Source organism: Williamsia sp. M5A3_1d (assembly GCF_053345315.1).
In genome coordinates this window covers 912690-1023314 of the sequence record NZ_JBKEZX010000002.1, presented here as the reverse complement: position 1 = coordinate 1023314, position 110625 = coordinate 912690, and the positions used below count along the sequence as shown (strand labels likewise).

General features: G+C 67.1%; 115 protein-coding genes, 1 tRNA gene and 3 pseudogenes (2 of these 119 running past the window's edge). 68 read left to right on the top strand and 51 right to left on the bottom strand.

Features of this window, described 5'->3' with window-relative positions; translation table 11 throughout:
* The 7 genes from ACLBW1_RS12450 to ACLBW1_RS12420 all read left to right on the top strand — a co-directional run.
* Positions 1 to 167 carry the 3' end of an alpha/beta fold hydrolase gene (locus ACLBW1_RS12450; RefSeq protein ID WP_447812126.1) on the top strand. It extends 682 nt beyond the left edge of the window, so 167 of the gene's 849 nt are visible here — the last part of the coding sequence; its start codon lies beyond the left edge, outside the window; it ends in the stop codon at positions 165 to 167.
* A gap of 96 nt (positions 168 to 263) precedes the next feature.
* Positions 264 to 2867 carry an alpha/beta fold hydrolase gene (locus ACLBW1_RS12445; RefSeq protein ID WP_447812125.1) on the top strand — a complete coding sequence of 868 codons (2604 nt, stop codon included), beginning with the start codon at positions 264 to 266 and terminating at the stop codon, positions 2865 to 2867.
* Positions 2864 to 3817 carry an ABC transporter permease gene (locus tag ACLBW1_RS12440; protein ID WP_447812124.1) on the top strand — a complete coding sequence of 318 codons (954 nt, stop codon included), beginning with the start codon at positions 2864 to 2866 and terminating at the stop codon, positions 3815 to 3817. Before ACLBW1_RS12445 ends, ACLBW1_RS12440 begins: the two co-directional genes overlap by 4 nt.
* Positions 3818 to 3971: 154 nt before the next feature.
* Entirely contained in the window at positions 3972 to 4835 is an 864-nt protein-coding gene (locus tag ACLBW1_RS12435) for a hypothetical protein (protein WP_447812123.1), read from the top strand.
* Positions 4836 to 4965: 130 nt separating this feature from the next.
* The gene (locus ACLBW1_RS12430) at positions 4966 to 5544 is read left to right on the top strand and encodes a TetR/AcrR family transcriptional regulator (RefSeq protein WP_447812122.1); all 579 of its coding nucleotides are present in this window, start codon (positions 4966 to 4968) and stop codon (positions 5542 to 5544) included.
* A 2-nt stretch (positions 5545 to 5546) separates the two neighbouring features.
* Positions 5547 to 6719 (top strand): NADH:flavin oxidoreductase, encoded by a 1173-nt coding sequence (locus tag ACLBW1_RS12425; protein ID WP_447812121.1) that lies wholly within the window; start codon positions 5547 to 5549, stop codon positions 6717 to 6719.
* A 16-nt stretch (positions 6720 to 6735) separates the two neighbouring features.
* On the top strand, positions 6736 to 7557 hold the full coding sequence (locus ACLBW1_RS12420; RefSeq protein WP_447812120.1) for an SDR family NAD(P)-dependent oxidoreductase: 822 nt from the start codon (positions 6736 to 6738) through the stop codon (positions 7555 to 7557).
* On the opposite strand, the gene ACLBW1_RS12415 is transcribed toward ACLBW1_RS12420, so the two are convergent.
* Positions 7545 to 8396, bottom strand: a complete 852-nt coding sequence (locus ACLBW1_RS12415; protein ID WP_447812119.1) for a 3-hydroxybutyryl-CoA dehydrogenase — start codon at positions 8394 to 8396, stop codon at positions 7545 to 7547. The two genes, ACLBW1_RS12420 and ACLBW1_RS12415, sit on opposite strands and share 13 nt — an antisense overlap.
* A gap of 216 nt (positions 8397 to 8612) precedes the next feature.
* Here ACLBW1_RS12415 and arr point away from each other — a divergent pair, with 216 nt between their 5' ends.
* The 3 genes from arr to ACLBW1_RS12400 all read left to right on the top strand — a co-directional run bounded on the left by arr (position 8613) and on the right by ACLBW1_RS12400 (position 10053).
* Positions 8613 to 9038 (top strand): NAD(+)--rifampin ADP-ribosyltransferase, encoded by a 426-nt coding sequence (gene arr, locus ACLBW1_RS12410; RefSeq protein ID WP_447812118.1) that lies wholly within the window; start codon positions 8613 to 8615, stop codon positions 9036 to 9038.
* Positions 9039 to 9093: 55 nt separating this feature from the next.
* Positions 9094 to 9297, top strand: a complete 204-nt coding sequence (locus ACLBW1_RS12405) for a hypothetical protein (RefSeq protein WP_447812117.1) — start codon at positions 9094 to 9096, stop codon at positions 9295 to 9297.
* Positions 9298 to 9360: 63 nt separating this feature from the next.
* The gene (locus ACLBW1_RS12400; protein ID WP_447812116.1) at positions 9361 to 10053 is read left to right on the top strand and encodes a GNAT family N-acetyltransferase; all 693 of its coding nucleotides are present in this window, start codon (positions 9361 to 9363) and stop codon (positions 10051 to 10053) included.
* On the opposite strand, the gene ACLBW1_RS12395 is transcribed toward ACLBW1_RS12400, so the two are convergent.
* Positions 10018 to 10227 (bottom strand): hypothetical protein, encoded by a 210-nt coding sequence (locus ACLBW1_RS12395; RefSeq protein ID WP_447812115.1) that lies wholly within the window; start codon positions 10225 to 10227, stop codon positions 10018 to 10020. The two genes, ACLBW1_RS12400 and ACLBW1_RS12395, sit on opposite strands and share 36 nt — an antisense overlap.
* Before the next feature lie 182 nt (positions 10228 to 10409).
* On the opposite strand from ACLBW1_RS12395, the gene ACLBW1_RS12390 reads away from it, so the two are divergent.
* Positions 10410 to 10991 (top strand): LGFP repeat-containing protein, encoded by a 582-nt coding sequence (locus ACLBW1_RS12390; protein ID WP_447812114.1) that lies wholly within the window; start codon positions 10410 to 10412, stop codon positions 10989 to 10991.
* 2 nt (positions 10992 to 10993) lie between these two features.
* Here the strand turns inward: ACLBW1_RS12390 and ACLBW1_RS12385 are convergent, their stop codons facing one another.
* The gene (locus ACLBW1_RS12385; RefSeq protein WP_447812113.1) at positions 10994 to 13318 is read right to left on the bottom strand and encodes a transketolase-like TK C-terminal-containing protein; all 2325 of its coding nucleotides are present in this window, start codon (positions 13316 to 13318) and stop codon (positions 10994 to 10996) included.
* A 131-nt stretch (positions 13319 to 13449) separates the two neighbouring features.
* Between ACLBW1_RS12385 and ACLBW1_RS12380 the strand changes: the two genes are divergently transcribed.
* A complete protein-coding gene (locus ACLBW1_RS12380; protein WP_447812112.1) occupies positions 13450 to 13935 on the top strand; it encodes an Lrp/AsnC family transcriptional regulator in 486 nt (161 codons plus the stop codon).
* A gap of 94 nt (positions 13936 to 14029) precedes the next feature.
* Positions 14030 to 15511: an MFS transporter gene (locus ACLBW1_RS12375; RefSeq protein WP_447812111.1), complete on the top strand. Its 1482-nt coding sequence runs from the start codon at positions 14030 to 14032 to the stop codon at positions 15509 to 15511.
* Between the two features lie 16 nt (positions 15512 to 15527).
* On the opposite strand, the gene ACLBW1_RS12370 is transcribed toward ACLBW1_RS12375, so the two are convergent.
* Positions 15528 to 16364 carry a LysR family transcriptional regulator gene (locus ACLBW1_RS12370; protein ID WP_447812110.1) on the bottom strand — a complete coding sequence of 279 codons (837 nt, stop codon included), beginning with the start codon at positions 16362 to 16364 and terminating at the stop codon, positions 15528 to 15530.
* Positions 16365 to 16441: 77 nt separating this feature from the next.
* On the opposite strand from ACLBW1_RS12370, the gene ACLBW1_RS12365 reads away from it, so the two are divergent.
* Together ACLBW1_RS12365 and ACLBW1_RS12360 are read left to right on the top strand one after the other, a co-directional pair.
* Complete coding sequence (locus tag ACLBW1_RS12365) at positions 16442 to 17317, top strand: DMT family transporter (protein WP_447812109.1); 876 nt, start codon at positions 16442 to 16444, stop codon at positions 17315 to 17317.
* Between the two features lie 5 nt (positions 17318 to 17322).
* Positions 17323 to 17796 (top strand): SRPBCC family protein, encoded by a 474-nt coding sequence (locus ACLBW1_RS12360; protein ID WP_447812108.1) that lies wholly within the window; start codon positions 17323 to 17325, stop codon positions 17794 to 17796.
* Positions 17797 to 17833: 37 nt separating this feature from the next.
* Here the strand turns inward: ACLBW1_RS12360 and ACLBW1_RS12355 are convergent, their stop codons facing one another.
* Entirely contained in the window at positions 17834 to 18664 is an 831-nt protein-coding gene (locus ACLBW1_RS12355) for an alpha/beta fold hydrolase (RefSeq protein ID WP_447812107.1), read from the bottom strand.
* Between the two features lie 187 nt (positions 18665 to 18851).
* Between ACLBW1_RS12355 and ACLBW1_RS12350 the strand changes: the two genes are divergently transcribed.
* Positions 18852 to 19994 carry a GGDEF domain-containing protein gene (locus ACLBW1_RS12350; protein WP_447812106.1) on the top strand — a complete coding sequence of 381 codons (1143 nt, stop codon included), beginning with the start codon at positions 18852 to 18854 and terminating at the stop codon, positions 19992 to 19994.
* Positions 19995 to 20003: 9 nt separating this feature from the next.
* Here ACLBW1_RS12350 and ACLBW1_RS12345 read toward each other — a convergent pair whose 3' ends face one another.
* The 4 genes from ACLBW1_RS12345 to ACLBW1_RS12330 form a co-directional block, all read right to left on the bottom strand.
* Positions 20004 to 21092 carry a 2Fe-2S iron-sulfur cluster-binding protein gene (locus ACLBW1_RS12345; RefSeq protein ID WP_447812105.1) on the bottom strand — a complete coding sequence of 363 codons (1089 nt, stop codon included), beginning with the start codon at positions 21090 to 21092 and terminating at the stop codon, positions 20004 to 20006.
* A 2-nt stretch (positions 21093 to 21094) separates the two neighbouring features.
* Positions 21095 to 22027 carry a ferritin-like domain-containing protein gene (locus ACLBW1_RS12340; protein ID WP_447812104.1) on the bottom strand — a complete coding sequence of 311 codons (933 nt, stop codon included), beginning with the start codon at positions 22025 to 22027 and terminating at the stop codon, positions 21095 to 21097.
* Positions 22028 to 22198: 171 nt separating this feature from the next.
* Complete coding sequence (locus ACLBW1_RS12335) at positions 22199 to 22624, bottom strand: GAF domain-containing protein (protein WP_447812103.1); 426 nt, start codon at positions 22622 to 22624, stop codon at positions 22199 to 22201.
* Entirely contained in the window at positions 22621 to 23082 is a 462-nt protein-coding gene (locus ACLBW1_RS12330; protein ID WP_447812102.1) for a hypothetical protein, read from the bottom strand. Before ACLBW1_RS12330 ends, ACLBW1_RS12335 begins: the two co-directional genes overlap by 4 nt.
* A 55-nt stretch (positions 23083 to 23137) precedes the next feature.
* Between ACLBW1_RS12330 and ACLBW1_RS12325 the strand changes: the two genes are divergently transcribed.
* Both ACLBW1_RS12325 and ACLBW1_RS12320 read left to right on the top strand, forming a co-directional pair.
* The gene (locus ACLBW1_RS12325; RefSeq protein WP_447812101.1) at positions 23138 to 23614 is read left to right on the top strand and encodes a winged helix-turn-helix transcriptional regulator; all 477 of its coding nucleotides are present in this window, start codon (positions 23138 to 23140) and stop codon (positions 23612 to 23614) included.
* Entirely contained in the window at positions 23595 to 24590 is a 996-nt protein-coding gene (locus ACLBW1_RS12320) for a hypothetical protein (RefSeq protein WP_447812100.1), read from the top strand. The genes ACLBW1_RS12325 and ACLBW1_RS12320 overlap by 20 nt, the downstream gene beginning before the upstream one ends.
* On the opposite strand, the gene ACLBW1_RS12315 is transcribed toward ACLBW1_RS12320, so the two are convergent.
* Complete coding sequence (locus tag ACLBW1_RS12315) at positions 24539 to 26107, bottom strand: hypothetical protein (RefSeq protein ID WP_447812099.1); 1569 nt, start codon at positions 26105 to 26107, stop codon at positions 24539 to 24541. The genes ACLBW1_RS12320 and ACLBW1_RS12315 overlap by 52 nt on opposite strands.
* A gap of 137 nt (positions 26108 to 26244) precedes the next feature.
* On the opposite strand from ACLBW1_RS12315, the gene ACLBW1_RS12310 reads away from it, so the two are divergent.
* Positions 26245 to 26658: a hypothetical protein gene (locus ACLBW1_RS12310; RefSeq protein WP_447812098.1), complete on the top strand. Its 414-nt coding sequence runs from the start codon at positions 26245 to 26247 to the stop codon at positions 26656 to 26658.
* Between the two features lie 28 nt (positions 26659 to 26686).
* Here the strand turns inward: ACLBW1_RS12310 and ACLBW1_RS12305 are convergent, their stop codons facing one another.
* Positions 26687 to 27949 carry an EAL domain-containing protein gene (locus ACLBW1_RS12305; RefSeq protein WP_447812097.1) on the bottom strand — a complete coding sequence of 421 codons (1263 nt, stop codon included), beginning with the start codon at positions 27947 to 27949 and terminating at the stop codon, positions 26687 to 26689.
* Positions 27950 to 28075: 126 nt separating this feature from the next.
* On the opposite strand from ACLBW1_RS12305, the gene ACLBW1_RS12300 reads away from it, so the two are divergent.
* From ACLBW1_RS12300 to ACLBW1_RS12290, 3 genes are all read left to right on the top strand, one after another.
* Positions 28076 to 29440: a serine/threonine-protein kinase gene (locus ACLBW1_RS12300; protein ID WP_447812096.1), complete on the top strand. Its 1365-nt coding sequence runs from the start codon at positions 28076 to 28078 to the stop codon at positions 29438 to 29440.
* A gap of 110 nt (positions 29441 to 29550) precedes the next feature.
* Complete coding sequence (locus tag ACLBW1_RS12295) at positions 29551 to 30387, top strand: undecaprenyl-diphosphate phosphatase (RefSeq protein WP_447812095.1); 837 nt, start codon at positions 29551 to 29553, stop codon at positions 30385 to 30387.
* Between the two features lie 54 nt (positions 30388 to 30441).
* A complete protein-coding gene (locus ACLBW1_RS12290; RefSeq protein WP_447812094.1) occupies positions 30442 to 31110 on the top strand; it encodes a response regulator transcription factor in 669 nt (222 codons plus the stop codon).
* Between the two features lie 21 nt (positions 31111 to 31131).
* On the opposite strand, the gene ACLBW1_RS12285 is transcribed toward ACLBW1_RS12290, so the two are convergent.
* From ACLBW1_RS12285 to ACLBW1_RS12260, 6 genes are all read right to left on the bottom strand, one after another.
* Positions 31132 to 32532, bottom strand: a complete 1401-nt coding sequence (locus ACLBW1_RS12285) for an ATP-binding protein (protein ID WP_447812093.1) — start codon at positions 32530 to 32532, stop codon at positions 31132 to 31134.
* A gap of 54 nt (positions 32533 to 32586) precedes the next feature.
* Entirely contained in the window at positions 32587 to 33477 is an 891-nt protein-coding gene (locus tag ACLBW1_RS12280) for a COG4705 family protein (RefSeq protein ID WP_447812092.1), read from the bottom strand.
* 358 nt (positions 33478 to 33835) lie between these two features.
* Positions 33836 to 34921, bottom strand: a complete 1086-nt coding sequence (locus tag ACLBW1_RS12275; protein WP_447812091.1) for a hypothetical protein — start codon at positions 34919 to 34921, stop codon at positions 33836 to 33838.
* A gap of 61 nt (positions 34922 to 34982) precedes the next feature.
* Complete coding sequence (locus tag ACLBW1_RS12270; RefSeq protein ID WP_447812090.1) at positions 34983 to 35240, bottom strand: hypothetical protein; 258 nt, start codon at positions 35238 to 35240, stop codon at positions 34983 to 34985.
* The gene (locus ACLBW1_RS12265; RefSeq protein ID WP_447812089.1) at positions 35237 to 36058 is read right to left on the bottom strand and encodes a COG4705 family protein; all 822 of its coding nucleotides are present in this window, start codon (positions 36056 to 36058) and stop codon (positions 35237 to 35239) included. Before ACLBW1_RS12265 ends, ACLBW1_RS12270 begins: the two co-directional genes overlap by 4 nt.
* A 195-nt stretch (positions 36059 to 36253) precedes the next feature.
* Positions 36254 to 36436 (bottom strand): hypothetical protein, encoded by a 183-nt coding sequence (locus ACLBW1_RS12260; protein ID WP_447812088.1) that lies wholly within the window; start codon positions 36434 to 36436, stop codon positions 36254 to 36256.
* Between the two features lie 201 nt (positions 36437 to 36637).
* Between ACLBW1_RS12260 and ACLBW1_RS12255 the strand changes: the two genes are divergently transcribed.
* Positions 36638 to 36874, top strand: a complete 237-nt coding sequence (locus tag ACLBW1_RS12255) for a hypothetical protein (RefSeq protein ID WP_447812087.1) — start codon at positions 36638 to 36640, stop codon at positions 36872 to 36874.
* A gap of 39 nt (positions 36875 to 36913) precedes the next feature.
* Positions 36914 to 37633 (top strand): ABC transporter permease, encoded by a 720-nt coding sequence (locus tag ACLBW1_RS12250; RefSeq protein WP_447812086.1) that lies wholly within the window; start codon positions 36914 to 36916, stop codon positions 37631 to 37633.
* A gap of 368 nt (positions 37634 to 38001) precedes the next feature.
* Here ACLBW1_RS12250 and ACLBW1_RS12245 read toward each other — a convergent pair whose 3' ends face one another.
* Positions 38002 to 38874 (bottom strand): aldo/keto reductase family oxidoreductase, encoded by an 873-nt coding sequence (locus ACLBW1_RS12245; protein WP_447812085.1) that lies wholly within the window; start codon positions 38872 to 38874, stop codon positions 38002 to 38004.
* Positions 38875 to 39019: 145 nt separating this feature from the next.
* On the opposite strand from ACLBW1_RS12245, the gene ACLBW1_RS12240 reads away from it, so the two are divergent.
* Both ACLBW1_RS12240 and ACLBW1_RS12235 read left to right on the top strand, forming a co-directional pair.
* The gene (locus tag ACLBW1_RS12240; protein ID WP_447812084.1) at positions 39020 to 39868 is read left to right on the top strand and encodes a helix-turn-helix domain-containing protein; all 849 of its coding nucleotides are present in this window, start codon (positions 39020 to 39022) and stop codon (positions 39866 to 39868) included.
* A gap of 153 nt (positions 39869 to 40021) precedes the next feature.
* Positions 40022 to 40150 carry a hypothetical protein gene (locus tag ACLBW1_RS12235; RefSeq protein WP_447812083.1) on the top strand — a complete coding sequence of 43 codons (129 nt, stop codon included), beginning with the start codon at positions 40022 to 40024 and terminating at the stop codon, positions 40148 to 40150.
* A gap of 46 nt (positions 40151 to 40196) precedes the next feature.
* Here ACLBW1_RS12235 and ACLBW1_RS12230 read toward each other — a convergent pair whose 3' ends face one another.
* The gene (locus ACLBW1_RS12230; RefSeq protein WP_447812082.1) at positions 40197 to 40757 is read right to left on the bottom strand and encodes a TetR/AcrR family transcriptional regulator; all 561 of its coding nucleotides are present in this window, start codon (positions 40755 to 40757) and stop codon (positions 40197 to 40199) included.
* Positions 40758 to 40888: 131 nt separating this feature from the next.
* Here ACLBW1_RS12230 and ACLBW1_RS12225 point away from each other — a divergent pair, with 131 nt between their 5' ends.
* From ACLBW1_RS12225 to ACLBW1_RS12200, 6 genes are all read left to right on the top strand, one after another.
* Positions 40889 to 42463 (top strand): NAD(P)-binding protein, encoded by a 1575-nt coding sequence (locus tag ACLBW1_RS12225; protein ID WP_447812081.1) that lies wholly within the window; start codon positions 40889 to 40891, stop codon positions 42461 to 42463.
* The gene (locus ACLBW1_RS12220; protein WP_447812080.1) at positions 42448 to 42615 is read left to right on the top strand and encodes a hypothetical protein; all 168 of its coding nucleotides are present in this window, start codon (positions 42448 to 42450) and stop codon (positions 42613 to 42615) included. The genes ACLBW1_RS12225 and ACLBW1_RS12220 overlap by 16 nt, the downstream gene beginning before the upstream one ends.
* Positions 42616 to 42684: 69 nt before the next feature.
* Positions 42685 to 43041, top strand: coding sequence for a DUF2834 domain-containing protein (locus ACLBW1_RS12215; RefSeq protein WP_447812079.1), 357 nt, complete (start codon positions 42685 to 42687; stop codon positions 43039 to 43041).
* Positions 43042 to 43191: 150 nt separating this feature from the next.
* The gene (locus tag ACLBW1_RS12210) at positions 43192 to 43857 is read left to right on the top strand and encodes a TetR/AcrR family transcriptional regulator (RefSeq protein ID WP_447812078.1); all 666 of its coding nucleotides are present in this window, start codon (positions 43192 to 43194) and stop codon (positions 43855 to 43857) included.
* Complete coding sequence (locus ACLBW1_RS12205; protein ID WP_447812077.1) at positions 43854 to 44906, top strand: aldo/keto reductase; 1053 nt, start codon at positions 43854 to 43856, stop codon at positions 44904 to 44906. The genes ACLBW1_RS12210 and ACLBW1_RS12205 overlap by 4 nt, the downstream gene beginning before the upstream one ends.
* 62 nt (positions 44907 to 44968) lie before the next feature.
* Entirely contained in the window at positions 44969 to 45385 is a 417-nt protein-coding gene (locus tag ACLBW1_RS12200; RefSeq protein ID WP_447812076.1) for a DUF1761 domain-containing protein, read from the top strand.
* Between the two features lie 36 nt (positions 45386 to 45421).
* Here ACLBW1_RS12200 and ACLBW1_RS12195 read toward each other — a convergent pair whose 3' ends face one another.
* The 5 genes from ACLBW1_RS12195 to ACLBW1_RS12175 all read right to left on the bottom strand — a co-directional run bounded on the left by ACLBW1_RS12195 (position 45422) and on the right by ACLBW1_RS12175 (position 50949).
* The gene (locus ACLBW1_RS12195) at positions 45422 to 46720 is read right to left on the bottom strand and encodes a replication-associated recombination protein A (protein ID WP_447812075.1); all 1299 of its coding nucleotides are present in this window, start codon (positions 46718 to 46720) and stop codon (positions 45422 to 45424) included.
* 9 nt (positions 46721 to 46729) lie between these two features.
* Positions 46730 to 48562: an FAD-dependent monooxygenase gene (locus tag ACLBW1_RS12190; RefSeq protein WP_447812074.1), complete on the bottom strand. Its 1833-nt coding sequence runs from the start codon at positions 48560 to 48562 to the stop codon at positions 46730 to 46732.
* A 14-nt stretch (positions 48563 to 48576) separates the two neighbouring features.
* Positions 48577 to 49215: a VOC family protein gene (locus ACLBW1_RS12185; RefSeq protein WP_447812073.1), complete on the bottom strand. Its 639-nt coding sequence runs from the start codon at positions 49213 to 49215 to the stop codon at positions 48577 to 48579.
* 13 nt (positions 49216 to 49228) lie between these two features.
* Entirely contained in the window at positions 49229 to 50185 is a 957-nt protein-coding gene (locus ACLBW1_RS12180) for a fumarylacetoacetate hydrolase family protein (protein ID WP_447812072.1), read from the bottom strand.
* Between the two features lie 74 nt (positions 50186 to 50259).
* Positions 50260 to 50949, bottom strand: a complete 690-nt coding sequence (locus ACLBW1_RS12175; protein ID WP_447812071.1) for a TetR/AcrR family transcriptional regulator — start codon at positions 50947 to 50949, stop codon at positions 50260 to 50262.
* A 146-nt stretch (positions 50950 to 51095) separates the two neighbouring features.
* On the opposite strand from ACLBW1_RS12175, the gene ACLBW1_RS12170 reads away from it, so the two are divergent.
* The gene (locus tag ACLBW1_RS12170; RefSeq protein WP_447812070.1) at positions 51096 to 52331 is read left to right on the top strand and encodes an MCE family protein; all 1236 of its coding nucleotides are present in this window, start codon (positions 51096 to 51098) and stop codon (positions 52329 to 52331) included.
* A gap of 31 nt (positions 52332 to 52362) precedes the next feature.
* On the opposite strand, the gene ACLBW1_RS12165 is transcribed toward ACLBW1_RS12170, so the two are convergent.
* A complete protein-coding gene (locus ACLBW1_RS12165) occupies positions 52363 to 52932 on the bottom strand; it encodes a TetR/AcrR family transcriptional regulator (protein ID WP_447812069.1) in 570 nt (189 codons plus the stop codon).
* Between the two features lie 104 nt (positions 52933 to 53036).
* On the opposite strand from ACLBW1_RS12165, the gene ACLBW1_RS12160 reads away from it, so the two are divergent.
* From ACLBW1_RS12160 to ACLBW1_RS12150, 3 genes are read left to right on the top strand one after another with little or no spacing between them, the layout of a single operon-like run.
* A complete protein-coding gene (locus tag ACLBW1_RS12160; RefSeq protein WP_447812068.1) occupies positions 53037 to 54284 on the top strand; it encodes an NADH:flavin oxidoreductase/NADH oxidase family protein in 1248 nt (415 codons plus the stop codon).
* Between the two features lie 38 nt (positions 54285 to 54322).
* Entirely contained in the window at positions 54323 to 55168 is an 846-nt protein-coding gene (locus tag ACLBW1_RS12155; RefSeq protein ID WP_447812067.1) for an SDR family NAD(P)-dependent oxidoreductase, read from the top strand.
* Positions 55165 to 56016: an alpha/beta fold hydrolase gene (locus tag ACLBW1_RS12150; RefSeq protein WP_447812066.1), complete on the top strand. Its 852-nt coding sequence runs from the start codon at positions 55165 to 55167 to the stop codon at positions 56014 to 56016. Before ACLBW1_RS12155 ends, ACLBW1_RS12150 begins: the two co-directional genes overlap by 4 nt.
* A gap of 199 nt (positions 56017 to 56215) precedes the next feature.
* Here the strand turns inward: ACLBW1_RS12150 and ACLBW1_RS12145 are convergent, their stop codons facing one another.
* The 3 genes from ACLBW1_RS12145 to ACLBW1_RS12135 are packed head-to-tail and all read right to left on the bottom strand — an operon-like array spanning position 56216 to position 59585.
* Positions 56216 to 57709 carry a class I adenylate-forming enzyme family protein gene (locus ACLBW1_RS12145; RefSeq protein ID WP_447812065.1) on the bottom strand — a complete coding sequence of 498 codons (1494 nt, stop codon included), beginning with the start codon at positions 57707 to 57709 and terminating at the stop codon, positions 56216 to 56218.
* The gene (locus ACLBW1_RS12140; RefSeq protein ID WP_447812064.1) at positions 57706 to 58614 is read right to left on the bottom strand and encodes an alpha/beta hydrolase; all 909 of its coding nucleotides are present in this window, start codon (positions 58612 to 58614) and stop codon (positions 57706 to 57708) included. Before ACLBW1_RS12140 ends, ACLBW1_RS12145 begins: the two co-directional genes overlap by 4 nt.
* Positions 58611 to 59585 carry an enoyl-CoA hydratase/isomerase family protein gene (locus ACLBW1_RS12135; protein ID WP_447812063.1) on the bottom strand — a complete coding sequence of 325 codons (975 nt, stop codon included), beginning with the start codon at positions 59583 to 59585 and terminating at the stop codon, positions 58611 to 58613. Before ACLBW1_RS12135 ends, ACLBW1_RS12140 begins: the two co-directional genes overlap by 4 nt.
* A 97-nt stretch (positions 59586 to 59682) precedes the next feature.
* Between ACLBW1_RS12135 and ACLBW1_RS12130 the strand changes: the two genes are divergently transcribed.
* The 7 genes from ACLBW1_RS12130 (at position 59683) to ACLBW1_RS12100 (ending at position 65618) form a co-directional block, all read left to right on the top strand.
* Positions 59683 to 61332, top strand: coding sequence for a GMC oxidoreductase (locus ACLBW1_RS12130; protein ID WP_447812062.1), 1650 nt, complete (start codon positions 59683 to 59685; stop codon positions 61330 to 61332).
* A gap of 4 nt (positions 61333 to 61336) precedes the next feature.
* On the top strand, positions 61337 to 62011 hold the full coding sequence (locus tag ACLBW1_RS12125; protein WP_447812061.1) for a TetR/AcrR family transcriptional regulator: 675 nt from the start codon (positions 61337 to 61339) through the stop codon (positions 62009 to 62011).
* A 336-nt stretch (positions 62012 to 62347) separates the two neighbouring features.
* Positions 62348 to 62986 carry an isochorismatase family cysteine hydrolase gene (locus tag ACLBW1_RS12120; protein WP_447812060.1) on the top strand — a complete coding sequence of 213 codons (639 nt, stop codon included), beginning with the start codon at positions 62348 to 62350 and terminating at the stop codon, positions 62984 to 62986.
* Positions 62987 to 63052: 66 nt separating this feature from the next.
* Positions 63053 to 63523: a winged helix-turn-helix transcriptional regulator gene (locus ACLBW1_RS12115; protein ID WP_447812059.1), complete on the top strand. Its 471-nt coding sequence runs from the start codon at positions 63053 to 63055 to the stop codon at positions 63521 to 63523.
* A 42-nt stretch (positions 63524 to 63565) separates the two neighbouring features.
* On the top strand, positions 63566 to 64417 hold the full coding sequence (locus ACLBW1_RS12110; protein WP_447812058.1) for an oxidoreductase: 852 nt from the start codon (positions 63566 to 63568) through the stop codon (positions 64415 to 64417).
* Positions 64414 to 65064, top strand: a complete 651-nt coding sequence (locus ACLBW1_RS12105) for an isochorismatase family cysteine hydrolase (RefSeq protein WP_447812057.1) — start codon at positions 64414 to 64416, stop codon at positions 65062 to 65064. Before ACLBW1_RS12110 ends, ACLBW1_RS12105 begins: the two co-directional genes overlap by 4 nt.
* 2 nt (positions 65065 to 65066) lie before the next feature.
* Positions 65067 to 65618 carry a hypothetical protein gene (locus tag ACLBW1_RS12100; RefSeq protein ID WP_447812056.1) on the top strand — a complete coding sequence of 184 codons (552 nt, stop codon included), beginning with the start codon at positions 65067 to 65069 and terminating at the stop codon, positions 65616 to 65618.
* Between the two features lie 61 nt (positions 65619 to 65679).
* Here the strand turns inward: ACLBW1_RS12100 and ACLBW1_RS12095 are convergent, their stop codons facing one another.
* Together ACLBW1_RS12095 and ACLBW1_RS12090 are read right to left on the bottom strand one after the other, a co-directional pair.
* Complete coding sequence (locus tag ACLBW1_RS12095) at positions 65680 to 66342, bottom strand: FadR/GntR family transcriptional regulator (RefSeq protein WP_447812055.1); 663 nt, start codon at positions 66340 to 66342, stop codon at positions 65680 to 65682.
* 29 nt (positions 66343 to 66371) lie between these two features.
* Positions 66372 to 67571 (bottom strand): DUF3500 domain-containing protein, encoded by a 1200-nt coding sequence (locus ACLBW1_RS12090; protein WP_447812053.1) that lies wholly within the window; start codon positions 67569 to 67571, stop codon positions 66372 to 66374.
* A gap of 192 nt (positions 67572 to 67763) precedes the next feature.
* Here ACLBW1_RS12090 and ACLBW1_RS12085 point away from each other — a divergent pair, with 192 nt between their 5' ends.
* The 3 genes and pseudogenes from ACLBW1_RS12085 to ACLBW1_RS12075 all read left to right on the top strand — a co-directional run bounded on the left by ACLBW1_RS12085 (position 67764) and on the right by ACLBW1_RS12075 (position 71222).
* On the top strand, positions 67764 to 69335 hold the full coding sequence (locus ACLBW1_RS12085; RefSeq protein WP_447812052.1) for an FAD-dependent monooxygenase: 1572 nt from the start codon (positions 67764 to 67766) through the stop codon (positions 69333 to 69335).
* A gap of 23 nt (positions 69336 to 69358) precedes the next feature.
* Positions 69359 to 69829 carry a YybH family protein gene (locus ACLBW1_RS12080; protein WP_447812051.1) on the top strand — a complete coding sequence of 157 codons (471 nt, stop codon included), beginning with the start codon at positions 69359 to 69361 and terminating at the stop codon, positions 69827 to 69829.
* Positions 69826 to 71222: pseudogene (locus ACLBW1_RS12075) on the top strand (AMP-binding protein). Before ACLBW1_RS12080 ends, ACLBW1_RS12075 begins: the two are co-directional and overlap by 4 nt.
* 30 nt (positions 71223 to 71252) lie before the next feature.
* Here ACLBW1_RS12075 and ACLBW1_RS12070 read toward each other — a convergent pair.
* Positions 71253 to 71741 carry a DUF2505 domain-containing protein gene (locus ACLBW1_RS12070; protein ID WP_447812050.1) on the bottom strand — a complete coding sequence of 163 codons (489 nt, stop codon included), beginning with the start codon at positions 71739 to 71741 and terminating at the stop codon, positions 71253 to 71255.
* Positions 71742 to 71912: 171 nt separating this feature from the next.
* Between ACLBW1_RS12070 and ACLBW1_RS12065 the strand changes: the two genes are divergently transcribed.
* A complete protein-coding gene (locus ACLBW1_RS12065) occupies positions 71913 to 72674 on the top strand; it encodes an alpha/beta hydrolase (RefSeq protein ID WP_447812049.1) in 762 nt (253 codons plus the stop codon).
* Positions 72671 to 73501, top strand: coding sequence for a fumarylacetoacetate hydrolase family protein (locus ACLBW1_RS12060; RefSeq protein WP_447812048.1), 831 nt, complete (start codon positions 72671 to 72673; stop codon positions 73499 to 73501). The genes ACLBW1_RS12065 and ACLBW1_RS12060 overlap by 4 nt, the downstream gene beginning before the upstream one ends.
* Before the next feature lie 26 nt (positions 73502 to 73527).
* Here the strand turns inward: ACLBW1_RS12060 and ACLBW1_RS12055 are convergent, their stop codons facing one another.
* Positions 73528 to 74106, bottom strand: coding sequence for a TetR/AcrR family transcriptional regulator (locus ACLBW1_RS12055; RefSeq protein WP_447812047.1), 579 nt, complete (start codon positions 74104 to 74106; stop codon positions 73528 to 73530).
* On the opposite strand from ACLBW1_RS12055, the gene ACLBW1_RS12050 reads away from it, so the two are divergent.
* The 3 genes and pseudogenes from ACLBW1_RS12050 to ACLBW1_RS12040 all read left to right on the top strand — a co-directional run bounded on the left by ACLBW1_RS12050 (position 74087) and on the right by ACLBW1_RS12040 (position 77137).
* Positions 74087 to 75235, top strand: a complete 1149-nt coding sequence (locus ACLBW1_RS12050; protein ID WP_447812046.1) for an NADP-dependent oxidoreductase — start codon at positions 74087 to 74089, stop codon at positions 75233 to 75235. The genes ACLBW1_RS12055 and ACLBW1_RS12050 overlap by 20 nt on opposite strands.
* Before the next feature lie 136 nt (positions 75236 to 75371).
* Entirely contained in the window at positions 75372 to 76226 is an 855-nt protein-coding gene (locus ACLBW1_RS12045) for an alpha/beta fold hydrolase (RefSeq protein WP_447812045.1), read from the top strand.
* 194 nt (positions 76227 to 76420) lie between these two features.
* Positions 76421 to 77137, top strand: a pseudogene (locus ACLBW1_RS12040) (SDR family NAD(P)-dependent oxidoreductase).
* A gap of 135 nt (positions 77138 to 77272) precedes the next feature.
* Here ACLBW1_RS12040 and ACLBW1_RS12035 read toward each other — a convergent pair.
* On the bottom strand, positions 77273 to 77986 hold the full coding sequence (locus tag ACLBW1_RS12035) for a GntR family transcriptional regulator (protein WP_447812044.1): 714 nt from the start codon (positions 77984 to 77986) through the stop codon (positions 77273 to 77275).
* A gap of 128 nt (positions 77987 to 78114) precedes the next feature.
* On the opposite strand from ACLBW1_RS12035, the gene ACLBW1_RS12030 reads away from it, so the two are divergent.
* The 5 genes and pseudogenes from ACLBW1_RS12030 to ACLBW1_RS12010 all read left to right on the top strand — a co-directional run.
* A complete protein-coding gene (locus tag ACLBW1_RS12030; RefSeq protein WP_447812043.1) occupies positions 78115 to 78966 on the top strand; it encodes a fumarylacetoacetate hydrolase family protein in 852 nt (283 codons plus the stop codon).
* A 100-nt stretch (positions 78967 to 79066) separates the two neighbouring features.
* Positions 79067 to 80002 (top strand): alpha/beta hydrolase, encoded by a 936-nt coding sequence (locus ACLBW1_RS12025; RefSeq protein ID WP_447812042.1) that lies wholly within the window; start codon positions 79067 to 79069, stop codon positions 80000 to 80002.
* Positions 80003 to 80068: 66 nt separating this feature from the next.
* A complete protein-coding gene (locus ACLBW1_RS12020) occupies positions 80069 to 80845 on the top strand; it encodes a strictosidine synthase (RefSeq protein ID WP_447812041.1) in 777 nt (258 codons plus the stop codon).
* A 31-nt stretch (positions 80846 to 80876) separates the two neighbouring features.
* On the top strand, positions 80877 to 81236 hold the full coding sequence (locus ACLBW1_RS12015) for a TetR-like C-terminal domain-containing protein (protein ID WP_447812040.1): 360 nt from the start codon (positions 80877 to 80879) through the stop codon (positions 81234 to 81236).
* Between the two features lie 42 nt (positions 81237 to 81278).
* Positions 81279 to 81602 (top strand): annotated as a pseudogene (locus ACLBW1_RS12010) (alpha/beta fold hydrolase); the annotation flags it as partial.
* Positions 81603 to 81948: 346 nt separating this feature from the next.
* Here the strand turns inward: ACLBW1_RS12010 and ACLBW1_RS12005 are convergent.
* Complete coding sequence (locus ACLBW1_RS12005; RefSeq protein WP_447812039.1) at positions 81949 to 83415, bottom strand: adenylate/guanylate cyclase domain-containing protein; 1467 nt, start codon at positions 83413 to 83415, stop codon at positions 81949 to 81951.
* 132 nt (positions 83416 to 83547) lie between these two features.
* The gene (locus tag ACLBW1_RS12000) at positions 83548 to 84507 is read right to left on the bottom strand and encodes a helix-turn-helix transcriptional regulator (RefSeq protein WP_447812038.1); all 960 of its coding nucleotides are present in this window, start codon (positions 84505 to 84507) and stop codon (positions 83548 to 83550) included.
* A 101-nt stretch (positions 84508 to 84608) separates the two neighbouring features.
* Between ACLBW1_RS12000 and ACLBW1_RS11995 the strand changes: the two genes are divergently transcribed.
* The 4 genes from ACLBW1_RS11995 to ACLBW1_RS11980 are packed head-to-tail and all read left to right on the top strand — an operon-like array spanning position 84609 to position 87357.
* Entirely contained in the window at positions 84609 to 85646 is a 1038-nt protein-coding gene (locus ACLBW1_RS11995; protein ID WP_447812037.1) for an alcohol dehydrogenase catalytic domain-containing protein, read from the top strand.
* The gene (locus ACLBW1_RS11990) at positions 85643 to 86407 is read left to right on the top strand and encodes a glucose 1-dehydrogenase (RefSeq protein ID WP_447812036.1); all 765 of its coding nucleotides are present in this window, start codon (positions 85643 to 85645) and stop codon (positions 86405 to 86407) included. Before ACLBW1_RS11995 ends, ACLBW1_RS11990 begins: the two co-directional genes overlap by 4 nt.
* An 11-nt stretch (positions 86408 to 86418) precedes the next feature.
* Positions 86419 to 86919 (top strand): cyclophilin-like fold protein, encoded by a 501-nt coding sequence (locus tag ACLBW1_RS11985; protein WP_447812175.1) that lies wholly within the window; start codon positions 86419 to 86421, stop codon positions 86917 to 86919.
* Between the two features lie 24 nt (positions 86920 to 86943).
* On the top strand, positions 86944 to 87357 hold the full coding sequence (locus tag ACLBW1_RS11980) for a (R)-mandelonitrile lyase (protein WP_447812035.1): 414 nt from the start codon (positions 86944 to 86946) through the stop codon (positions 87355 to 87357).
* A gap of 48 nt (positions 87358 to 87405) precedes the next feature.
* On the opposite strand, the gene ACLBW1_RS11975 is transcribed toward ACLBW1_RS11980, so the two are convergent.
* From ACLBW1_RS11975 to ACLBW1_RS11945, 7 genes are all read right to left on the bottom strand, one after another.
* Positions 87406 to 88269 (bottom strand): helix-turn-helix domain-containing protein, encoded by an 864-nt coding sequence (locus tag ACLBW1_RS11975; protein WP_447812034.1) that lies wholly within the window; start codon positions 88267 to 88269, stop codon positions 87406 to 87408.
* Between the two features lie 11 nt (positions 88270 to 88280).
* On the bottom strand, positions 88281 to 88748 hold the full coding sequence (locus tag ACLBW1_RS11970; RefSeq protein ID WP_447812033.1) for a lipocalin-like domain-containing protein: 468 nt from the start codon (positions 88746 to 88748) through the stop codon (positions 88281 to 88283).
* A 37-nt stretch (positions 88749 to 88785) separates the two neighbouring features.
* A complete protein-coding gene (locus tag ACLBW1_RS11965; RefSeq protein ID WP_447812032.1) occupies positions 88786 to 89907 on the bottom strand; it encodes an XdhC family protein in 1122 nt (373 codons plus the stop codon).
* 19 nt (positions 89908 to 89926) lie between these two features.
* A complete protein-coding gene (locus tag ACLBW1_RS11960; protein WP_447812031.1) occupies positions 89927 to 92122 on the bottom strand; it encodes a xanthine dehydrogenase family protein molybdopterin-binding subunit in 2196 nt (731 codons plus the stop codon).
* A complete protein-coding gene (locus tag ACLBW1_RS11955; RefSeq protein ID WP_447812030.1) occupies positions 92119 to 93099 on the bottom strand; it encodes an FAD binding domain-containing protein in 981 nt (326 codons plus the stop codon). The genes ACLBW1_RS11960 and ACLBW1_RS11955 overlap by 4 nt, the downstream gene beginning before the upstream one ends.
* Before the next feature lie 7 nt (positions 93100 to 93106).
* The gene (locus ACLBW1_RS11950; protein ID WP_447812029.1) at positions 93107 to 93748 is read right to left on the bottom strand and encodes a (2Fe-2S)-binding protein; all 642 of its coding nucleotides are present in this window, start codon (positions 93746 to 93748) and stop codon (positions 93107 to 93109) included.
* Between the two features lie 155 nt (positions 93749 to 93903).
* Positions 93904 to 95160, bottom strand: a complete 1257-nt coding sequence (locus tag ACLBW1_RS11945) for a PucR family transcriptional regulator (protein WP_447812028.1) — start codon at positions 95158 to 95160, stop codon at positions 93904 to 93906.
* A 193-nt stretch (positions 95161 to 95353) separates the two neighbouring features.
* Here ACLBW1_RS11945 and ACLBW1_RS11940 point away from each other — a divergent pair, with 193 nt between their 5' ends.
* Positions 95354 to 97351 (top strand): fatty acid desaturase, encoded by a 1998-nt coding sequence (locus ACLBW1_RS11940; protein WP_447812027.1) that lies wholly within the window; start codon positions 95354 to 95356, stop codon positions 97349 to 97351.
* 7 nt (positions 97352 to 97358) lie between these two features.
* Positions 97359 to 98159, top strand: a complete 801-nt coding sequence (locus tag ACLBW1_RS11935; protein ID WP_447812026.1) for an SDR family NAD(P)-dependent oxidoreductase — start codon at positions 97359 to 97361, stop codon at positions 98157 to 98159.
* A gap of 202 nt (positions 98160 to 98361) precedes the next feature.
* Here ACLBW1_RS11935 and ACLBW1_RS11930 read toward each other — a convergent pair whose 3' ends face one another.
* Entirely contained in the window at positions 98362 to 98736 is a 375-nt protein-coding gene (locus ACLBW1_RS11930) for an SbtR family transcriptional regulator (RefSeq protein WP_447812025.1), read from the bottom strand.
* An 11-nt stretch (positions 98737 to 98747) separates the two neighbouring features.
* Between ACLBW1_RS11930 and ACLBW1_RS11925 the strand changes: the two genes are divergently transcribed.
* Complete coding sequence (locus tag ACLBW1_RS11925; RefSeq protein WP_447812024.1) at positions 98748 to 99089, top strand: class I SAM-dependent methyltransferase; 342 nt, start codon at positions 98748 to 98750, stop codon at positions 99087 to 99089.
* Between the two features lie 615 nt (positions 99090 to 99704).
* Here ACLBW1_RS11925 and ACLBW1_RS11920 read toward each other — a convergent pair.
* From ACLBW1_RS11920 to ACLBW1_RS11910, 3 genes are all read right to left on the bottom strand, one after another.
* Entirely contained in the window at positions 99705 to 100433 is a 729-nt protein-coding gene (locus ACLBW1_RS11920) for a hypothetical protein (protein ID WP_447812023.1), read from the bottom strand.
* 701 nt (positions 100434 to 101134) lie between these two features.
* Positions 101135 to 101208: transfer RNA gene (locus ACLBW1_RS11915), tRNA-Pro, on the bottom strand.
* Between the two features lie 52 nt (positions 101209 to 101260).
* Positions 101261 to 101851 (bottom strand): TetR/AcrR family transcriptional regulator, encoded by a 591-nt coding sequence (locus tag ACLBW1_RS11910; protein ID WP_447812022.1) that lies wholly within the window; start codon positions 101849 to 101851, stop codon positions 101261 to 101263.
* Between the two features lie 87 nt (positions 101852 to 101938).
* Here ACLBW1_RS11910 and ACLBW1_RS11905 point away from each other — a divergent pair, with 87 nt between their 5' ends.
* The gene (locus ACLBW1_RS11905; protein ID WP_447812021.1) at positions 101939 to 102979 is read left to right on the top strand and encodes an ABC transporter permease; all 1041 of its coding nucleotides are present in this window, start codon (positions 101939 to 101941) and stop codon (positions 102977 to 102979) included.
* Between the two features lie 4 nt (positions 102980 to 102983).
* Here ACLBW1_RS11905 and ACLBW1_RS11900 read toward each other — a convergent pair whose 3' ends face one another.
* Positions 102984 to 103982, bottom strand: coding sequence for a metallophosphoesterase (locus ACLBW1_RS11900; protein WP_447812020.1), 999 nt, complete (start codon positions 103980 to 103982; stop codon positions 102984 to 102986).
* An 82-nt stretch (positions 103983 to 104064) separates the two neighbouring features.
* Between ACLBW1_RS11900 and ACLBW1_RS11895 the strand changes: the two genes are divergently transcribed.
* Positions 104065 to 104538 carry a GatB/YqeY domain-containing protein gene (locus ACLBW1_RS11895; RefSeq protein ID WP_447812019.1) on the top strand — a complete coding sequence of 158 codons (474 nt, stop codon included), beginning with the start codon at positions 104065 to 104067 and terminating at the stop codon, positions 104536 to 104538.
* 16 nt (positions 104539 to 104554) lie between these two features.
* Here the strand turns inward: ACLBW1_RS11895 and ACLBW1_RS11890 are convergent, their stop codons facing one another.
* Positions 104555 to 107041: a transglycosylase domain-containing protein gene (locus ACLBW1_RS11890; protein WP_447812018.1), complete on the bottom strand. Its 2487-nt coding sequence runs from the start codon at positions 107039 to 107041 to the stop codon at positions 104555 to 104557.
* 216 nt (positions 107042 to 107257) lie between these two features.
* On the opposite strand from ACLBW1_RS11890, the gene ACLBW1_RS11885 reads away from it, so the two are divergent.
* A complete protein-coding gene (locus tag ACLBW1_RS11885) occupies positions 107258 to 107572 on the top strand; it encodes a WhiB family transcriptional regulator (protein ID WP_434216548.1) in 315 nt (104 codons plus the stop codon).
* Between the two features lie 27 nt (positions 107573 to 107599).
* Here the strand turns inward: ACLBW1_RS11885 and ACLBW1_RS11880 are convergent, their stop codons facing one another.
* Together ACLBW1_RS11880 and ACLBW1_RS11875 are read right to left on the bottom strand one after the other, a co-directional pair.
* Entirely contained in the window at positions 107600 to 108709 is a 1110-nt protein-coding gene (locus ACLBW1_RS11880; protein WP_447812017.1) for an ArsA family ATPase, read from the bottom strand.
* On the bottom strand, positions 108709 to 109764 hold the full coding sequence (locus tag ACLBW1_RS11875; protein ID WP_447812016.1) for an ArsA family ATPase: 1056 nt from the start codon (positions 109762 to 109764) through the stop codon (positions 108709 to 108711). The genes ACLBW1_RS11880 and ACLBW1_RS11875 overlap by 1 nt, the downstream gene beginning before the upstream one ends.
* A 44-nt stretch (positions 109765 to 109808) precedes the next feature.
* Between ACLBW1_RS11875 and ACLBW1_RS11870 the strand changes: the two genes are divergently transcribed.
* A complete protein-coding gene (locus tag ACLBW1_RS11870; RefSeq protein ID WP_188486393.1) occupies positions 109809 to 109973 on the top strand; it encodes a hypothetical protein in 165 nt (54 codons plus the stop codon).
* Between the two features lie 5 nt (positions 109974 to 109978).
* Entirely contained in the window at positions 109979 to 110467 is a 489-nt protein-coding gene (locus tag ACLBW1_RS11865; protein ID WP_447812015.1) for a RidA family protein, read from the top strand.
* A gap of 28 nt (positions 110468 to 110495) precedes the next feature.
* Here ACLBW1_RS11865 and ACLBW1_RS11860 read toward each other — a convergent pair whose 3' ends face one another.
* Positions 110496 to 110625 carry the final stretch of an MBL fold metallo-hydrolase gene (locus tag ACLBW1_RS11860; protein WP_447812014.1) on the bottom strand. 725 nt of this gene lie beyond the right edge of the window, so 130 of the gene's 855 nt are visible here — the last part of the coding sequence; its start codon lies off the right edge, out of view; it ends in the stop codon at positions 110496 to 110498.

Here is a 110625-nt window from a genome sequence, read left to right as displayed (position 1 = left end):
GGAGCGACGGCGACGCCTTCATCGACCGTGCCGGGGTGGACGGCTGCGCCGACCTGGTCCGCGCGCCCTACGAACTCGTCGTGCTTGAGGGCGTGAACCATTGGATACCGACACAGGCCGCCGATGCCGCCGCAGCCGCAGTGCTCGCGAGGGTGCGCTCGGTCTGAGAGGGCTCGCCCGGCGACACCCTCGCGGCCTGAGGCCGCCGGCGCGCATCGTGGTGGTCGCGGCCGTCGGCAACCGCCTGCCCACGAAATGCAGGCATGATCGATGGCGACGGCTCACCCGGGTCACGCGGACAGAGGGAGAACAGCATCGGTATCAGCAGGACGGTGCGCGGGGGTCGTCGACTCTGGCTGATCGTGGCCGGAGTCGTGGTCGCCGTGCTGGTCGTGGTGATCGCCGTGATCGCCACGTCCGGTGGCGACGACCGCACGGTGTCGGAACGACCGATGACCATCGCCGGCGTCTCCGAGGGCGCGACACCGGTCTCGCTCGACGCCTCACTGTTCCTGCCCGCGACCCTGCCCGCCCCGGCGGTGATCCTCGCCCACGGCTTCGGCGGCTCAAGGGACGACCTGACCTCGCAGGCGCGCACTCTCGCCGCCCGGGGATACGTGGTGGTGGCCTACTCCGCGCGCGGCTTCGGAGCCTCGGGTGGACTGGTCCATCTCGACAGCCCCGACTACGAGATCGCCGACGCCCGCCGCATCATCGACCGCCTCGCGACCATGCCCGAGGTCGAACGCGACGGACCGAACGATCCCCGGGTCGGCATCGCCGGCGGTTCGTACGGCGGCGGCGTCGCCCTGCTGACCGCCGCCTACGACCGTCGCGTCGACGCCATCGCGGCCGACATCACGTGGAACGACCTGTCGCAGGCCCTCTTCCCGAACGGTGTGTTCAAACGTGCCTGGGCCGGTCAGCTGTTCAGCCAGGCCGCGAGCACCGCCACCGAGGACGGCTGCGGCAAGTTCGCTCCCGACGTCTGCGCGGCCTACCAGGCGTCGGCCACGGCCGGGTCACCCACACCCGCGCTCACCGCACTCATGCGTGCGTCGAGCCCGGCGTCGGTGTTGAGCTGCATCACCGCCCCGACCCTGCTCACCCAGGGCCAGCAGGACTCGCTGTTCCCGATCGACCAGGCGGTGCGCAACGCCACCGGGATCGCGGCCATCGGGACCCCCGTGAAGATGCTGTGGCGGACCGGTGGCCACGACCAGCCCGGCGGCGACATCTCGTCGGCTGTACAGTCGTGGTTCGCGACGGTGTTGCAGGACAAGCAGACTCCGAAGAACGGGTTCTCCGCCGACGTCGCCGACGGCGCCCTGTCGTCGGACACGGGACGGTCGACGGCACGACCGCTGAGTGCGCCGTCGCTGGCCGCCGCGCAGAAGACACGTCAGATGCCGCTGCTCGGCGGTTCCCAACTCGTGAACGCTCCCGCCGGCGGAACCCCGACGGCCATCACCGCGGTGCCGGGGATCGGCAGCCTGCTGGCGACGGCGACATCGGTGACCGGCGGGGTGTCGCTGTCGGCACTGCCCGGCCAGGCCGGTGGTTTCGTCTCCGCACCGTTGTCGACCGACACCCTCGTCGGCGGATCGTCCACCGTGCGGCTGCGCGTGACACCGCAGACCACCACCGACGCAACGCTGTTCGTGTCCCTGGTCGATGTCGACGGCGACGGCAAGCGCACCCAGCCGTCGGGGCTCGTGACCCCGGTGAGGCTGACCGGCCTCACCCCCGGACAACCCACATCGGTGACGGTGAACCTTCCGACGGTGGTGCGCACGGTCGCCGCGGGACATCGCGTCGCGGTGCAGGTATCGACCACCGACCTCGGGTTCGCCCTCCCCACCGACGCCCGGACCTATTCCATCGCACTGGATTCGCCGATGCTGTCGCTCACCACGCTCACCGGTGAGGCACGCTCGGCGCCCTTCCCGTGGGCCTGGCCGATCGCCGGCATCGCCGTGCTGCTCGCCCTCATCGCGGGGATCTCGTTCGCAGGCTGGCGTCGTGGTCGCGCCGAGGGTGCCGACCTGCCTTCCGATGACGTGTCGCCGATCGTCGTCGAAGGTCTCGTCAAGGAGTACGGCGACTCCTATCGTGCGGTCGACGGGGTGTCGTTCAGCGTCGAGAAGGGCCAGGTGGTCGGACTTCTCGGTCCCAACGGCGCGGGCAAGACCACCGTCCTGCGGATGATGGTCGGACTCATCTCGCCCACGGCCGGATCGATCCGCCTGTTCGGTCAGCACAGCGGTCCGGGTTCGGCCGTGTTGGCCCGCGTCGGCGCGTTCATCGAGGGCCCCGGGCTCCTCCCGCACCTGTCGGGTCGGGAGAACCTCGACCTGTACTGGGCGGCGACAGGACGTCCCCGCGAGGAGGCCGATGTCGAGACCGCTCTCGAGATCGCCGGTCTCGGAGCGTCGGTCGACCGCAAGGTCCGCAAGTACAGCCAGGGCATGCGCCAGCGCCTCGCCATCGCGCAGGCGATGCTGGGACTGCCGGAGCTGCTGATCCTCGACGAACCGACCAACGGTCTCGACCCGCCGCAGATCGCCGAGATGCGTGAGGTCATGCGGCGTTACGCCGCCACCGGGCGCACAGTCGTCGTGTCGAGCCATCTGCTGTCGGAGGTGGAACAGACCTGCAGCCACGTCGTGGTCATGCACAAGGGGCGGCTCATCACCGCCGGGTCGGTCGAAGACCTCGCCGGCGCGGCGACCTCCACCCTCGCGGTCGCCGATGTGAGGGCGGCGCAACAAGTCCTGGCCGCAGCGGGTATCGACGCCGACGTCGTCGAATCGCGCCGCCATCTCGAAGAGGCGTTCCTCGACCTCATCGGAGAGGAGTCCTCGTGACCGACCAATCGTCGGACGACGTGTCCGCCACGACGCGGGTCGCCGCCACCCGCAAGGGGGTGCACGACCGTCTCGACTCCATCGGACCGGTCGCGCCGGTCGAGTTCCGCTCGCGCCGCACCCTGGGACTGCGCGTGGAGGCGGTGCGGCAGTTGCGGCGTCGTCGCACGCAGGTGGCCGCGCTGCTGGTGCTGATACTGCCGCCCATCATCGCGATCGCGTTCTCGCTCAGCTCCGATGATCCCTCGACCGCGGGCGGCGACCAGGGTGGACGGCAGACCTCGGCGCTCTACGGACTCGCCACCGCAGGGGGCGCCAACTTCGCCCTGTTCACCGAGTTCGCGGCCGGCTCGTTCCTGCTGACGGTGCTTGTCGCCCTGTTCTGCGGCGACACCGTCGCCGGTGAGGCCGGCTGGGCGTCGTTGCGCTATCTGCTGGTGATCCCGGTGCGGCGCTCACACCTGTTGCGGCAGAAGCTGTTCATCGGACTGGCCTCGAGCGCGATCGTGTTGATCCTGCTGCCGGTGTGGGCGTATGTGATCGGTGGATTGTTCTTCGGATGGGGGCCGGCGCAATCGCCGCTCGGTGGTGACTTCACCGGTTCCGAGACTCTGCAACGGCTCGCGATCGTGGTCGGCTACACGCTGATCCAGTCGATGGTGGTCGCAGGTTTCGCCTTCCTGCTGAGCGTCCTCACCGACGCCCCGCTCGGCGCGGTCGGTGGCGCGACCATGCTGGTGATCCTGTCGAACATCCTCGACTCGATCTCAGCGCTCGACCCCTACCGACAGTTCCTGCCCACGCACTACCAGTTCGCATGGCTGGATGCGCTGGGGCCGAACGTGATCTGGGAGGACATGGCCCGCGGGGTCGGCATCTCGCTGATCTACTCGTCGGTGTTGTTCGGTGCGGCCTGGTGGTGGTTCCACCGCAAGGACATCGTCAGCTGACCCACCCCCGTCCATCGGGCACTTACCCGCGTCGATCGGGCACTTACCCGCGTCGATCGGGCACTTTCGCGCGTCGATTGGGCACTTACCCACGTCGATCGGGCAGTTCGCGACCGGAGTGAACCGATCCTGGGGGCGAGACGTCCAAGCCGACATGACCATCGACAAGCCCTTCCTCATCGCCTCCTCCCAGTTGCCTCCGGCGGTCGTCGCACGCGACTACCGTCGGGTCCATCGCGGTGTCTACATCGACCCCGGGGCGGAGTTGGCTCCGATCGACGCCATCCGCGCGGCCTGGTTGCGCGCGGGTCCGGGTGCTGTCGTGGGTGGGGTGAGCGCCGCGGTGATGTACGGCGTCTCGTTCTATCGGGATGAGGGCCGCCTCGAACTCGTCCGCTGCGCACATGGCCAGGGACGAGAACTCGACCACATCCGCGTCGTACGTACCGATCTCGACCCGCGCGATGTCCTCACACTCGATGGCATGCCGGTCACCTCGCCGATCCGAACCGCCTACGACCTGGGCCGTCGCGCGCCGGCGTGGTCGGCGTTGGGCTACCTGGATGCGCTTGTCGATGCCACCGAGATGGACCTCGGTCAACTGTGGCGGTTCATCGTCGACCATCCGCGGACGCGGGGCGTCCGCCAGATCCGGGGGCTCGTCCCGTGGATCGACCCGAAGGCTGAGTCGTTCGGCGAGAGCTGGATGCGACTCCTCGTGCTGACCGCGGACCTGCCTCGACCGGAGACCCAGGTCGTGATCCGCGACGGGTCCGGTCGAAAGATCGCCCGGTTCGATCACGCGTACCGCGCCGAGAAGATCGCCTTCGAGTTCGACGGTTTCGATCACCACTACTCCGATGAACAGCGAGAGTCCGATGCAGCTCGTGACCGTGCCACAGCGGCGCTGGGTTGGCACACCGAACGTCGCAACAGCGTTCAGCTCAGTGACGACCCCATCGGGTTCGTCACCCGGATCGAACGACTGCGTGACGAGAGGGCCCCTCGGCGACGGTGATCTGCCCGCTCGATCGTGACACCTGCCCGATGGACGGCGCTACCTGCCCGATGGACGGCTTTAAATGCCCGATGGACGGGTTTGTCAATCAGTGATTGAACTGCTGATTGAAACGTGTTCTACTCGGTCGATGGAACAGGTCGAGGTCGACACCCGTGAACGATTGCTGGTGGCCGCGGAATCGCTGCTGCTGCGGTCGGGGTACGACGCGGTGTCGGTGCGCGCGGTCTGCACGGAGGCGGGGATGAACCCCGCCGCGGTGCACTATCACTTCGGATCGAAGGAACGACTCGTCGCCGCGTTGCTCGAGGCGCGTCTCGGACCGGCGTGGCTGGAGCCGGTGTCGCGGATGGACGCCGAGCCGCTGGGGGTGCGGGAGATCGTCGACGGCGTGGTCGCGCCACTGGTCACGATGGCCGACGACCCCGCGGGCAGGCTCTACCTCCATCTGCTGGCCCGGGTGGTGCTGGGCCACCGCGAGATGGCGTGGACCGACCGGTGGTTCAGCCTCGACCCCTTCGTGGACATGCTCCGTCACAACGTGACCGGGCTGTCGGTCGCCGACGCGAGACAACGGTGGGCGCTGGCGTTCGAGTTGATCCTGGGTCAGTTCGGCGATCCCCTCGCCGGCGACCGCGTGCTGTCGGTGCGACAGGTCGAATCGCTGTGCCGGTTCGTGTCCGCGGGTCTGTCCGAAGAGAGCGAGTGACGATGAGTGACATCTTCGAGCCGGCGAAGCTCGGCCCCATCACGCTGCGCAACAGGGTCATCAAGTCGGCGACCTTCGAGGGGCGCACGCCGGACGCGCTGGTCACCGATGACCTCATCGAGTACCACCGCGCGCCCGCCGCCGGTGGCGTCGGGATGACGACGGTCGCGTACTGCGCGGTCGCACCCGGCGGACGCACCGATCGACATCAGATCTGGATGCGACCCGACGCCGTTCCCGGGTTACGCCGCCTCGCCGACGCCGTCCACGCCGAAGGCGCTGCGGTCAGTGCCCAGATAGGTCACGCCGGACCGGTGGCGAACGCGGCGTCGAACCGGTCACCGGCTCTCGCCCCCACCCGGCTGTTCAGTCCGCTGAGCATGAAGATGATGCGGCGCCCCGACGCCGCCGCTCTGCGCGAGGTGGTGCAGGCGCACGCCGACGCCGCCGGCCATGCCGAGCAGGCCGGGTTCGACGCCGTCGAGATCCATTTCGGTCACAACTATCTCGTGAGTTCCTTCTTCAGTCCGCTGCTCAACCGACGCCGCGACGAATACGGAGGGTCGCTGCGCAACCGCGCCCGCCTGGCCCGCGACATCGCGACGGCCGTGCGTGACCGCGTCGGTGATCGACTCGCGGTCACCGCGAAACTCAACATGGACGATGGTGTCGCGCCGGGGTTGCACATCGAGGAGAGCTTGCAGATCGGTCGTTGGCTACAGGACGACGGCGCCCTCGACGCGCTCGAGTTGACCGCCGGCAGTTCGCTTCTCAACCCGATGTACCTCTTCCGCGGCGATGCTCCGCGACGCAGCTTCGCCCGCGCCTTCCCGCCGCCGCTCGGCTGGGGGATGCGGCTGGCCGGCCCGTTCCTGCGCGCCTATCCGTATCGGGAGGCGTTCCTCCTCGACATGGCACGGCAGTTCCGGCACGAACTCACGATGCCCCTGGTCCTGCTCGGTGGCATCACATCGAAGGAGACGATGGATCTCGCCCGCAGTGAGGGTTTCGAGTTCGTCGCGATGGCGCGTGCGCTGCTCCGGCAACCCGACCTCATCAACCGGATCCAGGCGAACGACCGCCCGCGGTCGCTGTGCACACACTGCAACGAGTGCATGCCCACCATCTACAGCCGAACCCACTGCGTCCTCACCCGCGATCGGGTGGCCGGGTGACCACGGCGCAGGCGATGTGACCCCGACGATTTTCATCACCGGAGCCGGTGGGGGACTGGGCGGTGCTGCGGCCACGCTGTTCGGCGAGCGTGGCTGGCGGGTGCTCGCCGCCGATCTGCGGCCACCGCCGGCCGCAGAGGGGATCGTGCCCATCGAGATCGACGTCACCCGAGCTGAATCCGTCGAGACAGCGATGCAGATCGCTCACCGCGAGGCACCCCACGGTCTCGACGCCGTCGTCACCTTCGCCGGTGTGATGCGCGTCGGCTCGGTCGCGGAGATCGAGGAGAGTGAACTCGTCGGTCTTCTCGAGGTGAACCTGCTCGGCACCTACCGTGTGGTGAAAGCCGCACTACCGCAGGTGATCGCGGCACGAGGGCGCGTCATCACCATCAGCTCCGAGACCGGTTGGCAGAGCGCACTGATGCTCAACGGGCCCTACGCGATCACCAAACACGCCGTGGAGGCCTACTCCGACGCCCTGCGCCGCGAACTGATGTTCCTCGGCATCGGGGTCAGCACCATCCGGCCCGGACCCTTCCGCACCGACATGGTCGACGGCATCGGACGAGCATTCGAACACGCCCGCGAGAACTCGACCCATTTCGGCGACCTCATCGGCAGGGTCGGCGATCTCGCGGTGCGCGAGCAGGAACGTGCGCACGATCCGCGGCTACTGGCCGAGGTGGTGTGGCGGGCCGCCACCGCGAAGCGCCCACGAGCGCACTATTCGGTCCGGGCGGACCTTCGACGCAGTGTGCTGCACCATCTCCCTATGCCCGTGGCCGATCGACTCCTGTTGGCGATGTTCCGATCGGCCCGCGCTCAGCGCGAGTAGTCGTAGAAACCCCGACCCGACTTCTTGCCCAGGAACCCGGCGTCGACCATGCGGCGCAGCAGCGGCGGGGCGGCCAGGTGCGGTTCGGCGAACTCGGCGTACAGCGACTCCGAGACGTCGAGGACCACGTCGAGTCCCACGGTGTCACACAGGGTGAGCGGCCCCATCGGGTGCGCACACCCGTTGACCATGCCGGTGTCGATGTCTTCCTTGGTGGCGTATCCGCTCTCGCACATGCGAATTGCCGACAGCAGGTAGGGGATCAGCAGTGCGTTGACGACGAAGCCTCCGCGGTCGCCGGCGGCGATGGTGCGCTTGCCGAGATGGTCACGCGCGTAGGCGGTCACGGTCTCGACGGCGTGCTCGGAGCTCACGAGGCTGGAGATGATCTCGACCAAGGGCATCACGGGGACGGGGTTGAAGAAATGCACTCCCACCACGCGGCTCGCATCGGCGACGTCTTTCGCCACCCGGATGATCGGGATCGACGAGGTGTTGGTGGCGAGGATGGCCTCGGGCGCCGTCGCCTTGTCGAGGTCGGCGAAGAAGCTGATCTTCAGCGACTCGATCTCGGGAAGCGCTTCGATGACCAGCTCCCGGTCGCCCAGGTCGGTGATGGAGGTGGTGGTGCGTAGCCGGCCGAGCGCGGCGCCGGAATCGTCGTCGCTGATCTTGCCGGACTTGACCGCGCGCGCCAGCGACTTCTCGATGCGTGCCGTCGCGGCGTCGGCGGCGGCCTGATCGCGCTCGAGGACGATGACCTCGTCACCTGCGCGTGCGGCGACCTCCGCGATACCGGCGCCCATAGTCCCGCCGCCGACCACTCCCAGCAATGTCATGGCTGTCCTTCGTCCTCATCGAATCGTGCGTCGCGTAGCGCGAACACCGGCAACTGATGATGACAACCTATCGGGCGCCGCGGGACGACGACGCACACGACCGTTGCCTTCAGGATACGGCGGGGAGGGGGTCTTGCGGCAAGACCCCGGTGGCGGTGCACCATCTCCTCTTGCCCGCGTCGCGTCCCGGCGCGGCAGGACGAGGGGAGTTCGCACATGACCCAGGTACCGACACCGTTCGAGGTGCACGAATCCGGGGGCTGGCTGCACGGGACCAAGGCGGATCTCGCGGTGGGCGATCGGCTGGAACCCGGGTACCGGTCCAACTTCCGCGAACGCCCGCTGCGACACGTCTACATGACGAGGACGCTCGACGCCGCGGTGTGGGGCGCGGAGCTGGCCGTCGGCGACGGCCCCGGCCGCATCTATCTCGTGCAGCCGACCGGAGCGGTCGAGGACGACCCGAACGTGACCGACAAGAAGTTCCCCGGCAACCCGACACAGTCATTTCGCACCCTCGACGCCGTGACCGTGGTCGGCGAGCTGACCGATTGGGTGGGCCACCCACCCGAGCAGATCCAAGCCATGCGTGACGGCCTCGCCACCCTGCGGCGCGAGAATCGCGCGGTCATCATCGACTGAGCCACGGAACCAGCCAACTACGACACCAGGTGATGATCCGTACTACGTTCAGACTATGTCCACCGTTGACGCGGATGTGTTGCAGGCGCAGTACTTCATCGCCGAGCTCGAGAGCGCTGCAGACACTCTCGTGCAGCAGATCCAGCACCTCGAAACGCTCGTGGGTGCGAGACATGAGGTCGCCCGGCGACGAGGCGAGTTGTATGACGTGCGCAGGCAGATCGACGCGATGCGACGACGGTTCGTCACGCAGATCTGACCTGGTCATCCCTCAGTCCACCCCGCCACCGCCGAGGGCGCCCGTGGGGAACACTGGTACCTCGTGACGCCCCCCGATCTCTCCGCGCTCGACCTCCCGGTGATGGCGTCGCTGCGCGGGCGGCACGCGCACCTCGCCCGATCACACGGCAGCGCCGCGGGTTTTGCTGCGGGAGTGTGCAGCTTCGTCGCCGTCGACCCCTTCGATCCGCATCGGTGGGACGACCTGGCGACACTGCTCGGACCAGGTGGGTTCGCCGACATGTTCAGTGCCCCGGATCGTCCGCCGGCCGACTGGGAGCAGGTGTTCGGACTCGACGGGCTACAGATGGTGCACGACGGGTCGGAGCCGCCGCCGGATCTCTCGCCGGAATCGATCGTCACCCTCGGACCTGACGACGTGCCCGACATCCTCGACCTGGTGGAACGCACCCGGCCGGGACCCTTCGGACCGCGAACCCCCGAGCTGGGTGTCTACCTCGGGATCCGCGATCGTGGGGCGCTCGTGGCCATGGTCGGCCAACGTCTGCGACCACCCGGCTGGACCGAGATCAGTGCCGTCTGCACAGCACCGCAGGCACGTGGTCGCGGGCTGGCCGCGCGACTGCTCGCCGCGCAGATCCGACTGATCACCGACGCCGGTGATCGTCCGTTTCTTCATGTGGCCGAGACCAATTCGGCGGCGGTCTCGGTCTACGAGCGCCTCGGTTTCCGCACCCGGTCAGCGGTGTCGTTCCGGGGATACCGAGTTCCGTAGCTGCCGCCGTCGAGACGTGCCGGTCACCCACGACAGGATCTCGCCCACCGCGCCGTCGGTGGGCGAGTTCGTACGCCTCGTCGATTCCTTGCCGGTGACCCACGACAGCAGTCCTCCCACGGCGGAATCCACTGCGGAACCGGTTGTCTCGTCGTCCCTGGACTTGTCTGCCATAGCTGCCTCCTCGTAGTTGTGGTTCGGGCTCACGCTAGATCGGCGGGTGCAGGGACAGGTACTGCAGTTCGTCATGGGTTGTGTATGACACCCGTCATGCTCGGCCGCCCGGGTTACTCCGATCAGACCACATGTTCGGGCAACCTCGAGATCATTTAGCGTCCGTATGTAAAGATCCGACAATGAAGATCACACAGCGCATGACAGCCCTGGCCGTGGCGGCGATGGCGACCGTCCTGGTGGGTTCGGCGCAGACCACCGCAATCGCAGGCGCCGACGAGCAGGTCGGCGAGTACAACGTCGGCGGCCGCATCCTCGAGGCGTTCAAGGCGACCGGCGGTGCCGAGAAGTGGGGCAACCCCACGATGGACGAGGCCTTCGCCGACAAGGGCGGACGGTTTCAGCGCTTCGACAAGGGCACGTCGTTCTACTGGAAGGCCAATGTCAGCAACGGGATCGCGCATCCCATCAGCGACCCGATTCGGGCCAAGTGGGGCAGCCTCGGCTTCGAGCGTGGCGCTCTGAAGTTCCCGACCTCCAACGAGATCGATGCCTCGGGCAAGGGCCGCAAGCAGTTGTTCCAGGGCGGCAACCTCTACACGAGCGACAAGTCGGGCCAGCACCCCGTGTGGGGCGGCATCCTCGGCAAGTACGCCGCGGTCGGCGGACCCGGCGGCAAGTTCGGTATGCCGACCAGTGACGAATACCGGCAGGGCCGCAATTTCGCGCAGAACTTCGAAGGCGGTCGCCTCGTCTGGCCCTGACCTCAGGCGGTGACGTCGAGCGCGGCGCGCACGATGCTGTCGGTGTCGATGCCGTGGAGTCGGTAGACGTCGTCGAGTGATCCGACCTGCCCGAAATTGCTGACGCCCAACGACACCGACGCGACGCGGTTGATGCCGGCGAGAAACGCCAGGGTGTGCGGGTGTCCGTCGAGAACGGTCACCATCGGGGTGGCGCGGTCGGCAGGGAACAGCTGATCGAGGATCCACGTCTGCGCCGAGGACTGACCACGACGCGCCTGGAGAGCCTCGAACAGCAGTCCCGCGCTCGTCACGACCACGACGTCGGCGGCGACACCGGCCTGCTCGAGGCGGTCGGCTGCGCTGAGCGCCTCGGGGACCACCGCCCCCATCGCGACCAGGGTGACCGCCGGGTTCGCGCGACGCACCAACGGATATCCGCCGGCGACGACCTGGCGGCGGCGACGTTCGCGTGCCGCGGGATCGTCGGGGACGTCCGCGAGCGACTGATCGACCGGCCGGGTCGACAACCGCAGGTATGCGGACGTGCCGTCCGGGCGGCCCAGGCGCCCCATGCTGGCCAGTAGCGTCCACTCCACGTCGATGCCGAAGGCGGGCTCGTAGGCCACACACCCCGGCTGTTCGAGTCCGATCGACGGTGTCGTGATCGACTGGTGTGCACCACCTTCGGCGGCGAGACTGACCCCCGACGGCGTCCCGACGAGGATCGACTGGCCGCCCGCGTAGATGCCGTACGACCACGGCTCGAGGGCGCGTTCGACGAACGGGTCGTACATGACGCCGATCGGGAACAGCGGCTCACCCCACCGACTCCACGTCGCACCGAGTTCGCCGATGAGGCCCACCAGATTCGTCTCGGCGATACCCAGCTCCATGTGCTGACCGGTCGGCTTCTCACGCCAGTGCATGAGTGTCTCGGGGTCGTCGTCGAACCAGTTGTGGCGCTCGGCCGCAGACCACACGCCGACCTTGTTGACCCAGCCCGCGAGGTTGGTCGTCGAGCTGACGTCGGGACTCACGGTGACCACCCGCCGTGCGATGTCGGGGGCGCTGCGGTTCAGATCGAGCAACACCCGTCCGAGGCCGGCCTGTGTGCTGGAGGTGCCCTTGGGGGTGCGCCCGCTGTCGTTCGGCACCTCGAGTCGGGGTGCCGTCGGGACCGGCTCGCGGCGCAGTCGTTCGGCGGTCGCGGTGCACAGGCGCGCCGCCTCGGTCTCGTCGTCGAATCGTTCCCACGGGTGTGCGGCGTCGCGGCCCTGATCGGCGGCGAACGCGGCGAACTCGTCGACGGTGAGCAGCGACGAGTGGTTCTGCGGGTGGCCCTCGGTGGGCAGTCCGAAGCCCTTGATCGTGTACGCGATGATCGCGGTGGGGCGGGTGTCGTCGATCTGGCGATACGCCCGGATCAACGCCGACATGTCGTGGCCGCCGAGGTTGCGGATCGCCGCGGCCAGCGTCGAATCGTCGAGATCGGCGATCAACTCGGTGATCTCGGCCGCGCCAGCCCCGTCGCCGGGAAGTCGGTCGCGCACCTCGGCGGGCGAACAGCGCAGCAGCCGTTGGTATTCGGCGTTCGGCATACCCAGGATGCGGTCCCGCAACGCGGGGCCGCCCTCGCGCGTGAACAGCGACTCCAGCAGTGCGCCGAAGGTGACGGTGATGACCTGCCAGCCGGCGGCGGTGAACATGGCCTCGAGCCGACCGGCGGCGATCATGGGCACCACGCGGTCGAGCGACTGCCGGTTCAGGTCGATGATCCACACGACCTCACCGAGTTCGGCGACACCGGGGTCGAGGATCGCCTCCCACACCGCGCCTTCGTCGAGCTCGGCGTCACCGACGAGCGAGTACTGCCGCCCGCTGCTGGTCTGGCCGGTGGAGGTCTGCACGTACCGCCGCGCCATCGCGCCCCAGATCGGCGCGGTCGCACCGATTCCCACAGACCCCGTGGAGTAGTCGACGGTGTCGGGATCCTTCGACCGGCTCGGGTACGACTGCAGGCCGCCGAACTCCCGAAGGGTGGTCAGGTACTTCTCCTCGAGATCACCGAGGAGGTAGTTGAGGCTGTGCAGGACCGGCGACGCGTGTGGCTTCACCGAGACCCGGTCGCCGGGCTGCAGCTGGTCGAACCACAGTGCCGTCATGATCGACACCATCGACGCGCACGAGGCCTGATGACCGCCGACCTTCAGACCCGAGGGGTTGGGACGCACCCGGTTGGCGTGATGGATGATCGCCGTCGACAGCCACAACACGCGCTCACCGATCTCGGCGAGGAGCTCGGGTGAGGCCTCGTGGATCGGGTCGGTGTGGCTGGGCGATGACATGGCGTTCTCCTCGGCACGGGCGATCTGTACTCCGAACGGTCCTCCCGGTTGGCCGATTGCGCAACCATCCCGTTGTGGACTGCGCATAATGCACGTACAGGCGACCCAAGACCCTCACAAAGGTGAGCACAATGACCCGTCCCCGCAGTGTCGACGCCACCGACGCCCGACTGTTGCTGGCGCTGAACGAGGAACCGAGGGCCACCACACTCGCTCTCGCCGAACGCGCTCGCCTGTCCCGCAACACCGTGCAGGCGCGACTGGCCAGGCTGGACGAGGGGCACGCGCTGCGGCCGTTCGAGCGGCGCGTCGACCCGGCCGCCCTCGGGTATCCGGTGCGGGCCTTCATCATGACCAACCTCCGCCAACGCGAACTGGACGCCGTCGGGGCCGCGCTCGCGCAGATCCCCGAGGTGGTCGAGGTGCACGGGCTCAGCGGGGTGGCTGATCTGCTGATCCAGGTCGTCGCGCGACATGTCGAGGACCTCTATCGGATCGCCGGCGAGATCCTCGCGATCGACGGGGTGGAGCGCACCACGACCGGACTGGTGATGCGGGAGATGGTCGACTTCCGCGTCGCGCCCCTGCTGGAGGAACTGGCCGGCGACACCTCCTAGGTGCGACAGCACGCGACAGCACGCGACAGTCCCACGACAGCGGCGCTTCCTAACGTCTGGTCTCGACACCGACCTCACACGTCAGGAGACCGCCATGCCCCATTCCTCCGGGCCCGCTTCCCCCGCGCCCACCACCGCACTGCCTGCCTCATCGGCACGTACCTACACCTCACTCGCCGCGGCCGCGATCCCGCTCGCCGCACTCTGCCTCGCGTTCTTCGTCGAGATGGTCGACAACACGCTGTTGTCGATCGCCCTGCCCACCATCGGCCGCGACCTGGGCAGCAGCACCACCGCGCTGCAATGGATCACCGGCGCCTACTCGCTGACCTTCGGCGGACTCCTGCTCACGGCGGGATCGATCGCCGACCGGTTCGGGCGCCGCCGCGTGCTGATGATCGGCCTCGCCGCGTTCGGCACACTGAGCCTGCTCGTCGTCGCGGTCACCAGCACCGGTGAACTCGTGGCGTTGCGAGCCGCACTCGGCGTCGCGGCCGCCGCGATGGCCCCCATCACCAACTCACTCGTGTTCCGGCTGTTCGACGACAAGGCGCTGCGGATGCGCGCCATGACCGTGATGATCGTCGTCGGCATGGCCGGCTTCGTTCTCGGACCGGTGTTGGGCGGCACCGCGCTGGCGCACGTGCGTTGGGAATGGCTCCTGCTCGTCAACGCCCCGATCGCGGTGATCGCGGGCATCGGTGTGTGGCGTGGAGTCGCCCCCGACCACCGCGACGGCCTCACCCGCGATCGCCTCGACCTCCCGGGGGCGGTCCTGAGCATCACCACCATCGGACTCGCCTGCTGGTCGCTCACCAGCGGGGTCGATCACGGCTGGCTGTCGACGCCCACCCTCGCCTCCATTGCCGGCGCCGTCGCCGCAGGGGCGGCCTTCATCGTCCACGAACGCCGCACCGCCGCACCGATGCTCGATCTCACACTGTTCTCCAGCGGCACCGTGCGCGGCGCGGCGATCGCACAGATCGGTACGTCGATCGCCATGGCCGCGGTGATGTTCGGCCTGATCCTGCACTTCCAGTACGCCTACGGGTGGAGCCCGGTGCGGGCCGGCCTGGCGAACCTTCCGATGATCGTCACCATGATCGCGGCGACACCGCTCTCGGAATGGCTCGCAACGCGTTTCGGGCACCGGATCGCCTGCCTCGTCGGCGCCGCGTGCCTCGGTGGGTCACTTGCCGGGCTGTCGTGGGGCGTCGACCACGGCTATGCCGCGATCGCGGCCTGCATGGTCCTCATGACCATCGGACTGCGGACGGTCATGACGATCTGCGCGGTCGCCCTGGTCGATGCGATGCCGGCGAATCGCACCTCCATCGGCACCGCTCTGAACGACACCGCACAGGAGGTCGGCACCAGCGTCGGTACCGCCGTGATCGGCACCCTCATCGCCGTCCTGGTCACCACGCGGCTCCCCGCGGGTGTGTGGAGCGCCGACCTGGTCGGTCAGTTCTTCCACGGCGAACGCATCACCTACGGCATCCTCGCGGTCGTCGTGGGACTCATCGCGGCGATCGGTGCGCTCACCCTCACCGATTCGCGCGCGGTCGAGGACTAGGGCGTTTCGCAACGGTTCACGCCGCGTCGACCGGTGGTCCGGCGAGGGCGCGGCGCAGCAGCCCCACGATCTCTTGCCGGAGGGACGTATCGACGCGGTCGCTGGTGGCGACGAACAGGCTGATGTCGGGGATCGGTGGCAGCCCGCGGACGACCCGCAGACCGTCGTGCGCCGGGCCGATGCGGGGCAGCGGGGTCATCCCGACGCCGGTGCGCGCGGCGCCGACAACCGATGTGAGGTCGACACATTCGGCGGCCACCCGGTGGGGTCGTCGAGCCAGGGAGGCCACCGCCTCGTGACGGACCGCGCACGGGTTGGCGAACAGGACGAGGTCTTCGCTGGGTCGGGTGTCATGGGCGAACCACTGCAGCGGGACCGGCGCGACACGGACGCTGCCGCGGGCGGGGCGGGTGAGCATCAGGGCGACGTCGGCGCGGTCGTCGTCGACCAGATCGCGGACATGAGCGCTACGCGTCAAACGCAGTCGCACCGGTCGCTCCGGGTGCCGGCCACGGACGAGCGACATCACCGACGGGACGAGGAACTCGGCGGCGTGTTCGGTTGCGGCGACGAGGATTCCGTTGTCGCCGTGGGGCGTGAGGGTCCGCACGGCGTCGTCGTGCTGGGCGATGATCTCGCGGGCCCGGACCGCGAGTTCGTCGCCGTCGCTGGTGAGAGCGATCCCTCGGCCCTGCGGGATCACCAGGCGGCAACCGAGTTCGCGCTCGAGCTTGCGGATGTGCCCTGTCACCGCAGCCGGTGACAGGTGCAACGCGTCGGCGGCGCGACGCACACCGGAGAACGCGACCACCGCGGCGAAGCTCCGGAGCGGGGTGATGTCGAGAGTGGTCACGGCCGACAGTATGCGCCGATCGTTCATGATGTGTGAACGGTCTTGAACGCGTCGGGTGTCCCGCGCACCGTGGACGCATGCCCGACCGCCCGCTGCCACCTCGTCTCGCCGCTCCGACAGTGCTGCTCTACGCCGCGGGTTACCCGATCGGTTCGGCCACCGTCGCTGTCATGTCGCCGTTCCTCGTGATCGCGCTCCGCTTCGCGCTGTCGGCCGGGCTGCTGTGGGTGATCGTCGCGATCCGGAGACCGGTGCGACCGACGGGCCGCCAGATCGGGCACGCCATGGTCGCGGGCCTGATGACCCAGGGAATCCAGTTCCTCGGGCTCTACTGGGCGCTGGATCACGGCGTGCCCTCGGGGCTCGCCGCGCTGATGATCGCCCTTAACCCGGTAATGACGGCCGGGCTGATGATCGTGCTCCTCGGCCATCGCGAATCGCGGCGCGGGGTGTTCGCGCTGGTCCTCGCGGCGGCCGCGGTGGTGGTGGCCTGCGCGCCGAAGATCCTCGCCGACCACGGCATCGGGCTCGGGATCGTCGCGGTGATCGTCGCCATGATCGGGCTGTCGGCAGGTGGGATCTACCAGGGACGTTTTTGCACCGACATGGATGTGTGGTTGGTGAGTGCGTTGGGCCTCACCGCGTCGACACCGGTTGCCGCGGTGTTCGCGGCCACCACTCCCGAACACACGACCGATCTGCCGCGGGCCCTGATCCTGCTGGCCACGATGATCGTGTTCAGTTCCGTGGGTGCGACCACGCTGTATTCGGCGTGCATCAAGACCTCGGGTGCGCGGTCGGCGTCCATCGTGTTCGCGGTGATCCCCGCCGCAGCCTCGGTCATGGCCTGGATCGCGCTGGGGGAGAGCCTGTCCCCGCTCACGATCGGCGGTCTCGCGCTCGGCGCCGCGGCGTGTGTGGCGCAGGCGACCGGTGACGCGCGGCTACGGTAATGAGCATGGCTCCCAGCGCGTACACCGTCAGCCGGTCGATCGATGTCGCCGCTCCCGCCGATGTGATCTATGCGCTCATCGCCGATTTCCATCACTGGACCACGTGGTCGCCGTGGGAGCAGACCGATCCGAACGTCGAACGCACCTACTCCGGACCCGATTCCGGAGTCGGGGCGCGCTACGCCTGGAAAGGCAACCGCAAGGCCGGGGCCGGGAGCATGGCCATCACCGACGCCGAACCGCGTCGTCGCATCACCATCGCGCTCGACTTCCTCAAGCCCTTCAAGTCCACCAGCACGGTGGTGTTCACCATCGCCGAGCAATTCGACGGGACCACCGGCGTCGAGTGGACGATGACCGGCGAACGCTCCGGGGTCGCGAAGCTGATGACGAGGGTCGTACCCCTGGACAAGCTCATCGGCGGCGACTTCGCCCGCGGGCTCGAGCAACTCAAAGCTCGCGCCGAATCCGCTGTGTGAGGCGGGAGTTCCGGGGCGTCGCACACCCCGGTGCCGCTCACCCCGCCGGGATGAACTCACGGATCGCCGCAGCGAAGGTCTCCGGTTGATCTTCCGGGATCAGCGTCCACGAGTCCTCCACCTCCACGAGGTGAGCGTCGCCGAACAGGTCCACGAGTCGTGACGCGTGTTCGAGCGGCATCATGCGGTCCTCGGTGGCCCAGACGACGAGAACCGGTCGGTCGAAACCCGACAGCCGCGACGACCACTCCAGCAGGGTCTTCCGTGATGGCGTCCCGGTCGCGAACTTCGCCAGGTCGCGCCGGATCTCGGCGCTCCGCGTCGCGGGCGCAAACCAGTCGTCGAGGACGTCGTCGGGGATCCCCCGCTTGCTCAGTCCGCCCCACGCCCGTCTGTCATGACGGACGAAGGACGTGCCGAGCAGACGAAGGAACAGGGCGGTGCCACCGGGGACCCGACACAGCGCCACCGCGGGCCGCGCCGGTTTCGGCGGGAAGTTGTCGAACGCCTCGCACGATGCGAGTACCAGGCGCCCGACCCGCTGGGCACGCCCGTCCGACACCATGAACTGTCCACCGCCCCAATCGTTCAGCACGAGTGTGACATCGCTGAGATCCAACGCGTCGAGGAAATCGGCGAGTATGCGTGCGACACCGAGTTGGGAGAGATCGGCATCCGGGTGCATCGGGTGTCGGTGACCGCCCAGCGGCAACGTGGGCGCCACGCAGCGGTGGTCGGGGAGCAGTGGAATGACGCGGCGCCACTGGGACTCGTTCATCAGCAGTCCGTGCGCGAACACCACCACTGGCCCGGTGCCGCCGGTGTCGAGGTAGTCGACGGGTCCGGCCGGCAGATCCACGCGTCTCATCGCAAGCCCCCGTCGGACGTCGTCGGTGTGCGACGCACGCTACGCCGGCGCTGCCGGATCGGCGACGGGTTTCCTCCTGTCCGCGACCTCACCGCCGTCGTACGAACGTGTGGTGAGCCGCAGATGACCTAACCTCGAACAGGAAGAGTCGACGCACGACGACCCAGGCGAGAGGTGGTGGCTCACGGTGCCGCCTCCGCATCCTCCGGGTCCCGGCGCGGCGCCGATCCGCGACAGGACCACGGTCGAGCTGCTCCGGTGGTGGTGGGAGCAGCCGTTCGAATACGAGTGGGTCTACGCATTCGCGGAGTCGCGCGCCTGGCTGCGCGTGGACCGGATGCTGGTGGCCGCCGGGTACGCGTGGTTCGCCGTCATGGGATCCGTCCTGATCGCGTTCGCAAGTCCGGGAACAACAGTGGGCGTGTGCACCGGGATCGCGGTGGTGGTGTTCGCGGTCTGCGCATGGTGGTGGTGGTCGGACCGTCCCTGGCCCGCCGAGAGGGTGTCGCTGCGATTCGTGGCCGTCGGCGAGGTGGCCGCCCTACCGCTCGCCGCGGCGGCCCCGTCGTCGACGGCGGCCCTCGCGCTGTTGTCGCTGTACGTGCTGCCGGGCATCTATCTGATGTTCATCCACAGCCCCGGGGTCCTGATCGCCCACTGCGAGTGGGTGACCGCGGTGGTCGCCGGGGTCGGCGCCTATGCGCTCACCGCCACCGACATCGACGTCGTGACCGCCGTCGTCGTGTTGATGTCGCAGCTCTTCGCGTGCAACGGGGGACTGATCGCCGGACAGATCGCGCTCACATTTCTGCGCAACGATGCCCGCAACTCCTTCACCGACCCGTTGACGGGACTGCTGAACCGACGTGGCTTCGAGGAGGCGGTCGCCCACCCGAGCACCCGCGTCGCAACGGGCGGACCGGTCAGCGTTCTCATGGCCGACATCGACGACTTCAAGTCGATCAACGACAGGAACGGTCACGGTCACGGCGACGCGCTCCTCGTCGCTGTGGCGCAGGCTCTCTCAGCGGTCTGCGACGGTCACACCGATGCGATCGCCCGCATCGGCGGCGACGAGTTCGTGGCGGTACTGCACGCCGATTCCGCGTCGGCGACGGCATTGGCGCATCGAGTCCGCGCATCGATGAGCGACCAGACGCGGTCGGCGCCGGTCACGATGAGCATCGGCATCCACACGACAGTGCCCGCGGCCTGGCCACCACCCGACGACGAGATCGGCGACATGTTGGCCCGCGCCGACGCAGTTCTCTACTCGTGTAAGCGCAACGGCGGGGACGCGGTGACAGCGGTGCACGACACCGCGCGATGACCGTACGGGTCAGCTGTCGTAGGAGATGCCGACGGTGTCGGTGACCGGGGTCGACTGACAGGCCAGGCGGGCACCGCGGCGCAGATCGAAGTCGTCGAGGGTGTCGTTGACCCTCATCTCCACCTCACCGGAGGTGAGGATGAACTCGCACCCACCGCAGTTGCCCTCGCGGCACACGTACGGCGCCTCGATCCCATTGTCCAACAGGACGTCGAGCAGGACGGCGTCGCGCGGCCATGCCACCTCGTGGGTGTCGCCTTCGATCTCGACGGTGGCGCGGGCCCCGGTCTGCGCGGGCGCCCCCGGGGTGGCTGGAGCTGCCGACGTGGTCGCCGCAGCCGCCGAGAACGGGTTCGTGGTCAACGAATAGAACAGCTCGCGATGGATACGCGACGTCGGCAGACCGGCGGCCTCGAGGGCGCCGTGCGCTACATCCATGAAGGGCGTCGGACCGCATAGATACGCAACCCGGTTCTCGTCGCCATCGGAGACCAACGGCGCCAACTCGGCGACGGTCGGCAGTCCCCGCTCGGACTCCAGCCAGTGCCGGACGACGAATCTGGACGGATGCGCCCGCTGGAGCTCCGCGATCGCCGAAGCGAAGATGACCGAATGCTCGTCGCGGTTGGCGTAGACAAGCGTCACCGCGTTGTCGTGACTCAGCAACGCGGTCTTGATGATCGACATCGCCGGCGTGATACCACTGCCCGCAGCGACGACCACGAAGTCGCGGGTCCACTCGCGCGGGGTGAATCCCCCGGTGGGGGAGATGATGTCGACACTCATCCCTGGCGCCGCGTTGTCGATCAACCAGTTCGACACCTGCCCACCCGCGACCCGCTTCACCGTGATGGCCGGATGGGGATCATGACCGGGTGCGGTCGACAGCGAGTAGCACCGCGGCGCCATCCCGTCGGGTAGCTGCGCGCCCACGGTGATGAACTGCCCTGGGCGATAGCTGAACCCGTCGGCCGGGGCCTCGAACACCACCGAGGCGGCATCGGCGGTCTCCCGGATCACCTCGCGTACCCGGAGCTGCAACTGTCCGGAGGCGGGCGGCGACGCGCGTGTGTCGGCGTCGCGGTCGGAGGAGCCCACGATCAGGCGGTCGGCTCGTAGGTGAGTTCCTTCGACCAGGTCGGGCTCGAGTTGAGCGTTCGCGTCGGATAGTGCTTGGTGATCTTCACCAGACGGTCGGCCAGAAGGTGGTAGGGGTGGCTGCGGTCGATCACCATGTCGCCGTGCCACTGGATGAAGCGGTACATGGGAACTCGCAGTGCGGCGGGGTTACGTTGCCCCACCTTCTTGAAACGTTTCATCGCGCTGTAGAGCCGCTCCTCGTCGACACCCATGGTGACGATGTTGTCGCGCATCTTGTTCAGCAGCGGGATGTAGCGCAGGGTGCCGATGATCAACGACGGGTTCATCCAGGCGCCGACGGTGTCGACGAGCAGCTTGCGCATCGTGGAGTTGCCGAGAAGTTCGATCACCGCGAAATCAACCGCGAGATGGCGGGATTCGTCGGCGTTGATGTGCTTGAACGCCTCCTGGCAGATCGGGTCGTGGATCTCGTCCATGATGAACTTCACCAGCGCGCCGTCGAGGGCGACCTCGAGCATGGGGATCACGGTGCCCAGCACACTGAGACTCAAGCCGTCGGCGTGCTTGTCGAGCCAGTCGATGATCAGCTTGACGTTGACGTTCGGCTCGGGCATCTCGTCGCCGTCGAGCATGCCCCACCGGCGCATCAGTGCGAGCTCGGCGTTGGCGTGCTTCTGCTCCTCGGCGTGGAAGTAGGTGTAGATCTCCCGAAGCGTGTCGGTCGGAGCCTTCTTCGCCATCGCCGCGAAGCCGCGTGCGCCGACGTTCTCGATCCACATGAGATCGGACATGAACGGCTTGAGCCGGGCGTGCAGTTCGGGGTCGATCAGCTCGGCACCGGGGGCGTCCCACTCGATGTCGGCCAGCGACCACTGCTTGTCCTTGATCTTGGTCAGCATCGCGTCGAAGTCGAAGGTGGTCGGTGCAGTCATCTGGCGTCTCCTGTTTCCAAGCGCACGGGGCGCGGTGCAGCGCGGCCCGAGAGTCGGGTCGCCGCGGAACGAGCTTCCCCAATAGTGTCACCAGAGATTGTCACAGTTGTCAATGAACGGTTGGGCGATGGCACATGAGCGCGCTCCGCCGTCAACGTCCGTCGGTGAGGATCAGGTGCCGCGCGCCTGCCACAGAGCTGCCGATAGATCGGAGACATTCGGGTCGTGTGTCTGTTGGAAGTTGCGGCCGCCCCGGGCGAACGTTCGCAGCGTCGCGGTGGGTACCTGCTGCTCGGGTACGGGTTCGGGCGTCCACCGGCAGGGACGAACGTAGGTCAGCCCGGTGGCGGTGGCCTCGGCGCCGTGGTCCTCGCGCAGCGGTCCGTCGAGACGCCCCAGGAAATACTCACCGCCGTCGGTCCGCGTCCACACCAACGCGCCGTCGGCCACCCGCTCGAAACGCTCGAGCCGTCGCATCCCACGTTCGTCCGACGCCGACATCCCGCACACCCCGAGGCGCACGGCCCTGTCTGCACCTCCCACCATCGGCGCGCGATATACCGCCGGCTGTTCGCGCCCGATCGCGGAAGTGGTCATCCGTCGACGATAGGAGCGCGCGCGGGAGATGTGAACGTTCGATCGCGGGGTGCCGGGAGGCGTCGCGTGTGCACCACACCGCACCCAGTCGCCATCAGCAGGAGCCCGACACCACCGGCGGTTGCGGTGGCCAGAAGGTACAGCGCCACCAGCGTCATGGTGACGGTGCACGCGGCGGTGACGCCTGACCCCCATCGTCCGTCGCGCAGGATCACCACCGCCGCCTGCAGTTGCAGGCCCAGGTGGGCGACCGTGAGCACGGCCGCCGAACCGAAAAGGGCGATCAGAGCGCTGATGCCGTCGGCGTCGACGCACGCCGCGGTCGAGACGGTCGCGGCAACTGCGCTGCTCACCAACGCCGCGCCGACGAGCGGGGACGTGACGCGCTCGAAGCCGGTGTGGTCGTTGTGTGGCCATACGTGCTCTTTGAGTCGGTCGGTCTCATCGATCGAGGTCATGTGCTCTGTGTAGTGCTTTAGAGTGTCGTGCGGTAGTACGCACAATATTGACCATATGGACGATTCTGTCCACGTGAAGTCGGCGACACAGGAGACGCGCACCATGACCGACGTGAACGAGACGATGCTGCGCGAGCCGGTGCGACGCGCCTACGAGGTGTGCCCCGTGGAGGTCAGCGTGGCGGTTCTCGGCGGGGCCTGGAAGATGACCATCGTCAAGAGTCTTCTCGACTCCCCGATGAGGTACGGCGCGCTGGGCCGAGCGGTGGGTCCGGTGGCGCCGCGGGTGCTCACGCGGCAGCTGCGGGAGCTGGAATCCGACGGGATCGTCGAACGTACGGTGTTCGGCGAGGTCCCGCCGAAGGTGGTGTACTCGCTCACCGCGCAGGGAAAGGCACTGGCGCCCTTCGTCGCAGCCCTCAACGAGTGGGGCACGAGATACGCCGAGCAGGTGATAGCTCCGAAGTGGGTGCCCAGCGTTGACGACACGGGTGAGGTCGGCGAGGTCGCGGATGGCGGAGTGCTCCGATGACGACGTCGCCGTGCTGACGGTGCGTAGGGGTCTGGTGCCGGTGGCGGTAGCCGCGGTGGTGGCATCCATCGCCGCGTGCGGGCTGTTCTCGGACGGGACGGAATCGTTCCGGCCGCCGGACGCACCGATCTCGCCTCTGGCCTCGTGCACCTTGCCCGACATCGTCGACCGATTCGACACCCGGGCCGACCACTATGGAGAGCGTGAGTACGAGGGTTCGCCTCCCGACGGGTTCATGGCCACATCGGTGGTCAGCTGCCAGACCTCGCAGCGCGCCGACGGAGCAACGGTGATCGATGCGGTGGAGCTCGGCGGCGACGTCGATGCGTTCGCGCGTGCGGTCGACCGGCCATCGGTGCGCACAGACAAGAACACCTCGGTCAGTTGCGCCGTCAATGTCGATGCCCCTGCAGCGATCTGGCTCGTGTCGGCGTCCGGCGCGGCGCGCGTCGCGTGGCCCAGTGTGGTGTGCGGCTACCGAGATGAACCGCTTGCTGCACTCGAGCGGCTCCGCGAGATCCGGCGCACCCCAATCCGCGATCTGGGCGTACTTCCCGCGACGGTCTGCCGCAGTGGTCCGCCGGGGTTCGTCAGGACGAGCAATGACGGTTCGGGTCGGATTCCTGCGACCACTCTGCGTTTCCCGACGGGTGCGGTCGCGGGGGCGACAGTGTGCACCTACCGGGTGTCGCGGTCGTCGACCGGCGATCTGCAGGAGTCCGGAGCGGAGTCGCGCCGGGTGACGTCTGCGGTCGCCAGCCGTGTTGTGCGCGAGACCATCTCCGCGCCTGTGGAACCCACCTGCGACGTCGATGCGACCGAGATCGCGGTCATGCCCCTGTATCGCCCGGACGGATCCGGCGGCGCGTCGCTCGCGGTCGAGAACGACGGCTGTCGTCGGGTGACCGTGGACGACGGTCTCGGCTACCGCGTGGCGTCGGGTGAGGTGACCGCGTTGCTGCGTGGTGAGGCCTGATCCCGCTCCGGCTGCGCGGTGAGGTACGGGCGCGAGATCCACAGCGCCACAGCCACCACCACGATGAGCACATACAGCGGGAGCAGATGACTCAGTGTGGTGTAGCCGATGTCGAGGTGCACGGCCAGCGCCGGCGCGGTGCCGAACAGGCACCCGAGGAGCAACGACCACCACACCCACCGCTCGCCACGCCGCCACCCCCACAGCGAGATCAGCAGCACGGCCAGACCCGATCCGACGAGCGCTCCACCGAACCCGGCCCGGTCGTGGGCGATGAACGGCAGCAGGTTCTGGTTCGCGTCGCGCAGCGCGCCGGCACTGGTCTCGAGGTAACCCAGATCGGTGGGCACGAATACCGCGGTGAGACCGACGGTCGAGATCACCGTGCCCGCCACGGCGAGGCCTCCGCCGACGCCGATCATCATCAGTTGGCCCCACAATGCCACTGTGCGTTCACGTTCGGGCCCCTCGGGCGCGCGCGGACGCACGGGCACCACGGGTGCGCGCCACACCGCCACCACGAGCAACGGTGACAGCACGACGACGACAAGTGTGTGCAGCGGCTCGACGAAACCCGTGGCGAGGAAGTAGAGCCAGGTGCCGAACGCGACGATCCCCGACACCGCCAGGGTGTCGCGGGCCCAGCGGCGCCCGCGGCGGATACCGCCCCACGCCAGGCCGCAGTAGAGCGACCCGAGCCCGACCATGTTGCCGGCCATGGTGATCCGGTCGTGTTGCAGGAACCCGACGAGATGGGTGTCCACCTCGTTCAGGCCCGACACCGACAGGCCGAGATAGTCACGGTCGTACCCCAGCAACACGGGCCCGATGGTGATCACCGCGGCGCCGATGCCCCCGACGATCAGGCCAACGCCGACGAGCATCGCCCACACCCACGCCGGCCACCCGCGCACATCGGCCACCTCGTGTCGCGTCGGCCGCCGGAGCGTCGTCGGTTCGTCGGCCGGGGCGCGGCCGGCGTGCGCCTCGACCACGCGGTGGAACCACCCGGGCCCCGATGCGATGAGCACTTCCGGGTCGGCCAGCACGATCGTGCGTGGTCTCGCGAGTGCGGCCACCGCCTCGTCGACGTCCGGAGCACGCAACACCAGAACGTCGGGGTCGTCGACGACACGTGCCTCGTCGACGTGGGGTGCGAGGGCCGCGGCGGTCGACGCCGAGTCGCAGACCGCGACCACGCGGCAGCGCCGCCCGGCGGTCGCGATGCGGACGGCCTCGACGTCGGAGGCGGTCACCGGATCGATGTGGATCACCGTGGCTCCCTGGACGGGCAGCACGGCGATCGCGTCCCTGGCCACCGAGACCGGGACCCGCGCGCCGAGTCGGCTGCGCAGCTCCGGGGGGACCTCGGGATGGGCGAAGACGATCGGGATCCAACGGCGACCGCCCGCGCGGACGAGCAGAGCCAGGAACGCCAGCGCGATCCGTCGGGTGCGGCGCTCGCCGATCACCCTCGACGCGACGGGCTCGAGCGGTACGTATGTCCAGTCGGGCATGGTCCCATCATCGCCCCCGCGCCGAAGGCGAGGAGCACCGCGCCATATTCTCAGGTTCTGACCAGGTACTTCGTCGCCGACCGGCGGTATTCTCGGCACATGATGTGGCCCAGATCACATCAGAGGAGGATCGCGCCATGGCCGTCACGATGAGTTTCCAGTCGCCTCATCTGCGTCATTCGCCACCGATGAGCGCGGCACGCCAACGCCGCGCACGCCTCCGTCGCGCAGCCGTGTGGGGCCAGGTCGGTTGGGCGGCGTTCATCGTCGGGTCCGCCGCGTTCGCACTGGGCCTCGCCGGCATCGCCACGGGCCTCACGGCACTCGGCATCGTGAGCCTCGCCGTGTGGGTCGTCGCCTACGGTCTGACGATCTTCTCGGTCCGCTCGCGCGCCATGGCTCGTGGTGATCGGACCCTGCAGGAGCACATCGCTCGCGTGAAGCGCTCGCGCTACCGCCGCGCCTACCCGGCGACCGCGGGGTCACCGGCGACCAACTACGTCGAGCCGTACCGTCCGCCGGTGTCGCTCCTCGCCCCCGGCGCCGACTGACCCCTCGGGTCTCACGACACCGGGCACGTCACCCGGCGAGATCGATCGCCGGAATCCGGCGCGTGAGCAGCGTCGCCGCTCCCAGTGCGATCTCACGGTCCTCGGTGATGATCCGCTCGTAGACGTGGGAGTCGTCGGCAGCTCGATCCGCCACCAGAGCGACCGACGATGCGGCGAAGGTCGGCGACACCACGATCACCGACCGTTCCCGCGCCAACGGCTCGAACGGTTCGACGGTCACGGCGCGACAACCGATGTCGTCGCCGACGGGCGTGGTGTGGAACACCGCCGTGAGCGCAGTACGCGACGCCACATCCTGCAGGAGCGCGCGGTGCTCAGGCGAGAGGGCGACCGATGAGGGGATGGTGACGAAGACCATCGCGGTCGGGCCGAGCTGAGCCGCACGAGAGAGGAGTCGCCGCTCGACCGCGGCGAGTTCTGTCTCGTCGACGAGGTGACGTCCCCCGACGGTTCGACACAGTCCGTAGGGCGTGACCGCCGCCGGATCACGGACGGTCACCGCGGGCGGCGTCACACGTCGGATTCCGTCGGTGTCCCCCTCGGTCGGATCGAAGGCCGGAAGGCGGGTGGGGCGCCCGTAGAAGTAGCCCTGCCCCTGATGGGCGCCCAGGTCGATGGCCCGCTGCTCGTGTCGTTCGTTCTCTATCCCCTCGGCGACCACGGCGGCGCCGGTCCTATCGACCTCGTCGGTGACCGCGGCGAGGACGGCGGCGGCAGCGTCCGTCGACATCCGATCCTGGACCAGGCTCATGTCGAGCTTGATGACGTCGGGCCGAAGCAACTCGAGCAACGCGAGGCTCGACGAATCCGCACCGACGTCGTCGAGGGCGATGCGCCATCCGAGACGCCGAGCGTGCTCGACGGCCCGCAGCAGGCCGGCCGGATCGCGCATGAGGTGTCGTTCGGTGATCTCGACCGTCACCGACAATTCGCGCGCGGCCGCGAGCACCGGCGCGGCGTCCGCGGGTGGCGTCGCGTCGAGCGCTGTCGGTTCGGCGTTGAGGAACAGTGTCAATCCGGCCGGGAAGTGACCGGCGAGCGCACTGCGGAGAGAGGTCAGTCGACAACGCCAGTCGAAGTCGACGGTGAGGTTCTGCCGTTCGGCGGCGTGGAACAGTTCGGCCGCCGATGTCCAGGCGGTTCGCGGCGCCCGGGTCAGCGCCTCGAAGCCGACCACTGCGCGTGTTCCGACATCGACGACGGGCTGGTAGACGGTCTCGATGTCGACCGCCATCGGCGACGGCTCGGACGCATCGGTCGATGGACGCACGCGCAGATCCTTCCTCGGTCCCCCGGTTCCTCCACCCACCGCGCATTGTGCCAACATGCGCTATCGGGGTCGCGAGCCACCGGTCATGGTCTCGCGTCGGCGTCGAGGATTGCGGCAGGAGCATCGATGACTACAGGTGCGGGCGATCTGACGGACGACACGCGGGTGATCGCCGGACGTTACCGGCTCGGCCGTCCGCTCGGGCGAGGCGCCATGGCCGACGTCTACAGCGGTACCGATGAGCTCCTCCGGCGATCGGTCGCCGTGAAGAAGTTCCGCGTCCACCCCCGCTCGGTCGACGATCTCCGCCGTGTCGAAGCCGAGATGCGGACCCTCGCCTCGCTGTCGCATCCCGGTCTCATCGGCCTCTTCGACGCGGGGACCACCCGGGATCCCGACGGATTCGACGTCCCGTACCTGATCATGGAACTCGTCGACGGGCCGACGCTGGGAGCCCTCCGAGGGGAGCATGCGCTCGCGCCCGTCGCCGTCGCCCAGATCGGTCGGGAACTGGCCGATGCGCTGGAGTACATCCACGCAGCGGGTGTGGTGCATCGAGACATCAAGCCCGCCAACATCTTGATGATCAGGACCCCTGCCGGTGGCCGGGAGCAGAGTGCGAAACTCGCCGATTTCGGTATCGCGCGCGCGATCGACGCCGAGCACCTCACCGACCACGGGACCACGGTCGGCACCGTCCACTACATGAGTCCCGAACAGGCGACCGGGAGCAGTGTGACGGGACCTCCCGGTGACATCTACTCACTCGGTCTCGTTCTCATCGAATGCCTGACCGGCCGAGTGGTTTTCGAAGGCACCGCGGTCGTGTCCGCGATGGCCAGGCTGCATCGGGACCCGAGTGTGCCGCGTGAATTCGGACCGGAGTGGGTGGCGCTGCTGTCGGACATGACCTCGCGAGCACCCGACGATCGCCCCACGGCGGCCGCGGTGGCAGACCGCCTTCGCGCTATCGAGGACGGGGCGCGCCGTACGCCCACGACCATGTTCACGACCCCACAGCCGCGACCGCTGGCCGCCGACACCCAGCAGCTTGCATCGGGTCAGTCGAGTCGGGCGCGTTGGTGGCCATGGGGTCTCGGTATGGCGGTGATCGCCGCGGTTGTCGCTGCCGTCCTGTGGGCCGCAACGGGTTCGGACAAGACTCCGGGCGAGCCGGCGCCATCGCCGGTCAGTTCAGTTGCCGCGCCGTCGTCGACCGCTGCCCCGTCGTCGACTACTGCCCCCTCGTCGACCACCGCGCCGATCCCGGCCACCACGGCACCGACTCCGGCCACCCTGGAGCCGCTGGTGCCGACGCCCACCGCGGATCAGGTGGAACCGCCGGCCGCAGTGCTTCCGATACTCCCGCCCGCCGCCAACGGGAACGGCAACAACAGGGGAAACGGCAACGGCAACGGCAGGCGAAACGGCAACGGAAACGGGAACGGGAACGGAAACGGCAACGGCAACGGGGGCGGCGAACAGAACTAGTCGAAGCCCCCGTGGGCCGCGTTTCTCAGCGTGCCTTCAGCACCGCTGTGGTCTGATTCCGCCATGTTGGTCTGTGGGACCTTCGCGACCGAATCGGAGGAGACGACCAGGTGAACATCATTCAGGCGATCGTGCTCGGGATCGTGGAGGGGCTCACGGAGTTCCTTCCGGTCTCGTCCACGGGACATCTGACCATCGTCGAGAAACTCATGGGGTTGACCATCGACGACGCGTCGGTGACCGCGTTCACCGCGATCATCCAGGTCGGTGCGATCGCGGCGGTGATCATCTTCTTCTTCCGAGACATCATCGGATTGGTCGCCGCGTGGGTGCGCGGCCTGCGCTCGGCGGCGCGACGCGACGATCCCGACTACCGGATGGCATGGACGGTGATCATCGGATCGATACCGATCGGGATCGTCGGCTTCCTCGCCAAGGACGTCGTGTCCGGACCACTACGGAGTCTGTGGGTGGTCGCCGCGGCGCTCATCGTCTGGAGCGCCGTCATGTACTCAGCCGAGCGGGTGGCAACACAGCGGCGTACCGACCGTGATGTCACGGTCACCGACGGTGTGATCGTCGGGCTGTTGCAGTGTGTCGCGCTCATCCCGGGTGTGTCGCGATCGGGCGCGACGATCTCGGCGGGCCTGTTCCGTGGGCTCGATCGCGTGGCCGCGACCCGATTGTCCTTCTATCTGTCGATCCCCGCTCTCCTGGCCGCCGGTGGTTATGAGGCCGCGACCTCGGCGAGGGACATCTCCCATGGGGTGGGCTGGGCCGCGACAGCGGTCGCCACCCTCGTGAGCCTCGTCGTCGCCTACGCGAGCATCGCCTGGCTTCTGCGGTTCGTGGGTCGACACCCGATCACCTATTTCGTCGGCTACCGGGTGGCGCTCGGCCTGGTTCTCATCGTGCTCCTGGGGACCGGGGTGTTGACGGCGACCTGACGGGTCATCCAGCGGTAGAGCACAGTTCGAGGCGCGGCGAAGTGGAGGTCGAACATGCGCATCCTGGTGGTGGAGGACGATCGGAACGGGGCCGAGACGTTGCGCCGGACGTTGGTCGCCGAGGGCTGGGTGGTCGAGCTGGCACACAACGGTGAGGACGGGCTCCATCTCGCCTCGACGAACACCTACGAGGCAATCGTTCTCGACATCATGATGCCGAAGCTCAACGGTTACGAGGTGGTGCGAACACTGCGCAGCCGCGAGGTGTGGACACCCGTGCTGATGTTGACCGCGAAAGACGGTGACCACGATCAGGTGGACGCGTTCGAGTTCGGCGCCGACGACTATCTGATCAAACCCTTCTCGGTCGCGGTCCTCATCGCCCGCGTGCGCGCACTCGTCCGGCGCGGTGCTCCCGAACGACCGGTCGCGCTCACCGCCGGTTCACTGTCGCTGGACCCCGCGTCGCACCGGGTACAACGGGCCGATGTCGAGATCCCACTCACACCACGCGAATTCGGCCTGCTCGAGTTCTTGATGCGACACAAGGGACAGGTCCTGACCAAGAACGAGATCCTGCAGGGAGTGTGGGACGTCAACTACGAGGGTGACGAGAACATCGTCGAGGTCTACATCGGCTACCTCCGGCGGCGCATCGACCGCCCGTTCGGCGTCACCACCCTGCAGACGATCCGCGGGGTCGGGTACCGGCTCGACGAGTGAGTCGGGATCGGGGCCCAGGGGTCACCCGTCCGATCGGCTCGTCGGCACGCTGATGGTGATCGCGGCTCCGCCGCTCGGCGCCTCCCCTGCGCGCACCGTCCCCGAGTGTGCTCGCACGATCTCGCTCACGATGGCGAGACCCAGCCCGGATCCACCTGCCGAACGTTCGCGGTCTTCGTCGAGACGGACGAAGCGGTCGAAGATGCGCTCCCGGTCCGCGGGCGGGATCCCGGGACCGTCGTCGCAGACGACGATCCTGCCTGTGCCGTCGTCGTCGGTCGACATCGTCAACGTCACAGCTGAGCGAGCGTGGCGGACGGCATTGTCGACCACATTCCGCAGTGCCCTGGCCAGCTTCTCGCGGTCGCCGACGACCCGGATCGGGGCCACCACAGCGCGAATCGCGATGGGACTGATGGTGTCCGTACGGTGCGCAGCCTCGGCCACGACGTCGTCGAGATCGACGTCTCCCATGACGAGCGGGATCCCCCGCTCGTCGGCCTTGGCCAGGAGCAGCAGGTCGTCGACCATCGTCTGTAGACGCAACACCTCGGGCAACATGATGGAGTCGATCGTCGCGAGGTCGAGTGGTCGACCGGTGGTGCGGGCCAGGTCGAGCAGACCGTAGATGCTCATCAGTGGGCTGCGGAGCTCGTGTGATGCGTCGCCGACGAATCTCAGTTGCTGCTCGCGCGCGAGCTGCAGGCGATCGAGCATCGCATTCATGGTTCTCGCCAGTGTTGATATCTCGTCGCCGGCCGCGGTCTCCGGGACGCGGGCACTCAGGTCGTTGCTCGACATCGCGGCGACCTGGGCCCGGATGCCCTCGACGGGCCGGAGGGCGCGGCCGACGAAGAGGTAGGACGCGAAGGCCAACAGCAGCAGGATGATCGGGAACACCGCGCAGAACAGGATCGCGACAGTGATCACGACATCGTTGATGGGACCCTCGGCGACACCGACGGCGATGGTCAGCGGTCCCGCGGACGAGTCCACCCCGAGCACTGTCGTCCGGAACTCGTCACCTGTGCCGGCGATCTGCGCGCCGTCGATCGTGGCGTGTGATCCGGCCGCGACAGGGTCGACCAGGCGACCGTTACGACCCGAGGGGCCGGAGGCGCGCACACGCCCGGACGCGTCGATGACCTGGATGATGTCGAGGTCCCTCGACGGCGCCACCGCCTCGGCATCGATCCCCTGCAGTGATTCCGTCCGTACGGTGGCTGCGATCTGTGCGGCTCGCGCGCCGGCCGCGGCGTCAGCGGAGTTGAGCAGCGAGTTGTGGAGCACCGACAGCATGATCGCGGCGGCGCAGGCGAGAGCGACCGCCAGGAGAACGGTGGCCACCACCGTCAGTCGGACACGCACACCGGCCAGGCGATTGCCCACGCCGCGCAGGGCGGACAGCATTCGCGAGGTCATCGCTGCAGGGTAGGCGGATCCGCGCTCGCGGCGGGCGTTCCTTCCTCGACGAGGTCACCCACCGTGCCGGGATGCTCCGGGTACACGGGCGGACAGATCGGCGTCCGTGAGGGGGCGTGCGAGGGACGTGTCACCGGCACCGGGCGGGGCCGAATCCGATCCGGCCGAGCTCGACGTGCGCCGCTGACCCACCGCGACGAACGTCACGAGCGCCACTATCGCCAGCAGCCAGGCGGCCGTCACAGGTCCTGTGCCCCAGCCCAGTCCGCTCTTCGACGTCGGATCGGCCAGCCAGTCCGCTGCCGACGCACCCAGGGGTCGAGTCACCACGTATGCCGCCCAGAAGGTGAGGATGGGGCTGGCACCGCGCCGCCATGCGATGAGCGGGACCACGATGACCGCCGCGAACAGCGCGGTGCTGGCCAGGTATCCGAGATGTAGCGAACTGGCCGTCAGGTCGCCGAGCGCTGTTCCGAGCGCGAACGTGGCCATGACCGTTGCCCAGTAATAGATCTCGGGCTGACGCGAGGTGATGGTGTGCACGTCCAACGATCCGGTGCTGCGATGCCACATCACCAGGATCGCCGCGACGGTGAGCGCGAAGACGACGCTCGTGGCGATATAGGGGATCCCGACGACGGCGTGGGCGACATCGGCGACCACGGTGCCCAACACGCTCACCATCGCGACGCAGGCCCAGTAGACCGCAGGGATGTAGCGGCGCACTCGGAATTGGACTGCGAACACGGCACCGAACACCAGCACTATCGCTGCGGCGTTGACGATCTCGTTGCCATGGGTACCGAGGAAGTCCGAGAGGGTCTCGCCCATACCGGTCGTCAGTATCTTGATCGCCCAGAAGGCAACGGTGATCTCGGGGACGCGGAGGAGTCCGCGGCTCACCGCGTCGGACGGGTCGACTGTGGGCTTTCTCGAGGTACGCACGGCGATCTCCAAGGGTCGTCGGGAACGAGCCCTCAGTGTGGGTGGTGCTCGCTGAGAGGGTGCTGTGCGTCGGTAAAGGGACCGTCAAGGGGTGTCGGAAGTCTGTGTGGTCGGTCCGCGTCGAAACGTTCCGGGGACGATCGTGTGCGTGGGGTGACCGCAGCGACCGCGGACACAGCCAGCAGAAACGCCAGGTCGGACAGGCCGCCGAGCGACGCGAGGGTGGCGACCCCCGGCGAGATGTCCGACGCCGGCCATCGCCGATGCGAACGCGCCGGGATCGGTGTCACCCACTGCGTCAGGCCCCAGATCGACCCGAGGCCCAACGCAGCACCGAGCGGGCCCAGCCGTCGCATGGTCACCGCCCTCGGGTCGACACGGGAACCGACACCGGCGAGGTGTCGGTCACGTAGAAGAAGTCACGCCGATCCGGTATGAGGTATCTGGTCTCCGGACCGGGCATCGACGGCATCAACTTGCTCGGCTCCCGTGAGCCCACGTCGGTGGTGTGCCAACTGATGAATGTCGACATGCCGGTGTGCATGTCGAGCTGCATCCCGCGCACCGCTCCCGCCTGCGCCAGCGCCGATGCGAGTGTCGTGAGGTTGAGATGGTCGCCGGCGACGTACACGACATTGTGATTCCGATCGACTCCCAACCCCGATCGCCATGTGTACTGGAACTGCAGATGGGTCCCACCCCACTGAGCGCCACTCGATCCGGTTGCGGGCAGCGGATGTCCGTTGTCGACCACCAGGTCCAGGTTCTGGCGCGCCGCGACGAGATGACGGGTCATGGTGATGTCGCGGCCCCACGCGCCGACGGTCAGGTGGCCGCGATCGTCGATGGCCGCTGTGGCCTGACCGGAACGCAGCGGGATCATCGCATGTCCGAAATCGTAGACACCGCCTGTGATGTCGCCGAACCGGAAGCCCGAGTTGAACACCGCGACGAGCAGGGATCGGTCGGTGGCAGGCACCTGCGCCGCACTTGTGTTCATCGCGCTGCGCGGCTGGGTCGTTCCGGTCATCAGGTGCGTGGCCGTCGCGCGGCTGTTGATGACGGCGACTCCGGTGACGATGCTCGGGTGAGCGCGATCCGGTTCGAACGCGCTGGTGTACACGACGGGTGTCCCGTCCGATGAGGTGCATGTGGCGCGCCATCGTGGAGCGCCACCCGCCCCGGCCGGGACTGGGAGGGACGTCAATGGGATGGCGGCGGCCGATGCCGCCACACCGGTGGCCAACTGCGCGCTGTCTGCCGGTGTCGTCGACGGCGAGTGCCTTGTGTAGTACCAGTTCTCGATGTGGTCGACGATCGATCCGGCGCCGTGATCGCGTAGCCATGCCGATGTCTTGTCGGCCGGCGACGCGTAGCCGGGAGCGAGCATCGCCCGCCCGAAGGACACCCCGACGAACGAGGCCAGGACGAGGAACACCCCCATCGACACCAGCGCGGCGCGTCGCCGGGTGGATCGTCTCCGGGTTCGACCGGGGGCCCGCGGATCACCGGGCACGGCGGGAACCCGCGGTCGCGGCGCGACGAGCCGGTTCGATCACCACGACGGCACCCGCGGCGAGCGTGGTCGCGAGGAGCCACTCCCACATCGGTACCGCCACCAGGTGATCCGGGAACGAGTCGCCTGGCGTGAGATCGAGTGCATGGGTGCACACGAAGACGACCAGGACAAAAGTGGTCACACCGATGTATCCCAGGGCGAGCCCGAACAAACGGTCGGCCGACGATGCCGCCAGGCGATTCATGGTGCAGCCGTCTCGCGCACCATGCCGGTGGATCCGTTCTGTTCCAGCCGATCGACCCGCGTGACGGTCAGGTAGGCGACGAGGGCGATGATGACGCCGAAGAACGCCAGGTTGACCCCGGTGGTGCCCAATCCGAGGCCGCCGGAATCGGTGGGCTGGGTCAGCAGGTCGCCCAGCGACGCGCCCAGTGGCCGCGTGATGATGTACGCGGCCCAGAAAGCGGTGACGGCGTTGACACGTAAACCGTAGTGGCCGAGCGTGATCACCGCGATGAGACCAGCGAACAGGACCAACGACCATGTGTATCCGAGGGCGAGCTTCTCGGCGATGAGATCACCCGCTGCGGTGCCCAGGGCGAACGTGAACAGGATGGCGAGCCAGTAGAAGGCTTCACGACGGGGTGTCCGGATGGAATGGATCGACAGCGTCCCCTCGACCACGTACCAGGCGGTGAAGACCGCGATCAGTACGGCGGCGAAGACGATCGTCGTCGCGACCAGTGGGACCCCGAAGTTGTCGGTGAGGTTGTCGGTGATGAGCGTGCCGGTGACACTGATGACGACCACGATCCACCAGTACAGGACCGGGATGTAGCGGCGGACCGCGAACTGGCCGGCGAGGCTGACGACGAGGATCACGACGGTGACGATGGTGGTGTTCGTGAGACCGAAACCCATCGTCATGTTCATGTAGTCGGCCGCTGTCTCCCCGACCGTCGTAGCCAGGATCTTGATCACCCAGAAGAAGATCGTGACCTCGGGAACCTTGCTCAGAGCCTTTGTGAATCTCGGCGATGAGGTGACCGGACGCTGGTGCATGGCGTGAGCCTTTCGGAGGTGGCGAGACGTCGGGCCGTCGTGCGCGACGCTGCTGTCAGGGGCCACTGTGACGGCGTGATCCTGTGACGACGCTGTACGGACCTGAGAGGACGCTGAACCAGCTCCGGCAGGTCTCACAGGCGGTGATTCGGCGACACCGGCGGCCAGTGGTGTCGCCGAATCACGGACGTCCGATCAGTTCTGACCGGGGGCGTCGGGGGTGTCGCCGGGCTCGGGCGTGTCGACGTGCTCGACCGATACCGGGGCGTGGTGGTCGGGCGTCATCGCGTTCGCGATGCCGAATCCGGCACCGGTCAGCGCCGCAGCACCGATCACGGCAGCGATGACGGCGGTCTTTGCGGTGGGCTTCCTGCTCATGTCCTTCTCCTTGGTCGATTCGACCCGAGCTGTTCGGGTGCCATCCAGGGTGTGCGAGCAGCGCTGTGGAGAAGCTGGGAGCGCCTGAGAAAGCCGGTGCGGTCGACCGCGGCACACCGCGGACGTGGGAACTCAGGTCCCTCTCAGCAACTGCCCTCCACAGTTGTGGTTCGCGCACGCGTCGACCGTCTGGAGGGCAGGGTGACGAAGACGAATGATCCCGACGGACTGCAGGCGGAGTATTTCCTGCGGGAACTCGAGCGCGCCGCGGACATCCTTGTCGATCAGATCGCCAAGCTGAATCGATTGAAAGGTGCGCAGCGGGAGGCCCAGCGCCGCCGCCAGGAGCTCTACGACGTGCGGCGGCGGATCGACGCGATCCGACGTCGCTTTGCCTCGCCAACGCAATCCCGACGTCTCAACCGCTCGGAGTGGTGATTGGAACACTGGATCCGATTGGCTGCGGGCGGGGCCTTGTTGGTCTCGATCGCAGTGATCGTGCTCGGTTGGTACGGGGTGAGGCAGCGGGCGCCGGCGGTCCGGGCCGCCCTGCGTGCAGTCGCGCAACTCGCAGTGGTCGCGGTGGTGCTCCGAGGAGCGATCACGCACTGGCCCCTGGCGGCGGTGGTCGTCGCGATCATGTTCAGCGTCGCGGTCGTCACCGCGGCGCGCAGGCTCCGCGCATTCCGTCACGCACTTCCGGCGGTGTCTGTGGCGTGCGCGTGCGGTGCAGCTGTCGCCGTCGGGGTCATCGTCGGAATCCCGATCCTCGATCGCAACCCCACCGACCTGATCGCGGTGTCCGGCATCATCATCGGCGGGTGCATGACCGCGGCCACCCTCACCGGGCGAAACCTGCTCGCCGCGATGGAAGCCCGGAACGACGAGGTCGAAGCCTGGCTGTCGATCGGTGCCACACGACGACGGGCCCTCCTCGATCTGTGTCGTAGCGCGGTGTTCGAGGCTCTGGTTCCCGGTCTCGACCAGACCCGAACAGTCGGACTCGTCACCCTCCCAGGCGCTTTCGTGGGGGCGATCCTCGCCGGCGCCGGCGCCGAGCAGGCCGCGCGATTCCAACTCGCGGTACTCACCGGACTGATCTGTGCGCAATCGATCACCGCGGTCGCCTTGGCGCACATGTTGGGTGGGGACCGATCGAGTGTCCCCCTGAGGTCGCGCGAACACCGCTCGCACTGAACGGATTCGAGGAAGCTAAACCTGATTACGCGAACGCTCAGAGATTGCCGCGGGTTCCGGAAACGGCGACGGGAGCCGGCCTCAATAGTTACCATCGCGATGTTCGAATGCAGTATCTGATATCTGCTGCGTGACCGTCGGGCCACGCGGTGACCACATCGAAGGAGAATCACATGTTGCTCGGAGCTGTCGGGGCGCTCGTCGGAGGACTACTCGGTGGACTGGGAGTCGGCAATCTCTTGCTGGGACTCGGTGCAGGACTGTTCGGTTCGAGCTAGACCCGTTGTCGGTCCGACCGGTCTCGACGGATGTCGAGACCGGTCGGATCGTATGGTCATCTACGAGTAGGCGGGGACACAGCGACACCGTCAGGCGTCAGTGCTGATCCCGTCCAACTCGGCGAGGACCTCGGTGCTCAGCTCGATACCCGCGCCCACTGCGTTCTCGCGCAGATGAGCCGCCGATGACGTGCCCGGGATCAGAAGGATGTTCGGTGAGCGGTGCAGCAGCCACGCCAGCGCCACCGAGAGAGGTGTGGTCTCCAGGCGGGTGGCGATGCGCGACAGCGTGTCTGACTGCAGCGGGGAGAAACCGCCCAGAGGGAAGAAGGGCACGAACGCGATGCCCTGTTCCGCCGTGGCGTCGACGAGCGGATCGTCGACCCGGTGGGCGACGTTGTAGAAATTCTGGACACAGACGATCGGTGCGATCTCCTGCGCCTCGGCCAACTGTTCAGCGGTGACATTGCTGACCCCGATGTGCCGGATGTGCCCTGCGCGTTGCAGAGCCGCGAGCGCCTCGATCTGTTCGGCGATCGGCCCGGGCTCGGGCTCGTTCACGCCGCCCACCCGCATGTTCACCACGTCGAGCGTGTCGAGCCCGAGGTGGCTCAGGTTCTCGTGCACCTGTCGGGTCAGGTCCTCGGGGCTGCGGGAGTGCGGCCAGTTCCCCTCGGCGTCGCGCCGCGCTCCGACCTTCGTCACGATGTGCAGGTCGTCAGGGTAGGGATGCAGGGCCCCTCTGATGATCTCGTTGGTGATGTGCGGGCCATAGAAGTCGGCGGTGTCGATGTGGGTGACCCCCATGTCGACCGCCTCGCGCAGGACCGCTGTTGCCGCCTCGCGATCGGCAGGCGGCCCGAAGACGCCGGGCCCGGCGAGTTGCATGGCACCGTAACCGAATCGCGTGACCGTGAGATCGCCCAACCGGTACGTACCGCCGGGAAGCGTGGTGTCGGACATGCTCGTTCCTCCTCCGTGGATCAGTCGGCGTGTCTCGCCGTCCCGGTCGACGGTAGGAGCGCCGACACGAGGGTGGGTAGTGCCTGTCCACCCTGGGAGCGTCAGGACCACCCACGCGGCGCACCACGCTCCTACCATCGCCACCATGACCGGTCGACCGAATTCCCTGGGTGAGTACCTCCGTGCTCGGCGAGAGCTCATGAGTCCTGAGAGGGCCGGCTTCGCTGCCGGAGGGGTGCGCCGCACTCCCGGTCTGCGTCGGGAGGAGGTCGCACTGCTCGCCGGGATCAGCGCGGACTACTACCTGCGCCTCGAGCAGGGGCGCGATCGCAACCCGTCGGTCCAGGTCGTCGACGCGCTGGCGCGGGTCCTCGACCTCGACAGCGCAGCCACCGAGCACCTTCGCCTCCTGGCGAGTTCGACTCCCCGCACGTCTCGGGGCACACGGCGGGCCGCCGTACCCGAAGGCGTGCGGGCCCTGCTCGACGTGATCGGCCTGCCGGCGTTCGTGGAGAGCCGGTCGTTCGAGGTGCTCGCGGCCAACCCGCTGGCGACCGCGGTGTCGCCCGCGATCACCGTGGGGACCAACCGGCTGCGATCGGTTTTCCTCGATCCTGCCGAGCGGGAGCTCTGGGCTGACCGGACCCGCATCACGCGTGGGATGGTCGCCGGCTTCCGGGCCTCGGTCGGCACCGACGTCGACGATCCGTCGATCACCCAGCTCGTCGGAGAACTGTCACTGCGCAGCGATGAGTTCCGGGCGCTGTGGGCGCGGCACGATGTCGCCGAACTCGGTGGCGGCACCGTACGGCTCGACCATCCGGTGGTGGGGGCGATGGACCTCCGGCGCGAGAAGCTGCCCCTGGCCGGTACCGGTGGCCAGATCCTCGCGATCTACCACGCGGCGGCCGGCTCGGAATCGGAGGCGAAGCTGGCGACCCTCCGTGATCGGGTGTCGGCGGCGGACGTTCTCACCGTCGCGGATCAGGCGTAGGCCCAGGCGCCGGGAATCGTCTCGGTCGTCGTCTCGGGAAGGTTCCCCGGACGTGACGGTGATTCCCTCCGTCGCTCAAAGGACGTTGCGCCGGTACGGCAGTGGCGAGATAATCGTCGGTGAACACGTGTTGTCATTGGGATAGGGGAGACCATGTCGATCTTGGATTCGTTGTCGCGCAGCAGGGCCGTGCAGTTCTCCGCGGTGTTCGTCGCGACGTACGTGGTGTTCGCCGTCTTCGGATACACGCGGGCAATCGCCGAGGAGCGTTCCTTCCAGTAGGAGCGATCCTGAGGAGATCACCGTCGAAGGCTCGAACTTCCTGAACTCAGTGGGACATCGCGTGGTCGACGAGTATTGCGAGCTCGGACTCGACATCGTCGAGGGCGTCGAGTGACCGCTGCGCGAGGGCCATGACGACCGCCCCTTCGACGGCCGCGACGATGGTCGTCGCGAGTGTGTTCGCCCTCGTCGCGCTCACGCCATGGTTGCGCATCGTGTCGGTGAGGAGTTCGTGCCAGCGGGCGAAGGCCTCACCCGCGGCCGTCGCGGCCTCCGGCGCAACCGATCGTGCCGTGGCGGCGGCGGCGACCGGGCAGCCGGCTTCGAAGTCGGTGCTGCTCAGAAGTGTCTTCCAGTGGGAGATGAACTGTGCCAGCGCGTCCCGCGGCTCACCGGAGCAGAAGTGCTCGATCTGTCCGGCGATCCACTGCCCGCTCCAGCGGGTGGCCTCGGCCACGAGTTCGGGTTTGCCGCCGGCGAAGTGGAGGTAGATCGACCGCCGCGACACCTTGCTGTCGTCGAGGATGTCGGCGATGCCCGCGGCGGCCACACCGCGACGCTGCATGAGACCGACGGTGCTCAGGATGAGCTTGTCGCGAACCGACACGATGACCTTCCCGTCGCGCCGACAGGGATCAGAGACGCGAACAGATTGAACAATACCAATCGGTCTACTACCCTCCCGACTATAACGATCGGTCTACACGCTGATCGCGGAGCCTCTGGAGGGTGGGCGGAATGGCACATGTGAAGCGGTTCGACGCGGTGGTGGTGGGAGCGGGACTCGGTGGACTGTCGGCCGCCGCCTACCTCGCGGCAACAGGCAAGACGGTGATGGTGCTCGAGCGCTACACCGCACTCGGCGGCTCGTCGCACGTGTTCCGTCGGAAGAACGCCTGGGAATTCGACTGCGGCGTCCACTATCTGGGCGAGTGCGGACCGGGCGGAACGATCTCGGCGGTGTTCGCCGGGCTGGGGCTCGACGACCGGATCGAATGGCTGCCGATGGATCAGGACGGCTTCGACCGGATCATCGCCCCCGGATTCGAACTCGCCACCCCGGTGGGATGGGATCGCTACCTCGAGAACCTGCTCGCGGCGTTCCCCGATGAACGTAAAGCCGTGCGTCGATTCCACTCGATCATGCGCAAGATCGGTGAGTCGGGTGGCCGCGACAACCTCGGGTCGGCATCGGGGCTCGCCCGCTGGGCCGCGCGTGCGGGCTGGGCGGCACCGTTCATGTTGCTGCCGCACGCGGTCACCCTCGCCGCGTGCGGGTTGTCGCCGCGCGCCATCCTTGCGCTGTCGGTGCAGTGCGGTGCGTTGGCCAGTACCCCCGACATCCTGCCCACCGCGGCGATGGCCCAATTTCTGAGCGATTACGTCGGCACCGGGTCGTACTACCCGAAGGGCGGAGGTCAGGTGCTCGCCGCGGGTTTCGCGGAGGTGATCACCTCCCACGGCGGATTCATCCGCACGCACAGCGAGGTCTCCGAGATCGTGATCGAGGGCGGGCGCGTCACCGGTGTGCAACTCCTCGACGGGGAGGTCATCCCCGCGCCGGTGGTGGTGTCCGACGCCGACATCATCAAGACCTACACCGATCTCGTCGGACTGGCGCACCTGCCCGCGCTCCTGCGGCGCCGTGTGGAGCGGTGGAAGATGTCGCAGCCGTTGATCAACGGGTTCGTCGGTGTCGATCTCGACCTGGGCGACCGGCCCAACAGCAACTACTTCGCGATCCCCTCCTGGGACGATGCGACGTCGTTGCGTTCGCTCGCCCGTTTCGGCCCACATGTCGGCGGAGGCAAAGGGTTCGACAACGGCGCGGACTGGGCACGAGCCATGGCATCGCGCCAACCGATGTTCGTGCAGTCATCATCGCGACGGGACCCGTCCCACACCCGCGCCGCGCCGCGCCGCCGGGGCATTCCACGATCGAGGTCCAGACCATCACACCGAGCCACCCCGCTTTGTGGGGTCACTCCGGATACGACCTCGCCACCGGCGAGTACCGCGAGAGTCCGGACTACACCGAGATCAAGAAGATCGTGCTGGACGGCATGTTCGACCGCATGGAGCAGGCCTTCCCGGGGTCGTCATCGAAAGTCGTTCTCGCCGAGCTGGGGACGCCGGCGACGCAGACCCGATTCGTCAACAACACCCGCGGTGCCGCCTTCGGTCTGCAGACACGAGCCACCCAGATCGGACCCTTGCGCCCCACGAGTGCCACGCCCATCCCGGGCCTGTTCACCGTCGGGACGAGCACCGCGTGGGGGCCCGGTACGGTCGGCGCGATGTACAGCGGGGTGATGGCCGCGGGCGCCATCACCGGTCGCGACCTCCTCGGCGAGATCCGTTCGGGTGCGGTGATCGCCGACGCGGGATCCCTCGCGCAGTGGCCCGCGGACTTCGACGCGCTGACGGCGACCCGGAGCCTCAAGGACACCTCGGGGGATCGCTGATACCGACGAGACCGGGCGTCGGTGCGAGAGGATCCGATCGTGACCGTTTCCGAACTGAGAGGCTCACCCATGCCCGAATCCCCCTCGCGTGACCGCACGTTGGCGGCGCTGTTCGTCGCCGCCTTCATCGGTCAGAACGCGATCGCCCTGCCCTATGTTCGTGAGCATGGTTGGCGATCGGCCGCAGACTTCTTCGTCGGCGACATCCACTCGACGGTGCCCGGCCGCTTCGCGATGGTCGACCTCGCCTTCGTGGTTGTGTCTTTCCACGTGTGGGCGTTCTCCGAGGCCCGTCGAATGAAGATGACGCGCACCTGGGCGGTCTCGTTCGTAATGACCTTCAGCGTCGGCATCGCCACCGCGATCCCGTTCTTCCTGCTCGCTCGCGAACGTCGGTCGCGTCAGCTGGAAGCGCGATCGGCGTAGGGCGGAGGAGAGATACCGCTCGATAGGGCACGCGCGGCCCCGACGGTGAGATCGGGACGCGTCATGGGGTGGCGATTCGGCCCTTAATCGGATACGGTCAGTTCCGGAACCAGTCGGTCCGTTAAGGGGCGGGCGTGGCGAAGGAGAAACATGACGACGTCGAAGGCCGCACAGCCCGGCCGCGTGAGTCCACGCGGCCGTCGCCGGGACCCGCGTCTGGACACGGCGATCCTCGATGCGGCCCTGGAGGTCGTCGCCGAGGTGGGTTACGCGGCGACGACGGTCGCAGCGGTGGTGGAGCGCGCCGGAGCTGGCAAGGCTGCGGTCTATCGCCGGTGGGAGTCGAAGAAGGATCTGGTGCTGGCTGCGGTGCAGCATCTGCAGGCCGGCGAGGCCACGGTCTCGGCCGATCCCCCCGACACCGGCTCTCTACGAGGGGATCTCGTCGCACTGTCAGCTCCGACCGCCGCCACCGAACAGGCACAGAAGTTACGCGTCGTCCGCGGGCTGTCGTCGATGTTGTCGGCCGAGCCGGAACTGGCCGAGGCGGTCGGCGGGGTGATCGTGGCGCCGTGGACGGCGGCGATGCGGGTACTGCTCGCCAGGGCCGTCGAGCGCGGCGAGGCGCAACCGCAGGGGGACCTCGATGTGCTGGCGCAGGTGCTGCCGTCGATGGCCGCCTACCGGGTCATCGTGGGTGGCGAGCCGATCGATCAGGAGTTCCTGATGACGCTCGCGGACAATGTCCTGTTGCCCGCGTTGAACATTCGCTCCACACCTCCACGGAGATCCCCGCTGAGAGGAAGTCGCCGATGAGGTACCGACCGCTCGGTCGAACCGGTGTGCAGGTCAGCACCCTGAGCCTGGGCACGATGATGTTCGGGGCGTGGGGGAACACCGATGTCGACGAGTGCGTATCGATCGTCCACCGCGCTCTCGACGCGGGCGTCAACGTCATCGACACCGCCGACCTCTACGGCCACGGCGATGCCGAACGCATCGTCGGGCGGGCACTCGTCGGACGCCGTGACGATGTGGTGTTGACCAGCAAGTTCCACAACCCCATGGGCGACGACGTGAACGCGCGAGGGAACTCACGGCGCTGGATCATGCGCGCCGTCGACGACAGCCTCCGACGGCTGGACACCGATCACCTCGATCTGTACCAGGTTCACCGGCCAGACCCCACCACAGGCATCGACGAGACCCTCGCCGCGCTCACCGACCTGCAGCGCGCGGGAAAGATCCGCTACTTCGGTACCTCGACGTTTCCCGCCCACGAATTGGTGGAGTCCCAATGGGTTGCCGAGCGTCGGGGGTTGAGCCGATTCGTCACCGACCAACCGCCGTACTCGATCTTCGCTCGCGGCATCGAGGCCGATGTCCTGCCGGTCGCTCAGCGTCACGAGCTGGGGGTGCTGACCTGGTCACCCCTGGGTGGGGGCTGGTTGTCGGGTCAGTACCGCAAGGGTGTCGAGATCCCGACCAGTGATCGCGCAGACCTCATGCCCGGTCTGTTCGACGCGGCCGCTCCGCACAACGCCGGCAAGCTCGACGCCGCGGAAGCCCTCGCCTGTCTCGCAGAGGAATACGGCATGTCGTTGATCCACCTGGCTCTGGGATTCGTGCTGTCGCATCCCGCGGTCAGCTCCGCGATCATCGGCCCTGCGACCGTGGCACACCTCGAAAGCCAGCTCGCTGCCGCTGATCTGGTCCTCGATGACGAGATCCTCGACCGCATCGACGAGATCACCCCACCCGGCCACAACATGACCGATCGCGACGCCGGATACACCCCACCCGCTCTGACAGACAACGAAGCGCGCCGCATCCCCGCTCGTGGGGCATCCCGCGTATCTGCCTGATTCGTCGGCCCCCGACGACCTTCGACAGCCATCCCCACCTCCGACCACATAGGGAGATCTCCATGTTCAACGTACTTTCCGACATCAACTGGCCGGCGGTACTCGGGGCGTTCGTGGTCTCGGTGATTCTCGCCGGCGTCTACTTCCCCGTCCTCATCGCCAAGCCGTACATCGTCGCCCTCGGCCGCGAGAACGCGCCAGAGCCCGAGTCGTCGGTCTCGCGCAATCTCGGACCGATCGTGTGCATCCTCGTCACCACCGTCACCAGCGCAGTCTTGCTGAGCGCGTTGGACATCACCGCAATCGGTGACGCCGTGGTGTTCGGCCTCATCGTCGGGATCGGATACCTGACGGCGATGACCTTCCAGATCGCGCTGAATCCGAACTTTCCGCGCCCGCTCTACTACGGGGTCATCAATGCGCCGTACTTCATCCTCAGCAGCGTGCTCACGAGCGTGATCATCGTGGCGATCGGCTGATCCGGCGGTGCCTCGACTCCGGGCGGAGGATCGATGTCACTCGTCGGCGCCCCGGGATCGCAACAATGCCCAGTGACGCAGACGTTCGCTGACTGTGTGCTCGTACCCGTTGTCGGTCGGTTCGTAGAAGGTCTCCCGCGCAACGCCATCGGGTAGGTAGTCGGCACCGGAGAAGCCGGTGGCGGTGTCAGGGTCGTACTGGTATCCATCCCCGTAACCGAGGTCTTTCATCAAGCGCGTCGGGGCGTTGAGGATGTGCGCAGGAGGCATCAGAGAGCCGGTGCGTTTCGCGGCTGCGCGAGCCCTGGTGAAGCCCCGATACACGCCGATCGATTTGGGTGCGGTCGCGAGGTAGAGCACCGCATGGGCGATCGCGAGTTCACCCTCGGGAGAGCCGAGCCGCTCGTACACATCCCATGCGGCGAGTGCCTGCTGTACCGCTTCCGGGTCGGCGAGGCCGATGTCTTCCACGGCGAACCGGGTGATGCGACGGGCGATGAACAAGGGGTCCTCGCCGCCGTCGAGCATGCGTGCCAGCCAGTACAGCGCGGCGTCGGGATCGGAGCCGCGCATCGACTTGTGCAGTGCCGAGATGAGGTTGTAGTGGCCCTCCTGGGACTTGTCGTACAGCGGCGCCCGCTTCTGCACCGCGGCGGCGAGCGCAGCGGTGTCCACCGGCTCCGGCAGCTGCGCGAGTTGCTCGATCATGTTCAGCAGATAGCGGCCGTCGCCGTCGGCGAGGGCGATCAGAGCGTGGCGTGCGTCGGCGGTGAGCGGAAGCGGCCGCCCGAGAAGCTCCTCGGCCCGCGCGACGAGACTCTGCAGGGGAGTGTGATCGAGGCGATTGAGGACGAACACCTGACAGCGTGACAGCAGAGCCCCGTTCAGTTCGAAACTGGGGTTCTCGGTCGTCGCACCGACGAGGACGATGGTGCCGTCCTCGACATACGGCAGGAACGAATCCTGCTGCGCCCGGTTGAACCGGTGGATCTCGTCGACGAACAGCATTGTGCCCGTCCCGATCTCCCGCCGACGCTGAGCGGTCTGGAAGACCTTTCGGAGGTCGGCGACACCTGCGAAGGTGGCCGACAGCGGTTCGAACGCCAGGCCGCACTCCTCGGCGAGAAGCCGCGCGATGGTGGTCTTGCCGCATCCGGGTGGGCCCCACAACACCATCGACACCAGTCGCCTGGCCGCGATCATCCGGCCGATGGGTGCATCGGGTGCGATGAGATGGTCCTGACCCACGACGTCGGCGAGGGTGCGCGGGCGCAGGCGGTCGGCCAACGGGCGGGACGAGTCGTCGACCTCGAACAACGACGGTTCTTCACCCACGGCGGCCACCTACTTCGGTTGTCTGTGCTCCACAGGACAGTAGACGGGCGCAACGACGCCGGGTGTGAACAAGCGTCGCCAGATGGTGCCGACGGTGTCGACGAAGCCCGGTACAGACTCCGCTGCGCTCCCGCGGGTTCGCCAGACGATGTGGCCGTCGGCGCGAACCACCACCGCGCCGCGTGTGCCCACCTCGTAGAGATCGATGGCGCTCTCCCGTGCTGTCGCATCGCCCAGATCGACCACACGGGTCGTCAACGGGGACAGCGCCTCGGCCGCGTTCTCGAGCGCCGACGCCCACGCCGCGGGATCGAAGGTGAAAACGGTCAGCGTCGTGGTGGCGGAGTCGACGAGCTCGAGAGTCGAACGCGGTCCGTCAGGGGTGTCGATCACCGTGTGCGGAAGACGCCCGCCGGGCCGCGTGTTCGGGCGGTACTCGATGACGTCGTCGGAACCGATGGCGGGCTCGCGTTCACCGGGCTCGCTGGAGATGAGCGCGCCGGTGTAGCGGTAGCCGTACTCGAGCCCGGTCGAGACGAAGTGGGCGAGCTGACCCGGGATGTCGCCGGCGACGAGGTCGCGGACGCGTTGCGCCCACCGACTCGTCGAGCCGAGGACCTTGGTGCGGGCCAGTCCGCCGCGCATGATCCGGTCCGCGAGCGGCGCCGCGACGCGTCCCGGCAGCCACGTCAACGGCCGTCGCGACATCGCGGTGGTCGCGCGCTGCAGCATCTTGTTGGTGACCCCGAAATGGCGCGTCGCGGAGTCGAGCTCGAAGTGGTTGGCGACGCTGTGCCGGGCGAACAGATCGATCACCGGGCGCCGTTCCGCCTCGTAGGTGTCGATGAGCCGATCGCTGGCCGCGCCGCGGAGGACGGCATCGAGTTTCCACGCGATGTTGTGCGCGTCCTGTACACCGCTGTTGAGTCCGTAACCGCCCGTGTGCGGGAACCGGTGTGCGGCATCCCCGGCGAGGAGGAGTCGTCCCCGACGGAACGTCTCGGCGGTCTGCGACGTCATCGTCCATGTCCCCGTCGAGACGATGTCGAACCCCACGCCGTCACCCAGCACCTCGGGAAGTGTTCTGGCCCAGTACTGCTCGCGCGCGCGTGCCACCTCCTGATCGGGGTGCAGGTAGGTGTTCATCAGCACGTAGTGATCGTCGGCGTGCGCGATCAGTACACCGGCGAAGCCCGGCTGGTAGATCCAGCTCAGGAGGGGGCGACCGCCGGCGCGGTAGAGCCCTGGCGCGCGGAAGAACGCACTTCCCATGCGGGCGAGCACGGGACCGGTCATGTCGATACCGGCCGCCTCCCGCAATTCGCTGTTGGCGCCATCGGCGCCGACGACATAGCGAGCGGTCACCCTCTCGCCGGTGCTCATCGTCGCGACAACCGAGTCGGCGTCGTGGTCGACGGCCACCACTCGGGTGGCCCGCTGGAAGTCGATCAACGGCTCCCGGTCGAGTGCAGACCACAGCACCGGCATCAATTGATGTTGTCCGACGTGGGAGATGAGGAAGTCGCTGTGCGACGTGACCCGCGCGAGTTGTTCAGGCCGGGACGCGAGGTCGATCTCGCCGAGCGGTGGACCGTGCAGATCCGAACACCAGCGGATGAGGTTGACGGACTCGATGGGAGGTGCGAGTCCGGCAATCTGTTCGGCCAGAGCGGGGTCGGCCTCGCGCCAGATCTCCAGTGATCGCCCGTGGATGACGTGCGCAGCGGGATGGGTGAGCGCATCGGACCGTCGGTCGACGACGATGGTGGGAATGCCGCGGCGGGCGAGCAGCAACGCGGCGGTGGCCCCCGTCGAGCCGGCCCCGGCGATCAGCACCGGCACCGGAGCAGAGTCGTTCACAGCGTTCGAAAGGTGATCGCGCGCTTGTTGACCCGCGGCCTCGTACCCGGACGCACTCCGGCGTCGCGTCGCAGCAGCGACTCCGTCGGGGCGCCATCACGCAGTCGTTCGAGCAGGTAGGACGGATCGATGGTGACCCCGATCGGGTTGGCCTCGAACTCGCGGCTGGAGAAGAACTCCGCGGTCGCCTCGGGCGTGGGGAAGTTCTCGGTCTGGAACTCCAGACGGATGCCGTCGGGATCCTCGTAGTACAGCGATGTGGTGGGGCCGTGATTGATCGACCACACCGGCATGATGCCCCTGGCGGCGAGGCGTTCGTAGTTGAGCAGCAACGGTTCCAGTGAGTGGTAGGTGAACGCGAGGTGGTCGATGCCCAGCACCTTGCGTCGGAACCTGGCCAGCGGGAACAGGTACCGCAGCACCGGTGGGACCTTGACCAGCGCCAGGCGGTGGCTCTCGTCGTCCCAGGTGAGGAACGCGATCTGACCGTCCTCGTGGACGACATGCGCGCCGAGAACCGTGGAGTACCACTCGATCATCTCCTTGGGGCGCGGTGTTTTCACCACGAAGTGCGCGAGCAGGTTCGGCGCGAGGGCTGTCGTGGTCGGGGCGGGACTGGGTGTTTTCGAGGGCATGTCGGCTCCTGGTTCAGCTCGGTGCGACGATCGGCGTGCGTTGCTCACCGAGATCGAGCACGCCGTCGGAGGATCGGATGGTGGCGGTCACGGTGTCACCGGGCTTGAGGAAGGGGCCGTCGAGGTTGCGGCGGATGAACAGCTTCCACATCACATGCTCGGGTAGCAGGGCCGTGGCGAGTCGTCGCACGATGGCCGGCGGAGACTTGGCCGCGGTCCCGTGCGGGGTCCCGGTCAAGACCACGTCGCCCACGGCGAGATCGCTGAAGGTGCTCAGTTCGCTGAGCGACTCCGCGGGACGGTAGACGAAGTTGGCGGTGGTGTCGGTCTGGCGGAGGTCGCCGTTGACGTGTAGCCGCAGCACCAGGTCGTCGAGTCGGTCGTAGTCTCGGTCGTCGAGGATCGCCAGCACCGGGCCCAGTGGACAGAATCCCCGGTAGCTCTTGCCTTTCAGGTACTGCCCCTGCGGCAGTTGCACGTCGCGAGCCGACAGGTCGTTGGCGATGGTCACTGCGACGACATACTCGCGCAACGATTCCTCGGTGATCGTGACCGGCTCGGTGACGGCCTTGCCCATCACCAGCGCCAGTTCGATCTCGTGGTCGAGCAGTCGCACGTGTGCCGGGCGGGTCACCGGTGCGTGTGGTCCGGTGACCGAGGCGTCGGTCTTGTCGAAGAAGAGGTTGAACGCGCGATTGTCGGGATCCATGCCGGAGTCGATCGCGTGCTGCCGGAAGTTGGCGCCCTGGCACAGCACCCGACACGGGGTGGTGACGGGGGAGCGCACCTCGACGGCGTCGAGCTGATGGGTCGGCGGTCGCGATGCCGCGGCCGTCCAGTCGTCCCGCCCGTTCTGGAGCAGGTCCGAGGTCGTCTCGTAGCGACCTTCCAGCGCGGTGATCCCGGCAGGCGACACCACCCCCCAATGCACCTCGCTCTCGGTCGCAAAGCGGCTGAGATTGATCGCCATCGTCTGCACTCCGTCCGTGGTGGATGTCGGAGCCAGGCTAACCCGTTCGCTGAACGACGGTCAATGAATGACGATCAGTTGATGGTTTCGGGACCCCCCAGGGCGGCGGCGGCGTGCAGTGTGGCGAGTGGTCTGCGCAGGTCAGGGCACCCGCTCAGGTTCTCGACGCCCTTGAGTGCGCCGATGCCGATCTCGATGAACGACGTGACGAGTGCGTCGACGGGTATCGGATCGGGATCGTTCAACCACCACGACGACGCCTCGTCGAACGCAGCCACCAGGGTGGTGCCGACGAACTGCATGAGCCGGTTGGTCGCGTCGAGTTCCAGTGATCCCGCCAAAGCGGTCAGCGCCCGAGTGCGTCCTCCGTCGGACACGGCGGCGACCGTCGGATCGGGGTGTCGGCGCCCGACGATCAGTCGCAGCGCGACACCTCGATGGGTCGCGAGATACTCGAGGTGGGTGCGCAGTGCGGCACGGATGACGGTCGGGGTGTCGGCACCGACCGGTGTGGTGAACGCAGAATCCATCTGCGCGACAACCTCATCGAGGACGGCACGGTAGATGCCCTCCTTGTTCGAGAAGTGATGGAACAACAGTCCGTGCGCGACGCCTGCGCGAGTGGCGATGTCCGCGATCGTCACATCGCCGTAGTCACGTTCGGCGAACAGTTCGGAGGCCGCAGCCACCATGCGGTCGCGCGTGGCGGCCTTCTGCGCGGCGCGCGACGTGGCGCGACGAGGCTTGTCCCTGTCGTCCGTCATTTCTCGAAACCCCACGTGGCCACGCGACGACTGTAGTCGCCCACGTTCAGCCCACCATTGCGAATCCCGCTGCGCGGGTGATAGAACTTCGTTATGCATGCCGTGAAGGGGCCGTTCGGTGAGGCTTCGAAAGAGTCGCCGTCGTGATGGCCCGGTCGCACTGGTGGCGGCTCGTGGCGCTGCTCGTGGTCGGTGTGTCGGCCCTCGCGCTGGTCGGCCTGCGGTACGCCCGACTCGACCGCTACGCCGGTGGGACGTACACCGTCCATGCGGATTTCGCCGACTCCGGCGGCATCTTCACCAACGCCGAGGTCACCTATCTCGGCGTACCCGTGGGTCGGGTCGGTTCGCTCGAACTGCGGCCGGACGGCGTGCGAGTGAATCTCGAACTCGACACCGACAGGCCGAGGGTGCCGGCCAGTGCGCAGGCGGTCGTGGCGAACCGGTCCGCCATCGGCGAGCAGTACGTCGACCTGCGGCCGGCTCGTGTCGGTGCGCCGTTTCTCGCCGCCGGCGCGGTCATCTCCGACACCACCGTCCCGACGCCGATTCAGGATGTACTCGCCTCCGCGGTGGACGTCACCGAATCGGTCCCCATCGACGACCTGCGCACGGTGGTCACCGAGTTGGGCAAAGCGTTCGACGGCAACGGAGAGAACCTGCGTGTCCTGGTCGACTCGCTCGCAAAGCTGTCGCGTTCGGGCAACGACAATCTGGCGCAGACCATCTCGCTGCTACGCAACGGCAACACCGTGCTCGCGACCCAGGCCGAACAGTCCGACGCGATCGGCGACTGGGCAAAGAATCTCGACTCCGTCACCGCGCAGTTGGCGACGAGCGACCCGGATCTCCGGCGACTGCTGACGAGCGGTCAGACGAGCGCCACCGAACTGTCCGCGCTGATCGACCGCAGCGGCGACGACCTGACCAGCGTGCTCCGGAATCTGGCGCGCGACGTCGGAAACGTCAAGGGCACGTTCTTCAGCATCGGGCCGATCCTCACCATGCTGTCGTCGGTCTCGGCCGGCAGCTACTCCACCGCGGTCGGCGACGGGGTGCTCCGGTTCGGCACGACGCTCGAGACAGGCAATCCGGCGGCATGCACGGTCGGCTACGACTCCATGAGCGACGTGATCGCACGGGAGCGCCGCAAGAATCCGGACTTCGACATCAACTACGACGACTACCCCTTCAACACCAACGCCAGATGCGCGGTTCCGCAGGGGAATCCGACATCGGTCCGAGGTGCAGCACGTGCACAGTTCGCGGATCCGAACCTGCCGCAACCCTGGGACCGCAATCCGAAGAAGGATCCCGACAGGTTGAACCTCAACCCGATCGCTGCTCAGATCTCCACGCTGCTGGGGGTGGCCCCCCGGTGACATCGGTGACTGCGCGACGATCGACGGGGCTTCAGTCCAGTAAGCGGAGACAGTTGACGCGACCTGCGGCCAGGACCTCGTCCGAGGCGGCCGGGTCGGAGATCGCGCGCGCCAGTTGCATCGTCGCGACGAGCGTCGTGATCAACCCGATGGCCTTCACCCGCGCAGCGGCGGGTTCGGGGGAGTGGATGCGCTCGGCCAGAAGGGCGATGATCTGCTCGATCTCGGTGGTGTACGACCCGCGCACAGTGTCTTTCGATCGTGAGATGTCGGTGAGAAGGGCGGCCGAGGGGCACCCGTCCGCGGGGTGATCGCGATGGTCGGTGGACAGGTAGTCGGCGATGAACGCCTCGAGCGCGGCTCGACTGTCTGCCAGTGACGCGATGGAGTCGTGCTGGGTGCGGAGCTGATCGGCGACAGCGGCCGCCACGAGGTCGGTCTTCGAACCGAAGTGCGCGTAGAACGCGCCGTTGGTCAGCCCGGCGTCCGACATGAGAGTGCTCATGCCCGATCCGTCGATCCCGTCGGTCTTCAGTCGGCGACCCGCGGTCTCGATCATGCGGGCGCGCGTCCGCTCTTTGCGGGTGTCCTGGCGTGCCATCGGTCCCCCTTTCCGACTTTCGTCGAATGCTTGCGCACCAGCGATCGTAGTGCATATTCTTACGATCATCATATTACGATCGTAAGAACTACGGAAGGACCGAGATGGCCTCGCTGCGAGATCCTCTGCCCCTGCCCTGCGGACTGGTGCTGCCCAACCGCATCATGAAGGCGTCGATGAGCGAGGCGCTCGGTGGACCCGACAATGAACCGGACCACCGGCTCGAGCGGCTGTACCGCACCTGGTCGACGGGCGGCTACGGGCTGCTGATCACCGGCAACGTGATGGTCGACCAGGCGCAGCTCGGCGAGGTGGGCAACGTGGCCATCGAGGACGAGCGTCACCTCGCGGCGCTGACGTCGTGGGCCAAATCCACGAAGGACGCCGGCGTCCCGATCTTCGTACAGCTCAATCATCCCGGGCGACAGGCGAACCCGCTGTCCATCGGTCACACCCCGGTCGCGCCCAGCCCGGTCGCGCTCAACCTGCCCGGATCGGCCACCCCTCGTGAACTGACCGGCGCGGAGATCGTCGACATCATCGACCGGTTCGCCGAGGCCGCCGTGGTGTGCGAGACCGCCGGATTCGACGGCGTCCAGATCCACGCCGCGCACGGATATCTCGTCACCCAGTTCCTGTCGCCGCTGACCAACCTCCGCACCGACGAGTGGGGCGGCGACCCCGAGCGGCGCCGACGATTCCTCCTCGAGATCATCCGCGCGGTCCGCGCTCGGGTGTCGCCGTCCTTCGCGGTGGCGGTGAAGCTGAACTCGGCGGATTTCCAACGTGGTGGTTTCACCGAGGCCGAGTCGCGCGACGTGGTGGCGAGCATGGCCGACCTCGACGTCGACCTCATCGAGATCAGTGGCGGCACCTACGAGGCGCCCGCCATGTCGGGCTCTGCTGCCGAGAGCACCCGCGCGCGTGAGGCGTACTTCCTCGACTATGCGCATGAGGTCCGCTCGGTCGCCGGCGACATACCGCTCGCCGTGACCGGCGGGTTCCGCACTGAGGCAGGCATGTCCGAGGCGATCGAGTCCGGTGATTGCGACGTCGTCGGGATCGCGCGACCGACCGTGCTCGACGCCGCCGCCGCCAGTTCGGTCCTCGACGGTCGCACGCGAACCCTGGTGACGAAAGACGTACGGATACCGCTCCGTTCAGTGCTGTCGAAGGTCACCGACCCAGGGGCTATGGAGAGCGTGCTCGGCATCGGTTGGCACACCGATCAGCTGCACCGCATGGGGGCGGGCCGCGCGCCCGATCCCGATCGTGGACGACTGCGGACGGCGGTCGCGATGGTGCGCCGCAACGGCCGGATCACCCTCAACCCGCGTCGCGGTACGCGGTGAGGCGCGAGCGTCGTGACCTCCGCGGCACCGTGGCGGTCGTGACCGGTGGCACCAGCGGTATCGGTGCGGCGACGACCGATGAGTTGGTGCGTCGCGGCGCGCGGGTGGCCGTCATCGACCTCGCCCCGGACACGGCTCGGCTGGTCGCCGAGCGTCACCGCTTCGGTGCGATGGGCGTGGTCGCGAACGTCACCGACCGGGCCGCGCTGGCCACGGCGATGGACGAGGTCGTGGAACGGTTCGGGCGCATCGACATCGTCATCGCCAACGCCGGTGTCCTCGCCCGGACGGCCACGTTGCGCACCACCCCGCCCGAGGCGATCGACCGGCTCTTCGCGGTCAACCTGACCGGTGTCGTGAACACCATTCAGGCCGCGCTGCCCCAGGTGATCGAGAACAAGGGCCAGATCGTGCTGCTCAGTTCGGTGTTCGCGTTCCTCAACGGGATGGCGACCATCCCGTATGCGATGAGCAAGGCGGCGATCGAACAGCTCGGCCGTGGCCTTCGCGTCGAGATGGCCGCGCACGACGTCACCGTGACCACCGTGTACTTCTCCCTCATCGACACACCGATGATCCAACAGGGAATCGACGGCGACACCACAGCCGGCGACGTGATGAAGGTGCTGCCGCGCCCGCTGCTGAAGCGTCTGACACCTGCTGCTGCGGCCGGGGCCATCGTCGACGGGCTCGAGAAGCGCTCGCCGCGCGTCATGCGGCCGGCCCGCTGGATCCCGTTCTCGGTGGCGCGCGGCGTCATCGGTCCGACTCTCGATGCTGCGCTGCTCCGCGACACCCGCCTCCGAGGTCTCCTCGCCGTCCTCGACTCCCGACAACCACCCGTCCAGTTCCGCACGACCACCACCAAGGAGAACCAGCTGTGAATGCCACCCGACTCGCCACCACATGGCACGATGCGCCCACGAAGTTCGTCAACGTCGGCGGACTGCCCTTCGCCTACCGTGAACTAGGCCCCGTCGGCGGCGTGCCGGTGGTGTTCCTGCACCACTTCACCGCGGTACTCGACGACTGGGACCCCCGCGTCATCGACGGTGTCGCCGCGGGTCATCACGTCATCACCTTCGACAACCGCGGGGTCGGCGCCAGCGGCGGATCGGTCCCGTCGGACCTGGATGCGATGGGTGCCGACGCGGTGGCCTTCATCCGCGCGCTCGGCTACGACGAGGTCGACCTGATCGGCTTCTCGTTGGGAGGTGCGGTCGCGCAGATGGTTGCACTCCAGGCGCCCGAGCTCGTCCGCAAGATCGTCCTGACCGGTACCGGCCCGCGCGGGGGTGGCGGCATCGACAAGATGGCGCGCATCGTCGGCTGGGCGTACCTGAAGGCGATTCTGGCGCGCAAGGATCCGCGACACTTCCTGTTCTTCCCGCGGACCAAGGAGGGCAAGCGCGCGGCGAACGACTACTTCGCACGCCTCGCCGAGCGAACCGAAGATCGCGACCAGCCCATCTCAGCGTGGGCGGGTATCGCCCAGCTGCGGGCGATCGTGCGGGGCGGCAAGTCGACGCCCGATGACCTGTCGGTCATCACCCAGCCCGCATTCGTCGCCAACGGTGACCACGACTTGATGGTCGCCAGCGAGCACTCGGTCGATCTGGCCCGGCGTCTGCCCAACGCTCAGGTGACCATCTACCCCGACTCCGGGCACGGCGGGATCTTTCAGTACCACCACGAGTTCGTACCCACGGTGGTCGAGTTCCTCGACAGCTGAATCGCGACCGCGACGCCGGGTGCTGCTCGATGCAGCGAGCAGCACCCGGCCCCCGTGACTCGACACCGTCGGCGATGGCCGTCGCGGCGACGTGAGGTTCGATGCGTTTGCGCATCACCGACGGGTTGGTCGCGAACAGCTCATGCAGATGCGGGTCGACGTTGATCCCCGCGTGTACTTCTCGTTCGGGCGTAGCCGCTCATCGGACCGCTTCTGGGTCGCCGAGCCCTCCGACCGCGGACTGCTGGCTCGCTGCGAGGGCCTTTTTGTCGATCTTGCCGACAGCGTTGCGCGGCATCGAAGTCACGACCTGAATCGTCGTCGGCCGCTTGAATCTGGCGAGGCTGGATTCGCACAGTCGGTACAGGCCGGCGACGTCAGGGGATGTGTCAGGGGTGGGTTCGACGAACGCGACGACCACCTCGCCCCAGCGGTCGTCGGGCATCCCGATGACCGCGGCTGACATCACCGTCGGGTCGCCGGTCAGGACATCCTCGATCTCCTTGGGATAGATGTTCTCGCCACCGCGGATGATCAAGTCCTTGGACCGCCCGACGAGAACCAGGTAGCCGTCGTCGTCGAGCCGCCCGATGTCCCCGGTGTGCAACCACCCGCCGATGACCGTTCGCGCAGTGTCGTCGGGTCGACCGAGGTAGCCGCGCATCACATTTGCGCCCCTGATGACGACCTCGCCGGCCGAGCCGGTGGGCACCGGTGATCCGTCGACGTCGACGATGCGGATCTTTTGACCTGGCAGCGCCACCCCTACCGTCCCCGCCTTACGCTCACCCGCAATCGGGTTCAGGGTCGAGGCACACGTTCCCTCCGACAGGCCGTATCCCTCGATGAGCGGGAACCCGTACCGTTCCTCGAAGTGATCGAGGAGTGCTGATGGGGCCGGCGCCGCGCCACAGAAGGCGAAGCGGATCGATGAGGTGTCGGGCTGTACCGAGTCCGGGAGGGCGACGAGCATGCTGAAGATGGTGGGCACGCCCGAGAAGTAGGTGGGTCGGTGTCGCTCCACGTCGGCGAAGAACGTCCGCGGATCGAAGCGATCGGCGATGACAACGCTCGCGCCGGCCGACAGTGGGGTGAGCACGCTGACCACGATGCCGTTCACGTGGAACAGCGGCAGGATCAGCAGGCAGCGGTCGGATTCGGTGAGACCGATTGCCGAGCGGCTCATCTCGGCCATCGCCGCGATGTTGCGGTGATCGAGCATCACCCCTTTCGGCGCACCGGTGGTGCCCGATGTGTAGATGAGCAGCGCGATGGCGGAATCGTCGTCCACGACTGCGGACTCCGTCGCCGACACCTCGGTCGACAGACCTGAGACGGCGAGCACCGCGCAGTGCGCGTCGGGAGCCTCCGCGTCATCGTCGATCACGACGAGTGCGGCTCTGGAATCGTCGAGCTGCCGGACGACCTCTCGGCTGGTGGAGGCGGGATTGACCGGCGTGATCGACGCCCCGCACCGCCATGCCGCGAACATCAGAACCACGAACTCGACACGGTTGGCCAGAACCGCCGCCACGACGTCGCCTCTGCCGACCCCTAGACCATCGAGCTGCGCGGCAACGGCACGCACTCGACGGAGCAGTCCGGCGTTGTCGAGGGACTGGCGCGAATCAGCCACTGCGGGCCCGTCTGGCGCCATCTCGGCGCGGCGATCGAGAAGGCTCGTGAAGGTCACGACGTCACCCCGAGGTGCTCGACGAGGAACGCGGTCTGGTCGGCGACCACCTGTTCGAAAGCATCACCGAGGTAGATGTCGAAATGTCCTGCGTTGTAACGCTTCACCTCACTGTGCGGGGCAGTCGCGGCGTACCGGAGGGTCTCCTCGGGTGGGGTCACCGAGTCGTGGTCGCACACGCAGAACAAGATCGGCATCGCCACGTTCTTCGCCGCTCGACCAGGCCGATGCATGCTGATCGTCGGGGCCACCCGCGCCGCGACCTGGTTGACGAACGTCGATGTCTCGGGGACCAGGGCCAGATATCCGGGCAGAGCGTCCGGCGCCGTCATCAACGCCCGGTCGCCGGGCGCGCCGGCCAGGGTCAGCAGCACGGGGTCACGTCGGGTGACCGCAGCGAGGACGTCGCGAGCGACCCGCGGCAGGAGTCGCGCGGTCCCGACCGGGCCGAGCGCCCGCGACGAGGCGGCTCCGTCGGTGAACGGGCACTGTGCGATCGCCGCACGCAGTTCGGGGTGACGGGAGGCGACGATGATCGCGTGGCCGCCTCCGAAGGAGCTTCCCCACACCGCGATACGGGTCCCGTCGACATCCGGCCGTGCCTTCAGGTGTGCTATCCCGGCGTCGAAGTCGGCGAGCTGCCTGGAGATCGAGAGCAGCTGGCGGGGCTCCCCAGTCGAGTCCCCGAAGTGTCGGTAGGTGAACGCCATCGCCGCGATCCCCGCCGCAGCGAAGCGTTCGGCGAATGCGTCGAGGCGCATCTCACGGGTAGCACCGAGGCCGTGTCCGAGAATGACGACAGGCGGGTTCTTCACACCGTCGGGTACGAACAGCCATGCTGCGCAGGTGTCGCCATCGGACTCGAATGAGATATCGAGGCGGCGCACCGCGTGGGCCTGCGTCATCGCACCGACCGCCCCGCCGCGCCCGCGCCCCGCGTCGAACCGGCCCGGAGAACCTCCTCGTAGACGCCCGGTTGATAGAGGGGTAGTTCACCCGATGCGTCGGTGTTGGCCATGTAGTCGAGCATGAGCTCCTGGCCGATGTCCGACAGTGCTGTGGCCAGGAACTCCGATCGCTCGACGTGCAGGCCCTCCTCGAGGCCGGCCGATCCGCCGAAGTAGACCGCTCGCTTGACCGCTGCCCGTGACGGCTTGGGGCGCGACCCAAATCGTTCGGCCAGCTCGATCGCTCGACCGAGTACCTCGTCAGGGGCGACGACGTCGTCCACCGCGCCGGCATCGAGGGCTTCGGCCGGTGACATCGGGCGGCCTTCGAGGATGGCCAGCAGACCCCGGTGATTACCGATGAGTCGCGGGAGGCGTTGGCTCCCGCCGCCGCCGGGCATGATGCCGAGCAGGACCTCGGGCTGTCCGACGAAGTAGTCGCCATCGGCCATGACGCGGAGGTCGTTCGCCCAACAGAACTCGGCGCCCAGGCCGAGCGCTGACCCGTTCATGGCTGCCACGAAGATGACCCCGCTGCGGTTCATCTTGAGGAACGTCCGATGGGTCCGTTCGAGTTGGACAGCCGGCCACAGCGGAGTCCTGCCGAGTGCGGCCTGTGCCCCGGCGACCTTGTCGGCCGCACGGGCGACCCGAGCCAGCATCGATGCGCCGGCGACGCTGACCGAGGGGACTGCTGCACCCCCCTCCTGCAGCCATCGAACCTCGGCGTGACTGATGAAGCGACCGGGGTGGGTGCCGGTGAACACCACTGCGTGGGTGTTCGGATCGGCGTCGGCGCGGTCGACGAGATCGTCGAGCTGTTCGGCCAACTGGTTACCGAACAGTCCCAGAGGTCCTCCGTCGATGTGTGCGACGAGAACCGGCCCCCGATCGTCGATGGTCAGTTTTCCCTGCACTTCACGCGTCATCGTGCGTCCCTCTGTTCGGTTCCGGTCACTCGCTTGCAATCTACAATAACCAAGTTATCGTGATTGGCAACACGTTTTCGAGCGCTGGGAGATCGACATGACGAGGACCGACCACCGAGACCGGGACGGCGTGCACGACTACGACTGGATCGTGATCGGCTCGGGTTTCGGCGGTAGCGTCGCCGCTCTCCGCCTGGCCGAGAAGGGTCACCGGGTCGCGGTGCTCGAACGCGGCCGTCGTTACGACGACAGCGACCTGCCCACCTCGACCTCCGATCGGCGTCGCTTCATCTGGTCACCTGCGCTCGGACTGCGAGGCATCATGCGCAACCGGTTGTTCGGGCACGTCTTCAGCACCTGTCAGACCGGGGTCGGCGGCGGGAGCCTGGTGTACGGCGGCGTGCTGTTCCGGCCGCAGAACCGCTTCTATGAGGATCCGCAGTGGCAGGGGTTGGCGCCGTGGGAAGGACGTCTCGCAGAACACTTCGACACAGCCGAACACATGTTGGGAGCAACGCGGACGCCCTGGGATTCCGCCGCCATGGGGCTGACTCGCGAGGTCGCCGCCGCCTTCGGCACCGCCGAGAGCTTCGCGCCGGCGCCGGTGGGTGTGTTCTTCGGGATGCCGGGAAAGACAGTCCCCGACCCCTATTTCGGTGGAGAGGGGCCGGATCGGGCCGGGTGCACGCGGTGCGGCCAGTGCATGGTCGGGTGCCGGGTCGGTGCCGCGAACCGTTTGACCAAAAACTACCTGTGGTTCGCCGAGAAGCGTTCCGCGACGGTGATCGCTGAGTGCGAGGTCGTCGACGTCGCCACCCTCGGTGCGCTCGACGGCAGCGGCGGCTATCGGGTCACGACCCGTCGGCCGGGCCTGCTGGGCAGGACCGAGTACGTCACCACCGGCGGTGTCGTGTTCGCCGGAGGCGCCATCGGCACGAACGAGTTGATGGCCGACTGCAGGGCGCGGGGATCGCTGCCACGGATCAGCGATCGACTCGGAAAGCTGGTGCGCACGAACAGTGAAGCGGTGATGACCGTGTTGCTGCCCGAGGACCAGGAGACGTGGCGGGACGTGGCGGCCAGTTCGCGGGCGATGGTCGACGAGAACACACAGGTGGAACTGCTCACCTACGGCACCCGAGCCGACCTCATGCGGTGGTTCTTCACGATCATCCCCGGCGCCGGCTCAGAGGTGCCGAATGTCGTCGGCTGGTTGACCACCGTCGTGCGACACCCTCTCCGGTGGCAGGCCACGCTCCGGTCCGGATGGAGTCGGCGCACGCTGATGATGTTGGTCATGCAGGCGCGGGACAACGCGATCGAACTGCGCCCGCGGCGAAAGTTGTTGGGCCGGGGATATCGGCTGGTGAGCGCACGCGACACGCGACGACCCGCACCGACCCATCTCGAGCAGGCCCACGCGGTTGCCGGCTGGCTCGCCGAGCGGACCGGTGGAATCGCGCAGAGCAGTGTCTTCGAGGCTGTGGGCAAACGTCCGATGACCGCACACGTGGTGGGCGGCGCGGTCATCGGTGAGTCCGCGCGAACCGGTGTCGTCGACGCCGACCTGCGCGTGTTCGGCTATCAGAACATGGTCGTCTGTGACGCGGCGGCCCTGCCGGCCAACCCCGGCGTCAATCCCGCGCTCACCATCACCGCGCTGGCAGAGTATGCGATGGCGTCGGTGCCCCGGCGTGTCGACGCGGCAACCCCTGTCGGTGTCGTGGCGGGTCGAGCCCCAGAATGACGTCATGAACACCGCAGCACGCGATGCCGCACCCGCCAACGACACCGCCGAGCGATTGGTCGAGGCGGGGGTGCGCCTGCTGGCCGACAGCGGCCCGTCGGCCATCAAAGCGCGTGCGGTCGCCGCCGAGGCCGGCATGTCGAGCATGGTGGTCTACAACTATTTCGGCGGCGTACCAGAGCTGATGAACGCCATCGCCGACCGCGGTTTCACCCAACTCGAGGCCGCCTTCGCGGACCTACCCACGACGGGTGACCCGGTTGCCGACCTCTTTCGGATGGCCCTGGCGACTCGCGCGCAGGCTCAAGGCAACCCCCACCTGTACGACGCCATGTTCGGACTCTCGACACGCGCCACCTACCGACCGGCAGGCGAGAAGGACACCCGCCGTGCCGGCCGTTCCGACGCGTTCGGGCGGGCTTACGTTCTCGTCATCGACGCGTGCCGTCGACTGATCGAGGCGGAGCGGGTGCGATCCGCGCATCCAGACGTCGTCGCGGGCGCATTGTGGAGCATGGTGCACGGCTTCATCAGCCTCGAGTTGTCCGACCATTTCACGAATTTCGACGACCCCGTGGCCGAGGTCCTGACGCCCATGGCCATCACCTTCTGCGTCGGGATGGGCGACGACCCGGACGCGGCCCGCACTTCGCATCGTGTTGTGCTCGAACATCCATAGGCGATCACGGCAGCGTCACCGCCGACGCCGTCGGCGCATCGACGATCGAGATCTGTCACCACTCCGGAGGAGTACCCGAACTTCTCACCGCGGTTGCGACAGAGGGGTTCTCGGACCGCAGCGCCTGCCCGAACGTGGTTCGCGGAGACCGCTCGGGTGTTCCTGCGCGCCCGTGAACGAGGGCTGTCGTAAAGCGCTGTGAAGCGGAGGTTTACGGACTCGCACATCACACAGTCCACCATCCTGCCTGACTATGCTTGACACCAGTGAGGGCTGGGTATAGTTTTCCTACTCAGGTGCTCCACGGACGGTGAAGCACACGACCAAGGAGTCCCCATGGCACTGCCCTACAGCCCGGCCACCACCGCGCTACTCGTCGTCGATCCGTACAACGACTTCATGAGCGAGGGCGGCAAGCTCTACGACCTCACCAAAAAGACCGCAGATTCGGTCGGCTTCTACGACAACATGCGCAGCCTCCTGCCCGCGGTTCGTGCGGCGGGTCTGCCGGTGGTGGTGGTCCCACACCACCGTGCCCGTCCGGACGACTTCGACAAGTGGACGAACGTCAACCCTTTCCAGCAGATGAGCAAGACCACCAAGGGTTTCGAGGCCGGTACGTGGGGAGGCGAGTTCAACCAGGAGTTCGGTCCGCAGCCCGGCGACATCGTGGTGCACGAGCACTGGGCCCAGAACGGTTTCGCCAACACCGATCTCGATGCCCAGCTCCGTCAGCTGGTGATCCAGAACATCGTGGTGGTCGGGTTCGTGGCCAACTCGTGTGTGGAGGCAACGGCCCGGACAGGCATGGAGCTGGGGTTCCACGTCACACTGCTGAGCGATGCCACGGCCGCCTTCGACCAGGCGGGCATGGACGCCGCCCGCGTCAACGCGACCATGTACGCCCACGCGAGCCTGACCACCGCAGAGTTCGTCGCCGCGCTGCCGGAGGCCGCCGCCGGTGCGGTGGCGTGAGCACCGGACACTGACAACCAGTGCGCCGACCGGCGCGCTCGATCGACGACACAACGGGTGGAATTCATGGCGAACAACGACTTCAGTCAGTGGCCATGCTCCGTCGCGCGGAGCCTGGGCGTGGTGGGGGAGAAGTGGACCCTCCTCGTGCTCCGTGAGGCGGTCGACGGCACGACGAAGTTCTCGGACTTCCGCGCCGCTCTGGGGATGACCCCCGACGTGCTCACCACTCGCCTGGCCACCCTGGTCGATGCGGGCGTGATGACGCGCGAGGCATACCGCGAAGAGGGGAGTCGCGAGCGCCACGCCTACCACCTGACCGAGGCGGGGCGGGAGTTGCACGTCGTTCTCGGTGCCCTGCAGCAGTGGGGTGACAAGCACCGTCCGTGGGAACAGGGCAACACCGTCGAACGGCGCGACAGCCGTACAGACGGGCACGTCCACGTCGCATTCGTCGACGAGCACGGACGCGAGGTACCTGATTCCGCAGTTGTCGTCCTGCGTACCGACAGCCACCCGTTCGGGCCCAGCGCCTGAACGCATCACTCAAACCGACAAGTTTTCAGACCAAGGAGAATCATGTCCACCACCCAGCCTGTCGTTCTCGTGACGGGGGCGTCCTCTGGAATCGGACTCGCGACCGCGAGACGCTTTGTTTCCCAGGGCTACCGCGTCTTCGGTACCAGCCGGAACCCCCGTCGCCTCCCACCGGTGGAGGGGGTCACATTCGTGGCGCTCGATGTCACCGATGACACGTCGGTCACCGATGCCGTCGCCGCGGTCGTCGACCAAGGGGGTCGTCTCGACGTTCTGGTCAACAACGCCGGCGCCCTGCTCGTCGGTGGCGCGGAGGAGAGTTCGGTCGCGCAGGTCCAACAACTGTTCGACACCAACTTCTTCGGCGTCGTCCGGATGACGAACGCCGTTCTGCCCCACATGCGTGCACGGGGCACCGGCCGGATCGTCACTGTCGGATCTCTCGTCGGCTTCGTGCCCACTCCGTACAACGTCTTCTACTCGTCGTCGAAGTACGCACTGGAGGGCTACGCACAGGGACTTGATCACGAGTTGCGCGAGTTCGGTATCCGATCCGTTCTGGTCGAACCCGGGTACACCAACACCGCGATCGATGCCACGCTGTGGATGGGCGATTCGCCCATCGAGGCGTACGAGGCGCGGCGGGTACAGGCCCGGACGGCGATGGCCGACAACATCAGTGGGGCAGACTCCCCCGACTCCATCGCCTCCGTCGTCGTGAAGGCGGCGTCGGCGACGTCCCCGAAACTGCGGTATCCGGCCGGCGCGACCTCGCGTCTGATGACCCGGATGGTGCGCGTCGCCCCGGCAGGGCTCCTCGACTCGGCGATACGTCGGACCGCCAAGCTCAACCAGCCCGCCCCCGCCGCCACGACGCAGCAGGTCCGGGCATGAGCAAACGGAGTCAGGAACAATCACGAACAGGGCTGCTGCTTGTCGATCCCTACAACGATTTCCTCTCCGAGGGTGGCATGTTGTGGCCGATGGTCTCCGATGTCGCAACGGAGGAAGGCCTGCTCGACAACATGCGCGCGGTGGTTGCCGCCGCTCGTGCCAACGGAGTGCAGATCTTCGTCGTCCCCCACAAGCGTTGGCGTGAAGGCAATTACGCGAACTGGAGCTTCCTGACTCGCGATCAGCAGCGTGGAAACGAGGCCCATGTGTTCGAGAACGGAAAGTGGGGCGGTGACTGGCATCCGGACTTCGTGCCGCAACCGGACGACGTCGTCATCGCCGAACATTGGGGTCAGAGCGGTTTCGCCAACACCGACCTCGATTTCCAGCTGAAACAGCACGGGATCACCCATGTCGTGACGATCGGGATGATCGCCAACACCTGCATCGAGGCGACCAGCCGCTTCGCCATGGAACTCGGCTACCACGTGACGCTGGTGAAGGGCGCCACCGCGGCGATGAGTCGCGAGATGCTTCACGCGGCCCACGAACTCAACGGACCGACCTATGCGCACGCCATTCTCACCGCTGACGAACTCGTCGCCGAGTTCGCCGACGGCGAGTCCGCCACAACCGATGAGGAATGACCATGTCCGACAACGAAGTGTTCTACGACCGCTTTGTGAGCGAAACCGAGGCACGGGCGACCATAGACGTCCCGGTCGAATCCATCGACCTGGGGGACTGGGTTCTCAACCTGCCCGACGCCGAGTACCAGCGTTGCGCGCCGGGAGAGCACATCGCTGCCGGCCGCACGGTCAGTGACGCCGGCGAGCCGATGTCGATCAACGTAGAGAACATCGGTGGTTATCTCGTGATCCAGCATTATGTCGCCGAGGTCCACGATCGCGATCACTGCCGCATGGTCTCGCTGTCGGACGTCCAGACGCCCCAGGGGTGGATCAAGATCCACGCAACCTGGGAGCTTCAGACGGTCCGGGTCGACGACCAGCACAGCGAACTGATCAACACCGTGACCACGCGACCCACCACCTCGTTCTTGAAATTCATCGAGGCAGAGGGCCGTTCGTTCGACGAGGCCTCCGTCGAGATCAACGAAGGCGTCGTCGGCCACAACCATCGCGAGACGCCGCTGTTCGCGGAGAGCATCGGCCGCAAGTTCGTGGCCGCCTCTGCCTGAGGGGCGAGGTCGCCGATGATTCCGCGACGGGGCCGGAGGCACTGCTGGTTCCAGCGTCGGCTCAGTTCACGCCGGACCGTGAACCGCGATGTGCGCGAACCGCCTTCGCAGTGAGTTTCTCGTCGCCCGTAGCGATGGCCTCGACGAGGTCGGCGTGAATGGACCACCGCTTCTGCAGATACGTTGCGGGGTCGCTAGCTGCCGACGATGTGGTTGTGGACAGGTCCCTGATGCACCGAAGGGTCCCCAGGTATACGGCGCGCGCAACGTGATTCGTGGTGATGGATGCGATTTTCTCGTGCAGTACCCAGTTCTGCGCCATGAACTGCTCGGCATCGGAGCACCGGCGCATACGTTCGACTATCGCCCGGAGCCGGGCTGTGTCGCGAGCAGTGTGCATCCGCGCGGCATCGGTACAGATCAGCTCTTCGAGCGCCTCGCGAACCGCGATGGCGTCAGCGACATCGGTTGCACCGTCGGGCACCTCGAGCAACGTCTGACGCAGCCGCACCACAGGGTTCTTGCGGGCCACGAAAGCGCCGCCGTTTCGGCCGGGACGGATGTCGATCACTCCGCGGTCGGCGAGCAGACGTAGGGCCTCACTGATGGTCTGTTTGCCCAGCTTGGTCTCGGCACGTAGGGCTGCAACCGTCGTGATGCGTTCGCCCTCGGCGAGCTCGCGTTTCGCGACTGTCTGTTCGATGTCGGCGGCGAGGGCCTCCACTCGTGACACCGCCCCGCTTCTTTGGGTGATCACGTCGGAGACCCTTCCCTGTCGGCCGGCGAGTCGTCGCCGTCCTGCGTTCGAGCGGGCGGCCCATCGTAGGGCTCGGTCGATGTGACTCGTGACATCAAATGCGCGGTCGCGGCGGTAAGCGACGGGTCGCGGGATGGGTGGCGCAACAATGCGTGCCCGAGGTCGTGGTCGAGATCGCGGAGCACCGTGTGCAGATGATCTCCGCCGTTGACGGCGTTGACCGCCTCGATGAGTGTCGACGGTGTCTGGATCCGGAAGTAATGCGGACGTCCTCGTGCCGTCTCGCCCGCCCAGGCGAAGTGGACGTCGGCCGGATCAAGGGCGGAGAGCCATGACTGATGAGCGGCGGCGGTCTCCTGAGGCATGCGCTCCAGATAGCAGAGCATGAGTGAACGGAGCAGGTGCGCCTGTTCGTCACTGAGCGCGTCACCGGATATCCCGCGGGGATGTGATCGGTCGAACTTGGTTGCCTTGCGGTCGGCGTCGGTGATGCGGTACTGCAGCATCCCGAGGTCGTAGTTGTCAGCGCATTCGACGGCTCCGACGTGGGGGACCTGGCGGGTCACGAAATCCGGGGGCGCGACGGAGTGGATGATCGCCTGCTCGCGTTGATCGTCGGTGAGCGCATCGAGAAGTGCGAACCCGAGCTGCTCGTCGTCGTGGAGTGGCTTCAGGACACCGTCGTATTCAGTGGGCTGGGCACCGAGGGCGAAGGGTGTGGCGAACACCCAGCGCTCCTGCACGACAGTGACACTCATGGACACATGGTGGCCGAGGAAACGCAGAGTCCATGTGTCCTCGAACCCTGGCCGACCGAAGATCGTGAGGAAGTAGGAGTCCGGGGACCGCCAGGCCTGCAATGCCGGCCCCAAGAGTTCCCGCTCGTAATCCCGCAGAACGGTCTCGAGTTGCGTTATTGCGAGCATCTTCGTGAGGGTCTTCAGCGGGACGCACAACCGAACGAGATCCCATGCCAACACCTTCTGATGGCGGTCGAGCAAGTGCAGGGACACGCCTGTTCGGTCCGGTTTGGGGATCATGTCCCAATCGAGACGCCGAGTGTCGGAGAAGTCGGTGATCAGGGCGGCGCCGCGTTGGTCGGCAGTCAACGTGTCGACCAGACCCATCGCGGTGAACACCAGCTTCGAAGCGGTCGCAGGCGCATCCCAGCGTTCCAGAATGCTGCTCTCCGACACGCGCCCCCCTAGAAACCAGCCGGTTAATTTTGCTGACGTTAGCCCAGTCCGCCTCGACTCGGCAAGGTTCGAGAAACGTCACACCCGCGCCGGTATGGCTGATTGCGAGAGCCTTGACGCAACGCGAGCGGCTCGTCAGTATGGGCGGAGTTACTACCCGGCTAATATTGGTGCGCTGAGAGGGAGGGTTCCGTGGCGGAGCGTGTGTTGGATTGTGAGGTGGCGATCGTGGGGTTCGGGCCCGGCGGTCAGGTTCTGGCCTCGCTTCTGGGACTGACAGGTCACCGGGTGGTGGTGTTCGAGAAGTTCGCCAGACCCTATGGCCTGCCCCGGATGAGCACCTTGGACGGGGAGATCGCTCGCGTTCTTCAGCACACGGGAGACCCCGAAATTGCTCTGCACGAGTCTATTCCGCAGAGAGAGGTCGAGATGCACGGGGTGGACGGTTCGATTGTCGGCCGACTGGATTGGTCGCGCGATCACAGCGGCCATCCGTCACATCTGTCCTTGCATCAACCGAACATCGAGACCGCGATGGCGCGGCGTATCGACGAGTTCGACCACGTATCGGTTCTCTGGGGCCACTCGGTGATCGACATCGTCGACGACGGGGGCTGGGTGGTGTCGGCGGTCGATGATGATGGGCAGTCGACGATGGTGTGGCCGCGATACCTGGTCGGGATGGACGGCGCATCGAGCATGGTGCGCCAAGCCCTGGGAATCGAGCTCGAGGTCTTACGGCAGCACGACGACCGTTGGGTGTTGACCGACTACGACGTGGTGGCATCGCTTCCCGACGGGCTCGATCACCGGATCTACATGTCAATGGGCCTTGAGACCCCATATTTTTATGGCCCCAACGGCGCAGGCCGCTGTCGCATCGACGTTCGCTTGTCCTCCGATGACAGCGATGCTGCCGTGGCCGACGACTCGGAGGCAGGTTTCACGTTTCTCGAACAGACCGTCGGCATTCCCCGAGACCGGGTGCGGCAGACACGCCGTGTGGTCTACCGGTTCCGATCGCAATTGGCGACAGCGCTTTCCGTAGGAGACGCGTTCATCGGAGGTGATGCCGCGCATGCGATGCCTCCGCACATGGGCCAGGGGGCGTGTACGGCGATGCGTGACTCGGCAAACCTTGCGTGGAAGCTGGACCTGGTGCTCCGCGGGATCTCCGATCCCTCGCTGCTCGACACCTACGAGTCCGAGCGCTTGCCCCACGACAGTCAATTCGTGTGGGGATCCCTCGGATCGTGGACGATGGCCACTCAAACCGACCCGGTGGGCGCTGCGCAACGCGACGACTACTTCCGGACCACCGACGACGAACTCGACGTCTACATCGAACCTCTTCGAAACGGTGTCCTTCATCGAACGAGTCCGGATGAATACGCCACGCAGGCAGGTGAACTCGCACCGCAGGGCCGTGTGCGATACGACGGTCGAGAGGCCCTTCTCGACGACATCGTCGGCTACGGCTTCCAGCTGATCAGCAACCGGGAGATCGACCGCGAACTCGGCGCACAACGCCTCGCCGGCCTGGAACGTCTCGGTGTCCACCGGGTCGTCGTCGGAGGTGAAACGAGCCAGTACGCAGATGTGAACGGTACATACGCCGACTACTTCGCCGAGCATGGGGCCGTCGCGTTCGTCGGACGACCCGATGGTTACACGTTCGGCGCTACGCCGGATGTGCCGACGACCCTGGCCATGGTCGACGATCTGTTGACCCAGCTGCTGGCACCGATCACCGCTTCGCCATGACACATTCACCGAGGGAGACGACCATGCCGTACGACACCAGCCACCTCATCGGACGACCCACCGACCGGAGTCTGATCACCGCCGTGCTTCACAGGTACGCGCACGTGGCGCGCGAGGAGGCCGACTTCGACCGCATCGCAACACTGTTCACCGAAGACGGGACATTCGCGCTACAGGATGGAACCACCTGGGGACGTGATGAGATCGGCAACGTGGTGCGCGGCGACGAAGCTGCCTACATTCGCCATCACGTGACGACCATCGACATCGAATTCGACGCCGAGAATCCGGATATCGCTCGTACGAAGACCACCTTCTTCGCCATCACCGACGAGGCTGCGCCCGACCATTGGGGTCATTGGGATGATGTGGTGCGTCGTCAACCCGACGGCACGTGGCTGATCGCGGAGCGAACAGTCATCGCCGAGGGCGCCGACCCTGACGGGTGGCTGATGCGCGTCTACACCGCTGAGGCGGAATCGGCTGAGAAATGACCGCAGGTGAGCGGCATCGTTCTCTGCTGACCGCCTTGACGTGCGGGGACGACTCGAGAGAGGTGGTCGCCCGGGTCGCAGACGCGCATCTTCGACGGTCTGACCTTCTGACCTGTGCAGCCAAGCGTTCTGATCGGCTGAGATCGGTGGAGCGGGTGGCGATTCGAGCCACCCCGACGGCGGAGACCGTTGTCGACCTCGTGTGTGCGATCGAGGCCGGACTGACAGTTGTGCCGGTGCCGCCCGACAGCGGGCGACTCGAGATCGCGCACATCCTGTCCGACTCGGGCGCGCAGGCATGGCTCCGCAACGGGGCGCTCGTGTCGGTCGGCGGATGCGACACGCGGTCGTCGGCCACGCCCGCCGCAGATTCGCCGGCGCTGATCCTCTACACGTCCGGGACCACGGGGCCGCCGAAAGGTGTGAAGCTGAGTCACGCGGCCCTCGCAGCGGGTATCGACGGAGTGGCCGAGGCGTGGGAATGGTCAGCGGACGACGTCGTTGCACATGGCCTTCCGCTCTATCACGTACACGGTTTGATACTCGGTCTGCTGGGGCCACTCCGTCTCGGGAGCAGGGTTGTGCTCACGGGAAGGCCCACGCCTCGCGCCTATGCGAGTGCTGGTGCGTCGATGTATTTCGGAGTGCCGACCGTGTGGTCCCGAGTCGTCGAGGACAGCCACAGCGCCAAGGGATTGAGGAGCGCCCGTCTCCTCGTCTCCGGTAGCGCGGCACTGCCGCCGAGGGTGTTCGAGCGCCTGCATGATCTCACCGGACATGCGCCGGTCGAACGCTATGGGATGAGCGAAACCCTGATCACGCTGTCGACGCGTGCGCGCGACGCTCACCGTGTCGCCGGGACCGTCGGCACGCCGATCCGCGGAGTTGAGACCCGCATCGTCGACGACGACGGCTCCGTCGTGCGGTCCGACGGAGTCAGCATCGGTCGACTTCACGTTCGTGGGGCGACGATGTTCGACGGCTACGTCGGGATCGACAGCTCGGACCGGACCGACGATGGCTGGTTCGTGACCGGGGATCTGGCCACTGTGGACGTCGACGGGAACCACCGGGTGATCGGACGTGAATCCACCGACCTGATCAAGTCGGGCGGATATCGGATCGGCGCGGGAGAGATCGAGACGGTGCTGTCCGATCAACCCTCGGTGGTCGAGGCCGCTGTGGTGGGCGAGGACGACGATGATCTCGGACAGCGAGTCGTCGCCTATGTGGTGACCTACGACACCCTTCCGAGATGTTGACCCGCCACCTGATCGATGTTGTCGGACAACAGCTGTCGAAGCACAAGCGACCCCGGGAGGTGCGTTATGTCGATGCGCTTCCACGTAATGCTCTGGGCAAGGTGCAGAAGAAGCGTTTGGGCGGCCCGTAGTGCAGGGCCGCCCGTCGGACCTCGGGTCCGCTACCGCAGGCGCTGGGAGATGAAGACCGCCTCTCGTTCCATGATCTCGTTGATCTCGCTGACCAGGGTCTGCTCGACCTCCTGACCCATCATGGGGATCGGTACGGAGATGTCGAAGTGAACGTGCAGAGTGCTGCCGGCCTGCCGTGGTTCCAATGTCATTCGGCCGGTGATGGTCCCCGGCCCCTTCATCTCGACATCGGCCTCGCCACGAAAGCCTGAACCCGCAGCGGACCACGTTTCTGTCCTGATGATCTCGGGTTCGCCACGAACAAAACCCTTCACTGCGCGAGGCAGCTTCGACCGTGACATCGACGTGCTGACCGCAAAGGTCAACGTGTCATCGCGCACTTCGTGGGAGACCACCTTGCGGGCAGTCGCGTCGAGAACGTCGAGTCGATCAGCGATGAATCCCTCGTCACAGAAGAGTGCGTACAGCGCTTCAGGCGACGCGTCGAAGTCGTGCTCGAGATCCAATTCGGTTGCCATGATTCCCTTTCTCATTCAGTAAATAGCCGTATAATAAACGATACGGTAGGAGTGGACACCACACAACGGAGAGTCATGAGAAGGACGGATATCCAGTTCAATGTCGACGGAATCGGGACTGTCCGAGGGTGGCTCTTCACGCCTGACGGCGGGACACCGCCGTGGCCGGGGGTGGTGCTGGGCGAGGGGCTCGGTGGCATCAAGGAGATGTCATTGGACCTCGTCGGATCGGCTTTCGCCGAAGCGGGCGTGGCTGCAGTGGCTTTCGACTACCCCAATTTCGGCGACTCCGAAGGCCCTCGACGCCAGTTGGTCGATCCGGCAGCGCAGATAGAGGCGTATCGAGGGGCTGTGGCTTTCGCCCTGGCCTCGGAGGTCGTGTCCTCGCACCGGATAGCTCTGTGGGGAGCGAGCTTTGGTGGTGGACACGTGTTGCGTGTCGCGTCACTGCGGGGATGCCATGCGGCGTGCGCGGTGGCAGTCGTCCCATTCGTCGGGGTCCCGATCGTTCGCACCGCACTGGGCTCGGTACGACCCAGCGCGTTGCGCCGGGCTCTGCAGTCGACCATCCCCATCGTGGGTCCGACCGGCGGTACTGCAGCGCTGATGAACTCGGACGAGGGGTACGAGGCGCTCGTCAACACCATGGCGGTGCGTGCCCCGCGATGGCGGAATGAGATCGACAGTGGGTCGATGTCTAGAGTGTTGCGATACCGGCCGTTGCCGTCAGGTGCCCGACCATCGATTCCCACTCGCGTGATCGTGGCCACCGACGACATCGTCAATCCTCCTGGCAGGGTCCGCGAAAGCGTCCAGGGCGCAGATCTTGTCGAGATCAGCGGTCGGCATTTCGACATCTATGGCTCGACGTTCGAACCGATGATGGCGGCATCAATCGCCTGGATCAGGCATCACACAGCGGAGGTCTCGTGAAGCTGACCGGTGTCACGGTGCGCGGCGAGCGTTGGGTCGCCGCGGTTGTCGATGGAAACCTGTGGCCACTGGCTTCGGTGGACGACTTCTGGACCGACCCCTATCGCTGGATCGGTGCAGCGCCATCGTCGGCACCGAGCGGTCGGGCAGGAGAGGCGGAGACGACCTATCTGCCGGATCGTGCGCGCGTTGTCTGTGTCGGCCTCAATTATCGCGCGCACGCCGCCGAGGGTGCGTTCGAGGTACCTGAGTACCCCACGCTGTTCGGTCGATGGACCGCTTCGTTGACGGTGGACCACGGACCGGTGACAGTGCCTGCCGATGAACTCGGACTGGACTGGGAAGGCGAACTGGCGGCGATCATCGGGAGCGCGGCGGCCGATGTGGACGAGACGGAGGCTGCGGAGCGCGTTCTGGGATACGCGGTGTTCAACGACCTGACCGCGCGCAGGGCTCAAAAGCTCACCACCCAGTGGACGTTGGGCAAGAACGCGGACCTGAGCGGACCAACCGGACGCCTGGTCACCTCCGACGAATGCGGGGACCCGGCGAGTGGATGGGCGCTGACGACGCGAGTCAACGGCGTCACTGTCCAGAGCGGCAACACACGCGACATGATCTTCTCGGTACCGACGATCATCTCCTTGATCAGTCGGACGCTGACCCTACAGCCGGGTGACATGATCGTCACCGGAACTCCCCACGGTGTGGGGTACGTCCGCGATCCACCGTGGCTGCTGGGTCCAGGTGACACCGTGGAGGTGACCATCGACCACCTGGGAACCCTCACCACCCCGGTCGTCGAACGTCCCCGGAGCGTGAAGTGAGACGAGCCTGACAGAGCGTGGCAGTGTCAGCTGACGCCGGCGCCGCCCAGGAGCGAGGTCGCGATCGCGCGACCGAGACCTGGGTCGGCATGGTTCTGCACAACCGCGCGGGACGTGACCCCGTCGTGGACGACCGTGAGTGCGACGGCGAGTGCGCCGGGGTCGTCGACGCCGGCCTCGTCGGCCGCGTCGCGAAAGTATTCCGTCAGGGTGTTGTGGAAGCCGCGTGCCACGGCCCGTGCGGGATGTTCCGCGTTTTTGATCTCCATGCTGGCCGAGACGTACGGGCACCCTCGGAACGTGGGCGCGCTGATGATGGCTTCGAGGTTGTCGAACAGCGCCAGAATGCGCTGTCGCGGAGGTGAATACGGCTCAGCCCGGGGCAGCAGAACCGCGAGGTAGGTCGGGATGCTGCGCGCGAGGCTCGCCGCCATGAGGTCGTCTTTGCTCCCGAATATCTCGTAGAGCGACTTCTTGGACGCGCCCGCCGTCTTGCAGAGCTTCTCGACGCCGACGCCGACTCCGTCGGAGTAGAAGAGTTGCGCGGCCGCATCCATCAATCGGGTGCCCGTGGGGGAGTCCGGTATGGCGGGAGTCGTTGTCATCTCTCCAGTTCTACACCCCGGGCTTGCGGATGGAAACCGATCAGTTTATCGTCAGTCACGGCTGGAAACTGATCGGTTTCCAAGTCTGAGCTCGCACCCCATGTACAACGAGGAGACTGCAGTGACCATCCCTACGACCACGCGCGCCTGGACTCTTGTCGAACGCCCGGCCGGTCAGCCGACGGCCGCGAACTTCTCGATCGAGGAGATCCCGCTCCAGCCGATCGGGCACGGTGAGATCCTCGTCCAGAACGAGTTTCTGTCCGTCGACCCGTACATGCGCGGACGGATGAGCGCGAAGAAGTCATACATCGACCCGTACGAGGTAGGCGAGCCGATGGACGGCCCCGCGATCGGTCGCATCATCGACACGCGCGCACAGGGTTTCGAGGTCGGCGACCATGTGTTCCACGGCCTCGGTTGGCGGGAGCATGCCGTCATGGCGGCGGTGACAGCGGTGAAGGTCGATCCTGCACTCGCTCCGCTGTCGGCGTTTCTTGGCGTTCTGGGTATCCCCGGACTCACGGCCTACATCGGGATCGAGCGTTTCGCCGAGATCTCCGAAGGTGACGTCGTCTACGTCTCGGGTGCGGCCGGCGCGGTGGGCACCGTGGCGGGACAGATCGCGAAGCTCAAGGGTGCGGCGAAGGTCATCGGCAGTGCGGGTTCCGACGAGAAGGTGTCGCAGCTGGTCGAGCAGTTCGGTTTCGATGAGGCGTTCAACTACAAGAGCGGCCCGATCGCCGATGCGTTGGCGAAGTCGGCCCCGGATGGCATCGACGTCTTCTTCGACAACGTCGGTGGCGAGGCGCTCGAGGCCGGGATCGGTGCGCTGCGTACACATGGTCGAATCATTCTGAGTGGGATGGTCTCTCAGTACAACGACGAGCCGGTGGAGGGTCCGAAGAACATCTGGAATCTGGCGGTGACGCGGTCGAAGCTGCTGACCTTCATGGTCACCGAGGAGATGGATCTCCAGCCGCAGTTCTTCGGGGAAGTCGGAACGTGGCTTGCGACGGGTCAACTGAAGACGCAGGAAACGGTGAAGCAGGGATTCGAGAACACACTCGACGCGTACTTCGCGCTCATGCGCGGTGAGAACACCGGAAAGATGGTCGTCGCGCTGTAGCGTCCGCACACCCTTGGGCCCGGCGTGACCCGCAGTCGCGTCAGGCGGGCAGCGTCCGATACCCCTGTGCCCCAGATCTTCACACCACCATCCGCCACGGGACGCCATCGTTCCGGGCCAGCGAGGAGCAACCACGATGATCGATCCGCGCGCAGAATGGGTAGTTCGTTCCGCGGGCGCCGAGGTCGCCGTCTTCGAGTACGGGAACTCCGGCTCGGACACCACTCTGCTTCTGGTCCATGGGTATCCGAACAACCACACACTGTTCGAGAAGATGATCGATGAGATCGGCGACCGCGCCCGAATCATCGCCTACGACACACGGGGTGGCGGCCAGACCGTTGTCGACCACCCGGAGTCCAAGGAGTCCTTCACCATGGACCGCCTTGCCGACGACGTGTACGCCGTGGTGGATTCGATTCCCGATCTCGCCGGACCCGTTCATGTTTTCGCCCACGACTGGGGCTCCATGCAGATGTGGAAGCCGCTGCAGGACCCTCGTGCGTCGACGGTGTTCGCGTCGTACACGTCGGTCTCGGGGTTCAGTGTCGACCATCTCCGGGAGGTCTCGCGCCGCCAGGCGGCACGACCGATCGAGTGGCCGGCTCTTGTCGCTCAGCTCGCCCGCTCCTGGTACGTGTGGGGATTCCTCACGCCGGGGCTGAACAGATTCGTGCCATCGTGGTTCATGAAGGCTGCTCCGGGAGACCCTGCCCCCGTGCCCGATCCGTTCGACATGCAGCGCGGCGTGGAGCTGTACCGCGCCAACATCATGGCCCGAATGATGTCGGGGGAGCCGCCCCGGTGCGACATCCCAACGCTGATCGTGGTGCCTCTCAAGGACAGGGTCGTGTCTCCCGGCCTGATGAAGGGCATCGATCAGTGGATCCCTGATCTCACGGTCCTTGAAGTCGACGCCAAGCACTGGTGGCCGTGGAGCCATCCCTGTGATGCCGTCGATGCACTTTTCGACCACATCGCGCGCAACTGACGGCGTGGTCGGCGGTGAGTCGGCCGGCGGGGGATTCTGTCGCCGAGTTGGATTGCGGCCGTGCGTGGGGTTTTGGCCATTCACCGCGCTCACGGCCTCGAGATGGGAGGCGTGAAGCCAGACTTCGATGCGATAGATCGAGTGTGTGCGCCATCGACAGACGGCCACCGACGACTGATGAGGATGGGTCGGGAATGACAGAACTCCACGGCAAAGTCGCCTTGGTCACCGGCGGTTCGATGGGGATCGGTGCGGCCGTTGCACAAGCGCTTGCCGATGCGGGTGCCACGGTGGCGGTCGTCGCGCGTGGAGCGGAGAAACTGCAGGAGACCGCTGCGAGGTTCGGTGTCGCCGCGCACGCATTCCCGTGCGACCTCACTGATGCCTCGGCGATCGCGACGATGATCGAGACCGTGACCGATACGCTCGGTCCGCCGGACGTGCTGGTCAACAACGTGGGCGCGGGCACCTTCAAACCTCTGCAGGACATCGGCCACGACGAGGTGCTGCATGCAGTGGACCTCCCGCTCGCGGCCGCACTGGCTGCGACCCGATGCGTTGTCCCTTCCATGTTGGCCCGTCGGCAGGCTCACATCGTCAACATGACCAGCCCCGCGGGCTAGCTTCCTCTGCCCTACATGACTCCGTACACAGCGAGCAGGCACGCCATGGTCGGGCTGTCGTTGAGCCTGCGAAACGAATTGGCAACGGCGGGAATTGGAGTCTCACTGGTCTGTCCGTCCAAAGTCAACACGGGCTACTTCGAACGCACCGACGCCGACATGGCGTGGTACCCGAGGATGTCTAAGACTTTCCGACAATTGAACACGAAGAGGTCGGTGTTCGTGTCGTCGACCCGATCCGCAGGAACAAGCGTGAAGACATCTTTCCGTTACGGCTTCGACGGATGATCGGCGCCCACCGATGAGCCCCGGCGCTGAGCCTGGCAATCGTGAAAGCCTTGGGTCTCTACCGCCCGCAGCGATCGCTCGAATGACGGCGTGACAGCGGCGTGTCTGTTTCGGCGGGGCGGATGAACGACGGGGCTAGGGTGTCGAGCCCTCGGGATGCGGCGCGTCGCGGGATTCCAGCAGCGCGTCCGTCGTGCGTTGGATGTGCGCCGAGAGCTCCGACACGGCACGGTCGGAATCGCCGACGAGTGCGGTGTCGAGAAGTCGGCGGTGTTCGCCGGCGATGTCCCGATGGGTGCCGTCGGCGGTGGTGTTCGACCAGCAGTGGTAGACCTCCGAGATGGCCCGCAGGGAGTCGGCCAACCAACGGAGTCTGTGGTTTGGGCACGCCTCGTACAGCGTCGCGTGGAACGCGGAGTGCGCTTGCAGCCAGTCCTCGTTGACGGCGCCCGTCGAGTCCGTCGTGGGGGTGGCGGCCAGGGTGTGGTGGACCGCCACGAGGCGCGACTGCCACGCAAGGTCGCCCTGGTCGACGGACTGTCGGAGGGCTTCGCACTCGATGTTGACTCTGATCTCGGTGATGTGGCGTAGGTCTTCCGCGGACACCGTCATGACCCGGAACCCGAACTGCGGTTCGGACGTCACCAGGCCCTGTTCCACGAGTCTCGGAAGGACCTCCCGCAGCACGCCGGTGCTTGCCTCGTAGCGCTGCCCCAGTCGGGCGAACGGGAGGCGTTCTCCGGGCCTGAGGCGCCCGTTGAGAATGTCGCTTCGGATGTCGGCGTGGACCTTCTCGGCTCGCGTCTGCGCGCCGGACCGGCTCGGCTTCGACAGTGCCTCAGAGACCATTCCCGAAGTAAAGCAGATCGGACGCGATGCCGGAACCTCTCCATAATTTCGAAATTAGCTTGACATGTCGAAATCGAGGGCGAAGTGTGTGGGCAGACAGCACCAGCGATCCGACTTCAGGAGCGAACATGCGAGTGGCATCCGTCGACAACCGACTCACCGTCGTCACCCCCGAGGGCTACGCAGTCGACGTGGCCCGACTCAGCGATCATCGGTTCTCGTCCGACCCGCAGGACATCTACGAACGATGGGACGAGTTCCGCGAGTGGGCCGCCGACGCGGTCCCGGCGGACGGCGGAGCGGCCGGCGCCGGCATCGACCCCGCCACGCTGGACAATCCTGTCCCGGGGCCGCGACAGGTCTTCGCGATCGGCCTGAACTACAGAGACCACGCCCATGAAGCAGGGCTGACGCTCCCCGAGGCGCCGCCGACGTTCACCAAGTTCCCCACCTGTCTCACCGGCCCGAATGGAGACGTTCAGCTGCCGAGCGCATCGGTGGACTGGGAGGCGGAACTCGTCGTGGTCATCGGTCGGCGGGCACGCCACGTCAAGGAGGGGGATGCCTGGGCACATGTCGCGGGGCTGGCCGTCGGCCAGGACTTCTCCGAGCGGGACATCCAACTCGCCGGACCGGCTCCACAGTTCGGGCTCGCCAAGTCGTTCCCGGGATTCGGCCCCATCGGTCCGTGGCTGGTCACGCCGGACGAATTCGACGATCCGGACGATGTGGAACTGAGCTGCACGGTCAACGGCGAGGAGGTCCAGAAGTCCAGCACGTCCATGTTGATCTTCTCGGTTCCTGCGCTGATCGCCCAGCTGTCCGCGGTGTGTCCGCTGCTTCCCGGAGACGTGATCTTCACGGGTACACCCAGCGGCGTCGGCGCGGCCCGGACGCCGCAGCGGTTCCTCGCACCCGGTGACGTGGTCGTCACCCGGATCGAGGGAATCGGCGAGATCCGCCAGCGCTGCGTGGCATGAACTCATCCGCGCGATCCCTCCTGACGACGAGTTCAGCAGCAACGACCATGACCAACCGCCGGATATCACGCACGACAAGCGACACAGAGGAACTGACGTCATGACATCGCAATCACCCACGGCTTTCAGCCGCCGCACAGTGCAGTTCACCTCGGGCGACTCCTACTGCACTGCCTGGCTGTACCGGCCTGCCAACGACTCCCACGCGCCCGTACCGGTCGTCGTGATGGGGCACGGCATCGGGGCCACCCGCGAGATGGGGCTCGCGCCCTACGCCGAACGGTTCGTCGCCTCCGGGTTGGCAGTACTGGTCTTCACCCACCGCCATCTCGGCGACAGCGGCGGCGAGCCCCGCCAGGTGATGTCGATGAGCGAGCAGCTGGCCGACTGGGACGCCGCTCTGGACTTTGTGAAGGAGCTCCCCGAAGTCGATCAACGCAGGGTCGCGGTATGGGGCAGTTCGGTCGGCGGTGGCCATGCGATCGCGGTCGCCGCCAAGCACAAAGAACTGACTGCCGCCGTCGCCCAGGTCCCCTACACCGACGGTGTCGCCTCCACCCGCGCACACGGGCTCGGAGTGCGTGAGACCGCTGTCCTCGGCGGCGTCATGGCCCGTGACTTCCTGGCAGCGGCGCGCGGCAAGCAGCCGGTCACCATCCCGCTCGCAGCGCAACCGCACGAGCTGGGTCTGATGACTGCGCACGACGCGCTGCCCGGGATGCTCAAGCTGGCCGACGGGTACGAATGGGACAACCGCGTGGCGGCCCGCAGCCTCATCGGCATGATGCTGTATCGACCCGGCCGGCTCGCCAAGGACGTCGCCGCGCCGATCCTGTTCTGTATCAGCACGATCGATTCGGTCGCCCCGTCCGGTCCGACCGAGCGCTACGTCCGCAAGGCGCCTCGCGCAGACGTACGCCATTACGACGCAGGGCACTTCGACATGTACGTCGGAGATGCCTTCGTGAAACTGGTCACCGATCAGACCGATTTCCTGCTCAGCCACCTCAAGCCTGCACAGGTCACCACCGGCTGACACCGCGCGCCCCCCCGAATCGACCACAAACAAGGAGCACCCATGTCCACAACTCGCGTCACCACAGTGCGCCCCGTCAAGAAGCCGCTCGCGTCCGCGGGAGCCGCGTGGGTGCGCAGCGACCAACCCCGCCAGGCCGGGATGGACTACTGGCGGGACAACCACTCGCAGCGGGTGGTAGCCATCCCCGGCTTCGACGAGAACCGCCAGGTCCATTTCGACGAGTCCAATCCGGGCCTGTGGCCTGCCACCCCCGGTATCGAGACCGTCATCCCTGTCGACCGCAAGATGGACGGAGTCGCCGACATCACGTTCACGTCCTTGCTCGGGCTGTTCTCCGGTCGCAAGGAGACCCAGGCCCTGCAAAAGGACGAGGTCAACGCGTTTCGGCGCACCGTGATGTACCTGAGTGCGCCGTACAAGGCCCTGTGGTACCCCGTCGCCGAGCCCGGTGTGAAGGCCGGCGCGCACGCTTGGCTGTTCTTGCGACGCCGCGAGGGCGTCAGCACCGGCGCGTTCCGCAAGCAGGTGAATCAACTAGCCCAGGCGCTCACCGAGACCGGGGAGCTGCGCGAACTGCGCACGCAGGCTTTCACGCCCTGGGTCGAGGCGTTCTGGAACACCCCGAACGTCGCCCACGACAACCCGAAGGACCAGCGGTTCCATGCCTCGATGATCCTGGGCTTCGCGGATGCCGCCGCACGGGATGAATTCTTCGCCCGTCCTGAGATCGCTGCGCTCTCTGCGGATGTGGGGGCGAAGGTGTCGGCGATCCACGCCTATGCCGCACAGGTCATCACCTACATCAAGCACGGCGAGGTGCTGCGGACACCCGAACGCTGACGGGCGCGTGGGGTGGGCCTGTCGCGTCTCGGTGCGCAGTGACCTGATCGAGCTGTCGGATCAGCTCGCGCGCGGCTACGCAGAACTCGCGGGTCTGGTGTCGCTGCGGGTCACCCTCGACGCGATGGTCAACCCCGACCTGCTCGCCCATCTGACGGACACGTTGAACCAGAGCCGCTTGGTGACCACGCGACAGATCGTGCGTCGCGCCGTTTCCCGAGGTGAGCTCCCTCGTTCCACATCGACCACCCTCCTCCTCGAGCTGGTGACCGGGGCGATCCTCACCCACTCGCTGTTCTCCCAGGCCCACGAAGGTCCCGCCGCTCCCGCACGCATCAAGCACTCGACCCTGGTGTCGGACAACCTTCTTCGTGCCCTCATGCCGGACTGATCTGCCCGGGACAGACCCGCCCGATCACGAACGCGGAATCGGAGTGGACTCGTTCACTTTCGGGGCTTGGCCGACGACATCGTCGCGGTGCTCGATCATCTCGGCGTCCCGGCCGTGGTGCTGTGCGGTTGCTCGCTGGGAGGCATCACGGCGATGGTGACCGCGGACAGACATCCGGACCGGGTGGCCGGGATCATCGTGCAGGGACCGGCGATGCGATACGGGGTCACCGCCCCCTTGAATGCCCATCGACTGGAGTTGGGCGCCGACCAAGATGCACCGGTCGCCGATCCGAGGGCCTTCGCCGCGGTGACCGCGTCGGCACTGGACTGGATCGAAGGCCGGCTGGATCGACAGAGCCGGTAGCGCCCCGTCCGCGTGGACCGACGTGATCGCCGAACCGCGGTTGCTCAGGGACCCGTCAGCGAGGGGATTGTTCCGCCGCGACGGCCTGCACCCAGCCTCCGACCGCGAGCGCCACGTATATGCCGACGAATGCGAGAGACAGTCGCACACTCCGCCTGCGCACCAACGATTTCCACGATGTCATGGTGCACCGATCTGCTACGCGCATCCGTCGTCTCTGCTTCCCATCGACCATCGTTCGTTGTGAAGGTACGCGCTGGGTGAACACTTGTAAACAGAATCTCGAGCGCACTGCACGGACGCGACATCGTCGAGCAGCCGTGAGCGAGAGGCGGGGCGAGTGTCGCTAACCGCGCCGGGGTGTCGCGATACGGGTGGGTGCATTCCGGCCTCGGAGCAGGACGGGTTGCGAATGCGACCAGTGTTGGGTCTCGTCGACCGACGCCGCGTCGAGCGCATCCGACGACGCGATGGTCCGAGATTCCTCGGATTTGGCCAGGTCGCTGAGGCGAGCCGCCTCGTTCACGGGATCGCCGATGACGGTGTACTCGAAACGATTTGCCGCGCCGACGTTCCCCGCGAGACATTCTCCGTAGGTCACACCGATCCCGGCATCGAGACGCCCGTCGAAAGGGATGTCGGCGCACAGCAATCGGGCGGTCCGCAGCGCGGCACCGGCGGCGTCGTCGTGGGGCAGCGGTGCGCCGAACACGACGAGCGCGGCATCGCCCTCGAACTTGTTGACGAACCCGTCATGGCGTTCCGCGGTCGACACGACGCACTCGAAGAAGTCGTTCAGGAGAGTGACGATGTGTTCGGGGGAGTGCTGCTGCGCCAGCGATGTGGACCCGACCAGGTCGATGAACAGGACTGCGACATCGCGGATCTCACCGCCCAGCGTGGGTTCCACCTCGATGGCGCGGGCGGCGACCGCGTCCCCGACGTGTTTGCCGAACAACTCCCGGATGTGTTCGCGTTCCCCGATCGTGCCGGCCATGCGGTTGAAACCGACCTGGAGACGCCCGACCTCCGAGCCGTCGTACACCGGCACTCTCGTGTCGTAGCTGCCCGTCTCCACCCGTGCCATGGCCGCGGTGATCTGGGTGATCGGATCGGCCACCGATCGAGCGGTCAACGCCATCCCGCCTGCGCCGACGCACAACGAGATCGCCGAGAGTGCGAGCACCGCGCCGGCGATGTTGTCGCCGGGACGGATCACGATGTCGAGGAGGCTGCCGAGGGCGATCAGGCCGGAACCCAGCAACGGGACCACCGTCGACAGACCCCACATCGCCAACAGTCTCGCCGTGACACCGGGCGCGGTGTACCGGCCTGGGACGCCGCGGATCATCACCTCGGAGATGATGGGCCGCAGAGTGCGTTCGGCCACGACGTAGCCCATGGCGCAGGTGGCCGCTCCGCCGAGTCCCACCGCGATGGCGATGACGACCAGCAAGTCCCTGCCTCCGCCCGCCGCACCGTTGACGGCGACGAACACGAGAAGCCCGACGAGCCACAGCGTTGCGTTGACCAGAACCTGCCGCGCCGGCAGGCGCAGCACCGTTTCGTACTCGCGCAGCTCGGGGACCCCGCCGCGGGCCAGCCATCCGAATGCCGGGAGAGCCGTCCGCACGCCCATCGCGAACCCGATACCCACTGCCACCGGAAGGAATGCGGCGAACGTGACGAAATTGCGGACCGAGAGCACCGTCCCGTAGTCGAGCGGCAACGGGAGGATGAACCGGATCAAACCGAACACGATGAACGCCCCGATGACGTTCGCGAGCACCATGCCCAGCGCGTACAACTGCACCGGTCGACGAGCGAACACCGCTCGCGAAGTGGCCCCACGCTCTTCACTTCGGCGATTCACTCCGTCATCTTCGCAAACCCATGAGGACCCGGGACGCCGAATGGGCGGGAGGGTGAACCGACGAGCCCGACGTCAGTGGGATCGGCCAGGTGACCGAAGCGTAGGGCGCACTTCGCTGCCGCCATCGATCCTCGCGCCACGTGATCCATCGAATCCGGGGTCGTCGCCGCGGCGTGGAACCGAATCGTCCTGCTGTGTCCAGCTGCCGAGCAGCCGCATGGATTCCTCCGCCGTCGAGTGGGGCGCGGGGGTGTAGACCGTCAGGGTCAGGCCGACGTCGCCGGGAAGCGGCATGGCCTCGAAACCGAGCTCGATGTCCCCGATGGCTCTGTGATGAAACGTCTTCACACCGGAGACGTGCCGCCGCACCTGGTGAGCAGACCACCGGGAGCGGAATTCGTCGGAGCGCATGGACAATTCGCCGATGACCTGCGCGAGATCGCGATCGCGGGGAAAGCGTCCGGACTCGGTGCGCAGGATGGCGACGTTGGTGTCGGCGGCGCGCTGCCAGTCCGGATAGGTTGTCTGCGACCGAGGGTCCAGAAAGATGAAGCGGGAGTGGTTCACCGGACGCTCGGCGGCGAGATACATGTCGGAGTACAGCGCGCGAGCAAGGTGGTTGGTCGCGATCATGTCCTGGGCGGGGTTACAGACAAAGGCCGCAGCGCCGGTGATCGCATCGAGCATCGACTGCAGAGCGGGACGTACCGCCGTCGGATGCCGTGGCGCCGGTCTGCGCGCACGGGCCGTCGGTGTCGCCGCATGTGCGAGGTCGAGGAGATGATCGTGTTCGGCCTCGTCGAGCTCGAGGGTCCGCGCTAGGGCGGACAGTACCGAGTCGGACACACCCGCGAGGTCGCCGCGCTCGATGCGGGAGTAGTACTCCACGCTGAGGCCCGCCAGGGTGGCGACTTCGCTCCGTCGCAGGCCGGGTACACGCCGGTTCGCGCCTGCGGGCAACCCCACCTGCTCGGGGCGGATGCGTCCGCGGCGCGTGGTGAGGAAGTCCTTGATCTCCGCGCGTGTGTCCACGTTCTCGACGATACGATGGCCGCGACCTGCCAGGGGTGCCCTGCGAGTACACCCATCGGCAGGGACTTCCCGGTCTCGTCGAGCCGGCGTTGTCTGGACCCATGAGAGCAACCCTGATGTACGGCGCCGGCGATGTCCGGGTCGAACACGTCCCCGACTCGACCATCGCCGAGCCCACCGATGCGCTGGTGCGGATCACTGCCTCCTGCATCTGCGGCAGCGATCTCCACCCGTACGGATCGATGTCGGCCGAGGACGGTCCCGCGCACATGGGCCATGAGTTCATCGGCGTCGTCGAGGACATCGGGCCCGCGGTGACCACCCTGCGCACGGGTGACCTCGTCGTGGCGCCGTTCGCGTTCTCCGACGGGACCTGTCAGTTCTGCCGCGCAGGCCTGCAGACCTCGTGCGAGCACGGTGGGTTCTGGGACGGTCTGCCCGGTGAGGGCGGCCAGGCCGAGGCGATTCGCGTCCCGCTCGCCGACGGCACCCTGTTCCCGCTGCCCGTCGCGGCCGACTCCGCGTTGATCCCGTCGTTGCTCACCATCTCCGACGTCCTCGGCACCGGATACCACGCGGCCGTTCGCGGTGGCGTCCGCGAGGGCTCCTCGGTCACCGTGATCGGCGACGGCGCAGTGGGATTGCTCGCCGTCCTGTCGGCGAAGCGTCTCGGTGCCGAGCAGATCATCCTGATGGGTCGCCACCGCGCACGCACCGACCTCGGGCGAGAGTTCGGCGCCACCGATGTGGTGTCGGCGCGGGGTGACGAGGGTGTCGCGGCCGTACGGGACCTCACAGGCGGATTCGGTACCCATGTCGTGCTCGAGGCAGTCGGTCACCTGCCCGCCTACGAGCAGGCGTTCGGTGTCGTGCGCGCGGGCGGCACCATCAGTCGTGTCGGAGTGCCGCAGTACGAGGACGCACCGGTCGGATTCGCGAGCCTCTTCGGCGGCAACGTCACCCTGACCGGCGGCCCGGCACCCAGCCGCGCCTACATGGAGGAGTTGCTGCCCCCGATCCTCGACGGGTCGATCGAACCGGGCAAGGTCTTCGACGCCACCACCGACCTCGACGGCGTTCCGGGCGGATACCGGGACATGGCCGACCGGACATCGCTGAAGGTGCTGGTGACGCCGTGATCAGCTACGACTACACCGGACAGGTCGCTCTGGTCACCGGCGCCGCGAAGGGGGTCGGGTTCGCGACGGCCGCTGCGTTCGCCGCCCACGGAGCCGCAGTGGTGTTGGCCGACCGTGACGCCGATGCCCTCGACGACTCGGTCGGCACCCTGCGCGCCGACGGACATCAGGTGCTCGGCGTGACATGCGACGTCGCCGACGAGGATTCCGTTGCCGCGCTGGTGCGCCGAACCGTCGACGAATTCGGCCGACTCGACGCCGCATTCAACAACGCCGGAATCCAGGTGCCCCGAATCGATGCCGCCGATGAGCCCGCCGAGAACTTCGACCGCGTCGCCTCGGTGAACCTGCGTGGCGTGTGGGCCTGCATGAAACACGAACTGGGTCAGATGCGGAATCAGGGGAGTGGCGCCATCGTCAACTGCTCGTCCCTCGGCGGCCTCGTCGGGAACCCCGGACTCGCCTCCTACCATGCGACGAAACACGGTGTGATCGGGCTGACGTCCAGTGCAGCACTGGATTACGCCGCGCGCGGGGTGCGGGTCAATGCGGTGTGCCCCGGCACCATCGACACCCCGATGGTCACCGACATGATCGAGAAGGGGGCGCTGGAGAGGGAGTCGATGACAGATGCCATCCCGATGGCACGACTCGGCCGCCCCGACGAGATCGCTGCCGCTGTTCTCTGGTTGTGCAGCCCAGCCGCGAGTTACGTGACCGGTGTAGCACTCCCCGTCGACGGAGGGTATGTGGCGCAATGAGATTCGTGAGCATGTTTCGAGGGGCGACCATCCTGTGCGCGGTCGGTACGGTGCTGGTCGCGTGCGCGGAGTCGGGAGACCCGGCGCGACCAGGTGCCGGCTCGAGCACTCGGGTGTCGGCGGCAGCAGATGCGAATGCACCGCTGTCGCCGACCGGCGCCTCTGAGCGTTTGGTCATCACCGCCGGAGGGGTGGAACTGGTCGCCACCCTGCGCGACACCACTGCCGCGCGGGACCTCCTGTCCCAGTTGCCCCTGCGCATCGAGATGAGCGACCACGGGGGAGTGGAGAAAACCGGACGGCTTCCCCGACCGCTGACGACGTCGGACGAGCCGTCCGGGGCAGACCCGGAGGTGGCCGACCTCGGCTACTACGCCCCGGGAAACGATCTGGTCCTCTACTACGGCGATCAGTCGTACTACGAGGGCATCGTGATCCTGGGACGCCTCGACGGAGACCTGGCAGAACTCGCCCGGACACCGGGCCCCATCGACGTCACCGTGCAACGGTGACATGACACATCAGGAGGAATCATCATGAAGATCACCCGGAGCACCACCGGCGCCGGAGCCGTCCCGACCGCCAAAGGTCCCTCGGACTGGTTCACCGGCGACGTGTACATCGATGCCGCCGCCGCATCCCCACCGCCGTCACGCGTGTCGGCGAGCCTCGTGCACTTCATGCCCGGCGCCCGGACGCACTGGCACCGACACGCCCTGTCACAGACCGTCTTCGTCACAGAAGGAGTCGGACTCTGTCAACGCCGCGGAGGGCCGATCGAAGTCATCCGGCCCGGCGACCGGGTGCTGTTCGAGGCCGATGAGATCCACTGGCACGGCGCGACTGCGGACCGGTTGATGGTCCACCTCGCGATCAACGAGGCCGACGACGACAACGACGCGGTGGAATGGCTCGACCCGGTGACCGACGACGAGTACGGGCAGCAGTAGACGGCCACCGGACTTCGATGGCGAAGCAGTGAGTCCCGGGGTCGTCCGTCACCGCGTCGGCGCGGTCGATCCCCACGACGCCAGCAACCGGAGCCGTTCAGCGCTCGGCGATCCGGGTTCGGCGGTGTAGATCATGAGCACCGATCCCGGATCGGCGGTGACGGCGAGTTCCTCGTACGCGAGGCTGACCTCCCCGACGACCGGATGGTTGAACCGCTTGGTCCCCGTGCCGTGTGTACGCACCTCGTGGGCACCCCAGAGCGTTCGGAAAGTATCACTGCGGGTGCAGAGTTCGCCGACCAGATCCTGGAGACCCCGGTCGAACGGATCGCGGCCGGCCTCGGTGCGCATGATGGCCACACACATCGAGGCGAAGAGGTCCCAATCCGGGTAGAAGTCGCGCGCGGCCGGATCGAGGAATTGGAAGCGCGCGAAGTTCGGTGTCCGCCCGCCGTCCCCGATCATCGGCGAGTAGAACGCGCGGCCGAGTGCGTTCGTCGCGAGCATGTCCTGGTGTGGGTCGCGGACGAAGGCGATGCCGTCGGTGATCGACTCCAGGGCCCACGACAGGCTCGGGCGTGGTGTCGACGCTTTCGACGGGCGCCGACGTGCACGTCCCGACACCGGGATGCCGTCCGCCGCGCGGGCGAGGGCGAGCAGATGGGCGCGTTCGGTGTCGTCGAGCTGCAGAGCCGTTGCGAGGGAATCGAGCACCGAGGCCGAGGCGCCGGCGATCGCGCCGCGTTCGAGGCGCGAGTAGTACTCGACACTCACGCCGGCCAACGTGGCGACCTCGCTTCGACGCAGTCCGGGAACGCGACGATTGGGTCCCGTCGGCAGTCCGACCGCGTCGGGTGTGATGCGTGCGCGCCGGGACATGAGGAATTGACGCACCTCGGCGCGGTTGTCCATCGCCACCCCTGTCAGGTGCCCGACGACTGGCGGGCGTAGGTGACCCGCCATCCCTCGGACGCGTCCACAGGTGTCAGCACCAGGGTGCTGTCGTTCACGGCGTAGCGGCGGGTGAGCGTGTCGCCGATGAGGTCACGCGCTGCGGCGGAATCGACCTTGACCGAGAAGGTCGACGCCGAGGTGTCGACGGACAGCGTCCCGTAGAACGCCTCGTACCCGCGGACGGTGTACGGGGTGTCGGGCGCGGAGGTGTCGGGGTTCATCGCCTGTACCGACACAGTGCTGTCGGTGAAGGTGATCTGACCGGAATAGGGCGTCGGTGTGTAGTTCGGTCCACCGGACTCCAGGCTGGTCATCCGCCACTGGCCGGTCAGCCCGCGTTCGGTGTCGTCGGACTCCGACGATGTGCCGCAGCCGGCGAGCGAGAGCGTCGCCCCCGCGGCGGTGACGGCGATGGCGAGACGTCTGATGGTGTTCATGAGGTCAACTCTCTGTGTTCTGGAAGATGTGGTGAATCTAGAGCGATCGGATCGGACGGGGGAGTCCCTGACAGGGCACCCCAGGCAACCTGGGATGGACCGGAGAGGTCGCGTCCCGCAGGCGTCCTCCGGTTCGGCCGGAGCGGGCGGCGATCACCTCTGCGGCGATCGACAGGGCGGTCTCGGCCGGTGTGGCACCACCGATGTCGAGTCCGATGGGGGAGTGCAGGCGATCGAGCTCGTCAGCGCCCAATCCTCGTGCACGCAGCAGGTTCTCGCGGTTCGCACACGCGGCGCGTGAGCCCATCGCGCCGATGTACGCGAACGGTTGTCGGAGGGCCCATTCCAACAGCGGGAGGTCGAACTTCTCGTCGTGGGTCAGTACGCACAGCGCGGTGTCCTCCACGTCGGCGATGGTGGCGACATGACGATGTGGCCAGTCGACCACCACTCGGTCAACGTTGGGGAAGCGTTCTGCGGTGGCGAAAAGACCGCGTGCGTCGACCAGCGTGACGTGAAATCCGAGTTGTCGCGCCGTGCGACCGAGAGCATCGGCGAGATCGATCGCCCCGCAGATGACCATGCGAGGCGCCGGGGCGAACACGTGGACGAACACGCGGTCGGCGCGGGGGTCGGCGCGTGTGACCACACCGTGGCGCGTGGCTTCGTCGGCCGTCCGTCGGAGGTCGTCCCGCAGTGATGCGCCGACCGGGCGGCGGTCGACGGGTTCGTCGACGACCCACTGGGTTCCGAGGGTGGAGCGATCGCCGGAGAGGACGGTGGTGAGGGTGACACGGCGGTCGTCATCGAGTGCACGACGAAGCCGGTGGAGGTTGTCGACCGAGACCGCCACCGGTGGGACCACGAAGATCTCGACGGTGCCTCCGCAGGTCAGTCCCACGGCGAGCGGGTCGATGTCTGCGTCCCCGAAGGTCGCCGATCCGGGCGCGTCGGTTCGGATCGCCTCCCGACACATCTCCACGACGGCGGCCTCCACGCAGCCTGCGGACACGCTTCCCGCCACCTCACCGCCAGCGCTGATCGCCAGTGCGGCAACGACTTCGCGTGGCGCACTGGAGGTGGTGTCGACCACCACGGCGACGGCGAAAGGCTCGCCTCGATCGACCCATTCGATGAGTCGATCGAGTATTTCTCTCATGGCTGTGCTCTTCCGCGCATCACAACAGCGACTCGACGCCGATGGGAAGTTCGCGGACCCGTCGGCCGGTGGCGTTGAACACCGCGTTGCCGATTGCGGGTGCGATCCCCACCATGACGATCTCGCCGAGGCCCTTCACCCCGATCGGGTCAGCTCGGCGATCGTCACCGTTGAGGTAGATCGCGCGCAGATCGGTGATGTCGGCGTGGACGGGGACGAGGTAGTCGGCCAGATTCGCGTTGACGATGCGCCCGTCCCTCTGGTCGGTCGTCGTGTGTTCGAGCAGCGCCTTGCCGATACCGCCGACCATCCCGCCGATCGCCTGGCTGTCGGCGAGCGTCGGGTTGATGATGCGCCCGGCGTCGTAGACGCCGAGCATCCGACGGACCCGCGTCACACCGAGTTGCGAGTCGACGCTGACCTCCGCGAACACCGCGCCATAGGAGTACAGCGAGAAGTTGTTCGTCTCCGGGGGTGCGAACGATCCGATCACCTCGATCTGGCGCCGGCCGTTGCGGCCGAGGAGTTCCCGGTACGTCTCACCCCGGGTCGCGTCGTTGCTCAGTTGCAGACGGCCACGGAGAACGATGACAAGGGATGGATCAGCCTGGTGAAGAGGCGATCTCGGATCCCTGACCGCCATGGCGATCGCTTGGTCACGCAGGCCGTCGCAGGCGTTCTGCACTGCGGAACCGACGCTCGCCATGGTCATCGACCCGCCGTGTGGCGGCGTCGATGGCATCCGTGAATCGCCCAGGGAGAAAGTCACTTCGGACATGGGAATCCCCAACGCGTCGGCGGCGACCTGGGTCATCGACGTGTAGGTGCCGGGGCCCATGTCGCTCGTGGCCGACTGCACCGAAGCGGTGCCGTCGGCGTTGATCCGGGCGTGGGCGCGTGCCGCCAGGCGTGCGGTGTCATAGACCGCCGTCGCCATCCCGGTCCCGATGAGCAGATCACCTTCGCGGCGGGTGCCCGGCCGCCTGTTCGTCGGTTCCCAGCCGAATTCGCGCGCACCGACGGTGTAGCACTCACGCAGACGTCGTGTGGAGAACGGGAGGCCGCTGGACCGGTCCGATGCCGGCTCGTTGCGTTGGCGGAGTTCGATCGGGTCGATGTCCAGGCGGACCGCCAACTCATCCATCGCGGTCTCGATCGCGAATGCAGCGGTCGCGTAGCCGGGTCCGCGCATGTAGGTGGCAGCGTTCACGTTCAGCGCCACCGTGCTGTAGGACTGTGTCACGTCGGCCGTGTCGTAGAGCATCTGTCCTGGGGCGAGAACCGATTCGGTGAAGTTCTCGTAGGTGGCCGTCTCGGCGAGGATGTCGTGCTCCATCGCGGTCACGAGTCCCTGTGCGGTGCTGCCGAGCCGGAGCCGGTAGTCGTAGGCGGGCCGATACCCGGTACCGAAGTACATCTGCCTACGGGTCAGCTCGAGCTTCACGGGGCGTCGGGTCTCGCGCGCTGCCATGGCGGCGACGGTGACGTGCGGCCATGCACGCAGCCCGCTCCCGAACCCGCCGCCGACGAACGGGGAGATGACATGCACGTTCGATTCGGGAATGCCGAACACTGCAGCCACCTCGACCTGGGTTCCGTCCCCGACCCACTGTGTCTTGTCCCAGAGCGTGAGGCGGTCACCCTCCCACTGCGCGACGGTGGCGTGTGGCTCCATCGGATTGTGATGGTTGCGTGCCATGCGGAAATCCATCGACATCTGCACCGGTGCCGTGGAGAGCGTCCGGCCGGAGTCGCCCCGCGAGTAGGCGGTCGGGGTCCCAGGGCGCGCCGTCATGAGATCGATCGTCGGCGCGCGGTCGTCGTAGCGGATGGCCACGAGGCCGGCCGCGTGGTGGGCGGTGTCGATCGTGTCGGCGACGACAACGGCGACGGGCTGTCCGAAGAACAGCACTCGATCGTCCTGGAAAACCCGGAGTCTCCTGCCCTCGGGGTTGTTCGACCCGGTGTTCTCGCGGTAGGGCAATCGAGGGGCGTTGACGTGGGAGATGACAGCTCGAACCCCTGGTTGGCGCAGAGCCTCAGAGCTGTCGACAGCGGTGACGCGGCCGTATCCGACGGTCGCGTCGACGATGACGGCGTGCAGCACGCCGTCGATGCGATGGTCGGCCGCATACGGTGCCTGCCCGGTCACCTTCAGTCGTCCGTCGACCCGAGTGCGCGCGGATCCCGCGGCGTTCGTCGGTTGGATGCTCATCGCACACCGCCCACGGTGCGCAGCGCCCGCTCCACGGTGCGTCGGAGCAGCTCCACCTTGAATGCGTTGTGCTGCAGCGGGCGCGCGCCGTCGGCGGCCACCGATGCCGCTGCGGCGAACGTCGCTTCCGTAGGCGGTGCCCCGACCAGACGTTGTTCCACGGCGGGCAGACGCCAGGGGACGGTGCCGACGCCACCGGCAGCGACGCGCGCCGAACGAATCCTCCCTGCGTCGACATCGAGGGCGACCGCGGCCGAGGTGAGTGCGAACTCATAACTCTGTCGGTCACGAACTTTCAGGTAACCCGACTGCAGACCAGTGGGATGGGCCGGGATCTCGATGCCCAGGATCAGCTCGCCGGCCGACAGCGATTGCTCACTGTTCGGCGTGTCACCGGGCTTCAGGAGGAACTCGGTGACGGCGACCCGCCGCACGCCGTCGGCGCCGTGGATGTGAACCACGGCGTCGAGGGCGGCGAGTGCGACCGCTGCGTCGGAGGGGTGGGTGGCCACGCACTGGTCGGAGCCTCCGAGGATGGCGTGCGAGCGGTTCTCCCCCTCGAGCGCAGAACACCCCGAGCCCGGATCGCGCTTGTTGCACGCCGCGGACACGTCACGGAAGTAGGTGCAGCGGGTGCGCTGCATGACGTTGCCACCGATGGTGGCCATGTTCCGAAGCTGTGGTGAGGCACTCAGTTCCAGCGCCTGCGACAGCACGGGGAACCGCGTGCGCACCAGAGGATGTGTCGCGGCGTCGGTCATCGTGACCAGCGCGCCGATGCGCAGGACGCCATCGGCGGAGGAGGTGACCTCGCGAAGGGGGAGACGGCTGATGTCGACGACAGAGCGCGGTCGCTCCACGGTCTCGCGCATCAGGTCGACGAGAGTTGTTCCACCGGCGATGAAACGACCACCTCGACGACCGGCGGCAGCGGCGCCCTCTACGTCGGTCGCGTGGGAGAATGTGAACGAGTGCACGGCGCCCTCATGACCTTTCGGCAACGCTGGTGAGAGCGGACAGGATCTTTGGGTAGCACCCGCAGCGACAGATGTTGCCGCTCATCCACTCCCGGATCTCGTCTGCGGAACCGGTGTGCCCCTCGCGGATGCACCCGACGCCGGACATGATCTGCCCGGGCGTGCAGAACCCGCACTGGAAGGCGTCCTGGTCTATGAAGGCCTGCTGCAGTGGGTGCAGCTGATCGCCGTCGGCGAGTCCCTCGATAGTGGTGACGGTGGCGCCGTCGAGCCGGGCGGCGAGCGTGAGGCAGGAGACGACACGTCGATCGTCGACGAGTACCGTGCACGCCCCGCAGGCGCCGGCGTTGCAGCCGCGCTTCGTGCCGGGCAACCCCAGGTCTTCGCGAAGGGTGTCGAGCAGCGATGATCTGTTGTCGACCTCGAGGGACCGTTCGATGCCGTTGACCGTCAACCTGATCGACGTGCTCGGCGGCGACGTCGGATCGTCGGACGAGGAGAAGAGGCCGGTGTTGGCCACGACGACACCGGCCACGACGACACCGCCCATCGCGGTACCGCCTGCCGCCATGAAGGTACGACGGGTGACCCCATTCCGCTTCTCGGACTCGAGGGTGGTGTCGTCGGTCTCGCTGACTGGCTCGGTCATGACTGAATCGAACACGGGAACGGTCGCGCGAGGGAGTCCCTGCTATGGCGTGCCCTGGCAGGGCACCCCTCGCGGGCCGCACTGTGATGTGCTCCGCCGGAGACGAACCCTCATGCCTGTTCGTGGCGACCTGCTGACGAACATGATGCGTGTGATCAACCGGTTCGTCGCGACTGCTGCCGCAACACCCGGGAGCCGAAGATGTCGGCGAGGACCAGCGCCGCGTGGGTCTCGACGACCCGCTCGGTGATGGGTCGTCCGACCTTCTGTTCTGCTCGCCGTACTCGCTGCAAGACGGTGTTGCGATGAACCGCAAGCAGTTCGGCCGCCGCGGCCAGGCTGCCGCGGCAATCGAGGACAGCCAGCAGAGTGGCGCGCTCGTTGCGTGCGGCCGCTGTGTCGTCGGCGAGATCGACGAGTTCGGCCTCCACGAGTCTCCGAGCGGTGTCGAAGTCGGTCGAGAGTGCGTCAGCCAGGGCGATGTCGCGGAAGTGGGTTGCCGACGGCGTGTCGCGATCGCAGAGTTCCGCGATCCGGCGCGCCCGGGTGGCCTCGAGGTGTGAGGTCCGGAATCCTTCTGCGCCGACGTGTACCGAACCGAGGGCGACGAAGACATGGGGATCCTGGTCCCTCAGCGCCGCCGACGCGAGGTCGCGGGACAGATGTTCGCCGACGCCGAGCCACGCCCAGAGTGCAAGGGGCCCGTCGGGGATGACGAGGGGGCGACCCGTGCCGATCGCGGAGGCGATCCTCTGGACCGCCTTGTCGAGATCGCGACCACGTTCGTCCGACCAACAGATCAACGCCAGGTGCTTGCCCGTCAAGCGGTGCGAGAGCGCACGCTCAGCCCGTGCGGCGTCGACGGATTCCCCGGCGAGCAGCGAGCGCACGATGTCGGCGCGCTCGATCCGCGCCTCGTTCTGGCGCTTGCTCAGCGTGGCGACGTACTCGAGAGCGACCTGGCTCGAGATGAGGTCGATGTAACGCAGAGCGAAACGTTCCAGCTCGATGAACATCGCCAGTGCCTCGGCCGAATCATGTTCTCGTGCAATGAGCACCGCGCTGAGTTGCTCGACGAAGAATTCGTGTCCGAGCCGGTAGAACCTCAGCATGACGTCGACGCTGTGGCCGCGCGCGGCCATGGCTCGGGCGTGCTCGAGTGCGGTGACAGGGGCCTGTGCTGCAGATACGTCGATACCGTGCCGCACCATCGACAACGCTGCCTCGAGGTTCGACGAGCACGAGCCGAGAGTGAGACCCCGAACCTCGTCGTCGGTCACGACCTCCGGCAATCGCGTCACGATGTACTGCAGCATCGCGTCGGCGAGCCCGGAGACGTCGGACAGCAGCGAGGTCGCCAAGCCCCTGGCCTCGTCGCTGGACAGCAGACGTCCCCGGCTGGGGTCGTTCACGGCCGGAGACTCCGGGGGACGGCAGGGCTCGGACCGGCGATCAGCACAGGAATGTCCGCATCTGCTCTCATGACCGCGATGGTAGGGCCGCGCATGTGTGCTCGGAGCACATATGGCTGTGCGGTGCCGGCCTTGTTGCGCCCGCGCCATCTGCCTAGCGTTGCGCCAACACGATCACAGAGGAGTGGCGGCGATGGCGACAATGGTCGAGACACGTGGTGACACGCCGAGTGCGCTCCCGGATTCCGGTGAGCGTGTTCCGGCGCTGTCGTGGCCCGTCGTCGGGATCTTCGGGCTTGGTATCGGCACGTTCGCCGCGTCGACATGGGCTGCCCTCACCGACACCCTGCCCGGCGTCGTGACGACAGCGCTGAGCGCCGCGGCGATCTTCGTGCTGTTCACCGTTCTCCACGATGCGTCGCACTACTCGATCAGTACCCACAGATGGGTGAACGTGGCGTTCGGGCGCGTGGCGATGTTCTTCGTCTCGCCGCTGATCTCGTTCAAGTCCTTCTCGTTCATCCACATCGAGCACCACCGCAACACCAACGACGGGGGCTCCGATCCCGACCACTTCGTCAGCGGCGCGGCGTGGTGGCAGTTGCCGCTCCGGTTCCCGTTGATGGACCTGCCCTACCTCGGTTTTCTCCTCAAGAACGTCAAACGACGCCCCCGTGCGGAACTGGTGGAGACCTTCGGGTTGTTCGCCCTCGCCGTCGCCGGCATCGTCGCCGCGACCGCCACGGGGCACCTGTGGACGCTGGCGCTGGTGTATCTCATTCCCGAGCGCGTCGCGATGTTCGTGCTCGCGTGGTGGTTCGACTGGTTGCCCCACCACGACCTCGAGGAGACCCAGCGCGAGAACCGCTATCGCGCAACGCGGAACAGGGTGGGCGGCGAATGGATCCTGACACCGCTGCTGCTGTCGCAGAACTACCACCTCGTCCACCATCTCCACCCGTCGATCCCGTTCTACCGCTACGTCGCTGCGTGGCGGAAGAACGAGCAGGCCTACCTCGACCGCGATGTCGCCCTCACCACGGTGTTCGGTCGGGATCTGGACGCCGCGAGCTACGACGAGTGGAAGCGTTTGAACGGTCAGCTCACGCCGCTGCTGCCGGTGCGGATGCCGGCCGGCTCCACCGCAACGCGGTCGGTGGTCCACAGTCTCGACGTCGCGTCGGTCCGACATCTCACCGAGGACAGCGTCGAGATCACCCTCGATGTCCCCGAGGATCTCCGCGAGCAGTTCGCCTTCCGTGCCGGGCAACACATCACCATCCGCCATACGCTCGGCGGCAAACAGATTCGGCGAAACTATTCCCTGTGCACCTCCGCGGTGTCGGGCGCCATCGCGATCGGAGTGCGGCGGGTAGCCGGTGGCGTGTTCTCCACTCACGCTGTCGAGTCGCTGTCGGCCGGCGACTCCCTCCAGGTGATGACGCCCACCGGTGACTTCGGCCCGCACCTGGACCCGCTCGCGCGTGGACACATGGTCGCGGTCGCCGCGGGCAGCGGGATCACGCCGATCCTGTCGATCATCCGCACCACCATGGAGATCCAGACCGAGAGCCGGTGCACGCTGTTCTACGGCAACCGGTCCGCCGACACCACGATGTTCCTCGACGACCTGCGAGACCTGGAGTATCGATACGCCGATCGTCTCCGCGTCGTACACATCCGGTCGGCCGAGCGACACCATCCGGCCGATCTGACCGGGCGCATCGACATCGATGTCGTGACGCGACTTCTGCGTGAGGACCCGGCTTCGGTCGGTCGATGGTTCCTGTGCGGACCGCCGGAGATGACGACCGCGCTGTACTCGGATCTGGTGGAACGGGGAGTCGACGACGACCGCATCGACATCGAACTCTTCCGTGGTGCGGAGCCTCAGGGCGGATCCGGTGGCGGAACGGCCGCCACCGCGACCATCACCCTGTCCGGTACCGACAGCGACGTGGAGCTGGCCCCGGGCGACACGGTCCTCGAGGGCGCACTGAGCGCGGGGCTGGACGCGCCCTACGCCTGCATGGGTGGAGCCTGCGGCACCTGTAAGGCCAAGTTGGTGTCCGGTGACGCTCCCATGGACCAGAACTTCGCGCTCGACATGAGCCAGGTGGCCGCGGGCTACATCCTGACCTGCCAGGCGCGGCCGACCTCGACGTCGGTCTCGGTCGACTACGACGGGTGATGCGGCGATGAAAAGTGTCGACGGACGGGTCGCGGTGGTCACCGGTGCTTCGATGGGCATCGGCGCTGCGACCGCACACGCCCTCGCCGACGCGGGCGCGCATGTCGCGATCGTCGCGCGGGGCGCCGAGAAGTTGAAGCAGACCGCGACCGAGATCGGACCGCGAGCGCACCCTTTCGCGTGTGACCTGACCGATCCCGACGCCATCGCGGACATGGTCGACAGGGTGACCACCTCCCTCGGCGCCCCCGAGGTGCTCATCAACAACGTGGGTGCCGGTACCTTCAAGCCATTGTCCGACATGGACTATCGCGAGGTGTGGCATGCGGTCAATCTGCCGTACGCCGCGGCGGTCGCAGCGACGCGTTGTGTCGTCCCGTCGATGGAAGCGCGCGGTGAGGGCCACATCGTCAACATCACCAGCCCGGCCGGCTACTTCCCGCTTCCCTATATGGCGCCGTACACCGCCAGCAGGCACGCGATGGTCGGACTGTCGCTGAGCCTGCGGGATGAGCTCGCCCGGTCCGGGGTGGGCGTGTCACTCGTCTGTCCGGCGGAGGTCAACACCGGCTACTTCGAACGCAACGACGCCGACATGGCGTGGTACCCGAAGATGTCGCGCTTCTTCCCGACCCTCGAGCCCGAGGACGTCGCACGCCACGTGCTCGCCGCCATCCGCACCAATAGGCGCGAGGACATATTTCCCATCCGGCTCCGTCTGATGATCGCGGCTCACCGCCGTGCCCCAGTTGCGAGCCTGGCGATCGTGAAACGCCTGGGTCTCTACGATCCGCAGCGGTCCGTTTAGCGGGGTCGATGCCACAGACGGGACGACTGGCGTCAGTCGTGCGGGTTCGACCGGCGCGGTGCCCTGCGCCGTAGCCGACGAGGAGTCTTGATCGGTGGTGTGGTGAGCGCTGTGACAAGCGGCGATGGACGCGAAGCGGCACAACTTGATTCCGCCTGCCTCGCGGTGGTGACGTTCATTGATTCGGTCGCGGATGCCTAGGTCAGGTGAAGATGCCGGCGGTGGCGACGACCACGCGTCGGCGTGCGGTTGCCGCGTCGTCGTGGAAGCGATCGACGCCCCACGAGAGGGTGGTGACCAACTCGAAGACCTCGTCGGCGGTGATCGACGCTGATACGTCGCCCGATGACTTGGCTGCGCCGAGGAGGGCTGCTGTCCGCGTGGCCAGGGGGTCACACGCGTCGTTGACCGGAGACGCGGGGTCGCGTTGCGCGCTGGCGATGGAGAAGGGCAGGTCGTGCCAGATACGGAGCTGCCAGGTGAGGTGGATGAGCGACTCCTGCAAAGCATCACGCGGCGAAAGGTCGCGGGTCAGTCCTTGCGAGTCCTGAAGCGCGGCCTCGATGTTCGTCTCCATGGCTGCTGTCGGTGCGAACTCACCTCCTCGACAGGTGGTGTGGCGAAATTTGCGCGTCGGATGACATCACACAGATCGTGATCCTGGGCGCCGGCCTCGACACCCGGGCGGATCGGCTGAACTGGCTCTCCGACGGTATCAGCGTGTTCGAGATCGATCGATCAGATGTGGCCGAACTGAAAGCCGCCGGGCTGGGTGTCGACGATCAACGATTGCGCGGAATCTCGGCTGATCTGACGACGTTGTCGTGGGCCGAGCAGTTGAGATCGGCCGGGTTCGACTCGTCCGTCCCCACTCTGTTCATCACCGAGGGGCTCTCATGTACCTCAAGGATGACGATGCGCGAGCGATAGTGCGGGCGGTTGCACAGCTGGGCGCGCCGAGAAGTCACCTCTTTCGACCGGAGCCGACACGTAGAGCGATAGGTGAGGAGAGTGGCGTCAACCGCGCCGCAGTGTCGCGATACGGGTGGGTGCATTCCGGCCTCGTGATAAGACCAGTTGCGAGTGCGACCTGTGTTGGGCCTCGTCGAATGGCGCCTCGTCGCGCGCATCCGACGACGTGATGGTCCGGGATTCCTCGGTTCTGGCCGGGTCGCTGAGGCGGGCCGCCAAGCTCACGCGATCGCGCGACGAAGCCCACTTGATGCTCTGCGGTCGACACGACACCGTCGAAGAGGGTGCTCGCGCGGCCAGCCACAAATCTTTGGCGGAGGTTCCCTCGGATCGAGGAATCCGTCATCACTCCATTGCGGCCGACGATGCTTCATCAGACCTGTGATGTGGGACTCCGGTGGTTCTGGCCTGACCACACTGTTCGAGCCCTTCAGTGAGACGCGGACCCTGTCGAGATTGCAGCCTCCCAGTCCCCAGCAACTGGTCGGCAGATAGGTAGCGACCGAGCTTCGACAGGGGAACCGCCCCGGCCGTAAAAGGTTTGGCTGGGGCGGTCCTGTTGTCGGGCTAAATTCAGCTACCGAACGGTGTGCGTCCGCCGACGGGTCCCTGCGGACCTGTCTGCCCCTGGGGTCCTTGTGGTCCGGTCTGACCGTTGGGTCCCTGGGGGCCTGTGTCGCCCTTGTCGCCCTTGTCGCCCTTCGGACCTTGCGGTCCGTCATTGCCCTGTGGCCCTGCGGGACCCTGCGCACCCGTGTCGCCCTTGGGTCCCTGCGGCCCGGTCGGTCCGGCAGGTCCGGTAGGTCCGGGTGTCCCGGTCGCCACCGGGAGTCCGCCGTCGACATTGATGAAGAAGGGGGTGCCGTTGGATGAACTGGGGCCGGTCGACTGGCAGAAGTACGTGATCGCATACAGATTCGAGGTCTTGGGCGAGATCGTGATGTTGGTGAACGCCGAGAATGGGCTAAGCGCATTGTTCAGGACAATCAGCTCGCCGCCGGCGCCGACTCCCTGAACCCTGGTGTTGCAGGAACCGCCGGTGAACGGGGTGTTGGTGTAGGTGACGATGATCGACGCGCCGTCGTCGCTGGTGGTCGCAGACAAGGTGATGGGGCCTGTCGGGGCGGCCGATGCCGGTGCGGCGGTCGCGATGCACAACGGCGCGGCAGTGGCAGCGAGCACGGCGGCGGTACGGGTCAGAATCTTGCGCACTGGTTTGTTCTCCTTTGATGACGACGCCCGGTAGGTCCGGGTTCGCCGTAGTGGACCAAACGAGTGCAAATTTTTTGCAAATAGTGCCAACCAGAGCGTTCGCAATTACGCGAAGGGATCCGCCCTCGGTCGGAGTTTCGCTCAACCATCGACGCACCTACTCGAAGGTGTGCGCTGCAGACTGAGCGATCTTCGGATCGTCAATCGAACCCTGAGGTGTCGGGGAGGAGCGACCTCTCCTGCCCGGGTTGCGCGCCCGCCGTGCGGACCGCACGGCGAGCGGTTACCTCTGCAGGTTCCGGCAAGGTCGACGACGTGGGTGTGGGCGGGTTGCTGTCGTCGCATGCGGCGGCTGCCGGCGGGCGCCAGACCAGTTGCGAGCGGCGGCCACGCTGCTCATAACGCCTGGGCGACGCTGCGGCCCGCACGGCGACCCCGGTCGAGCGCCCGTTCATGCAGTCCTGTTCTAGTTGATCTCGATGCGGTTGCGTCGGCGAGCAGGGGTGCTCACGGCTCGGTTCGACCGCCCCGAGTACGGCTGCTGCGGACTGTGCGCGGACTGGCGGAAACCAGCCGATGGCGACGAGTTGCACATCAACAAGCCGTGATCGGGTTTCTACTGGTCAAAGCTTCATTCACGTCCTCGGCCACCACTTCGGGTTGGCGGGATTCGCGCCCCTGACCTCTTCGTGTCGCGAGAAGCCGCTATCTGAAGGCGACCAGTCCGCAAAGCGAGGAAGCCCTGACCGGGTTTCCCTGGTCAGGGCCTCTTCTGTGTCTCAACCAACACGTCGGGGTGGCGGGATTCGAACCCACGACCTCTTCGTCCCGAACGAAGCACGCTACCAAGCTGCGCCACACCCCGTGGCGTCCTTGCGGACAACCTCGTACAGCCTACCGCCTCGTGGGAAGGCAGATTAAATCGGCTGGTCAGGGCGGCCGGCGAGCACTTCGACCAGGGGGCAGAACACAGTGGTCACGATGTCGTGGATGGCGTCGGTGGTGAGATCGCCGTTGACCAGGAACTCGTATCGCGCCATGTCGAACGGCAGCGATCGGACACGTTCGGGAAGCGGGCCCGGGCCGATGTCGCCGCGTTCGCGGGCTCGTTCCAGGATCGTGTCGCTGAGCGCGATGCCCTTCGTCTGCAGGATGCGTAGAGTCCCGGTGCCCGGTGCGGCGGCCGCGTCGGCGAGCACGCCGAGGGCGATGGATCGACCCATCGATTCGAGGCGATCGAGGACGAGATGCAGTGTCGCTTCGACATCGCCGGCCAGGGACCCGGTGTCGACAGCCTGGATCACGTCGTCGCCAGTGCTGGTCAGGGCGGCGACCACCATGTCGAGCCGATGGGGCCACCGTCGATAGAGCACCGGCTTGCTGGTCTGGGCGCGTCGCGCGACACCCTCGAAGGTGAGGCCGGCATAACCGTGCTCGGCCATCTCGCCGAACACGGCCCGGTAGATGGCGTCGTCGAGCTCGGTGCCGCGTCGTCGTGTGGCCGTCATCCCGCCTCCGATAAGAAACGTTGCGTATCTCGCGTGTCGAGGTTAACATTCGGCCCGTAGGAAACGATCCGTATCTAAGGGGATTCCATGGCCACCACAGCGACCTCGGTCCGCGCTCACGCCCGCCGCACATTCGTCATCGCCGCGGCCCTCTCCGCAGCGCTGTCGGTCCTGCTGCTCGCCTTCGCCCTTCCCGGTGTCCACGCGAAGCCCGACGACATCCGCATCGGGGTGGTCGCGTCGGCGGCAAGCGCCCCCGGGATCGAGCGGTCCATCGACACCGCTCAGCCGGGCGTGTTCGACTTCTCGCGTCCCGACTCCGAGGCCGACGCGCGATCGGCGATCGAGCACCGGGATCTCGACGGCGCGCTCATCATGGGCGCCAACGGTGTTCGCACCCTGGTCACCACCGCGGGGAGCCCTTCGGTGGCCACCATCGTCGAGACTCTCGGCGACCAGGTCGCGCAGCAGAACGGGATCACCGGCACCGTGGTCGACGTCCGCGGATTCGGCAGTGGCGACCCGAAGGGCGTCGGATTGGCTGCCGGCGCACTGCCGTTGGCGCTCGGCGGATGGATCGGCGCACTGGTCATCATGATGACCGTCCGTCGCCCCCGCCCCCTGGTCATCACCACAGTCGTGTTCGCCGGCGTCGGCGGTCTGGCGCTCACGGCCATCCTGCGATTCGTCCTCGGCACCTTCGACGGCCGATTCTGGCCCACTGCCGCCGCCGCGATGCTGGGGATCGCGGCCACCGCGTTCGGCGTCATCGGGCTCCGCACACTGCTCGGTGCGGCCGGTCTCGGGATCGCCGGGCTCGCGCTCATCGTGCTCGGCAACCCGCTGTCGGGGCTCACCAGTTCGCCGGAGCTGCTACCCGCGCCGTGGGGCGCGATAGGCCAGTACCTTCCGCCGGGAGCGACCGGAACCCTGCTGCGCAACACCGAGTTCTTCGACGGCAACGCGACCGCACACCCCATCGCCGTGCTCAGCGTGTGGTTGCTGATCGGGCTGGCGTTCTACGCGATCGCCACCCTGCGCGGTCGCGGCAGCGGCGACGCCGTCGAAGAGATCCTCGACGAGGAGTGGGACGTCGAATCACGCGCGACACGAACAGCCGTGCGGTGAGCGTTCAGCCCTGACGCATGCCTGCGGTCAACGGCGGCAACGACTGCTCCTCGTCGTAGGAGGCGTCGCCGTGCGAGACCGGGGTGAGGGTGAGCAGCGTGGCCTCGGGACGGCAGCAGAAGCGGTACGGCGCGTACGGCGAGGTGCCGAGTCCGGCGCTGACGTGCAGCTTCATCGACGCACCCCAACTCGAAGGGCCCTTCACGCGTGACCGGTCGAGTTCACAGTTGGTGACCAGCGCACCGAAGAACGGCAGGCAGAGCTGACCGCCGTGGGTGTGTCCGGCCATCACGAGGTCGTATCCGTCGTCGGCGAACTTGTCGAGCACACGGGGCTCGGGGGAGTGGGTGAGTCCGAGCCGCAGGTGGGCCAGCGGATTGGGGCGGCCCGCGACGGTCTCGTACCGGTCGCGGTGCAGATGCGGGTCGTCGACACCGGCCGCGGCCACGCGGACCCCGGCGACCTCGAGTTCGCGCACCGTGTGGGTCGCATCCAGCCAGCCGCGCTCGGTGAACGCCGCACGCAGGTCCTGCCAGGGCAGCGGTTCGCCGAACGACTTCGTGTGGTTCTTGTTGAAGTACTTCAGCGGGTTCTTCGGGGTGGGCCCGAAGTAGTCGTTCGACCCGAAGACGAACAGGCCCGGCCGCGACAGCAGCCCGCCGAGCGACTGGATCACCGACGGCACCGCCTGCGGGTGGGCGAGGTTGTCGCCGGTGTTGATCACGAGATCGGGTTCGAGCGACTCCAGCTCCGAGACCCACGCCTGCTTGAGGCGCTGACCGGGCAGCATGTGCAGGTCGCTGATGTGCAACACGCGCAGCGTGCCCGAACCGGGCTCGAGCACGTTGAGGGTGCGATGTCGCAGCGCGAAGGCGTTGCGCTCGATGAGCGTCGCGTACGCAAGGCCGGCGGTGGCCGCACCGGCGGCCAGCGCTGCGCCCTGCTGGAATGACGTGAGCCGTGCCGCGCCGGCACCGATCCGCGAGAAGTCGACCTCTACCATCCGGCCAGGATACCGATCGTGTCGCGCCGGTGGCCAGATAAATGACCTCAGGCGCGGCATCGATCGCGATTACCGTGGCCCCATGACCGATTCCCCGCTCAAGCAGAAGCTCCGCGCCGACCTCACCGCCTCGATGAAAGCCCGCGACACCGACACCACCGCGACGTTGCGCATGATCATCTCGGCGATCGGCGCCGAAGAGGTCTCGGGCACCGAGGCGCACTCACTCACCGACGAGCAGGTCACCGGGGTGTTGCTGCGCGAGAACAAGAAGCGCGCCGAATCGGCATCGATCTACGACGAGAACGGTCGCGGCGAACTGGCCGCGAAAGAACGCGCCGAGGCGGAGATCATCTCGCGCTACCTGCCGGCCCAGCTCGACGACGCAGGCATCGACGCCCTCGTCGCCGACGCGATCGCCGCGGTGGCCTCCGAGACCGGGGAGGCCCCCACCATGCGCCAGATGGGTCAGGTCATGAAGAAGGTGCAGACCGCCGCCGCGGGTGGGGCCGACGGCAAACGACTGTCGACCGCGGTCCGCGCCGCGCTCGGCTGAGGCGACCTCCCGGCGATCAGCCGCCCGGGATCACGATCGGCCCGATACCCGGGATGTCGATGGTGGTCGGTGGCAGGCGCGGGCCCCGATCGGGCGCCGGTGTCGATACGCGTCCCTGGCCGTCGCTGACGTAGATCGTCACCGTGGTGCCGGGGATCGCGGTGCCCGTGGGCGCGGTGCCGGTCACCGTTCCCGCCGACTCCGGGCTCGTGGTGGTCTGTTGGTCGACCTTGAAGCCGTTCTCCTGCAGACGCTGCGTCGCCGCACTCGCGGTGAGACCGATGACGCTGGGCACCCGACCGCGTTCGCTGCCGTTCACGTACTGCGGATCGGTGGGCGGCAGCTCGGTGGGCCCGAATTTGTTCGCCACCGGCAGGATCGCGTTGTACCAGGTACGCGCGGGCTCGTAACCGCCGTACAGGTCGCCGCCGAAGCACTGGCGCAGCGGCGAGGAGCAGATGTCCTCGGGGCTGGTGGTGTCGCCGTAGATGTAGCTGGCGCCGGCGAAGTTGTTGGTGAACCCGAGGAACGCCGAGCTGCGGTGCGCCTCGGTGGTCCCCGTCTTGCCCGACACCGGAAGCGTCCACCCGGCCGAGCGTGCGGCGCCGGCCGAGGTGCCGCCGCCACGATCGTCGGCCGACAGAGCGTTGGCCAGCGTGTCGGCCAGACCGCGGTCGACGACCTGTTCGCACGCGGGCGGGGTGAACGCGACCGCGGTCATCTCCGGCTGGCCGTTCGCACCGATCACGTTGTTGCCGTTGCGATCCCGCTTCTTCTGGGTGATCGACTTGATCGGGTTGGGCGGGCACCACATGCCGTGCGACGCCAGCGTCGCGGCGACGTTGGACAGCTCGAGCGGGTTGACGGCGTTGGGGCCCAACGTGAACGAACCGAAGTTGCCCTGCTTGGTGTAGTCGGCGAGGCTCAGGTCGCCCTGGCCCGAGGTGCCGGCCTGGGCGTAGGAACGCATCCCGAGCTTGACGGCCATGTCGACCGCCGAGGGCACACCGACCTCGTTGAGCAGCTTCACGAACGCGGTGTTCGGTGACTGCGCGAGGGCGTTGGTGATCGACATCGTGCGCGGGTAGCGGCCGTCGTTCTTCACGCAGTAGGTGTTCACCGGGCAGCCGTTGACGCCACCGGAGGAACCCATCCCCTTGGCCTGGTAGGTGCTCGGCACGTCGAGCGACGCCGACGACCCGAGTCCCTTCTCCATCGCCGCGGCGACGGTGAAGATCTTGAACACCGACCCGGCGCCGTCGCCGACCATCGAGAACGGCTGCGGCTGCACGGTCTGATCCCGCCGCTGATCGAGCCCGTAGTTGCGGCTCGAGGTCATGGCCAACAGGTCGTGCGAGGTGGTGCCCGGACGGATCACGTTCATCACGTTGGCGATACCGGTGAGATCGGGTGCGGCGACGGACTGCACCGACGCCTTCGTCGCGGCCTGCACCTGCGGATCGAGCGTGGTGGTGATCGTGTAGCCGCCGCGTAGCGCGGCGTCGCGGGTGATGCCGTTCTCGGCGAGGAATTGCAGCGCGTAGTCGCAGAAGAACCCGTTGTCGCCCGAGGAGATGCAGCCCTGCGGCAGCGACCGCGGCTGCGGGAGCACACCGAGCGGCTTGGCCTTGTCGGCCTCGAATTCCGCTGCGCGCTCGGGGAAGTTCTCCTTCATCGTGTCGAGCACGGTGTTGCGACGATCGGTGACACCGGATTCGTTGGTGTAGGGGTTGAGCGCCGAACTCGACTGCACCATGCCCGCGAGCATCGCCGACTCGGTGACGTCGAGTTCCTTCGCCGACTTGCCGAAGTAGGTCTGCGCCGCCGCCTCGATCCCGTACGCGCCGTTGCCGAACGGGACGATGTTGAGGTAGCGGGTGACGATCTCCTTCTTCGCCTCCTGCTTGGCGGCGGCCTCGTCGATGTTCTTGTCGCGCATGGCCTGATCGGTCAGCGTCTGCTCGAGGGTCAACGCCATGCGGACCTCACGCAGCTTGCGCGCGGGGGTGGTGGCAATGGCGGCCTGACGATCGGCCTCGGTGCGCGCGAGCACGAGCAGTTGGTAGTTCTTGATGTACTGCTGATCGAGCGTCGACGCGCCCTGCTGCACCTCACCCGACGATGAGTTCTTGAGGAACGCGCGGATGGTGCCCTTCCAGTCGACACCGTCGTGTTCGAGGAAGCGACGGTCCTCGATGGAGATGATCGCGCGGATCATGTCGGGCGAGATGTCGTCGTAGCCGACCTGCACGCGGCGCTGATCGTAGAGATAGGCGATCGGACGACCGGTCGAGTCGGTCATCGTGGTGACCTCGGGGACCGTTCCGTCGAGCAGCTCCGACGACGAGTTCTCGACCGTGGTCGCGGCCTTGTTGGTCAGCAGACCGAAGCCGCCGGCGAACGGGAAGAGCAGGGCGGCGACGAGCACACCGGCGAGCAGGCAGCAGCCCAGCAGCACCCAGAGGGCCTTCGACCGCTGGGGGCGATGGGTTGTTTCGGACACGACCACAGGATACGGGGTGCGTGGGGCTGCCCCCGTGAGTCGACGTCACAACACCCCTGCTTGGACGGCCGTCCCACTGTGCCGGTTCCCCTCGACTTGACTGTCTGTCTCGGTAATACCTAGATTGATGTACCGAATGTGACTCACGTAACATTCGAGTCCTAAAGTGGCGGGGCTTGCCCCGCGAACGATTTCTAGAAGCGACAGGGGTTCCCCATGGCGAACGCGGCAGTGACCACCGGAGAGACCGAAGCTCGACTCGCATGGGTATCGCAGGCCAGGTGTCGGGGTGGGAACCCCGACGAGCTCTTCGTCCGCGGCGCGGCGCAGCGCAAGGCCGCCACCATCTGCCGTCACTGCCCGGTGCAGCTCGAATGTGGAGCCGACGCCCTCGACAACCGCGTCGAGTTCGGCGTGTGGGGTGGCATGACGGAGCGTCAGCGGCGCGCACTGCTGCGCCAGCACCCCGAGGTCACCTCGTGGGGCGAGTTCTTCGAGAACCAGCGCCGCCGTCACGCAGACGCGGTCTGACCTCCCGCTTTCTTCCCTACGGCGTCACTACGACGCCGCGCGGCCCGGTCCGCCGAGGATCTGCTCGGCGACCGCCCGCAGCGCCTTCCGGTCGGCGACCTCGAACGGCAGCGACGGCACCCCGACGATCGGCACGCCCGGGTGCGACGTGGTGAAGCGCCGCAGCAGGTTCAGCTCGCGACGCCCCGTGGTGGTGCGCTCGGCGTGGATCGCCAGCACTGCCCGTGTGATCCCCTCATCGACCTGATCGAGCGCGGTACGCGCCGCGTCGGCCGATATCGACGTCAGGTTCGGGTGCGTGCGGTTGAGGATGAGACCCGCGAGCGGCATCTTCTCCTCCGACAGTCGGTCGACGAAGAACGCCGCCTCGCGCAACGCATCGGGTTCGGCCGAGGCGACGACCACGAACTGGGTGCCGGGGCGCTTGAGCAGGTTGTAGGTGGTGGTGGCGCGCTCCTGGAAGCCGCCGAACATCGCGTCGAGTGACTGCACGAACGCCGAGACGTCACGCAGGGTGTCGCCGCCGACGATGGTCGACACCCCACGCATGGCGAGGCCGACGACACCGGTGACGACACGACCCACGCCGCGTCCGCCGCCCATGAGGATCTTCATCAGACGCCCGCTCATGAACGTGCCGAGCCGCGCCGGCGCGTCGAGGAAATCGAGCGCGTTGCGCGACGGCGGGGTGTCGACCACCACGAGATCCCACTTGTCGAGCGCGAGCAGCTGCCCGAGCTTCTCCATCGCCATGTACTCCTGCGTCCCGGAGAACGAGGTCGCCACGGTTTGGTAGAAGGAGTTGTTCATGATCGCCTCGGCGCGGTCGGGCGTCGAGTACTGCGTGACCATCTCGTCGAACGTGCGACGCATGTCGAGCATCATCGCATCGAGTTCCCCGGGGCCGTCGATGGCGACCGGCTGTGGCTCGTTGGTCAGCTCGCTCATCCCCAGCGACTGCGCGAGACGACGCGCGGGGTCGATGGTGAGCACCACCACGCGGCGCCCCTGCTCGGCGGCGTGCACCGCCATCGCCGCGGCGGTGGTCGTCTTGCCGACACCGCCGGCGCCGCAGCAGATGACGACCTTGGTGTCGGGCGACCCGAGCACCTTTCCCATGTCGAGTTGAGCGACCATCAGGCACCCGTCCGTTCCAGAAGGGCGGAGATCTCGTAGATCCCGCCGAGGTCGACACCGTCGTCGTAGGAGGGGATCTCGACCGTCGCGATGTCCACCTCGTCGAGTTCGGCCTTGGCCACCTGCTGGGCCTGCACCCGGCTGGCGTGTTCGATCGATTCGGTGAGCAGCCCCTGCAGATCGGCCTCGGTGACGGTGAGGCCCGCGGCGGCGAGTTCGGCGGCGATCGTCGGTGCGTCGACGACACCCTCGGCGACGGCGTCGATCTGATCGTCGGCCAGATGCGGCGGTGCGACGCGGTTGATGATGAGCGCGCCCACCGGCAGGTTCTTGCCGCGCAGCTCCTTGACCGCCTCGATGGTCTCCTGGATCGGCATCGCCTCGAGCAGGGTCACCAGGTGGACCGCGGTGAGTTCGGAGTGCAGCAGATTCGCGACACCGTCGCTCTGATTGCGGATGGGCCCGGTCTTGGTGAGATCGGCCATCGCGGTGGTGACGTCGAGGAAGTTGCCGATGCGGCCCGTCGGCGGGGCGTCGACGACGACCGCGTCGAACACCTGCGCACCGGACTTGTCGGTGCGCACCACGCACTCCTTGATCTTGCCGGTGAGCAGCACGTCACGCAGGCCGGGCGCGACGGTGGTCACGAAGTCGATCGCGCCGATGCGTCGCATCGCGCGTCCGGCGAAACCGAGGTTGTAGAACATGTCGAGGTACTCGAGCAGGGCGTGCTCGATGTCGATGGCGAGCGCGGTGACCGTGCCGCCGCCCTCGGCGGTCGCCACGCGGGTCTCGGTAGGTGGCAGCGGCGGGATGTCGAAGAGCTGCGCGATGCCCTGCCGGCCCTCGCACTCGACGAGCAACACCTTCTTGCCGCCGGCGGCAAGCGCGAGGGCGAGGGACGCGGCCACGGTCGTCTTGCCGGTGCCGCCCTTGCCGGACACGAAGTGCAGACGGGCCGAACGCGCGGACGCGGGCCACGTGGAGCCGGCGGCGGGGCCGGGTGAGGCGTCGGGGCCCTCGTGGGGTGCACCCTGGGCGGATTCAACTGACACATAGCAACCATATCCACCCCGCGAGGGCCGATAGGGTGAGTGCCATGAGTGAACTGACCGCGTGGGAATACGCCACCGTGCCGCTACTGACCCACGCCACCAAGCAGATCCTCGACACCTGGGGTGTCGACGGCTGGGAGCTGGTCAGCGTGCTGCCCGGGCCGACCGGCGAGCAGCACGTCGCGTACCTGAAGCGCCCGAAGGGCTGAGCGCGATGGCGGACACACAGCGGTCGTGGAGCGCGCGCCTGGCCGAGCTCGGGATCGAGCTGCCCAAGGTGGTCGCGCCGCTCGGCGTGTACTACCCCGCGGTGCGGAGCGGCAACCACGTCTACACCTCGGGTCAGTTGCCGATGGCCGACGGCGAGCTGACCGTGCACGGCAAGGTGTCCGAGGGTGCCGAGGGAGTGGTGAAGCCCGAGCAGGCCCGCGACGCTGCACGCCTGTGCGCCCTCAATGCGCTCGCCGCCGTCAACGGACTCGTCGGGATCGATGCCGTGGTTCGTGTGGTGAAGGTGACCGGCTTCGTCGCCTCGGCGCCCGGGTTCACCGGTCAGCCCGGCGTGCTCAACGGCGCGTCGGACCTCCTCGGCGAGGTGTTCGGCACCGCAGGCCACCACGCCCGTTCGGCGGTCGGTGTCGCCGAACTGCCGCTCGGTGCCCCGGTCGAGGTCGAACTCGTCGTCGAGGTCGGAGACCTCTGATCTGCGCGAGTCGCCGACAGCTGACCGGTCAGGCCTCGCGGAGATAGGTCAGCTGGGCCTTGACCGACATGCGTGCAGCGGGCCAGAGCTTCTTGTCGACGTCGCGGTAGACCTTGCGCACCACCTTCATCGGTTTGGCCTGTGCGGGAGTGAGTTCC

What these genes read in the sequence shown, in the direction of transcription:
- ACLBW1_RS12445 (WP_447812125.1), top strand. Translation starts at nt 264, where the DNA reads ATGATCGATGGCGACGGCTCACCCGGGTCACGCGGACAGAGGGAGAAC.
- ACLBW1_RS12435 (WP_447812123.1), top strand. Translation starts at nt 3,972, where the DNA reads ATGACCATCGACAAGCCCTTCCTCATCGCCTCCTCCCAGTTGCCTCCG.
- ACLBW1_RS12430 (WP_447812122.1), top strand. Translation starts at nt 4,966, where the DNA reads ATGGAACAGGTCGAGGTCGACACCCGTGAACGATTGCTGGTGGCCGCG.
- ACLBW1_RS12425 (WP_447812121.1), top strand. Translation starts at nt 5,547, where the DNA reads ATGAGTGACATCTTCGAGCCGGCGAAGCTCGGCCCCATCACGCTGCGC.
- ACLBW1_RS12415 (WP_447812119.1), bottom strand. Translation starts at nt 8,396, where the DNA reads ATGACATTGCTGGGAGTGGTCGGCGGCGGGACTATGGGCGCCGGTATC.
- arr (WP_447812118.1), top strand. Translation starts at nt 8,613, where the DNA reads ATGACCCAGGTACCGACACCGTTCGAGGTGCACGAATCCGGGGGCTGG.
- ACLBW1_RS12405 (WP_447812117.1), top strand. Translation starts at nt 9,094, where the DNA reads ATGTCCACCGTTGACGCGGATGTGTTGCAGGCGCAGTACTTCATCGCC.
- ACLBW1_RS12395 (WP_447812115.1), bottom strand. Translation starts at nt 10,227, where the DNA reads ATGGCAGACAAGTCCAGGGACGACGAGACAACCGGTTCCGCAGTGGAT.
- ACLBW1_RS12390 (WP_447812114.1), top strand. Translation starts at nt 10,410, where the DNA reads ATGAAGATCACACAGCGCATGACAGCCCTGGCCGTGGCGGCGATGGCG.
- ACLBW1_RS12385 (WP_447812113.1), bottom strand. Translation starts at nt 13,318, where the DNA reads ATGTCATCGCCCAGCCACACCGACCCGATCCACGAGGCCTCACCCGAG.
- ACLBW1_RS12380 (WP_447812112.1), top strand. Translation starts at nt 13,450, where the DNA reads ATGACCCGTCCCCGCAGTGTCGACGCCACCGACGCCCGACTGTTGCTG.
- ACLBW1_RS12375 (WP_447812111.1), top strand. Translation starts at nt 14,030, where the DNA reads ATGCCCCATTCCTCCGGGCCCGCTTCCCCCGCGCCCACCACCGCACTG.
- ACLBW1_RS12365 (WP_447812109.1), top strand. Translation starts at nt 16,442, where the DNA reads ATGCCCGACCGCCCGCTGCCACCTCGTCTCGCCGCTCCGACAGTGCTG.
- ACLBW1_RS12360 (WP_447812108.1), top strand. Translation starts at nt 17,323, where the DNA reads ATGGCTCCCAGCGCGTACACCGTCAGCCGGTCGATCGATGTCGCCGCT.
- ACLBW1_RS12355 (WP_447812107.1), bottom strand. Translation starts at nt 18,664, where the DNA reads ATGAGACGCGTGGATCTGCCGGCCGGACCCGTCGACTACCTCGACACC.
- ACLBW1_RS12340 (WP_447812104.1), bottom strand. Translation starts at nt 22,027, where the DNA reads ATGACTGCACCGACCACCTTCGACTTCGACGCGATGCTGACCAAGATC.
- ACLBW1_RS12335 (WP_447812103.1), bottom strand. Translation starts at nt 22,624, where the DNA reads ATGACCACTTCCGCGATCGGGCGCGAACAGCCGGCGGTATATCGCGCG.
- ACLBW1_RS12330 (WP_447812102.1), bottom strand. Translation starts at nt 23,082, where the DNA reads ATGACCTCGATCGATGAGACCGACCGACTCAAAGAGCACGTATGGCCA.
- ACLBW1_RS12325 (WP_447812101.1), top strand. Translation starts at nt 23,138, where the DNA reads ATGGACGATTCTGTCCACGTGAAGTCGGCGACACAGGAGACGCGCACC.
- ACLBW1_RS12320 (WP_447812100.1), top strand. Translation starts at nt 23,595, where the DNA reads ATGGCGGAGTGCTCCGATGACGACGTCGCCGTGCTGACGGTGCGTAGG.
- ACLBW1_RS12315 (WP_447812099.1), bottom strand. Translation starts at nt 26,107, where the DNA reads ATGCCCGACTGGACATACGTACCGCTCGAGCCCGTCGCGTCGAGGGTG.
- ACLBW1_RS12310 (WP_447812098.1), top strand. Translation starts at nt 26,245, where the DNA reads ATGGCCGTCACGATGAGTTTCCAGTCGCCTCATCTGCGTCATTCGCCA.
- ACLBW1_RS12300 (WP_447812096.1), top strand. Translation starts at nt 28,076, where the DNA reads ATGACTACAGGTGCGGGCGATCTGACGGACGACACGCGGGTGATCGCC.
- ACLBW1_RS12290 (WP_447812094.1), top strand. Translation starts at nt 30,442, where the DNA reads ATGCGCATCCTGGTGGTGGAGGACGATCGGAACGGGGCCGAGACGTTG.
- ACLBW1_RS12285 (WP_447812093.1), bottom strand. Translation starts at nt 32,532, where the DNA reads ATGACCTCGCGAATGCTGTCCGCCCTGCGCGGCGTGGGCAATCGCCTG.
- ACLBW1_RS12275 (WP_447812091.1), bottom strand. Translation starts at nt 34,921, where the DNA reads ATGGGGGTGTTCCTCGTCCTGGCCTCGTTCGTCGGGGTGTCCTTCGGG.
- ACLBW1_RS12270 (WP_447812090.1), bottom strand. Translation starts at nt 35,240, where the DNA reads ATGAATCGCCTGGCGGCATCGTCGGCCGACCGTTTGTTCGGGCTCGCC.
- ACLBW1_RS12265 (WP_447812089.1), bottom strand. Translation starts at nt 36,058, where the DNA reads ATGCACCAGCGTCCGGTCACCTCATCGCCGAGATTCACAAAGGCTCTG.
- ACLBW1_RS12260 (WP_447812088.1), bottom strand. Translation starts at nt 36,436, where the DNA reads ATGAGCAGGAAGCCCACCGCAAAGACCGCCGTCATCGCTGCCGTGATC.
- ACLBW1_RS12245 (WP_447812085.1), bottom strand. Translation starts at nt 38,874, where the DNA reads ATGTCCGACACCACGCTTCCCGGCGGTACGTACCGGTTGGGCGATCTC.
- ACLBW1_RS12240 (WP_447812084.1), top strand. Translation starts at nt 39,020, where the DNA reads ATGACCGGTCGACCGAATTCCCTGGGTGAGTACCTCCGTGCTCGGCGA.
- ACLBW1_RS12235 (WP_447812083.1), top strand. Translation starts at nt 40,022, where the DNA reads ATGTCGATCTTGGATTCGTTGTCGCGCAGCAGGGCCGTGCAGTTCTCC.
- ACLBW1_RS12225 (WP_447812081.1), top strand. Translation starts at nt 40,889, where the DNA reads ATGGCACATGTGAAGCGGTTCGACGCGGTGGTGGTGGGAGCGGGACTC.
- ACLBW1_RS12220 (WP_447812080.1), top strand. Translation starts at nt 42,448, where the DNA reads ATGTACAGCGGGGTGATGGCCGCGGGCGCCATCACCGGTCGCGACCTC.
- ACLBW1_RS12215 (WP_447812079.1), top strand. Translation starts at nt 42,685, where the DNA reads ATGCCCGAATCCCCCTCGCGTGACCGCACGTTGGCGGCGCTGTTCGTC.
- ACLBW1_RS12210 (WP_447812078.1), top strand. Translation starts at nt 43,192, where the DNA reads ATGACGACGTCGAAGGCCGCACAGCCCGGCCGCGTGAGTCCACGCGGC.
- ACLBW1_RS12205 (WP_447812077.1), top strand. Translation starts at nt 43,854, where the DNA reads ATGAGGTACCGACCGCTCGGTCGAACCGGTGTGCAGGTCAGCACCCTG.
- ACLBW1_RS12200 (WP_447812076.1), top strand. Translation starts at nt 44,969, where the DNA reads ATGTTCAACGTACTTTCCGACATCAACTGGCCGGCGGTACTCGGGGCG.
- ACLBW1_RS12185 (WP_447812073.1), bottom strand. Translation starts at nt 49,215, where the DNA reads ATGCCCTCGAAAACACCCAGTCCCGCCCCGACCACGACAGCCCTCGCG.
- ACLBW1_RS12180 (WP_447812072.1), bottom strand. Translation starts at nt 50,185, where the DNA reads ATGGCGATCAATCTCAGCCGCTTTGCGACCGAGAGCGAGGTGCATTGG.
- ACLBW1_RS12175 (WP_447812071.1), bottom strand. Translation starts at nt 50,949, where the DNA reads ATGACGGACGACAGGGACAAGCCTCGTCGCGCCACGTCGCGCGCCGCG.
- ACLBW1_RS12170 (WP_447812070.1), top strand. Translation starts at nt 51,096, where the DNA reads ATGGCCCGGTCGCACTGGTGGCGGCTCGTGGCGCTGCTCGTGGTCGGT.
- ACLBW1_RS12165 (WP_447812069.1), bottom strand. Translation starts at nt 52,932, where the DNA reads ATGGCACGCCAGGACACCCGCAAAGAGCGGACGCGCGCCCGCATGATC.
- ACLBW1_RS12160 (WP_447812068.1), top strand. Translation starts at nt 53,037, where the DNA reads ATGGCCTCGCTGCGAGATCCTCTGCCCCTGCCCTGCGGACTGGTGCTG.
- ACLBW1_RS12140 (WP_447812064.1), bottom strand. Translation starts at nt 58,614, where the DNA reads ATGACGCAGGCCCACGCGGTGCGCCGCCTCGATATCTCATTCGAGTCC.
- ACLBW1_RS12135 (WP_447812063.1), bottom strand. Translation starts at nt 59,585, where the DNA reads ATGACGCGTGAAGTGCAGGGAAAACTGACCATCGACGATCGGGGGCCG.
- ACLBW1_RS12130 (WP_447812062.1), top strand. Translation starts at nt 59,683, where the DNA reads ATGACGAGGACCGACCACCGAGACCGGGACGGCGTGCACGACTACGAC.
- ACLBW1_RS12125 (WP_447812061.1), top strand. Translation starts at nt 61,337, where the DNA reads ATGAACACCGCAGCACGCGATGCCGCACCCGCCAACGACACCGCCGAG.
- ACLBW1_RS12120 (WP_447812060.1), top strand. Translation starts at nt 62,348, where the DNA reads ATGGCACTGCCCTACAGCCCGGCCACCACCGCGCTACTCGTCGTCGAT.
- ACLBW1_RS12115 (WP_447812059.1), top strand. Translation starts at nt 63,053, where the DNA reads ATGGCGAACAACGACTTCAGTCAGTGGCCATGCTCCGTCGCGCGGAGC.
- ACLBW1_RS12110 (WP_447812058.1), top strand. Translation starts at nt 63,566, where the DNA reads ATGTCCACCACCCAGCCTGTCGTTCTCGTGACGGGGGCGTCCTCTGGA.
- ACLBW1_RS12105 (WP_447812057.1), top strand. Translation starts at nt 64,414, where the DNA reads ATGAGCAAACGGAGTCAGGAACAATCACGAACAGGGCTGCTGCTTGTC.
- ACLBW1_RS12100 (WP_447812056.1), top strand. Translation starts at nt 65,067, where the DNA reads ATGTCCGACAACGAAGTGTTCTACGACCGCTTTGTGAGCGAAACCGAG.
- ACLBW1_RS12080 (WP_447812051.1), top strand. Translation starts at nt 69,359, where the DNA reads ATGCCGTACGACACCAGCCACCTCATCGGACGACCCACCGACCGGAGT.
- ACLBW1_RS12070 (WP_447812050.1), bottom strand. Translation starts at nt 71,741, where the DNA reads ATGGCAACCGAATTGGATCTCGAGCACGACTTCGACGCGTCGCCTGAA.
- ACLBW1_RS12050 (WP_447812046.1), top strand. Translation starts at nt 74,087, where the DNA reads ATGGCGGGAGTCGTTGTCATCTCTCCAGTTCTACACCCCGGGCTTGCG.
- ACLBW1_RS12055 (WP_447812047.1), bottom strand. Translation starts at nt 74,106, where the DNA reads ATGACAACGACTCCCGCCATACCGGACTCCCCCACGGGCACCCGATTG.
- ACLBW1_RS12045 (WP_447812045.1), top strand. Translation starts at nt 75,372, where the DNA reads ATGATCGATCCGCGCGCAGAATGGGTAGTTCGTTCCGCGGGCGCCGAG.
- ACLBW1_RS12035 (WP_447812044.1), bottom strand. Translation starts at nt 77,986, where the DNA reads ATGGTCTCTGAGGCACTGTCGAAGCCGAGCCGGTCCGGCGCGCAGACG.
- ACLBW1_RS12030 (WP_447812043.1), top strand. Translation starts at nt 78,115, where the DNA reads ATGCGAGTGGCATCCGTCGACAACCGACTCACCGTCGTCACCCCCGAG.
- ACLBW1_RS12025 (WP_447812042.1), top strand. Translation starts at nt 79,067, where the DNA reads ATGACATCGCAATCACCCACGGCTTTCAGCCGCCGCACAGTGCAGTTC.
- ACLBW1_RS11995 (WP_447812037.1), top strand. Translation starts at nt 84,609, where the DNA reads ATGAGAGCAACCCTGATGTACGGCGCCGGCGATGTCCGGGTCGAACAC.
- ACLBW1_RS11985 (WP_447812175.1), top strand. Translation starts at nt 86,419, where the DNA reads ATGTTTCGAGGGGCGACCATCCTGTGCGCGGTCGGTACGGTGCTGGTC.
- ACLBW1_RS11980 (WP_447812035.1), top strand. Translation starts at nt 86,944, where the DNA reads ATGAAGATCACCCGGAGCACCACCGGCGCCGGAGCCGTCCCGACCGCC.
- ACLBW1_RS11975 (WP_447812034.1), bottom strand. Translation starts at nt 88,269, where the DNA reads ATGGACAACCGCGCCGAGGTGCGTCAATTCCTCATGTCCCGGCGCGCA.
- ACLBW1_RS11970 (WP_447812033.1), bottom strand. Translation starts at nt 88,748, where the DNA reads ATGAACACCATCAGACGTCTCGCCATCGCCGTCACCGCCGCGGGGGCG.
- ACLBW1_RS11965 (WP_447812032.1), bottom strand. Translation starts at nt 89,907, where the DNA reads ATGAGAGAAATACTCGATCGACTCATCGAATGGGTCGATCGAGGCGAG.
- ACLBW1_RS11960 (WP_447812031.1), bottom strand. Translation starts at nt 92,122, where the DNA reads ATGAGCATCCAACCGACGAACGCCGCGGGATCCGCGCGCACTCGGGTC.
- ACLBW1_RS11950 (WP_447812029.1), bottom strand. Translation starts at nt 93,748, where the DNA reads ATGACCGAGCCAGTCAGCGAGACCGACGACACCACCCTCGAGTCCGAG.
- ACLBW1_RS11940 (WP_447812027.1), top strand. Translation starts at nt 95,354, where the DNA reads ATGGCGACAATGGTCGAGACACGTGGTGACACGCCGAGTGCGCTCCCG.
- ACLBW1_RS11935 (WP_447812026.1), top strand. Translation starts at nt 97,359, where the DNA reads ATGAAAAGTGTCGACGGACGGGTCGCGGTGGTCACCGGTGCTTCGATG.
- ACLBW1_RS11930 (WP_447812025.1), bottom strand. Translation starts at nt 98,736, where the DNA reads ATGGAGACGAACATCGAGGCCGCGCTTCAGGACTCGCAAGGACTGACC.
- ACLBW1_RS11910 (WP_447812022.1), bottom strand. Translation starts at nt 101,851, where the DNA reads ATGACGGCCACACGACGACGCGGCACCGAGCTCGACGACGCCATCTAC.
- ACLBW1_RS11905 (WP_447812021.1), top strand. Translation starts at nt 101,939, where the DNA reads ATGGCCACCACAGCGACCTCGGTCCGCGCTCACGCCCGCCGCACATTC.
- ACLBW1_RS11900 (WP_447812020.1), bottom strand. Translation starts at nt 103,982, where the DNA reads ATGGTAGAGGTCGACTTCTCGCGGATCGGTGCCGGCGCGGCACGGCTC.
- ACLBW1_RS11895 (WP_447812019.1), top strand. Translation starts at nt 104,065, where the DNA reads ATGACCGATTCCCCGCTCAAGCAGAAGCTCCGCGCCGACCTCACCGCC.
- ACLBW1_RS11885 (WP_434216548.1), top strand. Translation starts at nt 107,258, where the DNA reads ATGGCGAACGCGGCAGTGACCACCGGAGAGACCGAAGCTCGACTCGCA.
- ACLBW1_RS11880 (WP_447812017.1), bottom strand. Translation starts at nt 108,709, where the DNA reads ATGGTCGCTCAACTCGACATGGGAAAGGTGCTCGGGTCGCCCGACACC.
- ACLBW1_RS11870 (WP_188486393.1), top strand. Translation starts at nt 109,809, where the DNA reads ATGAGTGAACTGACCGCGTGGGAATACGCCACCGTGCCGCTACTGACC.
- ACLBW1_RS11865 (WP_447812015.1), top strand. Translation starts at nt 109,979, where the DNA reads ATGGCGGACACACAGCGGTCGTGGAGCGCGCGCCTGGCCGAGCTCGGG.